Source organism: Phocaeicola intestinalis (assembly GCF_014837065.1).
Lineage (GTDB): Bacteria > Bacteroidota > Bacteroidia > Bacteroidales > Bacteroidaceae > Phocaeicola > Phocaeicola intestinalis.
The window spans coordinates 1-115,343 of the sequence record NZ_JACSPP010000006.1; the positions used below are offsets into that span (position 1 = coordinate 1).

The window sequence follows — 115,343 nt, forward strand, 5'->3', positions numbered from 1 at the left end:
CCACAAACTGGGTTACAGTACGCACCAAACAGCTCAAAAATGTGGGCTAAATTGGGAACATTAAACTGGACACCCTACTTATATGGTTAAACACTGTTCTTTGTTGACAACCCTATCCCTGAACAACTTCATATTGGTGAAGTTACGTGAAATATTCTGCACAAGTTCCAGATAGTTGTCGCTACCATCTTCCCATTTGTGGTAGAAGGGCTTTATTGAAACGCAGTTCTCATGCTCAAATACAGTGTTAAGCAAAGTCCTGTCGGAGTTGCCACAAGAATGCCCCATAATCAGCACTTGGAATGGGGCTGCCATCAGGAAGTCAAGCATCTTATGGTAATTCTTTGTTTCCAGATACTTCACAGACTTGACGTTCTTCAACAACTCATTGTCTTGCTTGTCAAGAATGTCCTGATAGTCCTTGTCAAGTTCATCACCATAGCCAAAGATGATGTGTTCAGGGTGCTCCAACTCTCCATGGATGTAATTGAGGATAAGACCACCATATTGTTCATATTCCTTAACAGTCCCAGTATAATTGAAACACAACAGCATGGTACGTTCTGGGGGCATTCCTGAAAAACGTTCGTCCATATATCGATTATCATCAAAGGAATTGATGTCATATTCTATGACTCCCATTTTCTTTGCCAATGCTTTTCCCTCAATTGATAAATCCTCTATGCAAATGTTTTCTCTTATGGCACTATTAATCGTTTCTATCGTTACAGGGACATCAATTGTCCGAAGGTATTCTACCAGCTTTTCCTGCAAATAAGCCAGCTGCTCATTCAGTTCCTTGACTGAGTAACCTCTGCCTGCATTTCCTGTACACTGCTTCAATAGCTGATAGTAGTCGTTCTCAATATCAACCCAGCCTCTTGTTTCTATTGATTGGAGAATTGTCTCAAAGAATTTAGAATACGTCACAGAAAAATCATCTGTATTTTCCTTTATCGCACTTATAATCTCAGTTGGTGGGTTTTTCCACTCCCTTGTCATCAAATCCCTAAATGGATGAAAGAAGAAGAAATTAGACCAACTAGCACCATCTTTTGTGTTCTTTATCTCCAACTTGCATAAGCAATCTTCCGAGATAGGGGCATGCTCTGTCAAAAGTGCTGACAATCTCTGCTCCCAATACCAGTTTATGAAATCCATATAACTGGTTTTGAGGCCATGAGCCATGTCAAAGCCATTTCCTATGATAACGAGTCGATTCATTTTTGTCCATTCTTTGTTTTATGCCACACCACCATATTTTTGACTAACATAGTTGTAAATGGTATCGCGGTAGTAGTTTATACTTTCTTCGCTATAACTCTCTGGAAGTTCCTGCCACAAAACATCACGTATGGTAATGATAAGAGTAGCACGAGTCGTTGGCTTGTCAAATGGATGATCCATTCCTGCCAACTGTTCCTTTATTTTAGCAAGCAACTCTATGGCTACATCCTTCAGCTTTTTGACTTCGGTCTTTGACAGATTGTCTTTCAATAGGAGGTCATAGAGCGAGAGCTCTTCATCACTCTTGAATCCTTCTCGTACATAACGCTTCTCTTCTTCGCTGAGAGATTGAGACAGATGCATCAACTCTTCGAAGGTTTTCTCTATCGTTGCGCGATTCTGCTCTTGGTTATATGCCTGAATAATCTCTTGGTACTTCTCGTAGAAGTTGATTCTTGATGGATTATCTGCCAGCAGACGGGCCAGACGTTCTTGAAGCAGGTCTTGAATGTCTCTTAGTACGAGGTTCTTGTCTTCACGCTTGGCAAACTCTCTTCGCAATAAATCGAAGTCGATGCCGCTGATGTCAAACCTGCGTCCACCACCATCAGCAACCATCATAGCATTGGAATCTATATCAAGATGCTCATTGACAATATCATTGATTGCTACACTCAGGTCTGTGATGTCCGCGTGCTTACGCTTTTTCTGCAATTCCTTGTAGATGGCTTCCAGAGCATCTTTCTTTTTGCGCATATCTTCGGTTATATCTTCACGATCGAGATATTTCCAAAGTTTGAGCAAGGTAGTCGCAAATGTGCAGAACGACTTACGGGTTTCAATGGTATCACATAGCTGGTTTGCTGCCTTCTTCAGAAGTGACAGCTTCTCAAATGACATTGCATCAATGAGTTCCTGCAATTCAAAACCTTTTTCATGCAGAAACGTTTCCGCTGTCGAAATGATTTCCCAAACATTCTTTATCAGTTCTTCCTTGTTGACTGTAGGGTCGTTGCCGCCGTCTCCGCCATCAGGATTAGCTGTATAGTCAGCCAGTGCCTGGCGGAGTGCTTTCACAATACCTATATAGTCAATCACAAGACCATTCGACTTACCTTCTGCCACACGGTTTGCACGGGCAATGGTCTGCATCAGGGTATGCGCCTTCATGGGTTTGTCAATATAAAGGCATGACAGCGTTTTTACGTCAAAACCTGTCAGCCACATGGCACAGACAAAAACCACACGGAGTTTGCCATCGGCATCCTTGAACTCCTTGTCAAGTTCGCGCTTCTCCATCTTCTCACGATGTGGAGTGATGTCGAGCCTCCATTTCTTGAATGTCTGGATCTCGTTCTGCTCTTGTGATACCACAACAGCCATTTCCGTTTCCTCCATCCATTGCAGTTTGCGCTTTATCTCCTGAACTTCCTGTTGCCATGGATCTTGGTCAATACGTTTGCGTAGAGCCTTTATCTCTTTTTGCCAATACTCCTGTACGTAGTTGTACATCCTCACGCAAGTTACCTTGTTGAAACTTACCATCATGGCCTTACCGCTCGTCCATAAGTCGCTATAGTGACGCACAAAGTCCTGTGCCACTACTCGCAGTCGTTTCTCGGCGGTCAGCAGATGCACCTCCTGAGCAAACTCACGTTCCAGTTTGGCTTGCTGTGATGGATCAAGATTTTCTTCATCAAGACGAGCAGCAATCTCGGCATTTATTTCCGGATTCTTCAGTTCCTGCAACTTCTCCCCGCGATTTTCGTAGTAAAGGGGTACAGTTGCCTTATCCTCAACGGCACGTTTAAAGTCATAGACCGAAACATACTGTCCGAATGTACGAGCTGTGATATTATCATCCCTGAGCAGCGGTGTTCCAGTGAAACCGATACGGTTTGCCGTTGGAAGCATATGCATGAGGTTGTCTGCAAAGACACCATTCTGGGTACGATGGGCTTCATCACTCATCACTATTATGTCATGATCTGGATAGATAGGTTCGGCATCTGCCTTGTTGAACTTCTGTATCAACGAGAATATGAACGAAGGATTGCCTTGCAGTTTCTGTCGAAGGTCATCACCACTATGGGCAATGAACTGCTTGGCTTTCAAACCGCCCAACAGTCCGCAATTCTCGAAGGTATCGCTTATCTGCTTGTTCAATTCGTCGCGGTCGGTCAGTACCACAATCGTAGGTGAGCCTTCAAACTTACGCCTGATTTTCTGAGCAAGGAACACCATCGAATAGCTCTTGCCAGAGCCTTGCGTATGCCAGAACACACCCAGTTTACCTTTCATTTCCTCTCGATGGCGATACATCTCCACGGCTTGATTCACACCGAGGTACTGGTGGTTGCGTGCCAGAATCTTCACCGTCGAACCACCGCTATGGTCGAAGAGAATGAAGTTTTCAAGCAAATCCAGCAGGTTCTCCTTCTTGCAGATGCCACGGAGCATTGTTGGCAATTCGATATTGCCGTGATCCAACTCTGTCAATCGTTTCCACTCATGAAAGAACTCCCACTTGGCACCCACCGTACCCACACGGCTTTCCATGCCATTGCTAAGCATGATCATGGCATTGTGGTGGAACAAATGCGGTATGGTTTCAAGGTAGTCGCGATAGTTGTCGGTATAAGCATTCTGTATGTCCTGGTCATGATTCTTCAGTTCGATGAATATAAGCGGAATACCATTCACGAAGCACACCACATCTGTCCTACGCTTGTGGATAGGTCCCTTTATCCAAAGTTCTCTAACGGCAATAAACTCGTTGTTATCGACATTGGCAAAATCCATGACGCGGGCACGTACCTGTTCTGTCTCGCCATTAGGTTTCAGGCGAGTGACAGGCACACCATCACGCAAATAACCATACTTCTCCTCGTTGATCTGCATCAGCGTCTGCGAGCTCATGTGGCTGGTCATGCGCTCGATGGCTTCCGTCAACTGCTTGTCGGTCATCCAAGGGTTGAGACGTTTCAAAGCCATACGGAGATGGCGCATCAGCACCACCTCGCTTTGAGTCTTACGTCCAAGTGTTCCTTGTTCGCCAAGCACCTCATTGTCGAAAGCATACACAGATTTCCAACCAAGTTCTTGTTCAAGCAACTCGGCTGTCGATTTCTGTATGAGAAGGTCTTCGCTATAGTCTTTTGCCATAATTATAAATATTTACTCCTTTAATGTAGGGACCGATATTGCTATTTTATAGAATAGTGCAAGTCCTCCTACACTCTTCGAACATAGTTTCTTTAATGAAATATTGAGGAACGGGTTATTTTTCTCCCCACCTTCCTCTGGATAGATAACAACACAGGGTACATTTGGCAATGGCGCCTCTTCCGAAACATCTTCATATCCCAAGTATTTCAATATCTTCAAGTCTCTGCTATAACCGCTCAACTGCCTTACAACATCAGTGTCAAGCTTTTGATTCTCATATTTCGGAATATACTTTGTATCGAGAATCGCTTTGAAACTCTGCGAATGATAAAGGAAATCAGGTTTTCCTGTCAGGCTACTATACTGATATGTGATTTTGTTCTGATATGCTTCATAGAGCAATCCATATACATAATGCTCATAGAGCAATGACATATCCAAAACAAAAGGAACGACTTGCTCCTCGGTGGCAGAAACCTTGTTTATGCTGTAGTCAAAATGACGAAGAATCAGTTTTGACAATCTTATAGCCTCAGCATATTCCTTGAATAACTTGTGTGCTTTTATCTGGCTTACCTCTTTCAGGTTTACCTCGTCGCTCACATTCTCGAACAAAGCAAGACTTTTCCTTATTGCGAGGTTAATATTGTCGTACGATCTATGACCATCTCCCATGTTCTGCATCATTCTCCTTACGAAGAGTAATACTTTTTTCAAAAGTCGATTTTCTGGAATATCAGCAGAATACTCATCATACTCGCAATATATACGATCATATCGTTTCTGCAAGATGTTGTTTCTTTCGTTTTTAAGTATGGCGATGTGTCCTTTCACCTTTTTCAGGTTCTCGCTGTGATGAATATAACCTCGTTTCAGAGTCTTTATTCTTCCAATCACTCCAAGGAAATGGAGCATAATAAGCGGGCTTAACACGCCTTTGAGTGATGGAGCGTTGATTGAAGGCTTATCATAGTCGATTGAATAGATTTTAGAGAATGACTCCAAGGCCAAGTTGGAAGAAAAACAAGTCATGAACATTCCAAGAAAGTCAATGTTTTCCATTCCTCGTTTTGCTGTCACTATTAAAGCCTCTTCATTGTCAACCCATTCTGCTCCAATTTTATACGACGCAAAGTAGCCCCATTCATCACTATTCAATGAACGGGTCCAAGAAACCAACGAAAGCTTATCATATTTCTCGTGGCGTTCTACTTTCAACTGTTCGTGTTCTCGGAGCTTATGCATTTCTGTTATTATATGATGTCCTCGCTTTCTGTATTTTCGCTTTTCATTTCAAACGGCTGAAGATTTTTCCAAGCATCAAACGCCTTTTTCTTCTCGTCGTTCTTCACATTGAGAATACCGTCGTTTATGTACTCTGTAATGAGAGGCAACACCTCGTACTCTACCTTTGCCAACAGTTCTTTTTCATTCTTTGCCATGAAGTAACTATGACCCACCATAAGGTCATCAATATCCATGTCGCCAGATAAATGATTTGGATTCTCAATGAATTTCTTTATATCTTTGAATAGTGTAACAGCCTTATTCTTCAAATCCTCATCACCAAGTGCATCATAATGTTTCTCAACTACAGACACATTCGATTTCAATGTTACGAAAGCAAACCTTCTACGCAAAGCATAGTCGAGAGTGCCTGTACTTCGGTCGGTAGTATTCATTGTACCGATGAGGTAGAGATTGCTTGGCACTACAAAATCATCGGTTTCTTCATCATCGAAATTCTTTGAGTATGGTAATTTTACAGTTATAGGGTGAATTGTATTCTCGCCAACTCGTTTATCAGATTCGAGTAGAGTTATCAATTCCCCGAAGATTTTGGACACATTTCCTCGATTTATCTCATCTATAATGAGAACATAGTTCTTCGCCTCTGTCTTTTCCACATTGCTCTTAGTCTCTTTGTTTTTCTCTGAGAACTTCTTTATCTCTTCATAAAGAGGATAATAATAGACAGCATTTCCATGGAATTTTGACTGGCTACCATAAACTGGTTTTATATCTAAATAACTTTTTATATTACCAGATAAAAAATCAGCATAGTCACGAACAAATATTCTCTTTGATAGAGATTGTGTAGACCCATGTTCACCTTGCCCAATAAGAATACTGTTAATCTTTCCACGTGATCTTGAGATACCACGCATCTTCATTTTGCTCTTAGGGTGTAACATGATAGCAGCATCCTCACCATTATCAGCCAACTTTGCCAGTTCTTGTTCTATAAATAAACAATAACTGTCAAAGAGTTCTTCGTAGTTTACTTGTTGAATTGTTTCGGTCGAAGATTGTCTAAGATTTTCCAAAGCATCATTGCATATCTGCTTGAAAATTCCATCATCTATGCGATACTCCATGCCAATCACATTCCCATCTTTATCCTTAACAGGAAATGGTTTTAGGCCTTCTACAAAGTCTTCATATTCCATTGATTGATGGAACGTACAAAATGCAATCTGGTGTTTCTTACGCAACTCCTCATATCGTTCCATCACAGCCTTGTGGTTAGTTAAATCAACATCTGTCACACCGATTACCGATAGTGCAATGGCTGCTGTATTATAGGTTTTTCCTGTACCAGGAGCACCTTGAAGGATGATATTCTTTTTCTGCTGAAGAAGAGGTGCGTATTTGCTGATATCGTTGAGCATAGTTTTATCTGATTCTGATAAAGTTATTGTTTTCTCCATTTCTTCCACCCATTGTCCATACTTGGGAATAATAGTTGGTATACTTAATGCTGAAGCAGGCCAGCGTCCGAGGTGAGTCCACTTGATTTTTCGTACATTGCAGAAATCGTCACGTTTTTCGTCATAGAAATAATCTGAAGTTACGACTCCTCGACCAAGAATTTCGCTCAGACCATTTCTAGCATATACGACATCCCCTACTTGAATTTCACGGCACATATACCACAATGTGCTGACATCGTTTTTTCTGTAACTATCTTTGCCGTTTGGATACGCTTTCTTGAGTGCAGCATCAATAGAATTTTTATCCTCGTATTGAGTAAGATTTCCCACCTCGTCCCAACCGACAAGCATTACTCCCTCTGATTTACACTCTTCCCAATGATCGCAAGATTCTCCTGGAGCGAAAACCCAATACCTGCGTGAATTAATATCTGAATGCGCTAGTATATCTTCTATCGTCATGCCATTTGGAATCCAATACTTCTTGTTGGCAGACGCTTCCTCATACTTTGATAACTCAGCTTGCATAAGGGCATCAAGTCTCTCATCGGCCACTTTCTGATAGTACAGATTGATTCTTTTATCGGTATCAGTGCCATCACCATGATTTTCATCGTGCTTATCTTTGGTGTTATTTAAGTAGCCCACGAATCTGCTTGGAGCAAAACAAATATGACCGTCAATTACCTCAACAACCATATTTTTGCCTCGCTTCAATTTATCAACAGCCCATTGCTTGTAGTCTTCACCGCTCTCGCCATGAAGATATGAGTACAAGGTTTCGATGTTCGAAATGATGTCCTCACGTTTTTCTATGTAATCTGTTCTTTCCATCGGAAATTTAAACTGTTAATTCTTCATTCATCAGCCTTGGGAGTAAGTGACCACGGCTTCCGTCATTTGCTTGTCCATCATCCATGGATTCAGACGTTTCAAGGCCAAGCGAAGATGGCGTGTCAGCACAACCTCGCCCTGTGTCTTGCGTTCAAGTGTCCCTTGTTCGCCAAGTACCTCATTGTCGAAAGCATACACAGACTTCCAACCGAGTTTTTTTCCAAGAGTTCGGCTGACGATTTCTGTATGAGAAGGTCTTCGCTATAGTCCTTTGCCATATAATTATATAAGATCTGGTAATGTGGGGTCTATTCTTTTTGCGTTGGTTTGTGCCAAAACACGCCCCATATATGATACATTAAATGCATAAGGAATCGCATCCCACCAATCCCTTATCTGTTTCAAATTTTCATAAGAATTCCACATATTGACAAAATTACTACTTGCTGCTGTAATAATAGTTTTATCTTTTGTATACAAGCTCCTAATTTGTAAAATAGACTCTTTATATTGGGGCTTTACATTGTCAATATCAGATATATTTAGTCTCACATAACCATCTAAACACTCGTTATCAATAATAACGGAGCTAGAGATATTGTTCATAGCAAGTATTTCATAAGCACGTTTTAATTCATCGGAATCTTTTTTTATTCCAGCACAAGAGTATTCCTGAAACTTTGAAACAAGTAATGGCTCTGATTTTTTTAAGCCTAATGATGACATTCTTAATGCCCCTAACATATCTAAATGATCCATCCAATTCGTTCCTGTTGGCAATTCCAAATACATTAATTTGCCAAACATGTTATTCAGAATATCCAAACCCTCTTTGGCAATACCAGAAACTGGAGAATAGAATTGAAAGGCGCAAACAATAGTTAAAGCACAAAGTGCATCATTGTCAATTTCATCTACAATTTTAATTGCATGACTAATGCCGGCATCTATTTTCTTATCTTCGCCTTTTAAGACATGGCAAGCTAACAATTCTGACAGCATACATAAATCATCATGTCGATCAGATTTCGCAGCAGTTACTTGGGCATCACCCAATAAGAATTCAAATTTGGGATCCATGAATTTTTCTAAAGCCCCCTCTATTTTTTCGAGTCTTGGGAACAATTCACAGCCAAACGCATTTATTCTGTCATTAACTGTTGTAGTTGCTATTTCTGCATAATTCTTAGCAGAAAGAGCATACATCTGGTTATATACGGTAGTCGCTACAGAAACCATCTCAGAAGGTGAAGCTCCAAAATATTGAGTAACTTGAGTAGAATAATTATTATTCTGACTCTCTATTTGATATTGTATGGCATTATCACCTGCCGTTTGTGTCTGCTCTTTTTTAGAAATATCCATAATTAACCGATTTGAATCTGTTCTGAGTTATCACCAGCCTCTTGTTTTTGGGATGTATTTTTTTCATGAGAGTTTTTTATCTCTTGCTTCTGTTTTGCATTATTTCCTGCCTTTTGCTTTTGATAAATTTTCCCATTTTTATAGAACCTGTATCCTATGCCAGTGGCAAGTAGGCCAACGAGAAGACTAACAAGTTCAGTTCCCCACCCATCGAAAATTGTATTTAAATCCATATTTCTTTTCGTTTTAAAATTATACTTCTATTTCGCCGCTCATCAACTTCGGAAGCAAGCGGTCGCGAGCCTCGGTGAGAAGATGGATTTGCTTATATGCCAGTGCTATCTTACTAAAATAGCATGTAGTAATGCCACAATACCTAACTATCAAATCTTTTATGGGTACAATGTACTTGAGAGATGATATTGAATTGAGTGTCAATTGTGGTTGCGCAGCACCTGTGCAAATCGCAACGAAATCTAACACTTTAAATGATTCAAAAATAAAAGGCAATTTTAGATACCCATATTTGGCACACGGTTCTACTATGAATGAATTGTTTGTCACATATGTTTCATCTTCTATCGTTCGGTGAACAAATCCGGCATTACCACGACTTCCTATTAGTACCTTGGGCTCAAAACAATTTGCTTTTGTATATCTGCCAATTTGTTTGCTTGCTCCATAAACGGGTATAGGACCATCTTCCACAAAATCTTTTGTCGGCAAAATTTTTCCATACTTGAAGTCAAAAACCTCCGATATAGATTTTTCCTCCCACCCCTCTGGCACACCATCGACAATCTTGGTGTTTTCGTGTCCGGGGAAACGGAGGTCAACGAACCATTCCTTATAGAGTCGCTGGGCTGCCTCTTCATGCAACTTTATCTGCTTCTGATAATTCTCTATTAGTGAGTCGTAGCGAGATAGTATAGAGGCGATGCGGTGCTGGATTTCCATTGGTGGTAATTCCACCTCCATGTTAAGCAAATCGTTATTTGCAAGACTTGCTCTGGTTGTCATGCTTGAGAATGCCATGAACTGACCACGAAACTTAGGTGTACGTAAATAGTAACCAATGTAGCGTGGGTTAACCCTATCTGTTATTGGACGAAGTCTTTTGGTGAAACCATTATATGTCGCGTTTGGATAATCTCTCAGTGCAACAGAACTCATTCCAAGTTCATCCATTGTTTCGCTTGTACGAGTAATGAAGACATCACCTGCTTTTATCGAACATGATTCACGTTCTTTATCAGTCGTTTGTACAAGAGATTCTAACTGCTTAGGCAAGAACCAATTGTTAAATACGTTGGAAAAAGTAAGGAATGGAAAACCTGCTCCAAAGAACTGTCGTCCCTTGGATAAACCGTTGTGAACCTCATAAAGCTCACCTAATTTGACTTTCTTCCACTCGTTCATACCTCATCCTCCTTTCTTTCATGCCCCCATTTAGCTTTTGCGACTTCAAGGGACTTTTGTATCTGTTGAACGAGAATGTCACGCGGAGGTAATTCTGTCATATACTGAGCGACCTCTATTCCTGATTTGTCGAGTTGGAGAAGTTCAATCTGTTCCTCACTACCTTCGGTACAGAGTAAAAGACCAAGTGGTGTTTCTTCCCCTGGCTCCATTTCATTTTGTTCAAGCCAACGTAGATAGAGCTCCATCTGACCTTTGTATTGAGCTTTGAAACGACCGAGCTTCAGATCAATGGCAATAAGGCGATGTAGCTTGCGGTGATAGAATAGCAGGTCAAGATAGAAATCCTCTCCGTCAATAATCATACGCTTTTGACGCTCAGCAAAACAGAACCCATTTCCAAGTTCAAGAATGAACTGTTCCAGATGTGCGACAAGACTATCTTCCAAGTCCTTCTCGCTATACAAGCCTTTTAGCCCAGTAAATTCAAGGAAATAAGGACTTTTGAATACTACATCAGGAGAAACTACTTTATTATCTCTGACATTGGCAAGTTCCTGCTTTACAACGTCCTCTGGCTTTGACGACAATGCTGTACGTTCGTATAGCATTCCATCAATTTCTTTGCGAAGCTGACGAACGCTCCATCTATTGGCTGATGCCAGCGTGAAATAATAATCACGTTGCAGTTCATCTTTCAATGGCAGTAGCTCCACGAAATGTGACCAGGATAATTGTCGCGACGCTGTCGAGACAATCTGAGAATCGGGAAAAAGGGTTGCGAACTGCATGTGACGATACAAGCTTTTCACATCAAAGCCTTTGTGTCCGTAGATATTCTGTAATTGTCGTGACACTGTCGCGACAATCTGCTTTCCATAATCAGCTCGTTCATTACCAAGCACATCACGGTTGATTCGTTCACCTATATGCCAGTACATCATGGTAAGTTCATAGTTGGCAGTAGATGCCACATGGATTCGCGCTTCGTCAATGATTTGGCGAAGGTCAGACATCAAATTTCCGACTACTGCATCCGTTGGTGAAATATCGGTTGGCACTATTGGTTTTATCTCGTTTGCCATGATTTACTTCGTGTTAAGAGTTTCCAATTCCTTCATTATCTCACTCATAAGCACGTTGGCTTCGGCATTGAGTATGGCGAGCTCTGCGTGTATCTCGCTCATACGCTCATGGAAGTCAACCCCATCGTCTTCAACTTCTGCCACTCCTACGTAGGCACCAGGAGTAAGGCTGTAGTTCTTCTCGCTGATTTCGTCGGTGGTAGCAATCTTGCAAAGACCCAATACGTCCTGATACTCGCCATCAAGTCCGAATTTAGAAGTCAGCCAGATGGCTTCATTGACCATATCTTTGGTTTCGAGGGTATAGGCGAGTTCTGCTTCATTGGCTGCAATGATTGCCTTCAATTCATCCTTATCCTTCTTCCCTTTCGTTTTTTTGAGAGTATCTTGCTGTTCTTTGATGTACTTTTTGTATGATGCCTCTTCAGAATCAAGAATACCAAGAGCCTTCTCGAAAGTCATTTCACTATCTTGCCATGCAGTATTATCATGTCTTTCTGCATGTTCGCTAAGAGCATTCCAATACTCTTTGATAAGCGACTTATACTTGTCTTGTTCTCCACGATAGAGGTGAACAATGGCTTGTAGATTCTTCAACTGCCATTCAGACCACTCATTGAGAGTACGGTCAACGACGGTGTAATAGTTTCGAGCATCGATGAAGAGCACACGATTCTTGTTCTCTAGACGCTTCGCCTTATCGAAGAACCACAGCGAGCATGGCAGCGAAAGGGTGTAGAAGAAGTTGTTGCCCACACTAACCATCACATCCACATCGCCCGTCAGGACAAGTTTCTCACGGATGTCACGATCCTTATTGGCACTATCCGTTGCCGATGATGCCATGACGAATCCTGCACGACCATGGTCGTTGAGGTAGGCATAGAAATATGAAATCCAGAGATAGTTGGCATTACCAATCTCTTTTGTCTTAGCATTAACACCTGGCAAGCCGAATGGCAAACGACCGGCAGCAGATGCTGATTCCGCCTTCACCTTATCAACATTGAATGGAGGATTGGCCATCACGTAGTTACACTTGCCTGCCAAGTTGTGTGCATCATGATAGAAAGAGTTGGCCTCGTCGCCGCTGATGATACGGCCGTTCAACCCATGAACCGCCATGTTCATCAGACATAGCTGGGCGTTGTACTCCACCTTCTCCTGACCGTAGAAGGTCATCTGCGTATTGGCATTCATGCCACCTGCATTCACAAAGTCGCCAGTCTGCACGAACATACCTCCCGAACCACAAGCAGGATCAAGCATTATGCCCTGTTTTGGTTCCAGTACATTTACAAGCATCTTTACCAAAGACTTTGGAGTGAAAAACACGCCATCGTCTGATGCCACAGCCTTGGCAAACTTCGAGAGGAAGTATTCATAGATGCGGCCAATCACATCGCCACCAATCTCGTCCAGCGTCTTATTGTTGAAAATGCGAAGCAGTTCACGCAACAGCTCATCGCTGAACATCGTATATGACTTTGGCAGAATACCGGTCAATTGTTCGCTCTGTCCTTCAACCAATGTCATGGCATGGTTTACCGCCTCGCCCAAAGGCTGGTTGTCCGGGAGATTGACCAAATAGTCAAACTGAGCCTCACGAGGAAGGTAAAGCGCACTTTTAGCAGCAAAGTCACTTGGTTCAACAGGCATCACACGACCGCCACGACTTGGGCGATTCTTTAGCAGTTCTGCTTCAACCATCTTAAAACGGCTATAGGCGTATCTTAGAAACAGCAATGCCAAAACTGGCATACAGTATTGGCTCGATGTAAGTTTACTTCCAGCACGAAGCAAGTCTGCCGACTCCCAAAGGTCAGCTTCCAGTTTGCGGATATTTATCTTGTTGTCTGCCATTTGATCTCTGCTTTAAGGTCGTTCATTGCTTACAAGGTCGCTCATTTTGACCTGTAGAATTTCTGCAATCTTTTTGATAGTCTCTAATGATGGCTGTGCTTTGTTGGTACACCACTTGCTAATAGTCGCAGGATCTTTTTCCATTTGTTCTGCTAACCATTTTGCCGTTTTGTGCTGTTCAACAAGCACCACTTTCAATCTATTGAGGTCGTTTTTTGCCATTTTGCGAAAATTTTTATGTGGCAAAAATACTAATTATTCATGTAAAACGTGTAATAATAAACAAAAATATTACAAAGCTTGGCAATTTTCTTTGCTATTTAGTTCAATTGAGACTAGAGAGCACAACGTCAACACCAAATATTTTTCGCTTGATAATTGAAATGTCGCTCAATTACTAACCGTTTCGTGAAATTTCAAAAGGTCACGGGAGATGAGTTTTGTCTCGAAAAGGTCACTTGAAGGTCACTAACAAAAGAAAAAAGCACCTACGATTGCTCGTAAGTGCTTGATTTTTAGTGTGGACCAGCTAGGGCTTGAACCTAGGACCTCCAGATTATGAGTCTGTTGCTCTCTTCGGCATAGAAAAGCTGCGCTTTCCTATGCAACCAACTGAGCTACAAGTCCTTTGCACATCATTGCTAACAAGTTAATGAACTCTATTAAGAATGAATTAGTCAACAATCAGTCAACATTCGTTCTTGTTGCAAAGATAGTCATTCTTATGGGTTTATGCAATGATAAAGGCTATATTTAGTAAGTTGTTTGCAACTATTCCTATATTGAGAGATAGTATAGTTTTTATGATAAGGTATTTGTTCCGGTAGGTGATTCCTGCTTTTATATCAGTATTCCCGTTTTGAGAATGTCTGCATAGAGAGGATTGTTAATGTCCTCTGTATGGTTGCCTTTGCTGTATGAGCCATAAAGGTAAAGAGCCTTTAAGGGCAACCGTTCTGCGACTGCCGCTTTATATCGCTGTGCCAATTTTATAGCTTGCTCTTTATCCATAGACAAAACTACCTTTATTTTAGTTTATCAAATGCTTCTGCAAAGAAACGGTTAAACCATTCGTAGCTCTGATTAGTGATTTCGTGTTTAGCTGATTTCTTGATATAGATTGCCACTATTTCTCCATAATTGGAGTTCCCGTCTACAAATGTGATATTGTCAAACAGATGCAGATTTTCTTGTACACGCTTGATTCCCTCATAGAAGTTGTATTCTATGATTTCATTCGCAACATCGTGTCCTCCAAATAACTTTCTCTGCATCACCCTTGTTGTGCTTTCTTCCAAAGACCCTAAGCCGAAATATAAAAGCGAGATTTTATATCCGGCTTCCTTGAACTCCCCAATCATGTTCAAAATAAGGTCGTTGGAGAAGTTTGTTTCAAAAGCGAAGTCTTTATGCTGTGCAATGGCTTCATCTTTTTGCTTCTGCAATTCGCTTGCTACTGTACCACTTATCCAGCGTTCTATCCAATCAGGATGTTCCTTACGCAGATTGAGTGCAAGCAAATCACCATCAAAAGATTTGCAATGCAAATAATAAGGAGACAAACGGCTCTTACCAGCTCCGTTTGCACCTGCTATTACTGTAAATTCAGGACGTGTTTCCATTCCTATTTGTTTAACAGGTAAGCGTATCTGCCTTTCCCCTTGTCTGCAACTCTTGAAATAACCTTGTAGCTTCTTTCCTTACGGTTGAACTCTACCAAATCTTCACTACCGTCAGGATTAGCCAAATAGAAGTTGCCTTGCTTATCCCAAAATGGAATAGAAATGCCTTTTGCCCAGCCCTCCAAGTAAATGTGTTCCACTTCCTTGCGGACATTCTCATTCACTTCCTTGACGGTCTTTCCATTGGAGAGTTGAATGTTTTCTATTTCTGCATATTCGCACATAATAGTCTATGATTTGTTTTGAGCAAAGGTAGTGAATATTGTTGAATTATAGTACAATAAGCCACTGATAAATGCCTTTCAAGTATGATTTTTAGCAAGAGGACTATTTTCTACTCCGTCTTATAAATTGGATTCCGTTCAAAAAAAGTACCAGCTAAAAAGAAACGGCATCCATATTGAATAAATGCCATTTCTTCTTATCAAGTTTTTTAGAAGCCGAAGCCAATAGAAACAGACACACCATGAGGGTAAATATCCGTTTTATTTTGTTCTGACACCCATCCCATTTCATTTGGCTTTATCCAATCATCACAAGGGTTGGCATTGTAGGTATATCCAACTTTTAGAAACACAGATAATCCTTTATAGAAGTTCCAATTAACACCCACTCCCGGATTCATCAAGTAGGCTATATCCGATTTTTGCATCTATGAAGGGAGAAACTTTCTTCTTTAACATGGTGTAGTTAACATCTGCATATATGGGAATGGCAGTATAGCTATCTCCTAAACGTATTCCAGCACCTGCACCCACATAAAGGTATGGGTTAAATTGAAAACCATGTGTTGTGTAAATATCAGTGGTACTAAACAGTCCCATATCATCGGTATGCAGTGTTCTGCCACCCTCAATAGAGCCTTTATAAGTTTGCACATTGCTTGTTGTGGGAGCTATGCTCAATGTAATAAGAGCAAAGAGCAACCCCATAATTCTTAATGTTTTCATCTGTCTTTTGTTTTTATATTAAACGTATATCTTGTTACTCGTTTGTCACTCTTATATATTTCTCAATCTCTCCGCTTACAAGTTCGTCTATGCTGTCTGCATATATCCTTTGCCGTCTAAGTTGCTTTATAAGGCTGTCATTGGATAGTTTGAGTATCTTGAAATGCTGTTCTCCAAAGCCCTTATTATAGATAATCAACAAATCAGGCTTTATCAGGTGGTAGGTAAATTTACCCGTTTCAGGTGGGCAGTCAGCCTTACCGTTCTTGTAAAAACCAAGTGTGTCAAGAACATTAACATAACCATCAGCATATTCCACCATTTTCCATTTGCCAACTATCAAGCTGTCGATAGAAGCATAATTTATAGGTTGCTGTTTGTTTTTGCAACTATAAAAGAATGACAAAGTTATTCCTATAATTCTTCGACTTGGAAGAACTCACGAATCGTCTGTGCTGTAACCGTATCTTTGGGCGATATGTCAAGCATCTTATAAAGTCTGACTAATTCAGCCTTTATATATTTCAATGTATAGCATTTCCCTACTTGAAAGGAGTTCTTCAATAGTTGGACAAACTCAACACCTGTCGTCTTTTCCCGATAGCGTTTCAGTATCATGGCTTCTTTGATTTTCTTCGGTGAGTAATTGTTAATCTCTATCACTTCCTTTCCTACCGTTTCATAGGCTTCCACTATAAAAGGGTCAAGTCTGCGAAGTTCCCTTATGTGCGTTTGGACAATGGGAGAATCCATGTCGTTTTTCAAAGATTCAAGAATCTCCACCAACTTTTTACGGCTTTCCTTTATTGATGTATTCTTGTTCTCCAATGTCAACCGTTCCTTGTCGCCTAATGGATAAAATAGCGAATCGGATATTTCCGCTCTGAAATGGCTTGTCTTTCCATAGAGTGACATGAGCAAGTCAATGTTGTTGTATGAGGACTTAACCAATGCTTCATCCATATAGTTGTCAATGGCAAAATAATCAATCTTGCCGTTTTTCAGCATCTTGTTAAATGGCAATATATCCAACGCTGCCTTAAAAGCGTTTCTTGTTTCCAAAGAGGTTGTACAATCATATATCCGTTTTATCGTCATATATGCTTCTCTACTTGCTTTTAGATATTCTACTATGCCGGACTTTGTTCTAACAGGGTAGCTTTCATTGGTGTTCACGATATGGTGTATGGTGGAAACTCCACCCCTAAACCGTCCGATTGCCTGTACCGCATCCGTGCAAGGGTCTATCATAGTATATTCAGCAAAGTAAGGCTCTGTCACAAAGGCAACATCAGGTTTCTCGTCAAGTTCTATATCCAATGCACTGTAAAAACGGCTTGTAAAGAACATATAAGGCTTCTTGTGCTTGTCGTTCCAATTATCATAAGCTCGGTTGAATCCGCTTCGTTTCAGTTTATCCACGCTCTTTGCGGAACAAAACACCACACTGTCCTCAATGATATTCAGCTTATTCATAAGTTGAAGAATCATGTCTGTGCTGTTGATGAAAAAGCAAATGCTTCTCGGTTCTTCCTGTACCTGTTGAATTTGGGGCAGGGTCACTTTCAACGCTTCAAGCACGTTGTTTGTATGGACTATGTTCATTGCTTTGGTATAATCATAATCGGGCTTGACTTCTACAAGTATAAAATTTTGTTCTTCAAAACGTAGGTCAGAGGGAATAATCGGGGTTGCTGACACCATAGCTTTCCCGTCAAAATGAAAGAAATCGTCTATTGGCAAAGTTATATCCTCCCGATAATCGTTGTCCTTGACAAGTTTGTGGCACTCATCTAACAACATGAAGCACATTGTGTACATATTCAGTTCCAAGTATTCAAAGGCTTGCTTGACCTTGTAGAAACTTTCGGGTGTACATAGTATCTTAATGAGTTTACCATTGGCAATGGTGTCTTCAAGATATGCAATCACATCATCTACCGTGACTTTCTGCATTACCCCGAAAAGGTTGTCTTTCTTGTGTTTCGGGTCTTTACATTTGCCCACAATGGGCGGTTGGTTTAACTCTATAATAATAGAATGGCGTTCAGCCTTGATTTCTGAATAAGTAGCTCCCAATCCTGTAAGCGTCTTACAAAGAATAGTATTTGTTTCAATCGTGTAAATATCAGACAAGCGTTGCCCTTTATTTATTGGTAAGATTATATTTATCATAATTCGAGTGTTTTTTAAGAGAGTGGAGAGCTTTTGGTTGCTCCCCAACTCTCGGTTGGTAATAATGCCTATCTAATCAATCCTCTTTCTCGCAAATAGCTTGTGATTTCCTCGTCACGCTCCATAAAGAAAAGGATAGTTCCGTAACGGAAGTTGGCTACTCCCGTAAGTTTGCCTGTCCTGTCCCGAAATTCAGGGGTAAACTGAATGTTTCCTATTCCGTTTTCCACAAACAGTTTCAACATATCCTTGCGGAACTTGTTAGCGTCTGTTTCTTCGGACTTGGCTACCGCATCGGGCTTCACGTTGAAGTCCTCGGTTTCACCTTTCAATAGATAGTTCATCACCCATGCAAATGCTTCTTGGTTGATTTGATAGGCAAAGTTCTTGGTTGTCTTGCTTTCCACTCTAATTGCTTCATAGCCGTATCGGTCTATGGTGAAGTAGAGGGATAATCTTTCATTGCGATTCATCATCGCTTTTAACTCGGTGTGAGCTGCCGTATTATTATATGACTGCTCAACTTGTAGCATAATGCCAGCAAATGTAAAACTCATGTTGTTCAATTTTGTACTTTTAACTCTTGCGACCTACCCACTTAAAGCTATGCTGCATCTCGCTTTTCGTATCGGATTGCGTTGCAAAGGTCGGTATTATTCTTGGGGAACATTGGTAAGTAATTAAAGCTGTTTTTAGAGAGTTTTTTACTAAACAAAAAGGGTGTGTCTATTCGGACACACCCTCTAAAAATCATATCGAATGAAAAGGCTTGCTAATAATATCTTGATGAATCTGTATTATTGGGAGAGGTCTTATATTGCTTTGCTTTGATTATATCGTCAATCGAATCATATTGCATGAGATAATTTTTTAACGACACGCGAATTCTCTCCCCATCCATATAATCCAAAAAGCTTTCTTTTTCCTTGTACTCAATTAAATTGAGCCTGTTCAACAAGTCTGCGATAATCCTGCCTTGTTTTTTGGTTACAGATTTTTCAGTCTTGGACTTGCAGTTAGGTATATCTTGCAGCAAGTGATAAGTTCCCCACATAAATCTTATTGCGTTCACATTCATTTTAGCCCCAACAGTTTTTCCATAAATGGCATATAATTCCTGCTCGGCTTCTTTTACGCTTTTTACACCAAGATATTTTTCAAGATAACGGTCAAGTGCTTCCTGAAACCACGGTGTCTGCTCGTCTATCTTTATAGGGCTTAAATCACCAAATGATATTCTGCATTGTTTGTGGTATTTCTTGACTTTATCATTCAGACTATCGTTGTGGTGCAAGCCTATGTATAGTTTCAACATATCAGGACGGATGGCATGGATGTATTCTTGATATTCGTAATTCATATCTTCCTGTGTGGATTCCGTTGTTTCCAATTTATTTCTCATTAATAGGGCACAGGCATAGAGCAAGACTTGGTAAACTTCGTCTTTCTCTGTAATTTCAAGTTGGTTTTTCTCGCAGAAATCCTCTATGGTAAGCAAATAGGTATCTGTTGATATTCTCATAGGCAATTCTTCTTTTGCTAACGCTTCAAAATGCGCTTCTGCGTAAGCATTGACATCATAATGCCCTTTTTCATTCATGTATCTTTCTTTGTTGGAAGATTCATCTAACTTTATGCTTGCATAGTTACCAAAAAGTTCTTGTATGTACGGATTGTTTCTATCTATTCCAAACCATTTCTTTAATCGAGGTTCAAGACGTATGAATTCCTCCATTGTGAACAGTAGTCTTAAATAATCTCTTTCCATATTTTATGTTATTCATTATAGGGCAAAGTTACAAATAATCCCGCCTATCGTTCTGATAAACAGGATTATTTTTATTAAAGTAGTGATTTCATCGCTTCATCAATCTGCTCATTGTCAAAGCTGTCAAGATAGATTTGCGTCACTCTTTCAGAACTATTTACCAAACACATATCTCACCACCTTATCATTAGCTTTATTCTCATTCACAAAATCACGCTCTATATAAATATCAGTCACTTTCATAGAATCGTCAATGTGGTTCAAAGCTGCATGAACTACATATTTATCAATGCCGACTTTGTTCAAGGCAATGGTAGCCCAACTATGGCGGGCAGCGTAATATTCCAAATCATCCACTTCTAATATAGCACCAATCTCTTTAAGCCCATAGTTGATGGCTTTGTTGAAGCCTTTTTCATCTGCATAGTATCGATAGAAGTTGAATAACCGCTTACCTGTCTTGTCCTTGTACTTCTCTATTAAAGGCAAAATTATTTGAGGAACATCTACTACCATCTTCGCATTATCCAATCTGCGGTCTTTCGTTTTGGTTCTATAATAGGTGATAATGTTATTCTTTATTTCTGTGGCATTATAAAGGTCTGCTGAATTGATTCCCATTAAACAGAATGAGAGAATAAAGCAATCTTTTGCCAAATTATAGCGGCAAGTGGCTTTATAGCCTTTCTTCATGTCTTTATAAGGCAACTTCCATATCTTCTTTATGATGTCTGTGGATATGGCTCTTTTGCGTGTGGCTTCTTGTTTGGGTATGGCAAAGTCCTCAAAAGGTGAGTGGGGTATCAGAATCAGGTTCTTGTCTTTTTTGTTGTACTTCTTTTTAGCTTCATTAAATAGTTTCTTTATGCTCACCAAATAAAGGGACAAAGAACGGTTAGAGGGAACACGCTTACCTTGTGCTATCAGCTTCTTAGTTCTTGCTTCACGTTCTTTATTTAGAAACGCTTTGAAATTCTCCAAGAAATCAAGGGTTATCAGATTCACGTCCAATTCTTCTTTACCAATGAAGCGGATTAGCGCATTAAGGGCAGAAGTGTAATTGGGTGCTCCTTTGATAGTGGTTGAGGCTATCCATTCACGGCTGAACTTTATAAAGTCAATAGTTTGCTGCTTCTGACGTTCACCGTCCAAATAGTCCATTACTTCATCAAGTGTATAATGGTTTAGTTCAATTTGTAGCTTGGCACACTTCTCCTGATAACTGCGAATCAGGCTATCCACTTCTTGCCTGATAGATGATGTCTGTTTGATTTTCAAGTCTTTAGTTAAGTCTTTGTTGGTGACAAACAAACTCGTTGACAAACGCTTTACTTTCCGGTCAAGGGTAAACCGTAGCTTGACATTGTACGTTCCATCCAACTTCTGTTCTTGCTTCTTGATTTCTGCTTTGATAGTCAGCATCTTGCACATCTTTTAATTAGTCAACAATTAGTCAACAAATGATGTGAAAGGCACAGATAACTGTATGTTTAAGATTGCCACAGGAGCATAAAGAGGGCAAAAAGAAAAGCGTTAACTGCTTGATTTCGTGCAATTAACGCTTTGTTTTCGAGTGGACCAGCCAGGGCTTGAACCTGGGACCTCCAGATTATGAGTCTGTTGCTCTAACCAACTGAGCTACAAGTCCTATTAGAAGTATCCCTTAAAAACTGGTGCAAAAGTAATTGTTTTGACTGACTTTTGCAATACTTAAGCGGTTTTTTTGCAAAAAAAAACTAATCACGAGCAATGCTTCCAATATATATTGTATTTTTGCGGCACTTAAATTAACTAATAAACAGGCATTATGTCACAAAAAACTAATGAACCGCACCTGACTGGATTGTCTGATCAGGAAGTTCTCTCCAGTCGTGAGAAGTATGGAGTCAATCTTCTGACTCCTCCCAAACGACCATCTATGTGGAAACTGTATCTGGAAAAATTCCAAGACCCTGTTATCCGGGTGTTGTTGGTCGCTGCAGTCTTTTCACTTATCATTTCTATTATTGAGAATGAATATGCCGAAACCATTGGCATTTTCTTTGCTATCTTTTTGGCTACAGGCATCGGATTCTATTTCGAATACGATGCGAACAAAAAGTTCGACCTGCTGAATGCAGTGGGCGAAGAAACTCCTGTTACGGTTATCCGAAACGGGAAGGTACACGAGATTCCCCGCAAAGATGTGGTGGTAGGTGATATCGTCATTCTGAACACGGGTGAAGAAGTGCCAGCCGACGGTATCTTGCTGGAAGCCGTATCGCTTCAAGTGAATGAATCGAGTCTGACAGGAGAATTGATGGTAAACAAGACTACAGTGGAAGCTGACTTTGATGAAGAGGCTACCTACCCCTCGAACAGCGTGATGCGCGGTACAACCATTACTGACGGGCATGGCATGATGCGGGTAGAACGTGTGGGCGATGCTACTGAAATCGGTAAAGTAGCGCGCCAGGCTACGGAGCAAAGCCAGGAACAGACTCCGCTGAACATTCAGTTGACCAAACTCGCCGACTTAATCGGGAAAATCGGATTTACGATTGCGGCACTTACCTTTATTATATTTACCTCGAAAGATCTGTATGCTTACTTGCAAGTGAATACAATAAGCGACTGGCATCAATGGCTTGACATCGCCCGCATTGTATTGAAATACTTCATGATGGCGGTTACCTTGATTGTCGTGGCTGTTCCCGAAGGCTTGCCGATGAGTGTTACGCTTAGTCTTGCCTTGAATATGCGCCGGATGTTGAAAACCAATAACCTGGTGCGGAAGATGCATGCTTGCGAAACAATGGGTGCCATTACCGTAATTTGTACGGATAAGACCGGTACACTGACACAGAATCTGATGCAGGTATATGACGCAAAACTGGATGAAAGCCAACCCGACCTGATAGCAGAAGGCATTGCGGCAAACTCTACCGCTTTCCTTGAAGAGAAAGCGGCAGGTGAAAAGCCGTCGGGTGTAGGAAATCCAACTGAAGTGGCACTGCTGCTTTGGCTCAACGGCAAGGGTAAGAATTATGAAACGCTGCGGGCAGGTGCTAAAGTGGTGAACCAACTTACGTTCTCCACCGAACGCAAGTATATGGCTACGCTGGTAGATTCGCCTATCCAGCAAAAGCGGATACTTTACGTGAAAGGTGCACCTGAAATCGTGATGGGAAAATGCAACGTAAGCAAGGAACAGGTAGATGCCAATAATGAGCAGCTGCTTGCTTACCAGAACAAGGCAATGCGTACCTTGGGGCTTGCCTATAAGATAGTGCCCACGGATGCATCGACCGATTGTGCCGAATTGGTAAACGAGGGCGGATTGACCTTCTTGGGCATCTTTGCCATCAGTGACCCGATTCGTCCCGATGTGCCCGATGCCGTAAAGAAATGCCAGTCGGCAGGCATCAGCGTGAAGATTGTGACCGGCGATACACCGGGAACAGCTACCGAGATTGCCCGTCAGATAGGTTTGTGGAAACCCGAAGATACCGAACGCAACCGCATTACGGGCGTGGAGTTTGCCGCTTTGAGCGATGAAGAAGCACTCGACCGTGTACTCGACTTGAAAGTGATGAGCCGTGCCCGCCCGATGGACAAGCAACGATTGGTGCAACTCCTGCAGCAGAAAGGTGCTGTAGTGGCTGTAACAGGCGATGGGACCAACGATGCCCCGGCATTGAACCACGCACAGGTAGGACTTTCGATGGGTACAGGTACATCGGTGGCTAAAGAGGCGAGCGACATCACCTTGCTCGATGATTCCTTCCATAGCATTGCCACCGCCGTGATGTGGGGACGCTCCTTGTATAAGAACATCCAACGCTTCATCGTGTTCCAGCTGACCATCAATGTAGTAGCTTTGCTGAGCGTATTGTTAGGCGCATTCTTCGGCACTTCCCTTCCGCTTACGGTGACGCAGATGCTTTGGGTGAACTTGATTATGGACACCTTCGCCGCCATGGCACTGGCATCTATTTCGCCCAGCATGGACGTGATGAACGAGAAACCTCGTAAACGTACCGACTTCATCATCACGCCGGCGATGCGCAACAACATCTTTGGCGTAGGGTTGGGATTCCTCGTCATCCTGATGGGTATGTTGGCTTATTTCAAGGGATTACCCGAAGGCTTGCTTCCCAACGGCGAAATGAACGTGCACTACCTTACCGTATTCTTCACGGTATTCGTCATGCTCCAGTTCTGGAATCTGTTCAATGCCAGCGTATTCGGAACCAACCATTCCATCTTCCGTGACGCCAGCCACGCATTGGGTATGCTGAGTGTGGCATTGATTATCCTGGTCGGACAGTTCATCATCGTCACCTTCGGCGGCAAAGTGTTCCGCACCGAACCGCTTCCGCTTATGGAATGGCTTTATATCATCGGCGGCACGTCGTTCGTATTATGGATTGGCGAGATTTGGCGAGGCATCAAGCGTTTGTCTAAGAACTGATAAGTAAGTGTGCAAAATTAAATGAATATTACCAGAAACACAGATTTTCGCGGATTAGCGCAGATTATTGTAATTTGCGATTTGACAATTTACTATCTACTATTTGAACTTTAAATCGTACTTCGTAAATCGACAATAGTAAATTAAAAGAATCCGCGAAAATCTGCGTTAATCTGCGTTTCTGAGCCGACACATTATATAAACTAATTCTCAACATCTACTTATGGAAATAATCAGTGCCGAAAGCCCATTTGCGTTTCCGCCTTGCGCAGCCACTATCGGGTGCTTCGACGGCGTGCATCGCGGACATCGATACTTGATAGAGCAAGTGCACCGCGAAGCCCAAGCCAGGGGATTGCAGAGCACGCTGGTTACTTTCCCTGTCCATCCCCGGCAGGTCATGCAAAGCGGTTATTGTCCGCAATGGCTCACTTGCCTTCCTCAGAAAAAAGATTTGTTACAGCAAGAGGATGCCGATTATTGCATCCTTTTGCCGTTTACGCACGAACTGTCACTGCTTTCGGCACGTCAGTTTATGGAACTGCTGCACGTCCGTTTCAACGTGCAGGCACTGGTTATCGGTTACGACCACCGCTTCGGGCACAACCGGAGCGAAGGGTTCGAGGACTATTGCCGCTATGGGAAAGAGTTGAGTATGGAGGTAATCCATGCCCAGGCGTTGGAAGAAGACGGCTTGTCTATCAGCTCCAGCCTCATCCGCAACCTATTGAAAGAAGGTGACGTGGTGCGTGCCAACCGCTATCTGGGCTATCGCTATTACCTCGACGGGCAGGTGGTAAGCGGCTATCAGGTGGGGCGCAAACTGGGTTTCCCTACCGCCAACCTCCAACCGTCCTGCCCCGACAAGCTGGTACCGAAAGAAGGGGTCTATGCCGTTTACGCGTATGTGGAGGGGAAACGCTACGCCGGCATGCTGAACATCGGCAGCCGCCCCACGATAGGCAACGGCACCGAGCGGAGTATCGAGGTGCACCTCATCGGCTTCGAAGGCAACCTGTACCAGCACGCTCTTCGGGTAGAGTTCATGCAATACATCCGTGAGGAACAGAAGTTCGAAGGCATCGGTGCTTTAGTTGCCCAGCTGCAACAAGACAAAGCAACGATTATCCGGCTGTTGGGTTGAAAGTTTGAAACGCAGATTAGCGCAGATTTCCGCAGATTATTCTTTATTTACCACAGAGGACGCAGAGTATCACAGAGTCTTTTAAAAAATTCTCTCTGTGCTATTCTGTGACCCCTGTGGTGAATTTTATCATATAAGCTAATTATGAATAGTTACTTACCTAATATAAGTTAAAAGGCGAATGCCCGTGCAGTCTTTCATGTCATGTCTTATCATATATAAATGGACTGAAACATGATATGAGCAACGAAGAACTAATAGAATTGTGCAAGCAAAGGGATGAGCAGGCTTTAAGTCTGCTCTATACTACTTACGTGCATAAAATGAGAAAGATTTGCTGCCAATATGTTGCTGACAAAGAGATTGTAAACGATCTCCTGCACGATGGTTTTATCATAATCTTCACATCTATCAGTGACTTGCGTTCTCCCGATAAATTGGAAAGCTGGATGGGGAAAATCATGAAGAATATCTCACTGAAATATTTGGAGCAATGCCGTTCCGTCGTCACAAAGCCTTTAGATGATATAAAAGAAGATGAAGAACCCCTGGCACTATCTTATGACGCAAATGAGATCCCCACTTATAACACTATACTTGAGATAATAGAAAGATTGCCCAAAGGCTATCGCCACATCTTTAAGTTAGCGGTATTGGAAGGGCTTTCCCACAAAGAAATAGCCCGATTATTGAAAATAGCCCCTCATTCTTCCTCACAACTGTCAAGGGCAAAGGACATGTTGCGTAAACTGCTGATCCAATACCGCATCGTGGCAGGGCTGCTTGCATTATCTTCTATCATATCTTTATACATCTTTTTGTACACGCCTAAAAAACAATCAAAACCGAAGCTCACATCAACGGATAAGCCACAAAAGGAACAGCAGGTCGAAACTATTTTATTATCAGATTCAAACATCTATGCGTCCAATCCCCGGCACGCACATGCTGAACCCCAAGAAACTATCAAAACGAAACAAGAAATGGTTTCACAAGACAATCCTACCGAGAAAAAAGACAGTACATCATTGCCTGAACGAAAAACAACGGACAACCAATATGCCATAAGCGATAAAAACACTCCTTATGGTATGATGCCCTCATACGTCTCTAACAGTAAAAAGAACTGGACTTTAAGCTTGTCTTATTCGGGAGGAGAAAAACATACAGATGCCCACAAGAGATTCATTCCTTCCGATGACATCATATCAGGAGAACCCAAAGAAGAACTGAAGAAATCACATCACCGGATGCCTGTCACATTCTCCCTTACACTGCATAAAAACATAAATGAGCGTTGGGGCGGAGAAATCGGTCTCCAATACACGCATTTGCGCTCTGATTTTACCATAATTGGTGACAACCGCATGGAAGGCATTCAGAAAATCAACTACATCGGAATACCGCTTAAAGGAACATTGAATATATGGAAGCAAAAGAGCTTTTCCATTTATACCTCGGCAGGAATCACCTTGGACATACCTGTGGAATCCACTTTCGAAAAATCCGTTTGGGAGAACGGGCAACTCATCCTTCGCCAAAAGAACAATTTATATCCGTCTTTGCAATGGTCAACAAGTTTTGGCATCGGCATCCAATACCAACTTGCTCCTAACATTGGCATCTATGCGGAACCCAATTTACACTATTACTTCAACAATGGAGATAACATTGAAACAATCCGAACGGAAAAACCATTAAACGTGACGCTGCCTATAGGCATCCGCTTTTCTTGGTAAAAAAGTGATGGCTTTCATGCAGTCTTTTACCCAAGGGCTTATCATATCCATGGAGAATAACTCAAATAATCATCAGTATGCAAAAGCGTCACAAAGACAGGACTGTTTATTTCAAAGAGCTTTCCATTACGAGTAAGAACTATTTTATTCCCTATATCCGGAAGTGGCATCCGGTAGAAGCAGGAATGAAGGTATTGGAGATTGGTTGTGGTGAAGGCGGAAATTTGCTCCCTTTCTCTGAAATGGGATGTAATACCACTGGGGTCGACATCGCGGAGAGCCGGATCAAAGATGCCATGGCATTCTTCAAGGCTGCTCATGCAAAAGGAGTGTTTATCGCACAAGACATTTTCCTGTTAAATGAATTGAAACAGGATTTCGACATCATCATTTGCCATGATGTATTGGAACATATTGTCGATAAAGAACTGTTTTTAGTTCATCTGAATAAATACCTGAAACCTCAAGGCATTGTTTTTATGTCATTCCCAGCATGGCAAATGCCGTTCGGAGGGCATCAACAGATTTGCAGAAGCAAAATCTTGTCCCACTTGCCTTTCATTCATTTGCTACCTGCTACAATCTACCGGTTATTGTTAAGGGCTTTCAGGGAAAGCGATGGCTGCGTGGCAGAATTACTTTCCATCAAATATACACGCGTAACAATAGAATCGTTTGAGAATTTAGTCAAAAAAACATCCCTAAGCATCCAAAACAGGGAACTATGGTTTATCAATCCTCACTACAAAATAAAATTTGGATTATCTCCACGCAAGCTAAGCAAATACATAGCCCGCATTCCTGTTTTTAGGAATTTTTTCAGCACAAGCTGCTTCTATATCCTAACCAGAAAAAAACTTACGTGAGTTCATAACAGTGTTTCCAAGAGACAGGCAAGGGTTACGGAGCGTGTTGGTTACTTCCCCTGCCTGCCCCAGAAAGAAGACGAACAGAAGTTCGAAGGCATCGGTGCTTTAGTTGCCCAGTTGCAACAAGACAAAGAAACGATTATCCGGCTGTTGGGTTGAAAGTTTGAAACGCAGTTTAGCGCAGATTTCCGCAGATTATTCTTTATTTACCACAGGACACAGAGAAATAAAATAAAGTAATGTCATTCTTCGCTACGCTCTCTTATTGTTTTTTTCAGATAATCAAATTGTCTTAATCCATGTCTCTGTGTTCGAACTGTTTAATTGGGAAAACAAAGAAAAAGCAGGGAAAATTTGCGGATATGTATCTGATTAGTTACTTTTGCGATATGGAAGGGAACAAGATATACATACGAAACATCTATTGGACGGCAGAATTTGTGCAATTCTACAACGAGCTTTCGGATAAAGTCAGGATAAAATTCGATTATGTGCTCGAAATAGTCAAAACAGAACGTGTCATATCAACAAAATTCGTGAAACGTCTGGAGAATACAGACTTATACGAAATGCGAGTATCTGTAGGCGGAAACGAATATCGGACGGTAATGTTCACAATGAGAATGTTATACTGGCAACAGAAATAACCCTGCTGAACGCATTCATGAAGAAGTCGTCCAAAGACTATAAGAAACAAATCAGCTTAGCAGAAAACATATTAAACAGAATCAGCTATGAGAAAGATTGATACAAGCAAACTGGTTGATGCCGAAACGGTATTGACAGACAAGTACGGCGCACCCGGTACCGAGAGCCGGCGTGAGTTCGAGGCGAAGGCACGTGCGTATTATTACGGTGTCATTCTGCGTGACAGGCGCAAGGAATTGAAGATGACACAGAGCGAGCTTGCCGACAAGGTAGGCACTGCAAGAAGTTATATTGCCCGCGTGGAGCGAGGGGAAACGGATATGCAGCTTTCCAGTTTCCTGCGAATAGCCCAGGCTTTGCAGATAGACTTCACTCCGGTCTTTATATGACAGAAGTGAACAGCATATCTCGCTTTTTTATGGAAATCACTGCTCCGTCCGACGCATCTCAGTCCTCCTAAAATCCTAATAAGGCAGGACTGCAGTCCTAATAGGGGTAGGACTGGAGTCCTAGGCTGTCAAGACAGCAGTCCTACTCTGCTAGGAGTGAGGACACAAGCAGATGTATATACACAATCATCTAAGGTGATATATTGTTGGCTGCCTTTTGCTTCGTAAAGATAGTTAGCATAATCGGCGGATTAGGCAACGGTTTGGCGGTCGGATTATCAGGCAAAAACAAATCCGCAGGAGCCGGAAACGGGGCTGCTGCGGATTCGGTTTAGAGTTCGAAGATAACATAGCAGGGCTTGCGGTCGATTGCGAAAAGAATCTTATACAATCCCTTTTTTACCGAAGAGGCGGAATAATTGTAGAGCGGAATTTCCGTCGTGTAATCCACTCCGGCGAAAAGATAAGAATCCCCCATAAGGATTTTGCGGAATGCTTCCCGCAGTTCGGGGGCAATCGTCTCCTCGGTGATGTCTTTCCATTGCCCGTCTTCGTAATAGTATAGCGCATATTCCTCTCGCCCGTGCGCCCATGGGTACACGGAACTCCGTGTCCAAATCACGTCATCAAGCGAATAGTTAAAGGTTACTTTCAGTACGACTTCGCACTTTACGTTCATCCCCTTCGGGAAACCGTATGCGCCGGGCTGCGGCACTTCGACCGTCTTCTTTTCTTCCGTCTCTTGTGCCTTGCCCCCGCAGCTGAGGAGGCAGAGGCACAAAAGTATTCCTAAGAGCCTGTTTTGAATTTCCACAAAAGGTTTTTCTTGGCCTGATGTATTCGTTTTCGTATATGCTTTGGGCGAGTTCTTTTAGTGTTGATAGGTTTCTTTCAGGAACTTGTCGAGTGCTGGACCTCGCATATTCACTTTATAGAAGCGGCCTTCCGGATCGAGTACGATGCAGGTCGGTACAGCAGTGATATTGTATTTCTTCACTGTGTTTCCCATAATGCCGTCGGCGATACGTGCCTGTGTCCACGACATATTTTCTTCTTTCAGTGCCTTTAGCCATTCTTCTCTTTTTTCGTCTACCGAAATGCTGATAATGGCAAAATCTTTGTATTGCTTGTTCACTTTTACCAAATGCGGGATTTCTGCCCGGCACGGACCGCACCAGCTTGCCCAAAAGTCCAGCAGTACATATTTGCCCGAAGGTATCAGTGACGCGAGTTTAACGCTCTTTCCATCGGGATTTTCTACATCGATGTCTATGTACTTATTACCTAAGGCAAGGGGGGTTATTACGTTCACCATGGAGTCCAGTTCAGCCAGTTGAGGAGTTCCTTGCCAAGCATCCGTTATCCAACTTTTCATTTCTGTAATTTCTTTTTCATTGAAATTGACGGTAAGCCCAGAGAATAAGGCTTTCAATTGGTCTAAAGCTACTACGGAAGAAGGGTTTTGTTGGATAAACGCTTTTACTTTTTGTATATATTGTTGTTGGTAGTCGGCTTGTTTTGTTACTAAGTTGATGCCAATATCGGTATAATCTTTTTTGTGTTCTCGGTCTGCCATCATCGGTTTAGTATATTCTTCGAGGAACTGGCGGTCGATGGCCTGCAAGGAATCGCTGTAAGGTTTCAGTGTTGTCAGCAGTTGTTGGTAGAGGTCTTGAGTGGCAGATCCTTTGATGACCGGTGGGATTACTTTACGGTCTGGAGTCCAATAAATACTGGGCAGGCAATCGAATTCGCCTTCGATGGTGATGGGCGAATTTTCCAAATAGAAATTGGTTACGAATACTTTTCCTCTTGGGCTTTCTTGAGGATTGGTACGTGTGTCTATGTACAAGGTATACATTTCCGGCTGGTTTATTTGTCCTTGTAGCCGGAATTTTCCATGTTCCATAACGGCACTGTCAATGCGCATCACTTCGAAAGGGAGTTGTTTTTGCAGGTAAACCTTGCCTTCGGGAATGCTGTCGCCCGTCAAGGTTCCTTCGATGGTATATCCTTTTTCTTGGGGTTGGCAAGCTGCCAGTGTGGCAAGTGCTGCCAGTAAACATAATTTTTTCATAAGAATGTTGTTTGGATGGTTTTTACTATTAATTCAGGGTGTATGAAGGGTTTTGTTCCAGTAGCTTGTTTCCGCTTAGGGCCGACCGGGGAATAGGCAAATTGAGATGTGCCATTGAATGCACATATCCCAAGCTTACGAAGTCGGTACCGTCCAGTTGTGAATATCGTACCATATCATACCACTCTTCGTAGTTCTCGGCACTCAATTCCAGGTATTTGTGCCGGAAGATAGCAAGCAGCAGATCGTTGTCGGCTATTGTGTCTACATAGCCTGCGGCATATCCGGCACGGTCGGTTAGGGGTTTCAGCGCCATACGGGCCGCTGCATATTGCCCGTTTCTGGCTTCTGCCTCAGCTTTTATTAAATATACTTCGGCAAGGCGCATCAGGTAGTATGTATTATTGTCGCCGGTAGCCGCGTCGTTCAGTACGTATTTTTGCAGAAGGTTTCCCGCTTCGGTGCTTAGGTAGGTTTGTGTATAGCGCGGGTCATTGCCAGTAGGGTCTAATTCTTCGGCAATCAGCTTAATGGTAGTGCCGAAGCCGCGCATAGCGGCGTCTGTCACTTTGGAGCCATATATTTGTTCCTGTGGATACGATACGTAGGGTGCCATCAGCAATTCGTGTGAACTGAATCCTTGAGAAAAAATGTTCAAGTAATTGCTTTCTAATGCCATGCCGCTTCCCAAGGCTTCGTCGATGGTGGCTTGTGCGGTCTGTGCCGCTTCCGCATACCGGTTCAGGTAGAGCAATACGCGTGCCTTCAGGGCGTTTACGGTAATTTTGTTCACCTTATAAGCCATGCCGGCGTAAGCCGGAGCTTGTTCGGCTTGTTTCAAGTCAGACAAGATTTGGCTGTAACATTCGGCTACGGTAGAGCGTCCTTTTGCTTCGCTGTTGTCGCGTACCGGTTCGTTGTATAAGATGATGCCGTATTCGGATTTTTGGTCCCAAAATTCTCCGAAGGCACGTAGCAACATAACTTCGGCAAAAGCCTTGTGGAAATAGGCTTCGCCCAGAATTTCCGATTTTCGTGTATCGGAAAGTCCTTGCGGCCGCTTGTTTTCCAGTTGTACGATGAGGGAGTTTGCCTGGTTGATGATGCTATAAAGTACAGTATAATAATTGAGCACGGCATTGTTTTCTATTCTCACGTCATTATTGGCAAAGTTAGTAGAACCTTCTACGTCCGAGTTGAGCAACGTGCCTGTCAAGATAAACATTGCGGGGCGCAAAGAGGCGAACTCTCGTTGGCGGTAGTATTGGTAGATGCCGTTCAGCAAGTATTCGGCAGAGTTGGCGTCGGTGATGACGTTGTCGTCTGTCAGTACATAGTCGGGATGTATATCGTCTACTGGCCCCAGCAGGTTACATGCCGAAAAGGAGACTCCTGCAAGCAAGGTATAAATAAGGTGTTTGATTTGCATATTGATGTTTGTTTTAGGGTTAGAATTGAAGTTTTACGCCTATCGAGAAAGTTTTCGATAAGGGATAGGAATCGTAGTTGGTACCCATAAGTGTGGTGCCCGAACCTACCGATTCCGGATCAAGTCCCGGCCAGCCGCTTACGGTGAATAAGTTAGTAGCAACGGCATAGACGGAAGCTCCGGCGATGTGTAGTTTGGAGAGCCACGGCTTAGGGAGATTGTATGAAAGGGTGATGTTTTTCATCCTGAGATACGAAGTGCTGAATACATATCGGTCCAACAGGGAAGTATTGTAATTGTATATGCCATCGCCTATGCGAGCATACTTGGCGTCGCGGCGGTCGGGAGTCCAGAAATTGTCATACAGTTCGGGATTGATGCCTTTGCCTGCTATTCCTATCATATCGGCGGCAAGGTCATTGTATAAGGCTTCTCCTCCTTGTGAGAACTGCATCAAGATGGAGAGCGACCAGTTTTTGTAACTGAAGGTGTTGTTCCATCCGCCGAAGAAGTTTGGCTCAGGATTGGCTATTACGGTTTTGTCGCCGGTGGTCGAGAATACGCCATCGCCATCCAGGTCTTTCAGTAAATAGTCGCCTACACCTGTAGTAGCTTGGTATACTGTTCCTTCTCCATATCGGGCGGCAGCTTGCGCATTGAGCCGGTCCAGTTCGCTTTGGTCTTGCACGATGTGGTCTACTATGTATCCTTGTACTACCCCAACTGGCTTGCCTACCACGAAGTAGTCTTGCATATAGGTGTCTATCTGCGCGTTGTTCAGCTCTTCCACGCGGTTGCGGTTCAAAGACAAGTTGAGGATAGAACTCCAGTTGAAGTTGTTGGTGCGCACGATGTCGGTACCTAGTGACAATTCAAAGCCGCGGTTGCTCATGTCGATGATATTGTCGTAATAGGTATTCATGCCCGCTTCCCAGATGTGGGGCGCAGGAGCCAGCGCGCCATCGGTATAGCGGTAATACCAGTCAAGGCTTCCGTACAGCCGGTTATCGAATAAGCCGAAGTCCAACCCTACATTGACTTCACTGGTCTTTTCCCATCCGATGTTCCGGTTGGGGAGGGTGCCGTTCAGCACGATGGTACTTCCGTTGCCGTAAGGATAGTCGCCATACGTATAATATTGCTTGTACACAAAGTCTGCCACGTTGGTCGAACCGGTCTGTCCCAGGCTGAGGCGGAACTTCAAATTGTTTATCTGCTTTTTGTTTTTGATAAAGTCCTCTTCGCTGATAATCCATCCGGCAGACAGGGCAGGGAAGAAGCCCCACTGGTTTTCGGGGCCGAATTTCGAAGAAGCATCCGCACGCATACTCAATTCTACCAAGTAACGTCCGTCATAGTCGTAATTTACACGTCCGTATACCGAGTTCAGTCCGTTTTTGCTGGAGGTTTCGCTTTTGCCGTACAAAGTTTGGGCTGAACCTATGTTGTTCAGGTTTTCGTCGTCGGGGAATCCTTGGAAGGTAAACGAACGGCTATGTGCCTTGCTGCGTTCAGAGCCGTAGCCCAGCATTGCGCCGAAGAGGTGTTTACGGATATTGAGGCTGTAGTCCAAACGGAAATTCAATGACATTGTCGTGTATTTGCTGTCGCTGGTAAGCAGTGTCGATTCTAGCGGAAGCCCTAAGTTCGACATATCTATGCTTGCTACCTTTGGAGTGAAATATTCCGATTCGAAGGTATAGTTGGTCATGCTGAAGTCTGTACGGAATTTCAGCCCTTTCATCAGGTCGATTTCGGCGAAAAGGTTTCCTAAGAATTGATTGCTTGAGTAAGTGGTGCGGCGTTGCGTCAAGGCTACAGGGTTGGGCTCCAGTTGCAGTCCTGCCATGCCATACATTTCCAATCCAGTGTCAATGCGTGTGTAATTGCCGTCTTCATCGTATACAGTTATGTCGGGTCGTACCAGCCAAGGCTTGGTGTCGCTGCTTGCTGTGCCTAGCCCGTCGCTGGTGCTGCGTCGGTTGGTTTCCGAGTAGTTCATTACGCCGCCTATCCGTATGTGGTTGTTCAGGTCGGTATTGAGCGCAAGGCGTCCTCCGTAAGTTTCCAGGTTATCATTGCGGTAAAGCCCTTGTTCGTTTTGGCCGTTAAGCGAGAGAGAATAATTGGTTTTAGCCGAGCCTCCGCGTATCGAAGCCGTATATTGGTGGGTCAGCGCGTTGCGGTTCATCACTTCGTCGGTCCAGTTGGTGTTTGCCGTGCCGAACATGGCTTGGTTCAGTCCGTGGTAGATGTACGAACCGTCTTCAGCATAGCTTACGTTTGCCAGGGCATCGATGGCGGCTGAGTAGCCGATGCCTTGATTCCAGGCATCAACGGCGTTGCGCAGGTTTTCGTCGGTATATTTCAGGAAGGCCTCGTTGCTCATGGTGTCAAACATTTTCGTGGGGTTGGCTATCGAAAGGGTATATCCTACCTCTACCGAAGGCTTGCTCTCTTTGCGTCCGTCTTTTGTCGTTACGATGATGACTCCGTTGGCTCCGCGTGAGCCATAGATGGCGGTGGCGGAAGCGTCTTTCAGCACATCAATGCTTTCGATGTCGTTGGGAGAAAGGTTTTGCAGGGGATTGATGCTGGTGCTTTCGGCAAACAGGGGCACGCCGTCGATTACGTAAAGCGGCGCATTGTTGTTGGTTCCTGTCTGCATATTGGGATAAGGGGCGGTGACGCCGCGCACGTTGATGGTGATGGAAGCGCCCGGTTCGCCGCTGTTTTGTGTGGCAAGCACACCTTTCACCATGCCGCCTCCCAGCAGGTCTTGGATGTTGTGTGATACGGGTGCCATCCGTTCGATATCTTCTTTCTTTACTGATGAAATAGAGCTGGTCAGACTTTTACGGTTTTTGCTTCCATATCCTATGACCACTACGTCTTCCAATGCCACATGGTCATCGCGCAAGGTTACGTTCAACTGGTGTTGCCCTTTATAGGCGATGTGCTGGGTTTGCATTCCGATGAAAGAGAATACCAAAGTAGCGTTGTGTTGTTCCTTTCCTATTTTTAGTTGGTAGCGTCCGTCAATGTCGGTGATGGTTCCTGTAACTGTCCCTTCTATCGACACCGATACGCCCGGCAAAGGTTCTCCGTGGCTGTCGGTCACAATTCCCGTCAATGTCGGCCCGTTTTGCCGGGCGTAGCTTGCCGACGGCATCTGGCTTTCTTGAGGCATATCCGTTCTTGCGGCATAAATGACGGTGCCGCTGCATAAAGCAAGAAATATGCACGCAAACGTTTTTCTTGTATTCATTTTTGTCTTTTTTTGAGGGTTAAATATAGTAATCCGTTGGCTGGCCTCGGGTACGAGGTTTTATCTTGATGTAAGTCTATCAGGCAGCAATTGGATTATGGTTTTACAAAATTTGCGAAAATTATTCATATTTGCAAATTTTGCTTTGATAATCTCTGAAAAATGAGGGGCATTCAAGATGGTTATCTAAGCAAATACGTCAAGACAAGAAGTCAGATAGTCCGCTATCCTCCTTATAAAATCAGAAAAACAATCTTCGAAAACAATTCTTAAAAAAACCTGAGCAAAATTCAAACAGGCTTTAATCGGGAGTGATAAAAAAGATATATTTGTTAATACAAGATAAGGAAAAGAATCTAATTATTAAAGCGTGTTATAAAGCATAAGATTTTTGTTCTTATCGCTTGCTATATTCCGGAAAGTCCGTACATTTGCAATGTGTTTTTCATAGTATTAGATTTAAGGTTAACAAAGGTTGGAGTACAGCGGTACTCCTTTTTTTATGCCCGCACGCTTCATTTGCCGGGCTTTTCCGGAGCGGTCTGTAAATCCGGTAAGGAGAATGGGTTGCCACATTCATTCTATATAACCGTATCGCCAACACGATTAGTAATCGTCAAGCTGCACGATTAGTAATCGTATCGGTATTGCAGTTATATGCCCAAACTCCAGTTTCAACAGTTTGTTTTATAGTAAAACAAAATTGGTTTGCGAAAAAATGGAACGCAGAGACGCAAAGACGTGGGGAAATAATTTAGAGAGAAGGCAAAGAACACGGAGCCAAATGTCACTCTCTGTGTGCTTTGCTCTTAAAAAAATAAACTTTGTGCTTCCGCGTCTCTGCGTTCCATTCCATTTTTCGTAATCCATTTTTGATAGACTATATCTGGCTATATAGTTCCTATGTTGGTAATGTGCTAGCAAAATAGCATAAAGTCATGGGTTTTATTAAGTTATTTCTTTCATTTACAAATTTAATAATTCTCTTGGCTTTATGCTATTTTGCTAGCACATTACAAACATAGGAACTAAAAACTTAATATCTTTCATAATGGAATTTTTTCTTATACTTCGGGCTGCATTAATTTGTGCATTTTGTATATGTCATGTAGTAGAGACGATGTGCACATCGTCTCTACAGAAACAGTGCGAAATGTTCAATGAAATGCACAAATTCATGTCGTACATGGTATAATTTCGGATGCCAAGGTGCAATTGGATATCAGCTCTATCTGCTTCAACGTTCTCTTTTAATATACTAATGGGCTGTTCGCCATGTACTGGTTTAAACCAGATGGCAGGGGAATCGGAGACATTTCTCTTGAACTCCTCAATTTTTGCAGGAGAATATTCCAGCAATCCTACTACTACAACGTTTGCCGAATCAAGCACATAGCAATAGATGAAATTGCTTGCCTTGTAATCTTTATTCTTTATCATGTGGTCGGTCAGTTCATCCATTACCTGATTCAGATAATTATAAGAAAATTTGCAAGGCTTGAAAACAAGGTTGCCGGCATTTTCCGTCATCGATTTTATCTGCGCTTGCCCGCTTTCGTTCGTAGCCAACACAACCAATTGTTTTTGGTCGTTAATGAAACATCCGCCATAGTAATCGGGATAGATAGAGGTTGCACCACGGGCGGCGGCCTGCTTGAACCCTGCTATCAGCTTCGCATGGGTTTCCAACGCTTTCTCTTCGGTATTCACTTGAAGAGCAGGTTCACTCTGAGCATTGACTTCTGTCAATACTTCGTTTTCTGAACACGATATCAATTCCATCGGAATCAGTACCAACAATCCGATTAAACAATAAATTCTTTTCATGATTATTGGTTTTTATATTAAACATTCTCAAAGATAGGCTTTTTCGTGATAGTCTGTTACATCTCCCGCCTTTTTAACTTCCTCTTTTAACAATGTGAACGACGTAAAACGTTTCATAGTATGTCGTTTTTTAATGAAACAATTAAATTAATACAAGATGACGTCATTTGCGTGGCAAGTTGGATGAAAAAGCAAAAGAATTTGATAGTTTTTATAGATTTGCCCGTGTAAAATTTTGTGCCTATGAAAACAATTCTCTTTTTATTATTATCGCTTGCCCTGTTTTCTTGCCAAGGAGGACACAAGCAGGACGTCAAATCCACTGAAGAAACAAAACATCAGATTGTGGATACTGCTTCAGTCTATTATATTAACCCTTTGCCCCTCTATTTCATTTTAGGAGGCGATACGGTATATACGCTTGTTGACGGCGGTCTTGTATTTCCCATACATACCTCTGCTCCCGATGATCCAGACTTGTTTATCGACTTGAATAATTATGTGAAGAAAAAGGTGGCAAACGCACATCTTGGCAAAGGGTCAGTAGATCTCGTTTTCATCATCGACAAGGAAGGGTATGTCCGGGACGTGACTATTGAAAAATCGGCGAAAGAAAGCGGTGCCAATCCCAATGTGGCTGCCCGTATGGATTCTATAGCCTGCAAAGTAATAGCCAATCTGCCCCGCTTCACCGCTCCGGCAACAAGAAAAGGTAAGTCTGTGAATTTCTTAAAGAGATGGACGGTACGGTTTGAGTGACTGAAGTTACCCGTTCTTGCAGATTTGCAATCCGGCAAACATCTAAGCTACTGCTTTCTGGTAGGTATCTGTTAAGCGGATTAAAATTGACTTCGTCGACCTTCGGTTCAGAGCTGGAAGACGATGTGGCAACGCCTGCCTGCCAGCAAGAAGGTGAGGCGGTACAGCCCTTTTTTCACCTTGCCTTCCGTGATGTTATAGAACGGGATGTCGAACCGGACCGGTTTGCCCGGACGGAGGATTTGCCAAGCTTCTATCTTTACCAGGTTGCTGGCTTCAAGCTCTTCTTCGGATTGCGGGTTTGCCTCCACGTAGTTTCTTTCTTTTTTCTTGTGTGCGGACGGGCGGGGCAGCTTCATTTGTCCGGTCACTTCTTTCCACCCTTCGTTGTCTTGATAATAAATATAGCAAGGGTACTTCGGCAGGTAGTCGTGCATCAGCAGCGTGCAATCCTTTTCCGACTGATTGACCATCGCCACAATTACCATCGTGTCCTCCGGGCTGACGCGCCACGCCACCTTTATCCATTCTGGAAAGCCGGACGCGCCAAGGGGGTATGCCTCGGCTGTCTTTGCTTTCTTGCTTCCGCAGCTGAGGAAGCAGAAGCAGAGCAGAAGGAACAGTCCTTTAAAAGCGTTTGTTTTCATAGGAATAAGCTTTATGTGTTGAATGTCCTCGAAAGATAGGCTTTTTCGGGATAGTCTGTTACATCTTCCGCCTTTTTAACTTCCTATTTTAACATTATGAACGGATCGCCTGTCCGTGCCGGGGCATCTCTTGCGTCACACACCTAATACGATGTTTGCATCAATGCTTAATTTCCGGCTTATCTCACGGGCTACTTTCAGTGTAGGTTCGCATTTCCCGGAGATGTAATCGCTTAGACGTGAAGGGCTGACGCCAATCAGTTTAGCCAAAGACTTCTGGTTCAACCCCATTTCGTACATACGGAGTTTGAGGATGTCGACAAGCGTAGGTTCTCCCAATGCGAAATGCTCTTCCGAATAGTCAGCAACAAGGTTGGACAGCAATTCCAATTCGATGCTGCTAGGGTCATCGAGAGGCGTCTCGTCCGTAACCAACGGAAGAAGTTCCTCGACTCTTTTTACAGCCCAATCGTATTGAGCTTTTGTTTCTATCTTTGTCATAAGTTTAAATTTTAGAGCAATCAGCTATTTTGTCATATTCCGAATGAGTCCCAATGAAACGAATATAAACAAACTTTATCGTGAATTTTATTACTACAATCAGCCTGTAATTATTACCTTTGATATTGAATACGTAATGCTGGTTGCCTACGTTATCCACACTGTTAAACGATTTCTTTACATCGGCAAAACACGTCCATTGGCTCTTCTTGACTATAGTGGCCCATTCTTGCAAAGCCACTTTCGCATCGGGATGAGTCTCCGAATACTCTTTTATCGCCTGTTCTGTAAATATTCTCATTGGGCCGTTTGATTATCACAGCACAAAGATAGGAAAAGAGTTCTGATTTTCAAAACAATATTTTGATATTTATAATTATGCTATAAAAATAGCGGTACCCCGAAAGATACCGCTATATGCAACTCGGTGTTTCCGTGTTCATTTTTAATTACAGCTCCTTAATGCTGATAGCCACACCGCCGCTGGGCGCGAGGCGTTGCTTCAGCACGGTCTTGCTGGAGACTTTCTTGGTAGAGATGACGTAGTCTTGCGGATTGGTGCGCCAGTCTGCCTTTTTGCCGTCGGCATAAATGGTGGCTTCGTATTTCTTGCCTTCGGGCAGGAAGCTGAGGTCGATGACGGCTTCGCGCGCATTCTCGTCAGTGATGCTGCCGATGTACCATTCGTTCTTGCCTTTCGCCTTGCGGGCTATGGTTACATAGTCTCCCGGCTTAGCTTCCAGAATATACGTATTGTCCCAGTCTACCGCCACGTCTTTGATGAACTGGAAGGCATCAAGGTGCTTCTCGTAGCTTTGGTACAGGTCGGCTGCCATCTGGAGCGGGCTGTACATCGTGACGTAGAGGGCAAGTTGTTTTACCAACGTGGTGCTCAGCTTCGCCTGGTTCGAGCCGTATTGCGAGAGGTCTCCCTCGAAGATACCCGGCGTATAGTCCATCGGACCGCCCATCAGGCGGGTAAACGGCAGGATGGTGGTATGGTCGGGGCGGTTTCCTTTGAAGGATTCAAACTCGGTGCCACGTGCCGACTCTTGCGCAATCCAGTTGGGATATGTACGGCATAAACCTGTCGGGCGGACGGCTTCGTGCGAGTTGACCATAATCTTATATTGTGCAGCCGTTTTCGCCACGCGGAGATAATGGTTCACCATCCATTGTCCGTCGTGATGTTCGCTGCGCGGGATGATGCCACCTACGTAGCCCGTCTTTACGGCATCATATCCATATTTGTTCATAAAGCGGAACGCATCGTGCATCTGGCGTTCGTAATCGGCTACCGATGAGGTGGTTTCGTGGTGCATGATGATTTTCACGCCTTTCTCCTGGGCATAGCGTTGCAGTTCGGCTACATCGAAATCGGGGTAGGGCTTGTCGAAATCGTAAATGAATTCCTTGCTGTAGGCATAGTTGTCTTCCCAGCCTTCGTTCCAGCCTTCCACCAGCACGGCGTCAAACCCGTGCTTCGAGGCGAAGTCGATGTATTCTTTTACGTGTGCCGTGTTGGCTCCGTGGTGTCCGTTCGGTTTCAGTTTCGTATAATCGGTCTTGCCGATAACGATGTCCTGCGTGTCGGTATATGCCCATGTGGAGCCTTGTCCCGTAAAGTATTCCCACCATACGCCGACATACTTCGTAGGATGAATCCACGAGGTATCCGCCAGCTTGCAAGGTTCGTTCAGGTTCAAGATGAGGCTGGAAGCCAAGATGTCGCAGGCATCGTCGCTTACTACGATGGTACGCCACGGCGTAACGCTTCCGGTCTGCACGTAGGCTTTCGTGCCGTTGCGGTCGGGAGTGAGGTGCGTGCTGAGTACGAAGCCTTTGTCGTCCAGATTCAGCTGCATGGCAGGATAGTTCACCAGTGCGGCTTCGTGGATATTGATGTATAAGCCGTCGTCCGATTTCAGCATCAACGGCGATTGTACGGCAAGGTTCGGGGTAGCCGAACGGATGGCGAGTGGTTCCTGGCGCACGCTGTCAATCAGGCTTGCCACTTCCGAGAGTTTCGAAGTCGTAGTGGGATATTCGTTCGTATCATAGTCACCCGGAAGCCAGAACGCCTTATGGTCGCCGGTCAGGCGGAATTCGGTTTCTTCTTCGTTCACCGTAAAGTGGCGCAGTTCTTTCTGCACCGGGAACTCATAGCGGAATCCCAGCCCGTCATTGAACAGACGGAAACGGAGGTTCAGCAGCCAGCCCGTTCCATTTTGCTTCATGGCGATGAACAATTCGTTATGGTGGTCGTGGATTTCACTGTATTGCCCCCATACGGGCTTCCAGGTAGTGTTGCTTTCCGAAGTTTGTGTGTCGGTCACCGTAAAGTTGCGGTCGAACTGATAGTCGGGACGCACGCTGAATCCCAACTTGCTCTCCTTGATGACGTCTTTTCCTTTGTATTGCAAGGAATAGACCGGTGTGCCTTCAGCCGAAAGACGGAACTGCAGGGTCAGGTTTCCGTCCGGCGATTTCAGAGTCTGTGCAAACATTGTTCCTGCCCAGACAAGCAGAAACAGGCAAATCATGCTTAGTCGTTTCATAAAATGGTATGTTTTTAGGTAAAGGTTACTCCTTATATATTATATATGCTGTTTCGCCACAGCGGACATCGTGCCCTCCGTGGCGAAATGTCTTTATATAAAAAACAACTGAAAACCTTAATACACTTAGGCGCGAAAGAAGAAAAACCAATCCCTTTTATCCTTCTCACAAGCCTTTATAACCGCATTTCATTAAAAAATTATCGTTTTTCGATAAATTTTTCTCGAAAATCTTTGGTAGTATAAAAATAATACGTACATTTGCATATCGATAAACGATAAATAATTATCGAATAGAGAACAAAACAAGATTAATAAAAACATTAAAGACATACGATTATGAAAAAGACATTTGTTACCAAAGCTATCGCCGCTATCTTCGCAACCGCTATGATGAGTTTTACAACCGCTACCGAAGCCGGTGCACAGAACACCTTTGTTTACGGACAAGACGGAAACACAATGACCGTTTCTACGCTGAATGCCGATGGCATCTCGATTACGCCGAAGCTGAAATACGAATACCAATACGATGCCAACGGAAACCTGGCGGAAAAGAAGGCTTACCGCTGGAATGCCGATAACCGTTCGTGGCAACCGGCTTATCTGCTGAACTATCTTCCGGGCGAGGGCATCTACCTGATTGACTATGCCGAATACGACAAGGCTTCGGGCGCGTTTACGCAAAACATCCAGACCAGCATCTATTACCAGCAAGCCGAAAACGGTATGTTGTTGACCGACATTCAGAGATAATCCACTTGATTCATTCACCTATCAATATATAAGGAGATACAACTATGGGACGCGTTATTAAACTGGTTATTTATTATTTCTTATACAACTTGGTTTTTATGGGCGTTGTGTTCGGGGTCTATGGATTTGTTAATCATACTTCCGATATGCCGCAAAGTGGTCCTGTTTACTTTAACCTCTCGATGTGGGTGCAGCTGTTTGCTACATTAGCTTTAGGTATTCATCTGTTGGCTTGGAAGTATGTGACCCGCAAAGATTTAAGTTTTGATTTCCCGAACACGGCTAAGGTGCTGCTTGCCTCCGTTGTACTTAGTGTAGGCATGGGACTTTGGACAAATTATTTGACCGAGCTGACCGAATTGCCCAATGTCATGGAAGACCTATTCAATAAAATGATGTACAACCCGTTGGGCGTTATCTCCATCGTCGTAATGGCTCCCATTGTGGAAGAACTTTTGTTCCGCGGAGGAATGCAAGGCCACTTGTTACGCAAATGGAAGAATCCCGCCTGGGCGATTCTGGTGTCTGCCCTTATCTTCGGTATCGTACATGGCAATCCCGTGCAAATGTTTTTCGCTTCCATCCTGGGATTGGTACTGGGCTGGGTATATTACCGCACCGGAAGCCTGTTGCCCTGTATACTGATGCACTTTATCAATAACGGTACCTCAGTATTGCTCTTCCACCTGTCGGGAGGGAAAGACGAGACCATGACCGAAGCCTTGGGCACCGCCGGAGCCATTTGCCTTGCCCTCGTGGGTGTAGTCTTGACCGTATGGAGCATCTGGTACATCAAGACCCGCCTGATTCCGAATCAGATAGCATGGAAAGAAACGCCCGCTCCGGCAGAAGAAGTGATTGCATCAGAGAATAAAGAACAAGCCTAATTCATCACGCTTATGAAAACCGTACGCATTTTAGGAATTATCGTGATATTGGCGCTGATAGGAGGTGCTCTTAAAGATGCCATTCCCGGATTTATAGACGGGTGGAATGATGCCGAAACCGATTCCCAACTGGTCTTGCCTGCCGACTTTAATTCGGTGTCTTTATCGGTAGAAGGATATAAAGACGGGGTTCCCGATAGCCTGTTCAACCGGGCTATGCAAGCCAATGTGCCCTGCGAAGTGAATGGGGTGAACACCTACGTGAAGCATAATTCATGGGTACATGCCATGGGATTTGTGATTCTACCTGTTATATTGCTCGTCTTTTATGGAGTTTATTGTCTGATACGCTTGTTGATATCGGTGAGCCGGGGAGAAATATTGATTCGGAAGAACATACGCCGCCTGCGTTTCTTCATTTATCCGATAATGGCATTCTCTGCCTTGTACGAACTTCAGAACTATATCCTTTATCGGATTGCCACCAGCGAGCTGGTATCTTCCGGGTATGTGTTCGATGATTTCCACTTGAAATATTCGTGGACTTTCATGTTGGTGATAGCCCTCTTGACCGAGATTTTCGCCCAAGCGGTACGCATCAAAGAAGAGAACGATTTAACCATATAAATAAACACTTCCGTTCGGCCTGTTTGCTTGCCTTGAAAAGTAATATATACTTCATCGCCAGTTTCAGTACTACTGAAACTTCCATAGAAGATATATTCAATGGCAAACGCAGATATATTCGTTTGCGGAGGCATGTAAATAGGCTATAACGGGAATTTGAACAGCATTAAATAGTATATCTTATGAAATACATCAGCCTTTTAGGAATCATCACCATTATCGCCCTTTGCGCAGAGTTCGTTTTACAGATGTCTGGCGGAGATGCAATAGAAAGCTTTAATGCCGGACGTGAAACCGGAGCACAACAAGCGGAAAGTGGTGCAAGTTATGTCCATTCTTTCCTTCTTCCCGTAAAAGCCAAAGTCATTCCCGAAGGAATGGAGGGTGAAGCCACCTTGCAACTTGCGGATGGGACAAAGACCGTGCCCTATAGTATTGCCGAAGTAAAATGTGAAGTGCGCCCCAGCTGGTTCATTGCGATAGCTCTTACCTTCGGCTCTTTCTTTGTTGCCCTTATCGGCATCTATTCCATTTATTGCCTGATCCGCTTGCTGGTACGTGTGGCGAAACGTGATATTTTTTCCCGTCGTAACGTATACTGGATACGCTGGTTCGCCTACGTCAATGCCGGAGTTTACCTGGGATTGATGCTCTTCGAATGGTTGTTGGAGCGCGATGTGGTAAGCCAGCTCCGTATTCCGGGCTATCAGGTCATCGGCATCGAACATACCGTTTACGATTTCAGTTCCTTCTTTGTCATCGTCTTACTGGCAGAGGTCTATGCCGTAGCGGTAAAGATTAAGGAAGAACAGGATTTAACCATTTAATTACACATTGCAAATTATTACGCCTTATGAAAAAAAGACTAAACCTCATCTGCTTGGGAATTGTGCTCGCCGTTCTTGTCTCCATGTCCTTCTTGTTCAGCACATTCTATTATGGTTTCAAAGCAGGGATTGACGCTTACGAACAAGGAGCGGCGGGAGTGGAAAAGCTTGACGTGACTTACAAAATGATTGGCACGATGCCGACCGATGTCATCACCAACGAAACCGCTACGGCTATCAATGAGAAAGACGGTTCCACCGTGTCTATTCTTCCTTTTATCAGCATGATAGGAGTTCCGAACGAGAAAGTGGATGCTACCGATTCCATATTCCTTTCATTGCTGGACTGGATGGTAATGATATGTTGCATTTATGCCATTGTCCAATTTGTCAAAATGATTCGGAACATCCACCGCAACATCATTTTCGATTGGGCGAATGTGAAACGCCTGCGCCGGCTGGGCCTCTCGCTTATCCTCTGCTTCTGTTGCTCGTTGGTGACGTTCGCCATCAACAATCATTTAGTCTCTCAAGTGATAAGTTTGAAGGATTGTGACTTTTCCATTGCTTTCCAGTTTTCAGACCCGACATTGCTCATCGGCTTCACCTCCCTGCTGTTCGCCGAGATTTTTGCAATCGGGTTAAGGCTGAAAGAAGAGAATGATTTAACCATCTAAAAAACGGACCGCTTATGAAAACAAAACCCGATAAACAATTGGTGCAATATTGCGAAGCGCTGATGGTGCTTTCTGTATTTAGCGCAACATGCTTTGGCGTATCGAACATTTTCCCAATCTGCTACGAGTTGGGCAAAGACGCAAGTGAAACATTCATCTGGTTTGCCTTGGTGCAAGGCATAAAGGCATACGCGATGTTCTTCATCGCCGTTCTGACCTACTTTCTGGCACGCAACGTGCGGAACGGATTGGTCTTTACTTCAGCCAACCAACGCATTCTGCTTGCCATTGGCGGCTCGACCGTTATTTCCGGCGCGCTTATCAATGCTATTATCAACTGTTCTCCCCTTGAGATGCCGACCGATACCAGCCTGTTGCTCATCATCATCGGATTGTTCATCGTCCTTGTCTCGCTGATGTTCAAGATAGGCATCCGCATGCAAGAGGAACAAGACCTTACCGTTTAAACTCATTATGCTTATGAAACCGAAAAGCAACTATACCCGAGTAATGGCAGGATTTTACATCTTCCTGTGCCTTATCGCCTCGATGATTGTAGGCGAACTCATCTATTTTTTAGTGATAGTCCCATTGGTGCCCAAGCAGACTTGGCTTCCGCTCATGAATGTGGCTTGGGTTTATCTTGTGGTTGCTATCTATTACAAACTGACCCGCCGTTATACCAAATGGTGGAAGAAACTGGAAAATAAATAATAATGCCTATGCCGATAATAGTAAATCTTGATGTGATGATGGCGAAACGGAAGATTTCGCTGGGAGAGCTTGCCGAACGGATTGACCTGACACCGGCAAACCTTTCTATCCTGAAGACAGGAAAAGCCAAAGCGGTGCGCTTCTCTACGCTGGAAGCCATCTGCAAGGAACTGAATTGCCAGCCCGGCGACATACTGGAATACCAATCGGAAGAATAACCGATATTCACCACAGAGGTCACAGAGTATCACGGAGGAATAAAAAATGAAAACCCTGTGTGCCTCTGTATCCCTCTGTGGTGAAATAGCAACAGCAAGACACTTTCCTTCCTTTTTGTCAGCAAAAAAACGGGCAAACATACGTATATATCGTTAATTCTCTGTATCTTTGCAGCCGAATTAGACAGTTATAGATAAATGAAGACATTTGAAGAACTTGGCGTAGCTCCCGAAATACGCAAAGCGATTGAAGAAATGGGTTACGAGAACCCGATGCCCGTACAAGAAGAAGTAATCCCTTACCTGTTGGGAAACGGGAACGATGTAGTGGCTCTGGCACAGACCGGAACCGGAAAGACAGCCGCATTTGGTTTGCCGCTGATACAGAAAATTGACGTTAGCAACCGCGTGCCTCAGGCATTGATACTCTGCCCTACACGCGAACTCTGCCTGCAGATAGCAGGTGACCTGAATGACTATTCGAAGTATATCACCGACCTGAAGATAATACCCGTTTACGGAGGTTCGTCTATCGAGAGCCAAATCAAGAGCCTGAAGAAAGGCGTACATATCATTGTTGCCACTCCGGGACGTCTTATTGACCTGATAGAACGTAAAGTGGCGAAACTGGAAACCATCCGTGACGTAGTGATGGATGAAGCCGACGAAATGTTGAACATGGGCTTTACCGACAGCATCAACGCTATCTTGGAAAAGGTGCCCGAAGACCGCAATACCTTGATGTTCTCGGCTACGATGAGTCCGGAAATCTCACGCATTGCCAAGACCTACCTGCGTGACGCAAAGGAAATCACCATCGGCACGAAGAACGAAGGTACGAAGAACGTGCATCACGTGGCTTACATCGTGCATGCCAAAGACAAATACCTTGCCCTGAAACGTGTGGTAGACTTCTATCCGATGATTTACGGCATTATCTTCTGCCGTACCCGGTTGGAAACGCAGGAGATTGCCGACAAGCTGATACAAGACGGCTATAACGCCGACTCGTTGCACGGTGAACTGAGCCAGGCGCAACGTGACCTGGTGATGCAGAAGTTCCGCCAGCGTCATTTGCAATTGCTGGTTGCTACGGATGTGGCTGCCCGCGGACTGGACGTGAACGACCTGACCCACGTCATCAACTATGGCTTGCCCGATGATGTGGAAAGCTATACCCACCGAAGCGGACGTACGGGACGTGCCGGCAAGACAGGTATCTCTATCGCCATCATGAACCTGCGCGAAAAAGGTAAGATGAAGCAGATAGAACGCATCCTGAACAAGAAGTTCAGTGTTGAGACCTTGCCTACGGGACAAGCCATCTGCGAACAGCAGCTGATTAAGCTGGTAGACGATATCGAAAAGGTAAAGGTGGACGAAGAAGAAATCGAAGCATTCTTGCCGGGCATCTACCGCAAACTGGAATGGCTGAGCAAGGAAGACCTTATCAAACGCGTTGTTTCGATGGAGTTCAACCGCTTCCTGGACTATTACAAGAATGCACCGGAAATAGACCAGCCCAGTGCCAACGAAAAAGGAAAAGACAAGAAAGAGAAGAAAAAAGGAGAACGTCCGGAGCGCAGAGAGCGTTCGCGCAAAGCCGAAAAGGGTTATACGCGCTTGTTCATCAACTTAGGCAAGACCGACGGTTTCTTTCCCAATCAGGTTATCGAACTCATCAACCGTAACCTAAAGAAAGAGCGTATCGAAGTAGGACGCATCGACCTGATGCAGAATTTCTCGTTCTTCGAAGTGATTGAGGCACAAGCACCGAAAGTGGTAAGAGCCTTGAACAAGACGACTTACAACGGACGCAAAGTCGTAGTAGAAGTGGCAGAAGAAAACGAAGGCAAAAGCGATAAGAGTGGAAAGAAACACTCCAAGGAAACAAAAAAAGTAAAAGCCGACCGTAGCGGGGAGCGGACTGCACGAGCACCGAAACAGGAAGACGACTGGCGTCAGTTTTTCCAAGAAGACGGATTCTCGGATGTAGACTTTAGCGGAATGCCTGAGTGGGTAAAAAAGAAAAAGAAACGGAAATAACTTGATAACAAATCCTAACGAATAAAGGATGTGCTCAACAGTACATCCTTTATTCGTTAGGATTTATTTGATTTAAGAAGTTGGAAACTGTTTTGAATTTCTCCAAAAAGTTTTTCTCGTCTTGAGATTCGTTTTCGTGTGTGCTTTGGGCGATTCTTTGGATTCTTTCCGTTTCTGTTCTTCGTCAGATAGCCCGCTATCTGTTGATGCTTATAACACAGCATGCACAAATCTATACCGTACAGATATAGCCTGATGACGGTTGGGTAAAAACAGGAAGAAATAACTGCTTATCTTAATTTTTTTATTCTCAATCCCTTCAACAAGTCTTTTTTTACGATATAACCCGCAAAGCACAACAACAAAAGGGTATGAAACACCAGTCGCCAGATAATGTTTGTAATTGTCATTTCCCGCGCAATAATGTACAATACAGCGGCAAAAACCAGATAAACCGTCATGTCTTTCAACGGATAAACTACGGGGTATTTCTTCTGTCCTATCACATAGGAAAGCAGGGTGATAAGCCCGTATCCGGCTACCGAAGCCCAGGCGGAAGCCACATAGCCGTATCGCGGAACCAGCCAGATGTTTAATATCAGGATAACGGCACAACCGATGATGGAGAAATAAGCCCCCCACTTTGTCTCATCGGTCAACTTGTACCAGAACGATAGGTTGAAATAAATGCCTTTCAAGATTTCCGCTCCCATCACAATTGCCACGACACCCAGTCCTTCCCAATAGTCGGGTGCAATGAGATAGCGCAAAATGTCCATGTAGAACATTACCGCAAGAAAAGCCAGAAGCGAGAAGATAAAGAAGTATTTCATTGCCTTGGCGTACATTTCCCGGTTATCTCCTTCCTTGTTCTTGCCAAAGACAAAAGGCTCGTAAGCATAGCGGAAGGCTTGTGTAAACATCGCCATGACCATCGCCACCTTACTTGTCGCACTATAGATGCCCAGCTGCACCAAACCTTCTTGCCGGTCATCGAACAAAAATGGATAAATCATCTTGTCTACCGTTTGGTTTAAAATACCTACTAACCCGAATATCAGGATAGGGAATGAATAACTCACCATTTGCTTCATCAACGGGCGGTCCAACCGATAGGAAAAGCCTCTGAGTTCGGGGATAAAGAAGAACATCTGCACCGCCGACATGATAAGGTTGGATACGAAAATGTAACCCACCAGATAATCGGGGCGGTAGAACCAGCTGATTGTTTCGGGCGACACCTTATATATATAGGGGCACAACAAGAGGAAGAAAAGGTTCAGCACGATATTCCCGATGATGTTGAACAACTTGATGGCAGCAAACTTCATCGGTTTCTTCTGATAGCGCAAATAGGCGAAAGGGATGCACTGGAACGAATCGAGTGCCACTACAATCACCATCATGGCGATATAGTCAGGATGGTCGGGGTATTCCAGAAAGGCAGATAACGGATGGATGAACGCAAGGCAAAGCGCGACAAACAACAGGGATAATCCGCCCACAAACAACAGCGCATTGGCATACACATGTTTCGGGTCGGCATCGGTCTTGTTGGCAAAGCGGAAGAACCCTGTTTCCATGCCGAAAGTCAGCAATACCAATATCAGTGCCGTATAGGCATATACGTTCGACACTACGCCATAACCGCCCGATACAGCCGGGATGACCGCCGTATAGAGAGGCACCAGCAAATAATTCAAAAACCGTCCGACAATGCTGCTCAGTCCGTAGATTGCCGTATCTTTAGCCAATGATTTCAGTCCAGCCATAGATGTCAATTAGTTTATAATCTGCGCTCGTTTTATATTCACCACAGAGGACACGGAGAGATATTTTATTTCCTCTGTGATACTCTGTGCCCTCTGTGGTGAAATCAAACACGCTCAATCGAATAATGTTTTTTGTTCATTCCACCGGCTTCTGCCCAGATGCTGGTATGCCAGTTCGGTCACTTCCCGTCCGCGGGGTGTACGCTTCAAGAAGCCTTCCTTGATAAGAAAGGGTTCGTATACTTCTTCTATCGTGCCGGGGTCTTCTCCCAATGCCGTAGCAATGGTGGTCAATCCTACAGGACCGCCCCGGAACTTGTCGATGATGGTGCAAAGCAACTTGTTGTCTATCTGGTCCAAGCCGTAACGGTCTATGTTCAATGCCTCCAATGCGAACTGGGCAATCTTCAAGTCGATGCGTCCGGAGCCTTTCACTTGCGCGAAATCACGCACCCGCCGGAGCAAAGCGTTGGCGATACGGGGCGTTCCGCGGCTTCGCGAGGCAATCTCTCCAGCCGCTTCCGTATCACAAGGCACCCCCAGAATCTTAGCCGAGCGCAAGATGATTTTGGTCAGCGTGCTGTCTTCGTAGTATTCCAAGTGCAAGTTGATGCCGAAGCGTGCCCGCAACGGTGCGGTCAGCAAGCCGCTTCGGGTCGTTGCTCCTACCAGGGTGAACGGGTTTAAGTCAAGCTGGATGCTGCGTGCCGACGGGCCTTTGTCTATCATGATGTCTATCCGGTAGTCTTCCATTGCCGAATACAGGTATTCTTCCACGACCGGACTCAAGCGGTGTATTTCATCGATAAACAATACATCGTTCGGTTCCAGGCTGGTCAGGACTCCCGCCAGGTCGCCGGGCTTGTCCAGTACCGGACCGGATGTGACACGGAACCCTACGCCCAGTTCATTGGCAATGATGTTGCTCAGCGTAGTCTTCCCCAGTCCGGGAGGGCCGTGCAGCAATACATGGTCAAGTGCCTCGGCACGAAGCCGTGCCGCCTTTACAAAAATACGCAGGTTATCCACCACCTTATCTTGCCCGCTAAAGTCTTCAAACTGAAGCGGACGCAGCGCGTTCTCGAAATCACGCTCCTTTCCGGTAGGCTTATAATCGCGTATGTCGAACTGTTCTTCCATAATTTTCTTTCTGAATCTCATGCAAAGGTAATGAATAATCTGAGTTATTTTATTACTTTTGTATTATTTCAGGTGACAAGTTAACTAATCAATTAACAATATGACTACATTTCAAACCACACACATTGTTTATTTCTCGCCGACACATACCACAGAGAAAATAGCCCGTGCCATTGCCGAAGGCATCGGAATGGAAAGACGCATCGAAACCGACCTTACATTGGATGAATCTGTCTCTGCCATCGAAATCAATCATTCGCTGACCATACTTGCCACACCTGTCTACAAAGGACGTGTGGCACCTGTCGCCTTGCAACGCATGAAACGTCTGAAGGCCAGCGGCTCACCGGTAATATTGGTCGTCGTTTATGGCAACCGTGCCTATGAAGACGCACTGGTAGAATTGCGGGATATGGCTATCGAATTGGGATTTACGCCTCTGTCCGCAGGTGCTTTTATCGGAGAGCACAGCTACAGCACGCCGCAACGGCCGATAGCAGCAGGCAGACCCGATGCCGATGATTTGTACCAGGCAATGCAGTTCGGCAAAGACAGTTTGTCGAAGCTGGAACGAACAAATCTGCCGGTCCCTGCGTTTTATATCAAGGGAAATGTTCCATATAAACCTTTTATTACAGGAACACCTTCGGCTCCGGTTTGTAACGAAAACTGTTTTGTATGCGGAGAATGTGTGGAAGTATGTCCTACCCATGCTATCCGTATCAGTCCGGACGGTACCAGCATCGAGACTGATGTGAATCGCTGCATCCGTTGTTGTGCTTGCGTAAAAGTTTGCCCGAACGGAGCACGTGTTTACGATAACCCCTTTGCTGCATTCCTGCATGAAAACTTCAGCGCAAGGCGTGAACCGGAATTGTTCCTATAAGCAGACGCCTGTGCAGATAGGTGCGATGACAGGTGGAAATAGTTGGAACGTCCGTTGCATATATAATCAAAAAACATCCGCTTCCGGCTTCTGACGGAGAGAAGCGGGGTATAACTCCTTAACTCCTTTAACTTCTAAAAAAGAACAAAATATGACAAAAGACAAACGGGTATTGGTGGGAATGAGCGGAGGCATAGACAGCTCTGCTGCCTGCATCATGTTGCAAGAGCAAGGATATGAAGTGGTAGGTGTTACCATGCGCACATGGGACATCCCCTCACATTTTTCTTCCCCCGATCAGGAACAACCCAATGAAATAATCGAAGCACAACACGTGGCTGCCCGTTTGGGTATCGAGCATCATGTCGCAGACGTGCGGGAAGAATTTCGAAAAGTCATCGTACAATACTTTATAGATGAATACATGAAAGGACGTACGCCCAATCCTTGTGTGCTTTGCAATCCATTATTCAAAGAACGCATCTTGTGCGAATGGGCCGACCGTACCGGTTGTCAATGGATTGCTACAGGTCACTATTGCCGGTTGGAAGACCGGAATGGATTGCGTTACATCATTACAGGAGACGATCCGGTGAAAGACCAGTCGTATTTTCTTTGGAAGTTGCCGCAATCGATTTTAAAACGTATGCTGGTTCCTTTGGGTGGGATGACTAAGGAAGAAGTGCGCAATTATCTTGCCGGCAAAGGATTCGAAGCTAAGGCACGTGGTGGGGAAAGTATGGAGATTTGTTTTATCGACAGAGATTACCGGGAGTTTCTGCGCGAGCATTGTCCCGATATTGACGAAAAGATAGGGCCAGGATGGTTTGTCGATAGCAAAGGAATGAAATTAGGACAGCACCAAGGGTTTGCTTATTATACAATCGGCCAGCGTAGGGGATTAGGAATCGCACTGGGCGAACCTGCATATGTATTGAAGATCAATCCGGAAAAAAATACGGTAATGCTGGGAAACGTTGAACAGCTAAAGACGGAATACATGCTGGTAGAATCGCCCGAAACTCCCGATTTAAACGAGTTGCTTGCCTGCCCGAATTTATCTGTGCGTATCCGTTACCGGAGTCGTCCGATACCTTGCCAGGTAATCCTGTTGGATAACGGTTGCCTGTTGGTAAAATTCAATACCGAAGCCTCAGCTATCACGCCGGGACAATCTGCTGTGTTTTATGATGCCAACCGGGTATTAGGCGGAGGGTTCATCGCATCGCAACAAGGAATCCGAAAGATTTCGGCAGAAAATAGTTATAAATTCGATAAAAAGAACGGACAGATATGAAACAAAAGAAACTTTCTGTTTGTTTCCTATGTTAAAGAAAGACGATTAAATTTATAAAAAGCACCCCAAAAAAGTGCAAGCTATGCTTTTTTTTTATATCTTTACTTTCGGTAAGCAATATCTGTATAACACAAAAATAAAAAGATTATGAAACTAAGAAGAAACCTTACCGCACTCGTACTTGGATTAAGCACGATTGCAGCGTTTGCCCAAAGCGGCAACACAGAGACACGCCAGATTAAAGAAGAAGGCAAAACCGTATTTAACCCGCACTGGTTTATGCAGGTTCAGGCCGGAGCCTCACACACCGTAGGAGAAGCCAAATTCGGAGATCTGATTTCTCCGGCAGCTGCACTGAATGTCGGATATCAGTTTACCCCCTTATGGGGATTGCGTGCCGGTCTGAGTGGCTGGGAAGCTAAAGGTGCGTGGGTAAGCCCTGAAACTATTTACAAGTATAATTATTTGCAGGGAAATGTAGATGCTACACTTGACTTAAGTAATCTGTTCTGCGGTTACAATCCGACACGTTTCTTCAACGCGTATTTGTTCGGCGGTATTGGTGTGAACGGAGCATTCAACAACGATGAAGCCGTAGCCTTGAACGATGCCGGACACCGCTTGGAATATCTGTGGCGCGACAGCAAAGTAAATGTCGTAGGCCGTTTCGGCTTGGGCACGAACTTACGCATCAGCGACCATGTATTCTTCAACATCGAAGTGAATGCCAACACGATGTCTGATAAATACAATTCGAAGAAGGCAGGTAATTCCGACTGGCAGTTCAATGCTTTAGCTGGATTTACATTCAAATTCGGAAAAACTTATACAAAGACAGAACCTGTTTACTACGAGCCGACTCCTGTTCCTCCAACCCCAGAACCTGTAGTAGAAGAAAAGAAAGAAGAACCGGCTCCCGAACCTGTCGTTGTTCAACCGATGAAACAGAATATTTATTTTGTTATCAATTCATCCGAAATCCGCAATTCAGAACAGAGCAAAGTCAGTGCTCTTGCCGCTTACCTGAAAGAACACACTGACGCAAAAGTTTCATTGTGCGGATACGCTGACAAGAATACTGGAAATGCACGTATCAACAAGAAGTTATCAAAAGAACGTGCAGAAGCTGTAGCAGAAGCATTGAAAGCGCAAGGCATTTCGGCAGACCGTATTACCGTTGATTATAAAGGTGATACCGTACAGCCGTTCTCTACTATGGAAGAAAACCGTGTGACGGTTTGTATTGCCGAATAAAAACTATTCATTTTCTTAATTAGACTGTATCCTGTAGAAGTTATTACCTTTCTACAGGATACAGTTTTTTTATACTTGCAGTAAGTCATGGGAATCTTATTGTGTAAAAGAAAACTGAAAAATGGGCGCATTTCGCTCTATTTGGACTGTAATGTTGAAGGAAAACGTTATAAAGAGAACCTGGGCATCACCCTAGAAGCACCTGTAAGCAAGGAAATACGTCAGGCAAATTGTGCCAAATTGCAATTGGCTAAACTTTTACGTGCACAACGTGAAATCGATTATCTCCACAATCACTATTGGGCGAAACTGCCTCCATTATTTCACTCTCAGGTTAGAGAAGATGAAACGGCAGGCGAACCTTTACCCGACTTTTTCCTTGTATCGATAGGATACCTTAATATTTATCAGCCCAAAGATAGCCGTATGGTACAGGCTGCATTTTCATACCTCCGTCAGTTTCATCCTGCTTCTTTGCCTGTGAACCATATTACACATAGCTTTTGTACACGGTTCTTTCGCTTTTTACAAGAAAGATTGCATGGCAATACACCTGTCAATTACTTCAAGAAATTCAAAATGTGTCTGGATTATTGCGTAGAAGAAAACCTTCTGCCCTCTAATCCGGCAAAAGGCATCCGGCTGCCTCAATATAACGATGTGACTAAACAGATTTTGTCGCCTAAAGAACTGGTAAAACTTACTCTCACACCTTGTCGCAATCCGGAAGTGAAACGGGCTTTCCTGTTTTCGTGCCAAAGCGGATTGCGTTGGTGCGATATACAAGAATTGTGTTATAAGAATATAGACTTTGCACAACGCCATCTGATGTTGGTTCAAAAAAAAGTTGCAGGTCATTCACAAAAGCCTGTCTTGCATATCTATCTGAATGAAAATGCCATGAAACTGTTGCAGGAATCACAAGGTACTCCCGATGATTTCATTTTTCATCTTCCTTCCCATTCATATAGCTTGCGTATCATCAATGAATGGACCAGGCGTGCCGGATTGCGCAAACATATTTCTTTCCATTGTGCCCGCCATACCTTTATTACTTCCATTATGGCCAGGGGAGCAAGCATCAAGACAGCAGCTTCTTTGGCTGGACATTCCAGTACCAGGCATACGGAAAAATATATACACATCATCGATCAGCAGAAACAACAAGCGGTAGAAAGTCTTCCAGATCTTCCACTTTAAAACAGATTAGGTTTTCAGTGCTATCGAAGCTTTTTCTTTGGGCAACTTTAACACCATGATAGGTAAGCCTTGTTAGAAAGTGAAGAATTTTGAAAAAAAGACATCAATTTCTCGGGAAATCAATCTTTTTTATATACATTTGTGCCATGTAATAAATAAATTTAATACGAGTTTATGAATGAACTGAAAGTAAGCCTTAAAAGAATAGCCGAAGATGGCTTTACCCGCAACGACGAAATATTGGCAGACGAATCAAAAACATTGATTCCTCAGATGGGGTTCGAGTTGCTTTCTGATATTAATAAAAACATGTTGACCATTGTAGCGCATGTCGGTTATGTTACTCCTGCAAAGGAAGTTGGAGCAGCGTTACGCTTCCGATTCTCGCTAGAAGTGGACAGTTTGAGTAATCTGGAATATGTTACCAATCCGCAAAAGGGTACCCATCAATATAAGTTCCCTAATGGTTTCATCGAAGCAGTCCTTACCGATGTGTATGCTACTGCCCGTATACTGATAGCACAAAAACTGAGAGGTACACGTCTTGAAAACATTTACTTACCTTTTGGAGGTGCGGGCAGTTTGGTTCGCATGATGCAGAAGAAATAAGATAAATCTTTTTCTATAAGACAATAGCAGGAGACATAAACATTCGAATACTGTTATGCCTCCTGCTTTTTTAGCGCACCCATACTTGTCAAATTATTTTGATAAGATATCTTTTTTCTCCGACTCAACTATCCGACTATTTAATCGGCACATTTTCGGCACATTTTGTTGTCAACTTCGCATGTGTAAATATCTAAACTTTTATTTATCAATTAATTAGCTCATTCCGCACTTGTAGCCGGCGCGGCGACTGACGGGGCTTTCCGCCCGTGCTCTCCAGAATATAGTTGTACTTGTAAAGGCTTGAGTTAGAACGATTTGAGTTTTTTAATTTATAAATTAAATTTAATTTGTTATGAGAAAAAAGTATTTAAGTGCACTGCTGTTCGGAGCGCTTTTGTTCGCTTCAACAGGAACTTTTACCTCTTGTAAGGATTATGATGATGACATCAATAACCTGCAACAGCAAATCACTTCTAACAAGGATGCAATCGCAGCCTTGCAGAAGCTGGTAGGCGAAGGCAAGTGGGTATCATCGGTTACTCCTATCGAAAATGGTTTCACTGTAACCATGAACGACGGTACCACACAGAACATCACCGGTATCAACGGTGAAGACGGAAAACCGGGTACTGTCATCACACTTGACCCCACTACCAACAACTGGGTCATTGACGGTGTAGACACTGGCGTTTGCGCTAAAGGTGAAAAAGGCGAACAAGGTGAACAAGGCGAGCAAGGTGAAGCTGGCGAACAAGGTCCTGCCGGTGAAGCTGGCGAACCGGGCAAGTCTCCTTACATCGACAAGGAAACAGGCAACTGGTTTGTTTGGGAATGGGACGAAGTTACAAGCGAATACAAGGCTGTTGACTCAGGCGTATACGCTGGCTCTACCCAGATTTATGTAGTAGAAAAAGATGGTTTCATCGAACTGAACGTAGACGGAACTGCTTACTTGTTGCCTACTACTTCGGACGCTTATACAGTGGAAGCTCCGGCTGACCAAGTTAAGGTCGAATTTGAAACAGCTGAGTGGACTGAGTGGAATTCTAATAATGCAGACGCAAAGACATTGCTGAAACAATTCCCGGAATTAGCAGAAATCAAGAAAGATGCAGTTGTAAAACAAGGTGGAAAATTACCTTTGATTGTAACGCCAGCCAGCATAGAATTGGATGATCAATATACTTATTCATTAGTAAACTTGAAAGGTGAAACGGCCGAAATTACGGTTTCTTCTCCTGTAAAAGGATTGCCGGAAGGCTTGGAATGGGAGAATGATGGTAAATTGGTATCACGTTCTGCAGACGCAAGTTCTTGCTTGTGGACATTGAATGTAGATCCGGCTAAGGCTTCTATTAGATGGAATTTGGAAGACCTTAAATTCTCGGCTGTCCAGTTGGATAATTTCTTAAGTGGCAATGTAAAACTCACCGCAACAAGAGAAAAAGATGATAAGAAGTATGTAGCTTACAATGGTTCGATTACATGGTATAATGCAAACGGTCAAGAAACTATTTATTCAAGTTTCGCAAGTTCAACTTGCAGCTTTTTCATATAAAGTTATAACAAAAAAGTGAGATGCGGAAGAATATGGTAATAGATTTGATTTACAGGGGTTTCATTTAATCTGCCAATTATTCCGAAAGCCATTACAATCCTTGCCGAAGCCAAATCAAGACACCGCTGCGTTACTTGTTCGTAACCACGCCAAACAGGTGACGAAATGGGTATGAATGGCAAAACAAGGCGTTATGATATAGTGAGTTACTGACAACTCACACAACAAATCCGGTTACGGAAAAAGATTGCGCCGTTCTTCCGTGTTCTGCGTATCAAAGGAGAACTCTTCACCGACTAATTTTGAACCCAAAAAGTTAAAGACGATGAAGAGTACATTTTCAGTTATCTACTACCTCAAGCGTCAGGTAGTGAAAAAGGACGGGACAGTTCCCGTCATGGGACGCATCACGGTGGACGGCAGCCAGACGCAGTTCAGTTGCAAACTGACCGTCGATCCCAAGCTGTGGGACACCAAAGGCGGACGTGTCACGGGCAGAAGTACGGCAGCACTGGAAACGAACCGTATGCTTGACAAGATGCGTGTACGCATCAACAAGCACTATCAGGAAATCATGGAACGTGACAACTTCGTCACGGCGGAGAAGGTAAAAAACGCTTTTCTCGGACTGGAACACCGCTATCACACTTTGATGCAGGTATTCCAGCAGCACAACGAGGATTACGCCAAGCAGGTAGAGGCAGGCATGAAAGCCAAAGCCTCGTTTGTCAAATATAAGAGCGTTTACAAACACCTTCAAGAGTTCCTTTCCATCCGTTACCATGTAAAGGACATCGCATTGAAGGAACTTACTCCAGCCTTTATCTCTGACTTCGAGATGTTCCTGCGCACGGACAAGCACTGCCGTACCAATACCGTGTGGCAGTATGTCAGCCCGCTTAGGACTATGGTGTTCATCGCCATCAACAACGAATGGTTGACACGTGACCCGTTCAGGGAGTATGAAGCCAAGAAAGAGGAAACGACACGCAGCTTTCTGACAAAAGATGAGATCCACTTGCTAATGGACGCCAAATTGAAAAACGCCAAGCAGGAACTATACCGCGACCTCTATCTGTTCTGCACTTTCACCGGCCTGTCATTCGCAGATATGCGTAACCTGACGGAAGACAATATCCGCATCTATTTCGATGAACATGAATGGATAAACATCAACCGCCAGAAGACTGGCGTGGTGTCCAATATCCGCCTGCTCGACATAGCGAAACACATCATCGACAAATACCGTGGTCTGTGCGAAAACGGCAGGATATTTCCCGTTCCGCATTACAATACCTGCCTGCAAGGAATCCGTGCCGTCGCCAAGCGTTGCGGCATCACCAAGCATATCACATGGCATCAAAGCCGACATACGGCAGCCACGACGGTGTTCCTCTCCAACGGTGTACCCATCGAAACGGTAAGTTCCATGTTGGGACACAAGAGCATAAAGACAACGCAGATATACGCGAAAATCACCAAGGAGAAACTCAACCAAGACATGGAGAACCTTGCTGCGAAGTTGAACACGATTGAGGAATTTGCGGGTTGCACTATCTAAAAAGAGAAGCCATGACACGAGGAATCATCATCATAGAGGACAAGATGGTCAGCGTAACCGGTAACGATGTTTGGATGACCGCCGGAGAAATCGCAGGACTGTTCCACACGGGAGTCCCGACAGTGAACGCCACCATCAAAGCCATCCGCAAGTCGGACGTGCTGAACGATTACGAGGTATGCCGTTACATACAACTTGAAAACGGTCTGTACGCGGATGTCTATTCAATTGAAATCATCATCCCCATTGCCTTCAGGCTGAACACCTACTGCACCCACGTGTTCCGTACATGGTTAGTTGGCAAAGCACTATCTAAGGAAAAGCGGCAGGCATACGTGATGTTCATACAGAACGGCAAAGCCGGGTATTGTTGAACACAAATATAGATAACTAAAAAGGAAACGGGCAACTCCATCGGGGCTGTCCGTTTCCTTTTTCATTTTCTTGTCTTCTTTATCCCAACGGCTTGCGGTAATTTGCTTCTAACAGTTCGCGAAGTCCCGATTCGGGATAAAGTACCTTGCCCGCCAAGAGGATAAAGGGTAGTACCCTGTTGTTGCGGTACTCCTGCAAGGTACGGCGGCTCACACGGAGCAAGTCTGCCACTTCCTTGTCCGTCAGGTAACGCTCCCCATCCAGCGGCGGACGGTAGCCTTCCAAAAACGTGGAGAGCCATCTGGAACCTTTGCGCATATTCTGCACCACGGTGGCAATCGGCTCGTCCTCCATCGTGAGGATTTCATCGTTCTCGTTCATCATAACTTCGGATTCAGTGGATTGTAAATAAATCAATTTATTTGCCGCCGGGATAAAGCGTGCCGATAAGCGGAATCAGCCGTTTGACCTCCTCCGGCTTGTAATAGAACCTGCGGTTTATCTGCGAATAGCCGATAAGCCTCCTGTCACGTAACGCCTGTAATGTGCGCGGGCTGATTCTCAACTGCCCGCAGACCTCCTCGCCCGTGAGCCATCTTTCCAGCCTCCTGCCGTCGCCCTTGCTTCTCAGGGCGGCGACTTTCTCCGAGAGGGCGTTGAATGACGCCAGCATCATCTCGAAGGTCTTTTTCTCGATAGATACGATTTCCATATTCAAATACATTTAGAGTTTGCCGCAAAGGTAACGAGGCCGTCCTTAAACCGTGCCGTTTTCCACTGAAAGGCAGCATGTTTCGCCGTCTGTCCGGGTTACGGAGCCATTTCCAATAAAAATCTTACGTGAGTCACGTAGTGAGCTGTTAAAGCCCCTTTTGTTTATTGCCGAATTTTGCCGCAGAAACAACAAAAGACAACCGGATATGAAAGTGATAACAATGGAAAGTTCCGCCTTTACCGCCCTGATGGAACAGATAGCCGAAATAGCGGCACACGTGCGTGCCGTTTCCGGCGAAAGGAAGGAAGAAGCCGCCGACAGGCTGCTCACCACCCGCGAAGCGGCGCACCTGCTGAACGTGAGTACCCGTACCCTCCAGCGTATGCGCAGCGAACAACGCATCGCCTATGTCGTGCTACGCGGCAAATGCCGCTACCGCCAGTCGGAAATAGACCGCCTGCTTGCGGACTGCACCGTCATGGAGGATGCAGTGACACCCAAAGACCTGAAACATAACCACACGCTGCGCACGGGCGGCAAACCCAAAGGAAGGAGGACATAACGTATGGAACTGCTTACCCGAAACAATTTCGAGAACTGGATGCGGAAGCTGATGGAACGGCTCGACCGGCAGGATGAACTGTTGCTTTCCTTGCAGCCGTCCGGCAAAGCCCCGAATCCGCTGGAAAGTATAAAGATGTTCGACAACCAAGACCTCTGTATGCTGCTCCAGATTAGCAAGCGCACCCTGCAACGCTACCGCAGCATCGGCGCGTTGCCGTACAAGACGCTCGGCAAAAAGACCTATTACAGTGAAGAGGACGTGCTGAAGTTCCTCTCCGAACATGTAAAGGATTTCCGCAAGGAAGATATAGCCTTCTACAAGGCGCGTATCCATAATTTCTTTAATAAATAACCCATTAAACATTTTTCAAATGGCAAAGAAAAAGACAGAAAAGGATGTGCTGATAGTCCGCGACGAGAAAACGGGCGAGATCAGCGTGGTAGCCGGGCTGGATGCCGACGGCTCTCCCAGGCGCACCCCCGCGAAAGCGGAGAACGCACAGAGTTTCCTGCAATTCGACCGACACGGTGATGTGCTAGACAACTTCTTCAGGAACTTCTACCGGCAGTGCAAGGAACCCAGCCGCTTCGGTTTCTACCGCATCGCGGCAGACCAGGCCGACCATCTGCTGGAGGTCATCAAGGACTTACTGAAAGACCCTGAAGCCAACAAGGAACTGCTTGCGCCCCACAAGGTGGACACTTCCGGCTACGAAAAGCAGGTGAAGGAAGAACAGACGACTGAAAAACCGGAACAAACGGAACAGAAACAGGAAGAACAACCGAAAGAAACCCAAAAACAGGAAAACATGGAACAGAAGCAGGAACAGAATCAGGAAAGCCCGCAGCAACAGGCGCAGGGCAGACGGGGCTACCAGCCCATTGACGAGAGCAAAATCAACTGGCAGGAGTTGGAAGAGAAATGGGGCGTGAAGCGCGCCGACCTCGAAAAGTCCGGCGACCTCCAGAAAATGCTCAACTACGGCAAGTCCGACTTGGTAAAGGTGTCGCCCAATTTCGGCGGCGAATCCTTCGACCTTGATGCCCGCCTCTCCTTCAAGAAAGACGGTGAAGGCAATATCAGCCTCGTGCCGCACTTTATCCGCAAGGAGCAGAAACTCGACGAATACAAGGGACACAAGTTCTCCGACGAGGACAGAAAGAACCTGCGCGAAACGGGCAACATGGGCAGGAAGGTGGATCTGGTGGACAAGGAAACAGGCGAGATTATTCCTTCCTACATCAGCATCGACCGGAAGACAAACGAGATTACCGATGTCTCCGCGAACAGGGTACGTATTCCGGAGCGTATCGGCAAGACGGAAATCACCAAGCAGGAGCAGGATATGCTCCGCGCCGGCCTGCCCGTGCGCGACAAACTCATTGAGCGCAACGACGGCAGGAAATTCGTCACCACCCTGCAAGTGAACGTAGAGCAGCGCGGAGTGGAGTTCGTGCCGGGAACGGGCAAGTCGCCTCGTACAGCCCAGACTATTGAAGAAAAGAACAATCCCAAACAAATGCAAGGACAAGCACAGGGTGCGGGAAATACGTCATCTACCCAAAAAGAGCAACGCCGCAATACATGGACAAACGCCGACGGCAGCATCCGCCCCATCAGCAAATGGAGCGGTGTGGACTTCACCGACCAGCAAAAAGCCGACTATGCGGCAGGCAAAGCGGTGAAATTAGAGAACGTAACCGACAAACAAGGCTTCCACGCCACGATGTACATCAAGTTCAACCCGGAGAAAGGACGCCCGTACCGTTACGACACCAATCCCGACAACGCGCAGAAGGTCGCCCCGGCCAACGAGAGCCGCACGCAGGTGGCGGTAAACAACGAGGGCAAGACCAACGAGGCGACCAAGAACGTGAAAGAGCCGTTGCAGAAAGGACAGACCGCTCCGAAGGACGACAAGCAGCAACAGCGGCAGGAGAAACCGCAGAAGAAAAACAGCAAGGGCATGAAGATGTAACATCCCGTGCCCGCCACTAAATCCAAAGTAAAATCCAAAGTATCACAAAAAAATAAGACAGCATGAAGACAATCATTGCAGAAAAGCCATCCGTGGCACGTGAAATCGCCCGCATCGTGGGCGCGGCAAAGAGAGAGGAAGGATATTTCGAGGGAGGCGGCTACGCCGTGACATGGGCATTCGGACACCTCGTCCAACTTGCCATGCCCGACGGTTACGGCATACGCGGCTTTGTCCGCGACAACCTCCCCGTCATCCCCGAAACCTTCACACTCATTCCCCGTCAGGTAAAGACGGAGAAAGGTTACAAACCCGACAGCGGCGTGGTGTCGCAGATAAAAATCATCGCCCGTCTTTTCAAGGAAAGCGAGCAGATCATCGTGGCAACCGATGCAGGACGCGAAGGTGAACTTATCTTCCGCTACCTCTACCATTATATCGGATGTACCACGCCTTTCTTGCGCCTCTGGATAAGTTCGCTTACCGACAAGGCTATCCGTGAAGGACTGCGCAACCTCGAAGAAGGCAGCAGGTACGACAACCTCTACCTTGCCGCCAAAGCACGGAGCGAATCCGACTGGCTCGTGGGCATCAATGGCACACAGGCACTCTCCATTGCTGCCGGACACGGCACATACTCCGTCGGACGTGTGCAGACACCCACGTTGGCGATGGTGTGCGCACGCTATTGGGAGAACCGCCGCTTCAAGGTAGAACCTTTCTGGCAACTCCATATCGCCACGGACGGAGGCAATGGCGAGGTGGTGAAGTTCTCCTCCACCGGGAAATGGAAAGAGAAAGAACCTGCGATGACGCTATATAATAAGGTAAAGGAGGCAGGCACAGCCACCGTCACGAAAGCCGAGCGAAAGGAGAAAATAGAAGATACTCCGCTTCTTTACGACCTGACCACGCTCCAGAAGGAAGCCAACGCCAAGCATGGTTTCACGGCGGAACAGACGCTTGTAATCGCGCAGAAGCTCTATGAAAAGAAACTCATCACCTATCCAAGAACCGGAAGCCGCTACATCCCCGAAGATGTGTTTGCGGAAATTCCCAAACAGCTTGCCTTTATCGGCAACCTGCCCGAATGGAAAGAAAAGGTGAACCCGAAAGCCGTACCGACACGCCGCAGCGTGGACGGCGGCAAGGTAACAGACCACCACGCCCTGCTTGTTACGGGCGAGAAACCGCTGTTCCTCTCCAAAGAGGACAGCACCATCTATCACATGATAGCCGGACGCATGATCGAGGCTTTTGCCGAAAAATGCGTCAAGGACACCGCCACCGTCACGGCGGAGTGTGCCGGAGTGGAGTTCACGGTAAAAGGCAGCATCATCAGACAAGCCGGATGGCGTGCCGTCTATGGCAAGGAGAACGGAGATGAGAACAATAACCAAGAGGAAACAGCCATTCCCGGCTGGCAGGAAGGCGACACGCTGACACTGAAAGGCACTTCCATCACGGAGGGCAAGACCAAGCCCAAGCCGCTGCATACTGAAGCCACCCTGCTTTCGGCAATGGAAACGGCGGGGAAGGAAATCGAAGATGACGCACTGCGGCAGGCTTTGAAGGACTGCGGCATCGGCACGCCCGCCACCCGTGCGTCCATTATCGAAACACTCTTCAAACGCGGTTACATGGAGCGCAGCAAGAAGTCGCTTGTGCCTACCGAAAAGGGGCTTGCCCTCTATTCGGTCGTGAAAACGATGCGCATCGCCGATGTCGCCATGACAGGTGAGTGGGAGAAGGAGCTGGCACGTATTGAGCGTGGGGAACTGCCTGACGACACTTTCCGCAAGGAGATTGAGGGGTACACACGGGAGATTACCTCCGAACTGCTCTCGTGCGACAAACTGTTCGCCCGCAGGGATTCCGGCTGCAAGTGTCCCAAGTGCGGAACAGGCACGATGCAGTTCTACGGCAAGGTGGTACGCTGCGATAACGCGGAGTGTGGGCTGCCCGTGTTCCGTCTGAAGGCGAACCGCACCCTTTCCGATGACGAAATCAAAGACCTGCTCACCGACGGACACACGAAACTGCTCAAAGGCTTCAAGAGCAAGCAGGGCAAGAACTTTGATGCCATAGTCGCCTTTGACGGGGACTATAACACAACTTTCGTGTTCCCGGAAAGGAAAACGACCAAGAAATTTTCAGGACGGAAGAAATAGTAGTAACTTTGCCACTGGTTCAGAGTAATGAATTGTTCTTCGATATCGGATTACACTCATACTTTGGATTTAGTGGTGGCACTCGGAGGGATACCGAGTGCCTTTTTCTTCCCCTTCCAGACAATTATCCCGGTCATGATTTATCCAACCACTAAAATCCAAAGTAATGAACAACAAGAAGAAAAACGAGGGGCAGACCGACTTTTCCTATTACGGTCTGTACCTGCTGGACTACCTCCGAAAGAACAAGTTTGAACAGGCTTCCGACAATGCCTTCATCCGGGAACGTGCCAATCGTGCCGCTGAAACGTATGAGCGGGCAAGGCTGGAAGGTACGACCTCCGCCGGAGCGCAGGAATTGGCTATGAACACGCTGCTGGAGGGGCTTCACTACTCCAAGTACGCCATCCTCCGCGAAGTCGTGGAGAACGAGTTTGCCGATGAAGTGCCGGAAACTGAACGTGAATACTTTACCCAAAAGCTGCTGCCGCTTGTCAAAAACGTATTCTCCATCTATGACCTCTCGGACGACAACTTCGCTCTGTCGTCCGATTACGACCTGCTCTACACAGAGCTGACGGGGGCTGTCGTCCTTTATATCGAGGAATATGGCGTTTAACCGCAAACAAAGGCTGCGGGACAACATCGAGGCGATACGGGCGGCATTCGTCCTTGACAGGGAACAGAGAACTGCAACAGCCGAAGAACGGGCGGTACTTCAGAAGTATTGCGGCTTCGGAGGGCTGAAATGTATTCTGAACCCTGCAAGGGAACTGACGGATGCCGTCCACTGGGCGAAATCCGACCTCGAACTGTTTGCCCCGACCGTGGAACTGCACAGGCTGATACGGGAGAACAGCAAAGACGATACGGAGTACAAGCGGTTTGTGGATTCGCTGAAAGCATCCGTGCTGACCGCCTTCTATACTCCGAAGGAGATAACCGGCACCATTGCGGACGTACTGGCAGATTACAGTGTCCGTCCTGCCCGTGTGCTGGAGCCGTCGGCGGGTGTCGGCGCATTCGTGGATGCCGTGCTGCGCCACAGTCCCGACGCGGACGTGATGGCGTTTGAGAAGGATCTGCTCACGGGTACAATCCTGCGGCAACTCTATCCCGACAAGAAAATGCGCATCGACGGTTTTGAGAAAATCGAAAAGCCGTTCAACAATTATTTCGATTTGGCGGTGTCCAACATCCCGTTCGGCGACATTGCCGTGTTCGACGCTGAATTTCAAAGGAGCGAATCTTTCGGCAGACGCTCGTCGCAAAAAGCCATCCACAACTATTTCTTCCTGAAAGGACTGGACACGGTGCGCAACGGCGGCATCGTGGCATTCATCACGTCGCAGGGGGTATTGAACAGCACCAAGACCTCCGTGCGCAACGAACTGTTCAGTCAGGCTAATCTGGTATCGGCAATCCGCCTGCCCAACAACCTGTTTTCCGACAACGCCGGGACAGAGGTGGGCAGCGACTTGATTGTCCTGCAAAAGAACCTGCATAAGACGGAACTTTCGCAGGATGAACGGCTGATGACCGTGATACAGACGGATGAAAGAACACAACTGACGGACAACGCCTATTTCATCCACCACCCGGAACGCATCGTGCATACAACCGCAAAGCTCGGCACAGACCCCTACGGCAAACCCGCTATGGTCTATCTGCACGAGGGCAAGACCGAAGGCATCGCAAAAGACTTGCGCCGTATGCTTGACGAGGACTGCCACATGAGGCTTGCCATGCGCCTGTACTCCGGTACTATCCAACAAGCGAGGGAGAAAAAAACGGTTGCCGTTGAAGTCAAACCCGAACCGCCTACCAAGAAGCAGGAAAAACCTTCAGTTGAGGAGAAGCCGGAGATTGAACCACGACCGCAGAATCACTCGGCAGCCGTGCAGCTTACCTTATTCGACCTTTTTGGGATGCCCATAGAAGAACCAACCAAAAAGAAAAAGACAGCGAAAAAGGAAAGCAAGGCAAAGCGTGTAACGCCCAAAACGAAACCACAGGCTACGGCTGTCCCATCGTCTGCAACCGCCAAAACTGTGCCGGAAAACAAGGAAGTAAAACCGCAGGATGCCGAAAAGCAAAGCGACCCTGACGACATTTACGCCACGTTGGACTGGGAAACCAATCCGCCTATCAACGGCTTCTATGAAACGATGATGAGCCTGACACCGGAACGGCGCAAGGCTTTACGGCTGGAAGCGGAACGACACAGACAGGAACAACTGAAAAAGTTGGGTGTCAAGGACACGCTGAATCCTGCTTTTGTACCTTCTTCGGACAATGTGGATGAAAAACCGGAGCAAAAGAAAGACACAACACAATCCGAAGCACAGATGGGAACAATAGATAATACCATCGAGTCCACTCTCGAAACGGTTGCCACTTCCCTGTTCCCGGAACTTGAACCGGAAAAACCGAAAGAGGAAGTCATCGACCTTTCTCCCCGTCCGTTCAACGGTCTGTTGGAGCCTCACCATCGTGACGGCTCGATGGTATTGGATGCTGTCCGCAATCTCGGTTATCTGAAGGACATCACGCCTTACGGCGCGACTTTCCAACCGCTTGATCTTCGTGGCTACCAGAAGGAAAAGGCGTTGTTGTATGTGTCGCTGCGTGACGCCTACGAGCGTCTGTACCGTTATGAATCGCTCCGGCGCGAGGCAAATGTTCCGTGGCGAGAGCATCTGAATACCTGTTACGATGAGTTTGTCATGCGCTACGGCAACCTCAACGCCAAGCAGAACGTGAAGTTAGTGATGATGGATGCGGGCGGGCGCGACATCCTTTCGCTGGAACGGATGGAAAACGGAAAGTTCGTCAAGGCGGACATCTTCGAGCATCCTGTTTCCTTCGCGGTGGAGAGCCATGCCAACGTAGGCTCTCCCGAAGAAGCCCTGTCTGCGTCGCTCAACAAATATGGTACGGTCAATCTCGACTATATGCGGGAGATAACCGACAGCACGGCGGAGGATTTGCTCACTGCCCTGCAAGGGCGCATCTACTACAATCCGCTCGTGACCGGTTACGAAATCAAAGACCGTTTCATCGCCGGAAATGTCATAGAGAAAGCGGAACGCATAGAGGCATGGATGGGTGACAATCCCGAAAATGAGCGTATGCCGGAGGTGAAGCAGGCGTTGGAGGCTCTGAAAGATGCCGAGCCGCAGCGCATCGCCTTCGAGGATCTGGACTTCAATTTCGGGGAACGCTGGATTCCGACGGGTGTCTATGCCGCCTACATGAGCCGGCTGTTCGACACGGAGGTGAAAATCGCCTATTCCGCAAGCATGGACGAGTTTTCGGTGGTGTGCGGCTACCGCACCATGAAAATCACGGACGAGTTTCTGGTGAAGGGGTATTACCGGAACTATGACGGTATGCACCTCCTAAAACACGCCCTGCACAACACCTGCCCTGACATGATGAAGTCCATCGGCAAGGACGAGCATGGCAACGACATCAAGATGCGCGACAGCGAGGGAATACAACTCGCCAACGCCAAGATTGACGAGATACGAAACGGCTTCTCCGAATGGCTCGAAGAGCAGTCGCCGCAGTTCAAGGAGCGGCTTGTGACGATGTATAACCGCAAGTTCAACTGTTTCGTGCGCCCGCGCTACGACGGCTCCCATCAGACCTTTCCCGACCTCAACCTGAAAGGGCTGGCAAGCCGGGGTATCAAGAGCGTCTATCCCTCACAGATGGATTGCGTCTGGATGTTGAAACAGAACGGCGGCGGAATTTGCGACCACGAGGTGGGAACCGGTAAGACGCTGATAATGTGCATCGCCGCGCATGAGATGAAGCGTCTGAATTTGGCACACAAGCCGATGATTATCGGGCTGAAAGCCAACGTTGCGGAGATTGCAGCCACCTATCAGGCGGCATATCCCAACGCACGTATTCTGTACGCTTCGGAGAAGGACTTTTCGACCGCCAACCGTGTGCGCTTCTTCAATAATATAAAGAACAACGACTACGATTGCGTCATCATGTCGCACGACCAGTTCGGCAAGATACCGCAGTCGCCGGAATTGCAGCAGCGCATCCTGCAAGCAGAGCTTGACACGGTGGAGGAAAACCTCGAAGTGCTACGGCAGCAGGGAAAGAACGTGTCGCGGGCGATGCTGAAAGGATTGGAGAAGCGCAAGCACAACCTTGAAGCGAAGCTGGAGAAGGTGGAACACGCCATAAAGTCACGCACGGACGACGTGGTGGATTTCAAGCAGATGGGCATCGACCACATCTTCATAGATGAGAGCCACCAGTTCAAGAATCTGACTTTCAACACGCGCCACGACCGTGTGGCGGGATTGGGAAACAGCGAGGGAAGCCAGAAGGCACTTAACATGCTCTTTGCCATACGCACCATACAGGAGCGCACAGGAAAAGACTTGGGTGCGACCTTCCTCTCCGGCACGACTATCAGCAACTCACTGACTGAATTGTACCTGCTGTTCAAGTACCTGCGCCCGAAGGAGCTGGAACGGCAGGACATAAGGTGTTTCGACGCTTGGGCGGCGATATTTGCCAAGAAGACGACGGATTTTGAATTTAACGTGACGAACAATGTGGTCCAGAAGGAGCGTTTCCGCTACTTCATCAAAGTGCCGGAGCTTGCCGCCTTCTATAATGAAATCACGGACTACCGCACGGCGGAGGATGTGGGCGTTGACCGTCCTGCCAAGAACGAGATACTGCACCATATACCGCCCACGCCGGAACAGGAGGACTTCATACAGAAACTGATGCAGTTCGCCAAGACGGGCGATGCCACCTTGTTGGGCAGGCTGCCGCTTTCGGAAACGGAAGAAAAGGCGAAGATGCTCATCGCCACGGACTATGCCCGGAAAATGGCACTCGACATGCGCATGATAGACCCGAATTACGAAGATCATCCCGACAACAAAGCGAGTCACTGTGCCAAGATGATCGCGGAGTATTATCAAAAATACGACGCCCAGAAAGGCACGCAGTTCGTTTTCTCTGATTTGGGGACATACCAGCCGGGCGACGGGTGGAACGTCTATTCGGAAATCAAGCGCAAACTGACGGAGGACTACGGTATACCGCCAAGCGAGGTGCGCTTCATTCAGGAGTGCAAGACCGACAAGGCGCGGAAGGCGGTGATAGACGCCATGAACGCCGGGACGGTGCGTGTGCTGTTCGGCTCTACCTCTATGCTCGGAACGGGTGTGAACGCCCAGAAACGGTGTGTGGCTATCCATCATCTCGATACGCCGTGGCGACCGTCCGACTTGCAACAGCGTGACGGACGCGGAGTTAGGGCAGGTAATGAGATTGCCAAACATTTCGCCGGGAACAACGTGGATGTAATCATCTACGCGGTGGAGAAGTCACTGGACAGCTACAAGTTCAACCTCCTGCACTGCAAGCAGACTTTCATAAGCCAGCTCAAAAGCGGTGCGATGGGTGCGCGTACCATCGACGAGGGGGCAATGGACGAAAAATCGGGCATGAATTTCTCGGAATACATGGCGTTGCTCTCCGGCAATACCGACCTGTTGGACAAGGCGAAACTGGAAAAGCGGATCGCATCGCTCGAAGGGGAACGCAAGTCGTTCAACAAGGGCAAGCGTGATTCGGAGTTCAAGCTGGAGTCAAAGACCGGCGAGTTGCGCAACAACACGGCTTTCATAGATGCCATGACGGAGGACTGGAACCGCTTCCTGTCGGTGGTGCAGACCGACAAGGAGGGCAACCGCCTTAATATAATAAAGGTGGACGGAGTGGATTCCGCCGATGAGAAGGTCATCGGAAAGCGTTTGCAGGAGATAGCCAAGAATGCCACGACCGGAGGGTTGTACACGCAGGTCGGTGAACTTTACGGTTTTCCGATAAAGGTGGTGAGCGAAAGGATACTCAAAGAGGGATTGGAGTTCACCGACAACCGCTTCGTGGTCGAGGGGAACTACAAGTACACCTACAACAACGGGCATCTGGCGATGGCTGACCCGTTGGCCGCCGCCCGCAACTTCCTCAACGCGATGGAGAGGATACCCTCCATCATCGACCAGTACAAGGCGAAGAACGAGGTGCTGGAGATGGAGATACCGCAGTTACAGGAGATAGCGGGTAAGGTGTGGAAGAAGGAGGACGAGCTGAAGCAGTTGAAGTCCGAACTTGCCGCCCTTGACCGAAAAATTCAGCTGGAGCTTGCGCCACCCACGCCCGAAGTCGCAGAAAAGGAGAATGAAGGGCAACAGCTCAAGCCGGAAGCGGAAGATGTGAGGAACAGGCAGGCGCAATATCCCGAAAATGCACCGCCGCAGATACGCAGTCCGGCGGATAGTATCGTTGCCAACCATGTCATAATCGGGCGTCCGGGACTGTATGCCAAGGAGGAAACCCGGTCCAAAGGATTGAAAATATAACCTAAGGAATTTTATCTGAAGTATTAATAAGGGCTATCCCAAAAGGTCTAAAAGTAAATTTTATCCTTTCTGCAAGTATCTATAGGATGGCAACTGCATTTTTTTCTTTTTGGGCAGCCCTTATTAAAATTTATTCTTATTTTAGGTTATATACATTCATGTCCATTTATGTAAAAAATTCCTGCTGACCTTGTTTATGTCTTGTCAGTCACCATTTGCAAAACCATATTTGACCCTCAAAGAGGCTGAATTTGATAAGTAACTTGCTACATACTCATAATAAGGAGCTAAATAGAACACGAATGGGAAATACACAAATGCTAAACTAAAGAAGATATTGGCCAAAATAAACGCTATACCGAGAGAGAAACTTGATTTTTCAACTTCCTAAAACGGTGTTGTTCAAACATTTCTACTTATTTGTACTTGCCAGTTGAACCTACGCTTCCCTAATAAAATGTCTATGGTAAAAAGTTAAAAAATCCTCCCACTTTTGTTAGATATATTTTTTTGTGTAATTTTGTAATCGTTATGCGGCAGTAATAATATACATATTAATACGAGTTAGTAATCCTGTAGTTCTCATATGCTACGAGGAGGTATTAAAAGGTGCGTTTCGACAATGCATCTACTGTAGTATATTATTGCTTAATCCAAATGAATATTATAAATTTAGGAATTCTTGCTCACATTGATGCAGGAAAAACTTCCGTAACCGAGAATCTGCTGTTTGCCAGTGGAGCAACGGAAAAGTGCGGCCGTGTGGATAATGGTGACACCATAACGGACTCTATGGATATAGAGAAACGTAGAGGAATTACTGTCCGGGCTTCTACGACATCTATTATCTGGAATGGAGTGAAATGCAATATCATTGACACTCCGGGACACATGGATTTTATTGCGGAAGTGGAGCGGACATTCAAAATGCTTGATGGAGCAGTCCTCATCTTATCCGCAAAGGAAGGCATACAAGCGCAGACAAAGTTGCTGTTCAGTACTTTACAAAAGCTGCAAATCCCGACAATTATATTTATCAATAAGATTGACCGTGCCGGTGTGAATTTGGAGCGTTTGTATATGGATATAAAAACAAATCTGTCGCAAGATGTCCTGTTTATGCAAACTGTTGTCGATGGATCGGTTTATCCGGTTTGCTCCCAAACATATATAAAGGAAGAATACAAAGAATTTGTATGCAACCATGACGACGATATATTAGAACGATATTTGGCGGATAGCGAAATTTCACCGGCTGATTATTGGAATACGATAATCGCTCTTGTGGCAAAAGCCAAAGTCTATCCGGTGCTACATGGATCAGCAATGTTCAATATCGGTATCAATGAGTTGTTGGACGCCATTTCTTCTTTTATACTTCCTCCGGCATCAGTCTCAAACAGACTTTCAGCTTATCTCTATAAGATAGAGCATGACCCCAAAGGGCATAAAAGAAGTTTTCTTAAAATAATTGACGGAAGTCTGAGACTTCGAGACGTTGTAAGAATCAACGATTCGGAAAAATTCATCAAGATTAAAAATCTAAAGACTATTTATCAGGGCAGAGAGATAAATGTTGATGAAGTGGGTGCCAATGATATCGCGATTGTAGAAGATATAGAAGATTTTCGAATCGGAGATTATTTAGGTGCTAAACCTTGTTTGATTCAAGGATTATCTCATCAGCATCCCGCTCTCAAATCCTCCGTCCGGCCAAATAAGCCCGAAGAGAGAAGCAAGGTGATATCCGCTCTGAATACATTGTGGATTGAAGACCCGTCTTTGTCCTTTTCCATAAACTCATATAGTGATGAATTGGAAATCTCGTTATATGGTTTGACCCAAAAGGAAATCATACAGACATTGCTGGAAGAACGATTTTCCGTAAAGGTCCATTTTGATGAGATCAAGACTATCTACAAAGAACGACCTATAAAAAAGGTCAATAAGATTATTCAGATCGAAGTACCACCCAACCCTTACTGGGCCACAATAGGGCTGACTCTTGAACCCTTACCGTTAGGGGCAGGGTTGCAAATCGAAAGTGACATCTCCTATGGTTATCTGAACCATTCTTTTCAAAATGCCGTTTTTGAAGGGATTCGTATGTCTTGCCAATCTGGTTTACATGGATGGGAAGTGACAGATCTGAAAGTAACTTTTACTCAAGCCGAGTATTATAGCCCGGTAAGTACACCTGCTGATTTCAGACAGCTGACCCCTTATGTCTTCAGGCTGGCTTTGCAACAGTCAGGTGTGGACATTCTCGAACCGATGCTCTGTTTTGAGTTGCAGATACCCCAAGTAGCGAGTTCCAAAGCTATTACAGATTTGCAAAAACTGATGTCTGAGATTGAAGACATCAGTTGTAATAATGAGTGGTGTCATATTAAAGGGAAAGTTCCATTAAATACAAGTAAAGACTATGCCTCAGAAGTAAGTTCGTACACTAAGGGCTTAGGCATTTTTATGGTTAAGCCATGTGGGTATCAAATAACAAAAGACGGTTATTCTGATAATATCCGCATGAACGAAAAAGATAAACTTTTATTCATGTTCCAAAAATCAATGTCATTAAAATAATGGAGCGGTCAGGAAATTTCTATAAGGCAATACGGTTGGGATATATACTTATCTCCATTCTTATCGGATGTATGGCATATAATAGCCTCTATGAATGGCAGGAGATAGAAGCATTAGAACTTGGCAATAAAAAAATAGACGAGCTCCGAAAAGAAATAAACAATATCAATATTCAAATGATAAAATTTTCTCTATTGGGTGAAACAATACTGGAATGGAACGATAAAGATATCGAGCATTACCATGCACGGCGTATGGCAATGGACAGTATGCTCTGCCGTTTCAAGGCCACCTATCCAGCAGAGCGCATCGATAGTGTGCGCAGTCTTTTAGAGGATAAGGAACGACAGATGTTCCAGATAGTCCGGTTAATGGATGAACAACAATCTATTAACAAGAAGATAGCCAATCAAATTCCGGTTATTGTACAGAAAAGTGTGCAGGAACAGTCCAAAAAGCCAAAACGAAAAGGTTTCTTAGGCATATTCGGCAAAAAAAAGGAAGTAACTCCAGCAGTATCAACCACTATCCTTCATTCGGTCAATAGAAACGTAATCAGCGAACAGAAAGTGCAGGATCGCCAATTGTCGGAACAAGCCGACAGCCTTGCAGCTCGTAATGCAGAACTTAACAGACAACTGCAAGAATTGATTTGCCAAATAGAAGAAAAGGTACAAACCGAACTGCAAAGCCGGGAAAACGAAATAGTTGCCATGCGTGAAAAGTCATTTATGCAAGTAGGCGGTTTAATGGGATTCGTTCTTCTATTGTTGTTAATTTCCTACATCATCATACATCGTGATGCAAAAAGCATTAAACAATACAAGCACAAGACAACTGATTTGATAAGGCAACTGGAACAATCCGTACAACGGAACGAGGCACTGATAACGTCAAGGAAGAAGGCGGTACATACTATCACCCATGAACTGCGCACACCGCTGACAGCAATAACAGGCTATGCCGGACTGATACGGAAAGAACAGTGTGAGGATAAGTCCGGGCAGTATATCCAAAACATACTGCAATCCTCCGACCGTATGCGGGATATGCTTAACACTTTGCTTGACTTCTTCCGCCTGGACAACGGCAAGGAACAGCCCCGTCTGTCACCCTGCCGGATTTCAGCAATCACGCACACACTTGAAACGGAGTTCATGCCTGTTGCCGTGAACAAAGGGCTGTCCTTGTCCGTGAAGACTGGACACGATGCCATTGTATTGACCGACAAAGAGCGAATAATACAAATCGGGAATAACCTGCTGTCAAACGCTGTCAAGTTCACAGAAGAAGGCGGTGTTTCTTTGATTACTGAATATGATAATGGAGTTCTGACACTGGTCGTTGAAGATACAGGTACAGGCATGACAGAAGAGGAACAGAAACAAGCGTTCGGTGCGTTTGAACGTCTATCAAATGCCGCCGCAAAGGAGGGTTTCGGGCTTGGGCTTGCCATAATGCGTAATATTGTGTCGATGCTTGGCGGAACAATCCGTTTAGACAGCAAGAAAGGGAAAGGCAGTCGTTTCACAGTTGAAATTTCTATGCAGGAAGCTGAAGAACAGCTTGGATATACAAGCAATACACCTGTTTATCATAACAATAAATTCCATGATGTTGTCGCCATTGACAATGATGAGGTATTACTTCTGATGCTGAAAGAGATGTATTCCCAAGAAGGAATACACTGCGACACTTGCACCGATGCTGCGGCACTGATGGAAATGATACGCCAGAAAGAATACAGCCTGTTGCTGACAGACTTGAATATGCCCGATATAAACGGTTTCGAATTGCTGGAACTGTTGCGTTCGTCCAACGTGGGCAATTCACCAACAATCCCGGTGGTTGTGGCAACCGCTTCGGGCAGTTGTAACAAAGGGGAACTATTGGCAAAAGGCTTTGCCGGATGCCTGTTCAAACCGTTCTCCATATCGGAACTGATGGAGGTTTCCGACAGGTGTGCCATAAAAGCGACACCGGACGGGAAACCGGACTTTTCCGCCTTATTGTCCTATGGCAATGAAGCCGTCATGCTGGAAAAGTTGATAACTGAAACAGAAAAGGAAATGCAGGCGGTACGGGATGCAGCAAAAGAAAAAGACCTGCAAAAGCTGGATTCCCTGATCCACCACCTGCGCAGTTCGTGGGAGGTGCTCCGTGCCGACCAACCGCTGAATGTACTTTACGGATTGCTTCGTGGCGATGCTCTCCCGGATGGTGAAGCGTTAAGCCATGCCGTGACTGCCGTGCTGGATAAGGGAGTGGAAATAATACGGTTGGCAGAAGAGGAAAGGAGAAAATACGAAGATGAATAAGACAAAAATAATTGTGGTGGAAGACAACATCGTGTATTGCGAATATGTCTGCAATATGCTGTCACGGGAGGGCTACCGCAATATGAAGGCTTACCACCTCTCAACCGCGAAGAAACATCTGCAACAGGCAACAGATAATGATATCGTGGTTGCCGACCTGCGTCTGCCTGACGGCAGTGGCATAGACCTTTTGTGCTGGATGCGAAAGGAGGGAAAGATGCAGCCCTTCATCATTATGACCGACTACGCCGAAGTTAATACCGCCGTGGAAAGCATGAAACTCGGCTCGATAGACTATATTCCCAAACAGCTTGTGGAGGATAAACTTGTCCCCCTGATCCGTTCCATACTGAAAGAACGTCAGGCAGGACAACGCCGTATGCCTATATTCGCCCGTGAAGGTTCCGCCTTTCAGAAAATCATGCACCGCATAAGGCTGGTAGCCGCCACCGATATGAGCGTGATGATATTTGGTGAGAACGGCACGGGCAAGGAGCATATTGCCCACCTGTTGCATGACAAGAGCAAACGTGCAGGCAAGCCATTTGTGGCGGTGGACTGCGGTTCACTCTCCAAAGAGCTTGCACCGTCGGCTTTCTTCGGACACGTCAAAGGTGCATTTACAGGTGCGGACAATGCCAAGAAAGGATATTTCCATGAGGCGGAAGGCGGCACGTTGTTTCTGGACGAGGTAGGAAACCTCGCGTTGGAAACCCAACAGATGTTGCTCCGTGCCATACAGGAGAGGCGGTATCGCCCGGTCGGAGACAAGGCAGACCGGAATTTCAATGTCCGCATCATCGCTGCTACCAATGAAGATTTGGAGGTATCGGTGAATGAAAAGCGTTTTCGGCAGGATCTTCTGTACCGCCTGCACGACTTCGGGATAACCGTTCCTCCGTTGCGTGACTGTCAAGAAGACATTATGCCGCTGGCAGAGTTCTTCCGTGATATGGCAAACAGAGAGCTGGAGTGTAGCGTGAGCGGGTTCAGTTCCGAAGCACGTAAAGCGTTGCTGACACACGCATGGCCGGGCAACGTGCGGGAACTTCGGCAGAAAGTTATGGGTGCTGTATTGCAGGCGCAGGAAGGTGTTGTCATGAAAGAGCATCTGGAACTTGCCGTGACGAAACCGACCTCTACTGTCAGCTTCGCCTTGCGCAATGACGCGGAGGATAAGGAGCGGATATTGCGTGCGTTGAAACAGGCAAACGGCAACCGGAGTGTCGCCGCAGAACTGCTCGGCATAGGCAGGACAACACTATACAGCAAACTTGAAGAGTATGGACTTAAATATAAATTCAAGCAATCATAGCCCGTAATTCACTGAATTTGGCTATATTTGTTGTAATCAGGTAGGTTTTATTTGACTATCAACAGATTGGATAAAACTCGCACGAGAACGGGCAATGGATAAGAAAAAGCCGGACTGTTCCGAACCGCCATATTTCTCATGCTTTCAAATAACTCTTTATCTCACCTGCAAAGATAACATTTCTTTCTGAAAAGGCCATATAAACGGCTGCAATCTTACGGAATAAAAACATATCGGGAAAAACAAGCATACCGTAGCCGAGTCCCCATAACCACAGGCAAAGGTAATTCGTGTTCTTCCCGTACAAGCAAGGCCAAGCCCTTCGGGTTCGTGGAAAAAATCATCCTCGCCCCGGAGGGCTTGCGGTATTTTTTCCCGAAGCCTTGCATGTACGGAACACGACCTTTTTAAGCCTGTAGTTATGGGAACTCCGGCCCCAGAAGCCGGACTAACAAAAAATCAAATGTTATGTTACAGGCAACAAAGAACAAGTACACGGTGGAAACACTCAAACCACTGAACATTCTGTACGATCATGAACACCGGCTGACACAGCAGGACGTGGATATGGCCAACGGTTATGTGGAACTGATAGAAAGGACACGCTCTGAAAAGATTCCACAGGTCGGTGACAGACTCATCTATGTGGACAGATACGGGAAATATTACGGCAACGCCCTCATCGAGAAACGCAAAAATACGGACGGACTGATTTCCATCTGTGAAATCCCCTATATCCCTTTCATATGGGAAGAGTATGACGGTATCGGTTTAAGTGTCAGCGGAGGATCCTTCCACCATATTGACCCCCTCCAGTTGAAGTTCGTCAGATGGACGGAAGGGATATTCCAAGACTGGGGCAACTGCGGTGCGTGCGCCAACGGTGCCGTCGCATTCACGGCAAAAGTGCCGTTATGGTCCTATTCCGAACCTGACCCTCTCTACGGCGATTTCACCACTGAGACATGGAGACAGTATTATCTGACAAAAAACACGGGTCCGGACGCACGTAACCTGTACCAAGGCTTCGACAAGGCTTTCAGGACCGAAGAGGACTTCCTACAGTTCCTGAAGGACTATGAAGGGACCGTGTTCAAGGGCAACCAGGAAAACCATATCGTTCTCTGGTGTTTCCGTCATGAGAACCGGTTCCTGCCGCAGCACGAGTGGGACAAAATAGATGTCCAGGCCGTGGAACGGCGTCTCAACTTTTATCCCGAACAGGTCAAGCTGGTCAAGGACATGGACAGCCACATCACCTACTGTTACCGTATCAAACCCGAAATTGACAATCTCTAAAACAATACAGTTATGCAGACAACAGCAACAAGAACAGCAGGCAGCCACACTGACCTGCTCACAGGTATCCTGAACGTGCAAGTAAGGAACGAGGACAAGATTACAGAACAGGACAGGCAGTATTGCCAGCTCCAGCAGGACCAGCTCTACAAGACGCTTGACCGTATCGACCGTTGGTATGCCATCTTCAAGGAAGAAGCGGAACGGTACCGGGAAATCAAGAGCTTCAAGTATGAGGATAACGGTAAGGTCTCCATACGGAATTTCTATTTCAACAACAGCGGGGAGGATGACTATACCCACAACGAATTCAAACCGTTTGACCTCATCAACGAGCTTGCGGACAACAACTGCAATGCCAACGCGAATTTCGCGAATCGCATCATTTCCTATTTCAACAGGACCTACAATGTAGACGTACCCATTCCTGTAATCGACGAGAAGGCCATGCGCATGGGATTCCGTCCGGTCTACCAGACTTACGTGGACATGGTCATTGAACACCTCGGCGGAAAAAGTTTCCGTGAGACCGCAGAGGAAGAACTGCTGGCCCGTTTCCTGAAAACGGTACAGCCTTCCCGCTGGAGCAAGGTGAAGCCCGAACTGAAAAAGGACAAGATAACTTTCCCTGACATCGTGTCCTGGGACAGCATCCATCTGGAATACCACCGGGAATATGAGTTCTCGTATGACTGCGGAAGGAAAGTGGACATTTTCTGCGAAGGTATCGCATACGGGGCAGATGACGTGATAAACGGTTCAAGCGGTATGGTCATCGGCCTTGACAGACGCGATGTGGATATAACCGAATGGTACAACCTCACCCTGAGCAACGCAGAACAGATCAAGTTCTACAAGAACGGACGCATCGACGTACGCTTCAAGGACAGCCAGGCCGCAGAGAACTGCTACAGAAGGCTGCGGCTGGATGAAATCACACTCAGAGAAGAGTGATTCATGAAATACTTATTCAGACACCCCGTAAGACATCCTTGCGGGGTGTCTTCGTTTCCAACCATTAAAAAAGAAAAGACATGTATGCCATCATACCCCAACAGATTCCCCAGGACAGGCGTGCCGAGATCAACGAGAAAATCCTTTTCGCCATAGACTCCGGCAAGGACCTCGTTCCGAAGGAAAGCATCTACAACTGCTACACGGGAATCGGAGGACTGCACAACCTCAGGCAGTCGGATTTCACCAGCTACCATGAATACGCCGAGGCCAAGAAGGAATTCGAGATGGGACAGTTCTTCACCCCGCACGACATATGCCGGAGCATGGTGGAGACCCTTTCTCCGACATCGGCGGAAATGGTACTTGACATGTGCTGCGGCATGGGCAACTTCTTCAACCATCTGCCCAACCTGCACAATGCCTACGGATTCGACATTGACGGCAAGGCGGTGGCCGTTGCCAGATACCTCTACCCGGAAGCTCATATCGAGAAATGCGACATACAGCTGTACAATCCCGAACAGCGTTTCGACATCATTGTCGGAAATCCGCCCTTCAACCTGAAATTTGATTACAGGCTGTCGCAGGAATTCTACATGGACAAGGCCTATGACGTGCTCAACCCTGCCGGAATCCTGATGGTCATCGTCCCTCTCTCCTTCATGCAGAACGAGTTCTGGGAAAAGACACGCGTGGCGAAAATCAACTCGAATTTCTCCTTCATCGGCCAGACCAGGCTGGAACATTCAGCCTTCTCTACGGTGGGCGTACAGAATTTCGCAACAAAAATCATGGTATTCCTCCGCCGTTCCCTCCATATTGAAATGCAGCCCTACAACGCGGAAGAGTTTGTCAGCATGGATGAGCTGAAGAAACGCATAGCCGAAGTGCGGAAAATGAAACACCGGCTGCGCCTCCAGCTGATGCGGGAGTGCAACCATATAGACAAAGAAGAGCTGGAACAGTTCGAGTACAGGCTCGCCAAATACATGTACGAGCTGAAAGCCCATGCCGTGCTGAACAGGCATGTCGAAAAGGCGGAGGCGCTGGTGTCCAAATTCCGCAACCAGAAACCGCCGGAAAATGCCACCCGGGAACAGATAAAGGAATGGGAACGCAAGAAGCTGACCACCGGCAAGGTTCTCGGCATCATCCGCAGGTACATCACCTCGCAGAACGTGGTGCCGCGCAAGGAAGTGGCATTGGTGAAGACATCCTACGGCTTCAAGCTGAAGCAATATGCCCCGCGTCTGCTTGACAAGGTCACGCACAAGGCCGCAGGCATCAACGACCTCATACTCGGAAGGGCCGAACTCCCGATGCCGGAAAACGTCACAGAAAAGAACATGCGGCAGATCCGTGCCGCCAGTAAACTGATACGGCGCAAACAGAGGCAATACGAGACCCAGAATCTCCAGTTTGCGGAAATGCGGGAAGATGCCGGCCTGAAGGAATACCTGGACCGCACCACATTCATCAACAAGGACGGTGAAGTCTGCGAATTCACGGACTTGCAGAAACACGACCTGAACCTCGTGTTGCAGAAACGCTACGCCCTGCTGAACTGGCAGCAGGGTTCAGGCAAGACCGCCGCCGTCTATCACAGGGCGAAATACCTGCTCAAGTTCAGAAAGGCAAAGAACGTCATCATACTTGCCCCGGCCATCGCCACCAACATGACCTGGATACCGTTCCTTACCATAAACAAGGAACGCTTCCGTACAATACAGACCGCCGGCGACCTCAACAACATACCGGAAGGGACATTCCTTGTCGTCTCCACCTCCATGCTCCGGAAACTGAAAAGAGGACTGATGCGTTTCGTGAAACGCACTTCCGGCAAGCTGTGCCTTGTCTTCGACGAGTCGGACGAAATCACCAATCCCACATCGCAGCGTACAAGAAACATCCTGTGCATATTCAGGAGGCTCAGGTACAAGATCCTCGACACGGGAACAACCACCCGCAACAACATCGCGGAACTGTACAGCCAGTTCGAACTACTCTACAACAACTCCGTAAATATGATATGCTGGAGCCCGCAGGTCTACCACGAAAACAGGGACCACGAGATAGAGGAAGAGAACAACCCGGATTACGGAACACCGTTCCCCGCCTTCAGGGGGCATGTCCTTTTCCGTGCCTGCCACTGTCCGGGGAAAGCCACTGTATTCGGCATCGAGAAACAGAACCAGGACGTGTACAACAAGGACGAACTCTCCGAACTTATCGGCAAAACGGTCATCACCCGTAAATTCAGGGACTTCGCAGGAGAGAAATACCGGATACGGACACATACCGTCCGTCCCTCGGAAGGAGAACACGAGGTATACCGTGTCATCATCGAGGAATTCTGCCGCATCTGTGAGCTGTACTACAACAGCACGGGAGACACGAAAAAGGATGCAGGACTGAGACTCATGAGGCAGATCAAGCTGCTTATCAAAGCCTGTTCGGTACCTCACCTGATAGAGGGATACTACGGTGACAGTTATCCTTCCAAGACCCGCTATATTGAAAGGCTCATAAGGACAATACCGGGTAAGGTTGCCATCGGATGTACCACATTGGCGGCCTTCGACCTCTACGAGAGCTATATCCGGGAACATTTTCCCGACAGACCTGTATTTGTGGTCAAGGGAGATGTAGCCTTCAAGAAACGGCAGAGCATCGTGACCGAATTCGACTCCACCATCAACGGCATCCTGATATGCACACAGCAGAGCCTGAGCAGCTCCGTGAACATACCTACCTGCAACGACGTGATACTGGAATCCCTGCAGTGGAACATCCCCCGTATGGAACAGTTCTACTTCCGTTTCATCCGTCTCGATTCCAAAGAAATGAAGGATGTCCACTACGTCACCTACGAAGATTCGGTCGAACAGAACCTGATGGCACTGGTACTGACCAAGGAGCGTCTGAACGAATTCATCAAGACCGGTGAGGTCAAAGAACAGTCAGAAATCTTCGAGGAGTTCGACATCACAATGTCTGTCATCGACAGCCTGCTCATCCGCACGCAGGACAGTGAAGGCAAAATACACATCAGCTGGGGAAGCCAGCGCATAACAGAATAAATATGAACCGTATGAAGAAGACCGGGAGTTCCATTCCCACCGACAAAGGTAAGCCGCGTCCCCATCGGCTGAGCAAGGTCAGGCCGCAGGCGGTTTTCAGGAAAATCATCCTCGCGGAGCTGCGGTATTTTCCCGAAAAACCCTGCACAGCCGGGACACGGCACCTTGTCGAGGTCGGTGGAATGGAATCCCCGGCATCCACATACATAAAAGACAAGTAATATGGATCTGAACAATGCAGAGATTGCCGTGACCACACAGCATCTCATTGACATAAAGGATTACAGGGACTACTGGCTGCACCTGTCCGACTACAGCGACATGGGCGAGTTCCTGAGTGCCTGTTCCGACCTGTTTCCCGGGGAAAAGGAACCGGAATACCGGTATCCGAAATGGGAAAACATTCCGGACACACTGATCAGCCGTGAATGGCTCTGTCCCAACTTCTTCGAGATCAGGGATGCCCTTGAAAGGCTCGAAGAGGAAGAAACGGAGTTTTTCATAAGCTGGAGCAGAAGTTACGGATATGACATCACCACGGATGACCCGCACATGATGGTATCACACTACCATGACCTGTACGGGGATACCGTCACGGAAACGGAAGAAGACGCGGACACGGGAGAAGATGCCCTGATATACACGGGCGTATCAAGCTACTACTGCGACATGCTTACATTCCGTTACGAAATATTTGATGACAATTATGACTAAAAGACAAAAGATATGGAAATCAACTTCAAAGGACCTGTAATGCCTATCGACCCATACTCGCAGCTGGCATTCGTGGAAATACTGAACATACTACTGACGGCGGGACACATCGTGGATGTGAACCGCTTCCTCATAAGCAGGAATGTCAATCCGCAGTTCGGCTCACTGTCAGGCTATTTCAGATGGTCGTTCGCCGGAGACCATTTTACCCTCTGGCAACGCACGGACTACAATTCAACGCTATGTTTTAACCACAGGATACTCGATCTGCCTTTCGGTGTCCTGGCAGCAAAAGACAGCGGGAAAGACAAGGAAACGGCAAACTGAAAATGAAACGATATGGAAACTACGATAAAAATACCCAACCGGGAAATCGCGCTCGCGGCATTTGACAGGCTCCGCCGGGAAAAAAGGAAGGATGCCGCACTGAGGCTGGCCGGGTGTATGCTCAGAGGGACATACATATCCCTCGGCATCGGTGATACCGACTGGGAAATAGACACCGCACTGCACAAATGCGGCGGTGAGCCTAAAACCGGATACGGTCATATGGCACATTTCCACTTCGACGGCGAGACGGAAATGGAAACAGAGAAATATGAAAGGCTCAAGGAAGAGTACGAATGACAAGGGAGCGGCCGAAAGGTCGCTCTTCTCATTTATAAACGACATGTACGGGAAACAGAATCCTGCCGTACACAGGTAACAGAAATGGAAGAACAGGAAAGACTGACAATGGAACTCGTGAAATCGCTCATGGACAAGTCCTACACGCTGGTATGGGTGGACTACAACGACAATCTCGACAACTGCCGTGACACCATCCAGAAGTGTCTGGAAGAAAGGAGCTGTGAAAGTCTGTGGGAGAAAGTGGACGAATGGTACGGTGACGCCGAATGGGAAGCTGTCCGTGAAATCGTCTCAAAGCTGAAGGATGAATGTATCCGTTTCCATGATTTCGGGGAAGAGGAAGTGGACAAGTTCTTTCAAGAACACGAAGACGAAATCAGGGAAGAAATCTATGACAGAAACGACTCTGACACGCTGAAAGAACTTCTCAAAAACACGGATGACATCCCCGTGCGTGTCGAGATGCTGTCAAACTACGACTGCATCAATTCCAACTGGCTGGAATCGCAGGAAGGATACCGGTACAAGGAATCCTATTTCGGGGATATGATAGACGCGCTGAACCTCAATCCAGCCAAAGTGAAGAAAATGCTGGTGGAGAAAGGCTACACGGTATATGGCCGGTTCCCCGACAAAAAATACAGGGACGGCAAGGAACAGGTATCCTATGAACAGTTCTACCATGAACTTATCAACTCCTGCTGCGGTGCCAACCTGCTGACCTATATCGGCAAGGTAAGCCTGCAGGAACTTTATGATGCCGGATTCTCGCTTGGGGAAGTCATTATTCCCAAAGGCAACTGCTGCGGCATCTTCAGCTCCATGTACGGCGGTGGAAGCCTCCTGGAAATGGAACTCCTGAAAGATGTCAGACTGAAACTGGAAGTCAGGGACTATCACGGATTCCGCTTCCGTCTTGACAGCGAGAACTCAAAATATGAATGCTCCATCAAGCATGTGTACGGGGTATGCGATTCCTTCTTCGGAGAAAAGATAGGTCTTGTCGCTTCATAAATCAAGTATGGTCAATTAAAGATATCAAATCATGGAAAAGAAATATGCAATCATCCTATTCAAGGGAAAAGAATACCTGTGCGGACACGAAGACGGCTGCCATTACGATGTGTCCTGCCCGGTGAGGACATTCACTGAAGGAGAAGACGACTTCAAAATTCAGGAATCCGGGAAAAACCGGTCTGAAAGGACATTCCGGTACCATGGAAAGGAATTCAGGCTTGTCACCGGCTTCTACCCGAACGGATGGCCGGTTCTGAGTCTGGAATCACCGGACAACGGGGAACTATACACGGTACTTACCGTCAATCTGGAAGACTCTCCGGCATTCGGGATTCCCGACCAGGCATTCATTGACATAAACAACAATCCGGAAGCGATGGAATTCCTCATAAGGAACAGCCTTGCCGAAGATACGGGATACAGACGCAAAAGCGGATGGGTAGAATACCCGATGGCCAAACTGAACCTGGCTGAACTGTACCGGTTGTCACCGGAATCGTTCGAGAACCAAGAATAAGAATCAACAACAGAAATCATTAACCAAATCATAGGAATTATGGCAAAGTACGATGTAAGAGTAAGGTACACCTTCGAGGGTACCTACAAGGTCGTGGCGGAAGACCGCGACGAGGCGGAAAGAATTGTAACGGAAGACTGCGGTCTGGTATTGGGCGGAAACATCCACACTACCTGCGATGATGACGAGGTGACAGACTGGAGATTCGGCTGTCACCCCGACATGCAGATCCTTTCTTTCAGGGAACGGGGTGGCAAAGGCAAGGTCAGATACACGTCCATGTGTTTCAGCGACAGGATTGAAGAACTGAGAAAGGACATAATCGAAGCCATCAGGGAGCTGCTTGATGCGCAGGGACTGAAAGAAATCACGTTTACCGACAACGAAGAAGACCCCGTATGGATTATCTGGTTTGACGATAATGGAGACCCATACGAGTGTTATGTTACAGGAATTGAGGTTACTGACAAGTTCATTACCGTGTTGGCAACAATAAAGGACAGTATGGAAGAGGTTTTCTGTCAGAGTCCTTTCGAACTTGGAGCCAGCAACATTGATTGGCTCAATCAAATGTACGAAGCAGTCAGGCTTCAACTTGAAAATACAAACGGGAACTCTTAAAACGAAAGACAATATGGCAACAAAAGTCAATATGGACAGACACGTCCGGGAGGGATGGACTGTCGGAGCGTTCATCAGGGAGCTGGCCCCGCAGGTGGAAATGATCATGAGCGGGCAAAGCTGGAGGGAACCTTTCAGAAACAAACAGGAACTGGCGGACTGGTGCAGGGACAACCAACCCTATTACAAGAAAAGGATTCCTGAAGTGAACAGCCATTTTGCAAAAATGTATAACCTCAAATAGAAACAACAGTATGAAATATCAAGCGGAAAATGCAGTGTCCAGCTACTTCTACTACATGTGGAATACCTGGTGCGAGGAAGAGTGCAAGACAGTCTTCAAGGAAATGTACCCACATTTTTGGGAAAAATGGAGTCTGATGACGGACAAGGGTGTATTCGGAGCCTCCGAACGGTTCTATGCGGAACTGACGGACCGCTACAGGGAAAAACTGGTGGAACGGGCCGTCAGCCTGTATGACGGCAAGGCCAGGCGCAAACACCCGGACGATTCCAAAATCAAAGTGTGCAGTGACTGCGGTTCAACAGAGATTGAGATTCAGGCATGGGTGGATGTAAACACGAACGAATACCACAGTGACGTGGACGATGACATCTGGTGTTCCCAGTGCGAGGACAATGTGGAGACCTGCTCCAAGCAATCCTTTCTGGAAAAGATGCAGGAATGGTGGAAATCCAACAATACCGATAACCTTGAATACCTGACCGGATTCAAGACATCCGATTTCCCTTCAGCCAATTCCGGGCAAACATTCTCCGAGGCCGCCGACGAATGGTGGAACGGCAAAAACTATGACGAGAAGAGGAACATATACCTGACAAACAATTAAAGACAACAGATATGGCACGGAATATCATTGACCTGATCTGCAACTCATGCAGTTGCGGCAAGGAAGAGGCACAGGAATACCTGGACGACGAGATAAGAAACCTGCAGGAACTTCAGGAGGACAACGACCTGAGAAGCGAAGACTTCGAAATCGCGTGCAGCAACCTCGGGCTTGACCTGGACTGGCAGATATATTTCATCAACCGTCTCGCGGGACTTTAACGGATACAGACATGACTTATTTTCAAAACATACACTCTCTGGCGGACCTGAAAAAGGAATACCGCCGTCTGGCAATGCTTCACCACCCGGACAAGGGTGGTGACACTGCCCTCATGCAGCAGGTGAACACCGAATTCGGAAAATTGTTCGAGGTCTGGAAAGACAAGCCCTGCGTTTCCACAGCTCCAACAGGCTACGAACACGACTTTCAGGGTGCCACCGCAAAGGAATACACCGAATATGTGTACAATGAATACCGCTGGAAAGGACACAACTATACCGGACAGTCCGCACCGGAGATCACGGAACTGGTCAGGGCATGGCTCAAGGAAACCTACCCGAGATATACCTTCTCGGTCCGCAGGGACGGATACAATTCAATCCTTATCCGGCTGATGAAAGCAGACTTCGAGGCTTTCACCAAAGAGTCAGGAAAAATACAGGGAGACATCAACCACTACAACATCCAGACATCAGACAGTCTGACCGACCGGGCCAAGGACGTGATGACAAACGTCAGGGATTTTGTGATGTCATACAATTTCGATGAAAGCGACCCCATGACCGACTATTTCCACACCAACTTCTATCTCACGCTCGGAATCGGCAGCTACAGACAGCCGTACCGGATGGAACTGCCGAAAATTACGGGAAAAGACAATCCTGAAGCTTTCAGACATCCCGAAGGAGCGGCACACAAGGCTATACGTCAGGCACTGGGCAAGGCCCGGTTCGGCTTCATCGAGAACCGAAGACATATCGGGGAAATGATACTTGGAGAGGACTTTTACGGCTCACAGGGCGAACATTATTTCTGGCCCAAGGAATATTCGAGTGCGAAGACGGCACAGAAACGCATCGGGAAACTGGAGGCAGCCGGAATGCGCTGCGAACTGACAGGCTGCAACGGCGGATACATACGCCTGCTCGGATATACCCCGGAAACGGAAAGCAATCTGGAACGGGAAAGGCAGGAATATGCCACTGCATACCGCACATGGCAATCAAGGCGGAATTTTAAAACAACTTAAATCAAAATTTATGGATACGGAAAATTTGAACAAATGGTGGTACTCGTTGCCGGAAGAAATCAGAAAAAAGCTATATGTACAGGAAAATATCAATGTATGGAAAGACCTTGACATGTCGACACGGGTTGCCATGTTCCGGTATTGCCGGATGAAAATATTCGGGATAGGGAAAAACGGGGATATGGAACGGTCGCTGCTTATCGAAACGGTATGCGGACTGGCGGATATCGCCCTCGTGAAAAGAAGCGGCATTGCGCTTGAAGATATGTGCGATGACGAAGGAAATTTTCTTGAAGAATATCAGAAGCAGTTCAACACGGTTTATGACCGTTATGAGGCGGTGCTGGCAAACATGGACTGGACGAACTGTTGTACAGACATGGAAATATCCGTCCGGGAAATAATTGAGCACCTGGAAAAAACAGGCTACAGCCGGGTGGACATTGATACGGACAGAAGAACCGCAAAGACATTCTACACCTACCGTGGCGGGCTTCATATCAACGGTACGGGAAACCTGTCATTCCATATCCTACCTCCACAGGACAGTCTCGGACTGGGACGGTTTGCAATATGCGCCACCCGGAACGGGGAAAGCTCACAGCTGGGGACAGACCAAGCCCCGTTCTTTTTCGGGCGGCTGCTTGCCTTCCTCAAAGGTGAGAGAAAAGAGAATGAGATAATAGATGAAATATCTACCGACAGAAAAACAGAATAGAAACATGAAAGCAAAAGTATTGAAATACAAGTTTGACGGCAACACCATCGTTGCCCCATACATGGAACTTGAGCCGTATGCGGAGAATGTATTCATCTCGCTGGCAAGAAAAAACGAATACGGAAACGAAAGTGAAGACAGTTTCCATATAATCTGCAAGATAGGTGATGTCCATTTTTCCTGTGGACAGTATTCACGCAGAATACTTGACAAGGAGGGGCACCGGGAAGAAGCGGCGACCTATTGCAAGAACTGGATTGAAAACACCCTGAAGGATGTAGAGGATGGAAAAATCATTCCCCTCTTGTCTGTCCATGTATTCAATGCACTCGGTCTTGACTCCACCCCTTTGGTACAGGCCCGTGAGGAATATGCAAAAAAGCAGGAAGAAAAGCGACTGGAACGGAAAAGAAAAGAAGAACTGGAAAGAAAGGAGAAAGAAACCCGATGGCAACAGTTGCTTGACGAGAACAAGCGGAAATTCCTGGACGGTGAGAAAATAACGGCAGAAATGTTTCTTGAAATTACCGGAAGGGACGGCTTTGACATCCATATCAGAACCAAAGGGACATTCAACAGGCATGTGACAGCAATCGACAGGAACGGAACCGTCAGTTTCCGAAAATACAAAGGCCGCCGTACTCCCGACTTTACCGGGTGCCATAAGGCTGTGGCAGACTATCTTGCATTTCTTGCCGGAAATGAAATCAGAAAATAAGATCCAAAGCGGTAACAGCTCTCCTATGCAACTGTTACCGCTATTATCTGAATTTTACAGCTTTCTGTTCAGTACCATCGCCAAGGGATATATAAACTGGTTATAGACCTTGAGCTTCTTCAGATCCAGCACATACCCTGCATAGGGATTGGTACAATCCGAATAGAAAAACACATCGGTAAAACCCGCATGTTCCTTTATGATTTCTCCTTCCAAGGGAATCTCGTCCACATCAAACTCTTCCAGAGGCAGTTCCTCCAGGCGGGCATGTTCCCCATTGCCCAACACATTGAGGTTACGGTTGAACAGCACGTATCCCTGCTTACTGTAATCCACACGCATACCATACGGACGCTCCACAAGGAAAGCATCCGCAGCTTTCTTTATATAATCTTCCATGATTTTTCAAATTAGGATTTGCAAAAGTACACCATTCCTTTGTCAAAGACGAACAAATCAATGGGTTTCTCACCGACATAGCTGCAAGAAAATACAACGACACACAACCTGTATATTTTATTTTCCTCCAGCAAAGGTAGTCCCGTGTCCAACGTACCCGGACAAGGTCAGGCCCCTATGGGGTTGGCTGAAAGAAAATCATCCTCGCCGGTGGCTGCGGTATTTTCTTTCGCCAAACCTTGCGGGTACGGTCACGGGACAGTCAGGCAGGCGAAAAATAAAAAATACCGGCTCCCGAAGCCGGACGTGTTTAACAGATAAAATACAATGACTCATGAAAATCCTGAATGAAGAACATTTCCAGAATGTAAAGCGTTACGCCGAATCCATCGGTGACACATCACTCCAGAACTGTCTGGATAGACTGAAAAAATGGGAGGAGAATCCAGACCATCCAAGCGAAATCTCGCTCTATTATGACCATGCACCGTACTCGTTCGGCTTCACGCAACGCTATCCCGACGGAAGCATCGGCATCGTAGGCGGTCTGCTCTATCACGGAATACCGGACCGGTCTTTTGCCGTGACACTTGAACCGTTCCACGGATGGCAGATACATACCTGAAAAAAGATAGACAATCATAGTATTAACTTTATAAAATTCAAGATTATGGAAGCAATGGCAGTATTGGAAAAACAACAGCAGTTTGATTTTCAGAACAACGGAATCGAAGTAATGAACTTCGAGACTCTCCAGCGTACCTACAAAGAAAATGACATCTACGGCAAGCCTGTCCAGGGCATCTATCACTACCAGGTCCTGCAGCGTATGATGGACATCTGCGAGAAGTACAACCTCGATTACGAGGTGGAAGAAATCTTCGCGGCACAGAACAGGAACAAGACACAGCCGGGAGTAAGCATTCTCCCGCAGGTGGAACAGACACTTGGTGAAAAAGCAGTGGAAGCGCACATCCTCCGACGCATCTTCGCGACCATCCGGATCAAGGACTGGGAAACGGACGAGCTGACGACTACGCTGGTCGTCGCCTACCATCAGGACGGCATACAAGCGGCCATAGGCCCGTGCGTGAAGATATGCCATAACCAGTGTATCCTATCACCGGAAAGGAGCATCTGCAATTACGGAAAAAACAAGGTGACAACGGAAGGGGTATTCGAAACGGTGGACGGTTGGCTGGCAAACTTCGAGGTGAACATGAACGAGGACATCGCAAGGATTCAGCGGCTGAAACGCAGAATTGTCTCCCTGGAGGAAGTGTATATGTATATCGGGCTGCTGACAGCATTGCGCGTCTCCCATGACAGTTCGGACAGGAACCTGTCATCCTCCGTGGAAACCTACCCGCTGAACCAGAGCCAGATTTCCATCTTCACGGAAGAGGTGCTGAAACTGGTCCGCGAAAAGGGACAAATCACCGCTTGGGACTTGTATAACGTAGCGACTGAGATATATAAGCCGGGCAGAACGGATTTCCCGGCACTGATTCCACAGAATGGGGCAATGGCGGAACTCCTGCTTTCCCGTCTTCCAGCAGAGGTGGAAATACAGGATGCGGTTCTGGTAAGCTGAACGGCTACAGAATGAAATATTCATATTATTTTTGCCGCAAGCAAACCAATGACATATCAACAACCCGGACAGGCGTTCATAACCGACGCCTGTCTTTACTATATAATTTTAACAATATGACTTGGAAAAAAGCAAATATCATCATAGACGGCCGAAAGATGGAAGTCCCGGCTCCCGACATCATATCGGCAAGCCGCAGCACGGACATCCCGGCATTTTATGCGGACTGGTTCTTCCATCGGCTCGAAACCGGCTATTCCGTGTGGAACAACCCGTTCAACGGAAAAAAGAGCTATATCTCTTACCGGAATACAAGATTCATAGTGTTCTGGTCGAAAAATCCCAAACCTCTTCTTCCTTATCTGCCGATCCTGAAAGAAAGAGGTATCGGTTGCTATATCCAGTTCACTTTGAATGATTATGAGGAAGACGGACTGGAAACCGGTGTTCCTCCGCTGACAGAACGTATTGAAACATTCAGGACCCTTTCTGAGATATTGGGTAAAGAAGCCGTAATATGGCGGTTCGATCCGCTGATACTCACAGACAACATATCCGTGGATACTCTGATTGAAAAGATCGAACGTGTAGGAACGGAGATACACAATTGTACGGAAAAGCTGGTTTTCAGTTTTGCAGACATAGACTCGTACAGAAAGGTCAAGGCCAACATGACAGACAGCGGAATCCCGTATCATGAATGGAATAAAGAAAAAATGGAGGAACTTGCCGGAAAACTGACGGTACTGAACCGTAACAGAGGATGGAATCTGGAGCTGGCTACCTGCGGCGAAAATCTGGATTTTGGCAAATACAGGATATCCCATAACCGCTGCATCGACGGTGACCTGATAGCACGTCTGGCATGGAAAGACAAGGAACTGATGTCTGCATTGGGAGTCACCATACAGGAAATGCCGTCTCCAGCCTTTTTCGACATGAATGACCTTCCTTACGGTGCTGTGCTTCTACCTGGCAACAAATACTTCGTCAGCAATCACAAAAAGGATCCGGGACAACGTGCCTCATGCGGATGTATGGCAGCCAAGGATATTGGGGAATACAATACCTGCCCTCATCTCTGCGAATACTGCTATGCAAATTCAAGCAAAAAATCGGCAATCATGAACTGGGAAATGCACCGGCAGAACCCTATGGCGGAAACGATAACCGGAAAGTAGAACAACAGACGAGGAAGAAACTGACAGTCAAAAGACTGAAAGATTCTTCCTCGTTTTTTTACTCTTCGAAGAGCAGCATATATTCCACCTTCCTTCTCCGTTCAATGCTCGGCACTACCTTGCCTTTGTAACACCGGAAAGAAACATACTCCTTATAGATATTCCGGTCTCCGGCCTCCAGCTTCTTCAACAATTTGCTTTTGGGCATCTTGCCGTAACCTTTCAGACGGTATGCCCCCACATTATAGCTCAAAACAGCGGCAATCAATGAATCACGTCCCAGATAACTGAACATACGGCACAGCTTGCGTAAATCCGCTCTCAGGATTGAATCCCCCTGTTCTTTTGTAATGTCATTGGTCAGCCTTTCCCCGGGAAGGACCTTATGCCCGTACCCGACATAAGGCCAGTGTCTTTTTTCTCCATGCCAGCCCTCGAACCGCTTAATGCACTCAACCGCAAGGCTGAACCTGTCCTGTTTTTCCTTTACCGGATTCTCCGCCCGCAACGGTATGCTCCCGAAGCAGATGATGGCGAAAAACGCCGCAAACAAATTTGCTTTTATTCCCATAGGCAGGTCAGGTTCATTGTGATACGATGACGACAGGCAGTTCCTTGCCGCCGGAAGTAACCACGGTATCCTCGTCCTCCGTCTCGTTGTTGAAATCAAAGGTCAGTTGGAAAAGCTGTGCCGGCTCGCTGTTATCCTCAAAATAGATGTCGATACTCTGCTGGTCTTCACACTCTGAGGTGTAATAAAGACGGAACACCTCCCTGTCCAGAGGATAACGGTCGTTGGGCAGCAGCACCATCCCGTCATCCATGCGCAGTTTGCCTTCGCCGTCCGGCTGGAAATAGCGGATGGTATAGCGGGCGTCGGAGAACCGTCCTTCCCGTTTCAGTTCACAGCGTATTTCCACGGTCTCGCCTTTCACGATACGCTTGGGTACAGGCATCGTCTCCACAGTAAAGGGATAGGACTGCTGCACGTCAAGGTCATCGCTGCACGAGGTCAATATACTGAAGGTCATGCCCATCAGGGCGCATACAAGGGCAAACAGCCCTTTCTTGTTCATAATCGGTTTCATATTCATTTCTTGTTTTAACGGTTTATAAAAAATTACTGTTCAGGCGGAAAATTGCTTTCCAGATATTCGTTCAGGTCCTTGCATCCGGCATACAGGTCGGAACAGTCGTCAATCCTGTCACCGTAGCGTTTCCGAAGGACGGCCAGTGTCCTTTTTCCGGCATCGTCATTGTCCAGGTAGCACCGGATCCTCCCGTAATTGTCCAGAAAAGGGAACGAACGTTCAAGCAGGGTCACCGAATTGAGGACCAGATAATCCTCACCGCGGCTGATGCCGAGTACCTTCCATGAAAGAAAGTCGATAAAGCCCTCAAAAAGGTTGCAGGTAAGCGATCTGTTGCGGATGACGGAGATGTCCTTGGGCGGCAGGCACCATTTCATGAACCTGGTCCGCAGCTCATAGCCTCCGCCCATGTTCCTGAAGCCGACGGCGAAATACCGCTTGCCGTACAGCCAGAACCGTACTTCCTCGCACTCTGCACGGGCAATTTCCGCAGGTATGCCGCGTCCCTTCAGATAGTCGAGCAGGGCATTACAGCGCAAGGGACCGCAAACCACCTCCTCGAAGCGGGAAGGCTCTTTGCGCTTTTCTGTCCTGACACTTTCCTTTTCTCTTTTCTGTCCGGCATATTCGGGGACTGTTCCTCCATATACTCCGGCGATGAACCTCGCCTGCGCCATGAAGCCGTCGCTTCCTGAAAGTTCCCCCGCAAGGGTGAAGATGTCGCCTCCATGCCCGGTGCCGAAGTCATGCCATACGCCCTTACGGGTGTTCACATGGAACGAAGGTGTCCTTTCCTCACGGCACGGGGAGAGATACCAGCATTCGTCGCCATGCCGTCTGACCGGCTCCTGTCCCAGACGGGACAGGAATTCCTCAATGGGAATGCCTCTTATCATCTCTATATCCATAGGCGTCTAATTGATGATGAAACGGACTCCAAGCCCGAACTGTGTCGTGAACTTTCCCAGAGAACTGCCCCATAGCACTCGTTCGCGCACATGGGCAAGCAGCACGATACGGTCCGTCACATAGCTTTCCAACTCCAGCGTCAGGGCTCCGCCATAGACGAAGGCATCCCGGTAGGAAAGCATGGAACCGTCATACAGAACCTTTTCTCCCCAGTTCAAGGTCTCATATCCCACCAGGGCGGAACCGCCAACAGAAAGGAAGAATATCTTCGCCGGGTCGGACAGGAACTTCAAGTAGTAGCCACCCTCCGCAGTAAACTGGGCCCGTGGGACGGAAGTCCCGCGATAACCGTAGTTCTTCAGCAGGTATTCCACACCAGCCACCCAATGGTTGGCCCTTTTCGTATATCCCGAAAGGGCAAAGCCCGTGTACCAGTCAACCGGTGATTTCAGGTTTCCGGCAAAGCCTCCCCTGAGTTCCACACCCTTCATTCCGGGAAGGTAACGCTGGGCGTATGCCTGCCCCGATGACAGGGCAAGCGATACGCATACGGCAAAAAGGAACAGATACTTCTTCATGGTCATTTCACTTTAAGTTCATTGATCACCCTCGCTCTCACGATGTCCTCACTCTCCACGGTGAAGGTCTGGTGACGGCCTCCGCTCTTCTCGTGCATCTCCACCACCAGCATCTTGTCGGCGGGAATGGTGAACTTGTCAAAGACAAAGACAGTACGCTCATCCTTCTTTCCGGCGACAGCCGTGGCATAGTTGTAGGCACGCAGTGGAAATATCACCTGCTCTTGGATGGCCGTGCGCTTGAGTACCTTCTTGTCTACGATCTTGAACGTCACGAAATCCACCTCATAAGGCACGTTCGACGTGTTCTTCACCTGGGTATGGAAATAAAGCAGCCCGTTATGGGTATAGAGTCCGCGCAGCAGGTACTGGATGCCGAACGCCTTGCTCCCGATATGCTTGATATGACGTCTGTTATCCTTGTGGATGGCCTTGGATATAAGGTGTACCAGCTTGGGCGACTCGCTGCCGAGTTCCTTCAGGTAGATGTCAAGGGCATTGTTCGGGCGGTTCACCTCGCTGCCGTCATGAACAAAATCGGCCATCTCGATGTTGAGCAGCAGAGGCTCATCGGCATACTTCACATTGAAGGTGTAGAAACTTCCGCTTTCGGTAATCACCGACATGTTGGTCTCCTCACGGAAGTTCTTTCTGGTAGCCTTTACCCTGATTACATTCTCTGAACCGTCCGCCTTGCCCGCAATCAGATTCGGAGAACCGAGATCCACGTAACGGACAGCCGAGGGAAAGATGATATGGGTCGTCTTGTCATACGTCACTTCCAGACCGTAAGGCGGAATCATCCGATCAAAGGTGAGCTTTCTGGACAGCCCGTGATAGAGGTCGCCGTCCTCCTGCTGCGGATAGATATCCGCCTTCAGGGTCAAATCATTTACGGCCGTGGTATCAGCCGACTGTGCATGTGCACTTGCAACGCCGCCTGCGAGGGCAAGCATCAAAAGAATCTTTTTCATGTCTTTACTGTTTTAATGGGTTATTGATTGTTGTTCTGATAAAGCATCAGTCCGTAGCCTGATTTGAGGTGTACCTTCTCCTCGCGCATCTTTTTGGAGATGTACTGCGACACGCCCTGTATGGCCCCTCGTCCAAGCTCGGAGAGAAGCTGGTCACCTGCCGACTGGTTGGTGATGGAGATGGTCGTGCCGAGATTCTGTCCCATGTTGGCGGCCACTTCCCTTACCGCATTCGCTTCCGTCGAACCGGGAATGAATATCCCGTCCTGTCCGTCACTGTCCAGCACGGTCAGTTCCACGGGAATGACATTGCCGTCATATTCGACCTGCAGGATTTCAATGCCAAGCCGCTCGCCCTGGATACGTCCCTCACCGGTCAGCAGGGTATTGCGGGGAAGCACATATCTTCCCACACGCATGGCCTCCAGCAGCCTGAGACGCACGCTTTGTCCGCTGATAATGGTCTGGTCGCCATGCACGCAGGCCCGTATGGTATTCCTCGCCATCTGTGTCCCGGCACTGCCCACAGCCGTATGGAAGCCGATATCAGCACCGGAAAGCAGTCTCGCGAACTGTACCGAATCGGTAAGAGGCTGAGGAAGGGACGACACGACCGGAGAGGACACCAGCCCGACGGGAACGGCTTTCGCCTTCCTCTCCCTTGAGGGACTTTCCGTCTCCTGACTGTCCGCTGTTCCCGTGCTGCCGCCCGAAGGCATATATTTGGCGGCAAGTTCATAGGACTTCTCCAGCAGAGCCACCTGTTCCTCGTAGCTCGGTCCGGCCGTCTGCGCTGCGGCAGCCTGTCTGAGCTGTTCCACCTCTGCTTTCAGGGCTTCCTTTTCCGGGTCTTCCTCAGGACTCTCGTAAAAACTGCCGAGAGTGGCGTTGATGTCGTTGTAGGCCGAGGCTGAAGAGGCGAAGGCTCCCGTCCTGCCGTTTCCTCCTGAATGGTACGCACGGCTTTCATTTTCACTTGCAATGTCCTGCGCCGGTTCTGTTTCCGGGATATTATCCTGTCTGTGTCCATCGGTCAGGGCGGAGAAGTCGGCCAGCGTACGCTTCTTCTCCTCCTGCCGGCGAACCATGTCCGCCTGCTCATAGGCAGCCATCTTGTCCGCCTCTATACCCGTACCTTTCGGATCGGGAAGTTCGGCATTGAAGCCTGTCTTCCTTTCCGCCTCCTGCCTGTCTTTTTCGGACGGGGCGAAAATTAACCACATGCACCCGAGGAACAGCAGGAACATGCCTGTGAAAACCAGATATTTCCTGATTTTCTGCTTCTGTTTCAATTTTTCTGCATCTGTACTCATAATCTTACTTGTTGAACTGGTTAAAAAACTCTTCCATCTCACGGACTTTCATATCGGAGAGGGTATCCGCAGGCACAAAGTCGGGAACCTCAAGCGGGGTTATCCTGATGATGTCCTGCCGGGCATCCTCCCGTCCGATGTCATAAATCGCACGGAAAATCATGTAGAAATTCACCAGCGCGAAAAGGGAAACCATCACGATGATGGCGATTGCCCTCTGACGGGGTGTGAGTCTGTCACAAAGGCCGCGCAGCCTGCCCCCGATACATTCCTTGAACTTTACATACATTTTTCTCATACATACATTGTTTTATCTGTCATACATTCTGATATCCCTGTTCTCCAGTACATGGAACCCTTCCAGGATGAACCCGTGCGGATTGTTGTCACTGCGGGTGGAATTCCGCAACCTGCCATGCGTGACAAGGCTGCGTTCCGTCACGCTCTTCTCACGGATGATGAAAAGGCGTGCGTATGTCATGACATCATACGGATAGGTGTTGAAGTCGCATTTCACGCTGTCTATCTCGATACGCTGGCTGACATTGCCCGAAATTATTCTATTGTAATAACCCTGTTCGGCCAGATCCCCGTAATGGGAATAGGCGGAACGGTCACTCAGGAACATGGCACGCTGCACGTTCCCCTCGATGGCACTCTTGTCAGGGGCCAGCGTGAAGAACAGCTCATGGAAACGTCTGACATGTTCCCTTGCCTCTACGGGACGGTTCTGCTCCAGGTCCTGCGAGAGGGCGAGCATGAGCGACTTCCCCTCATCCAGCACATAGATCTTCTGGCGCTGGGCTTCGGCAAAACTGTATGCCTTCCACACGGAATAGCCCACAAGCAGGGTGCAGACACCCAGATAGACTATTCCGAACAGGCGCAGATGCCGGAAGCTGGTCTCGATATTTTTCAATGATTTGAATTCCATTCTTATTCGTTTTATGATTGTTACTTGATTAGTCTTCCGGCCACATTTCCTACAGTAGCACCTGCGGCACCGCCCACAATGGAGCCTGTCTTGGAAGCAGCCTGATTCACGTTCTTGCCGTAATTTCCTGCACCTCCACCGGCCTGAACAATCCAGTTGGCCACGGTCGGAATCGTGAAATACCCGATGATGCCGATAATCAGGAACGTGATGTACACGGCATTGGAACTGTCCGGAATGAAGTTGGGGTCGGACAGCTGCTCGATGTCCCTCTGAAGCATCAGGGTCTGTATGCGTGCCAGCACGCTGCTGAAAAGATCAGAGACGGGCAGCCACAGATAGATGCTGATATAGCGGACAAACCATTGGCTCAGCGAGGCCTGAAAGCCGTCCCAGCACGAAATGGCAAAGGAAATCGGTCCGAGAATGGAAAGGACAATCAGGAAGAATGTCCTTAGCGTGTCCACTACAAGCGCGGCCGCATTGAACATCAGTTCCAGCAGCTCACGGAAAAAATTCTGCACGGACTTCTTCATGTTGTACATGGCACGGTCCACATACATACCGCAAGCCTCGATAGCGTCCAGAGCTCCCAGTTCATCCAGTTTGTTGTCAAAAGCCTCCTTGTCCACCAGGTAGGCCGTCTCGGGATTCCTCCGCATCGCCTCAATCTCCAGCTTGTCCTTCTGCTGCCGATACTCATTCATGTCAAAGGTCTGCGTCTCCAGAATCCTGTGCGTTCCGGTCACGACGGGTGACAAAATGCTGTTGAGCGTACCCAGCACGATGGTCGGAAAAAACATGATGCAGATACCCAGAGCAAACGGACGCAGCAAAGGGAACACGTCAATAGGTTCGGCCCTGGCCAGCGACTGCCAGACACGGTACGCCACATAAAAGAGGGCTCCCAATCCGGCAAGGCCCTTGGCCACGCCGGTCATCTGCGAACAGAGCGGCATCATGTCCGTGTACAGACTTTGCAGGATCTGGTGCAGATTGTCAAAATTCACAGCCAACAATACCATAAGCAATCCTCCTTGAAATTACCAGTAACGTTCGTTGGGTGAACCGTACAGAGCCATCACACGGTCAAGATCATTCTGTTTCTTGGCACGCAGGTACGACACGCCGATGTTCTTGTTGGTATAGTACTGCACCAGACTGCGGTATTGCAGCATGTCGGTATAACAGCGGTCGATGATGTCCATACGTTCCTTGTCGTTCATCGAAAGGCCGTTCTCGTTGACCACCGTCTTCAGGTCCGTCAGCAGATTGGCACTCTCCTCCAGCAGCTTCGTGTAGCCGAGGGCGATAGCACTCAGTTCCTCAGGGGTGAAATAAGGGTCACTGAGCATACGCTCATAACTGGTCACATAGATTTCCGTGATGTCGCCGACCATCAGGATGGTCTGCTGCACCTTGCGGGCATCGCGTACCAGATTCTTCACTTTCCTAAGGCCGTCATAATACTCCTTGCCCTGCTTGTAAATCTTGACCGTCTCCTGAAAATTGTTGAGCATGTTGCCAGCCGTCGAGGACGTGTGGACGATATTCTTGGCGGCATTGATGATGCCCTGGGCAAGATTCCCGGGATCGGTCACTACCCATTGGGCGTGTGCCCTGCCTGCCGAAAGGAGGCAGATACAGCATAAGGCTGTCAGAATTCTTTTCTTCATGTCGTTAATCTTTAATGGTTGATAAATCTTTTCCGTTAGTTCAGAGTCCCATCTTGCGGCCTTTCGGCTTAGGACGGACGGTGATGTGCGGTTTCCTCCGCAGTGTTGTTTCCGAGGAGACCGTGCGGGCAGGCCTGATATTCCTGAAGAACTCGTCCGCATAAGGACGTCTGCCGGTCATCCTGACAAATCGGGCATCCAGTTCCCGGTAAGCCTTCTCCGCCTGTTTCCGTATCACATCCTCCGGACTGCTCCTGTCAATGCCGTATTTCACGAGAAAATCCGGGCGGATATGTATCGGGTCATGTACGGAACCCGGCGAGGCGGCAATACTGCCCAGCCTCTCCAGTTCCCCGTTCAGCTTGTCAAGGTATTCAGCCGGAGGACGGGGACATACACTTTCAAAAATCTTCTCCACCGCGTGTGTCAGTCTTGCATCCACCTCCAGAATGTCGGGTACTTCCCCCGTCTGCCTCTTCCGCAGGTATTCGTCAGGAGCCATCCCTTCAAGCTGATGGAACAGACGGTAATCCTCCGTGAGCCCGTAATAGTCCTGTATGGAAAGAGGAATATTCCAGCCCTGCATCAGGGACCAGTAGAGAGATGACACGACCTCACGGCGTTTGCTTTCATTAGATTCCAGATCGCTATACATAAATTCAGAAGTTTAATGGGTTGATAAATGATTTCACTTTTTCCTCTTGCTCTCGGCCAGCTGCTTGATTGCCAGCTCGATATTGCCACCCAGCTTCCGGGTAAGCCGCATTACTTCAAGCTTTTCCGTCTCCTCGGTCGTGTAGGTGCAGTACTCTTCCGGCGAGACCTCGGTGGCATAGACCGCCGACTGTGTTCCGCCGAGACCTATCCACACTTCCTTGTACTTGCGGGACGGGCTGTTGGCCATGTTGATGGAGAGAATCTGAGCACGTTCCTTGTCGGTCAGGCCCAGCAGGGACTGGATTTCATCGAACTTGTTGACATACTTCCTCTGGTCCAACAAAATCTTGCAGTCGCTGTTGTTGATGATGGTTCCCTTGACGATGGGTGACGAAATGATGTCTTCCACCTCCTGGGTAACGACAACAGCCTCTCCGAAAAACTTTCGGACGGTCTTGAAAAGGTAGCGGATATAGTTGCTCATATTGGCGGATGCCAATGCCTTCCAACATTCCTCAATAAGTATCATCTTTCGGATACCTTTCAACTTTCGCATCTTGCTGATGAAAGTTTCCATGATGATGATGGTGACAATCGGAAGCAGCACCTTGTTGTCACGAATATTGTCCAGCTCGAAGACAATGAAGCGTTTGCCAAGCAAATCAAGCTGTCTGTCGGAATTCAACAGGAAGTCATACTCGCCACCCTTGTAATAAGGTTCCAGCACATTCAGGAATCCCCACACGTCAAAATCCTTCTCCCGTGTACGCTTGGTCTTCAGGATTTCCTGAAATTCGTCTCGGATGAACTCATAGAAGGTATTGAAGGACGGAACCACGGTACTGTCCGTGCGTATCTTCTCCAGAAAGAGATTGACCGCGTTGGAGAGTGCCACCTCCTCGGCACGTGTCGGCGGCTCGTCGTCACGTTTCCACAGGGTAAGGATAAGCGTCTTGATGGACTCCTTCTTTTCGATGTCAAACACACCGTCCTCCACGTAGAAAGGATTGAAGGCTATCGGATCGCTCTCCTCATAGGTGAAATAGATGCCGTCCTCGCCATGCGTGCGTGCATGGATAAGGCTGCACAGTCCCTGATAGGAATTTCCCGTGTCCACCAGCAGCACATGCGCTCCCTGTTCATAATACTGGCGCACCATGTGGTTGGTGAAAAAAGACTTTCCGCTGCCCGAAGGTCCGAGGATGAACTTGTTGCGGTTGGTAATCGTACCGTTCTTCATCGGAAGGTCGGAAATGTCCAGATGGACAGGCTTTCCGGTCAGACGGTCCACCATGCGGATGCCGAACGGCGAGAGTGAATCCTTGTAGGACGTTTCCCCGATGAACAGGCACAGGGCCTGCTCGATGAAGGTGTAGAAGCTTTCCTCTGACGGGAAATCACCGGCATTGCCGGGAATGGCCGCCCAGAAGAGTGTCGGCACATCGACCGTGTTCTGACGGGGCTTGGCCTCCATCAGGGCAATCTGACTGCCCACGTCGTTCTTGATACGCTTCAGCTTCTCCCGGTCGTCACTCCATGCAAAGACGTTGCAGTGCGCACGGATGGAAGTGAGCCCCTTGCTGTGCGCCTCGTTCAGGTACTCCTCAATCCATTCACGGTTGATCTGGTTGGAGCGGCTGTAACGGGACAGCGAGTGCATGTTGCGGGCGGTCTGCTCAAATTTCCTCAGGTTTTCCGCCGAATCGTCTATGAAGAGATACTGGTTCACGATATGGTTGCACGTGAGCAGTATCCCTATCGGTGCGGCAAAGGACAGGCGGCAGTCGCTGCGGTCCGTGGACAGCCGTTCATAACGGCTGTCCGTACCCACGGATGACGGCAGGTCTTCCGTTTCGGAGAGGGTATGCAGGCAGAGCAGGTTGTCGCCGACCTTCATTTCCCCGGCTCCGAGAGTGATGTCCTGCAGGCTGGTCGTATTTTCCTGCGAAAGCGAAAAATACTTTTCGATAATGCCCGCGGAGGTTTCCGTACCGGTAATCTCTTCGTCCGTCAGCCTGACCATGCGGAGCAGACCGCTGTCGTTCACGATACGCTCGAACTGCCCGCAGCATTCCAGGAAGCGTGCAACGGTATCCTTGTCCTGCATCTCCTTGGGGATGATAAACCCGCGCGTGAGGGCATTGAAACTGCTTGTCGTGCGGCTGTGTTCCTTAGTGGTCTTAGTCAGGAACAGATAGCAGGTATGGTTCAGGTACGGCCGTTCGTTGAAATGCCTTTCAAAGCTTCGGCTGAGGAAACTCAGGTCATCCCGGCAGATGTCAGGTCTGTAACTCTCCTCGATGAAGATATCCTGCTTGTGGACAATGCTGTAGTTCGGCAGAACCCGGACAGCCTTCGCCCATGTGGAATGGAGGGCCTCGTACTCGGCGCGTGTCAGCGTAAACACTTCGGGCAGCTCCACCCTGTAGGCCACGGTGATGTCGGCATCCTTGCTGATGATGCACCCGTGCTCGACGGCCATCAGAGGAAACCGGCTTTCCAGTGTGGCGGCTTTCATTACATTTCTCATACATTACGTTTTTTCGGGGTTGGACAAATCAACCGGAGGAAACCCTTCCGGCTGATGATGTAGCGGGGATGGCGGCGCAGCGCCTGCAATTTCATCAGTCCCCATTCACCATATTTCGCGTTCAGGCGGAAAGTCACCCAGACAAGCACCGAAGCGCAGATGACACCGAAGCCGATACATACCCACTGGTCGATGCCTGCCATGTACATGATGACAAACAGGACGAACAGGGCGAGCAGTCCGCCGGCGAAGATGAACAGGTACTGGCTTTTCAGCCCCTTGAACTCAGGGCTGCGGCCGATTCCCTTGTTGATAGGATACTCCGCCATAATCAGAGGAAGAATGAACGTAAGATGGTGGCGGCTACGATTAAAAAGATGCAGGCACCGAACCAGCTGGCTGCCGTCTTGGAGGTGTCGGGATCTCCCGAGGAAAACTTGGAATAGACCTTCACGCCTCCGATAAGGCCGACCACGGCTCCGATGGCATAAATCAGTTTGGTTCCCGGATCGAAATAGGAAGTGACCATGTTGGTGGCTTCAGTGATACCGCCGATACCATTACCCTGGGCGAAAGCCCCTGTCGTTGCAAGCAGCATCATGGCTGCAAAAAAGAATCTTTTTTTCATGTGTCGAAACTTTTAATTGGTGAGACAAAAAAATGATTTCGACCACGAATATATAACGCTTAATCCATTGATTTACAACACTGACGATGCGTGACATCGGGTGTCATTACGTTACATCGGCAGGGGGATTTCGGCAAAGGAAAAACACTGGGAAAACGTCCTTTGATTCTTCCGGCAAAGGTAGCCCGTGCCTTTACGGAATCTGCAAGGCAGGCCGTTCCGGTTGCCCGGGAGAAAATCATCCTCGCTGCGCTTGCGGTATTTTCTCCCGACAAGCCTTGCAGTATCCAGGCACGGGACAGAAAAGCCTGCAAGAAATCAAACTCCGGCATATACCGGACACATGTAGAACAAAAAACAGAACATCATGAAACAGGAAGAAAAAAAGGTAGCGGCATTCACGGGACACCGGAAGCAAAGACTGATGCAGGAAAACAAGGACTACCGGAACTTCAGCGGACAAATCAGGGGAAAGGTCATAACTATGATAAAAAACCTCTATGAAGAAGGTTTCAGAGAATTTTATTCGGGCATGGCAGAAGGGTTCGACATGATAGCGGCTGAAGCTGTCCTGCAACTGAAAGAACAATATGAGGATATGACACTGGCGGCTGCTATCCCTTTCAGAGCCCAAGCCGAATGGTTTGACCCGCAAGACCAGCTGCTTTACAGGGAACTGCTTAAGAAGGCTGACCGGGTAGTGATGCTTTCAGAAAAATATTACAGGGGATGTTACCTGCGCCGTGACACCTATATGGTCAGCAGGGCTTCAATGGTAATAGCATATTGGGACAACGTGTGCAACGGAGGTACATACCATACCGTGAAAAAGGCCGTGGAAACTGGACGGGAAGTCATCAATCTGTTTACTGGAGAAGTGATAACGGACATAACTGCATTGCAAAACAATCATGAACCAAATAAACCGAATATAAAATGGACAGATTAAAAGATAGGAACTTATGAAATCAAAGGAACAGATTAAAATCCCTGACCATACAGGGAAAAGAGAAACACGATTACTCGCTTTTGTATGGAACTGCGGTTTTTTCAGCAGAGACGTTTCTGATGAGAAAATCATTGAGATGTGGAGGAAATCCCCCGCCAGAAGTCTGGATGATCCTGAAGACGAGACATTCTACGATGTGGAATGTCTGACACCCGATGAACTGGCTGGACGAATCAATGACGAGTCTTTCGCGCATACGGAGGATTACGTACGTTTCATCAATGTCAGTCCCGACCTTTTGTACCCGGATAGGAAATAGGATATCCACCGTCTCATATCGCATACCCCCACTTCCCCCTAAATATTAAAAAGGGAAAGCAGGGGTATGAAACTAAAGTTATCCTGTATGTATCACTCTTTCAGATTCAACCAGAATCTCCTTCATCTGACCGTTTCAGGATGGCCACGTTTGAACTTCCTGATCACGCATACTTGTCTATATCGAAAGGCTCATCTTCCTTACTGCCTTTTCTTCCTGATACACCCCTCCGGTTTCCCAGATACTTGTCAAGCAAACCGTTCACCTTCTCCAGATTGCTCAGCTTGTCGGTCAGGAAAGCCAGTATCTCCGTTTCACTCAGTTTGTAATGGATGGTTCTTGCGGCACGCAGGGCTTTCTGTTCGTCAACAATCCCGGAAGTAAGTACTTCCGCTACGTTGTTTATTTCCTCGATTGTCAATGCCGTGTTGAAATCCGGGTCGGGTTCGGCATCTACGGGAGCCATCAGTTCCTCACGCTCTTCTTCTGTCAGTCCTTTGTTTTCCTGCTCCACATCATCAGAACCGATATCCTCGTCTTCCTCCAATGGAATTTTCTCCATCGGCTCGGAACGGGTTGGAGTCATCCTTGCAACTTTCGGGTCTTCCAGATAGATGACCTTTGTCTTGCCTATCACATCATCGTCATCCGAAGAAGAGGACGGAACAGCCGTTTCGGTTTTTCCTTTGGACTTATCCGTTTCCGGCTTTCTGCGCCTTGCCTTTCTGCGGGCACGACGTTCCGCCTCTTCCTTGCGTTGTCTGCGGTATCTCCACACTCTGACACGGGCAATCCGCATCAGCCTTAAAATGAGGTCCCATATTCCGTACATATGTCTGTGGAAAATAAATGTCCACAAATGGCACAATATATAGACAGCACATACTGCCTTTACGGTAAAATAAACTATCGCAGTCATAATTATAAAGGTTTGGTGATACATTCCGTGTACAGCTTTGACATCTCATGCTCGTACTTCTTCAAATGTTCATCTATAATCCTGTTTACAAAACCGGAAATGGGCACCTCAGGAGCGGTAACTGCCAGAAAACGCTTGATATGGGAGTGATTTTCCTTGTTGATATAGACTTGTATCCGATTTCCAACAGGATAGTTTACCAGATAGATGGATTTATAGAAACCGCTTTCCGGAGACCTGGAAGCAGATATGTCTTTCAGTATCTCAAACGTAATCTCGGATGTATCGTCATCCCTGTTGTCAGTTTTTGTCATGTCTGCCGTTTCACCAGAAACGTCGCGGACATCCTTTCCTCTTTTCCTGCCCTTGAACAGCCTACGGAAAATAAACAATGACAATCTGTAAGCAGTGTAAATGCAGCAACAGGCAACGATGGCCTGAAAAATAATCTGTGTCATAATCAAAATGGTTTTAATGGTTTATAATACTCTTTGTTATACAATTCGTTGATTTCGTCCCAGTGTTTCTGCAGATGGTCCACAAGGATATTGCTGATAAAGCCGGATATGCTCATCTCCGGAGCGATGACAGGCAGTACCCGTTTGATGCACTCGGCCACTTCACGGTTGATATACACATGGGAACGGTTTGACGCGGGTATATTGACCAGAAACCTTTCCCGGTATCCGCAGGATTCATCCTTTTTCCTTTTGGGCTTCTCCACGGAGGGCTTTTCCGCTGGAGTATCTGCCGGTACGGTTGAGGCGGGGCTTTTCGCTTCCTGATGTTCCACAGGCTTTTCTTTCGGGGCGAGGCTGTCCTTGCCGAAAACAGGTATGTCGCCGACAATGATTTCCTTCAGGACATCTTCGTCCACCTCTACGATTTTCTTTTTCATGACTGTCCGAGTTTAAGTTTGACCATAAGCTCTTCCGCAAGTTCCACCAGCCCGCTGCCTTCCAGTTGTCTGGCCGGAGGCGGCAGCAGCGTGCAACGGAAAAAGGCACGCTTGGCATGGGTAATCTCCTTTTCATAACGGCACAGGTCAGGAAGCGTGCTGTCGAGGACTGTCAGATGCAGCTCCCTCATGACTTCCGAATATGACTTGAGAATCTCCACATTGGTACGTTTTTTCAACTTGTTCCAGAAAAAGAAGATGTCCTTGAGCAACGGGGTATTTTCCATCTTCTTGATATGGTCAAGCACGGTCGTGGCAAAGGACAGTGTACTCTGCATCACAATCAGGTCCGGAACGGTGGGAGTAAGCACGTAGTCCATATTGACAATCGTTCGGAATACCCCGGTGGATTCTACCGTTCCGGGAAGATCCACGAAAATAAGGTCATAATCCCCGCTTGCCGCAATCGCATCAGCCGCTTCCCTTGCCTTTTCAGCGGTGGAGCCTACAATGGGATAAGCCTTTTTCTGCACTTGGTTCCACTGCTGTTTGATCAGTTGCCGGTAATAGGCGCTGTTGGAAACAGCCTTTTTGTCACGCTCCCTCATACGTACGAGACTGTGTTGGGGAGAGTCACAGTCAACGATAGCCACGTTCAGTCCCTTCTCGAAATGGAAGTAACTGGCAAGCACTACGGACAGGGCCGATTTCCCGACCCCTCCTTTCTGGTTGCTAATCGCAACGAACAAAGTTTCTTTACTCATAAGTCTTTCTTTTTAATTGTTATTGAATAAATACCGGTGTCATCCACTAATCCGTGAATCCGCAGACGTTTCTTTCCAACCATCCGAATCCGCATCCATTAACGGTATCATCCAGTGTCATAACCTTTGATGCTACTGTTACCGCATCTTTCCGACATCGCTTCCATCCGCGGTCTGTCTGTTGGTCATGACAATCCGTCAACGGTCCCGTCCGATATTGCTTCCATCATCCCAACCGTTACCGGAATCATCGGATAACATGACCATTATTCCGCTATCAGAAGGCCGGTTGCAACCGTCCGCACTGCAAATAAAAGGGGATTTTCCCGAATGATCACCATCATCCGGAGACGGTGACGACCCTTGTCACCGTATGACATCTTGTTACATATAATCCACTGTTTTACAGATAAATATACCGCTGTAACTTTGCCACCAACAACGGAATGGATACCGGATGGAGCTATCCCGAAGCCGAAGAATGAGGCTGAAGGTCAAAACTCAATTTGACTTCAGGCAAATTCATGTTCAAGCGAACATAGCAAGTTGTGTTTTGGGCAGCCCGAAATGATTCGGGCATCCCAAAACAAACTTGCCACTCGCCTGAAGGCTCGGGAGGGATTTCCTCCAAAGTCGGAAATCCATGACGTAAAATCAGAAACAGAAAATCTCAATGCGTATGGAAGAAAACAGTAAAAGAAGAACAAGAAGAAGCACGGGCAGAAAACCGAAGACCGACCCGGCAGTATTCCGCTACGGTATCAAACTGACTTCGGAAGAGAACGGAAATTTCGAGCTGCTGTTTGAAAAATCCGGGATGAAACAACGGGCAAGATTCATCAAGGCGATGATTTTCGGACGTGAAATGAAGGTCGTCAGAATCGACAAGGCTGCGATGGACTACTATATCAGACTTACAAATTTCTATCACCAGTTCCAGGCCATTGGCAACAACTACAACCAGACTGTTAAGGCAGTCAAGTCCAATTTCGGCGAGAAACGGGCGTTCGCCCTGCTCCGCAATCTGGAAAAGGCCACCATCGACCTGGTGGTGCTGAGCAAGCGGATCATCATGCTTACCCGGGAGTTCGAGGAGGAATACCTTATAAAAAGAAAGAAGGAGGAACAGCAGAATGGTGGCTAAGATCAACAGGGGTGTATCACTCTACGGGGCGGTCATCTACAACCAGCGTAAAGTGGATGAGGCAACCGCCCGTATCATCGCGGGCAACCGCATGATTACCGACCTCACCGGAAATCCCCACAATGTCATGCAGCAGACGCTATGGGCTTTCGAGAGCTACCTCGCCGCCAACAGGAACACGGAGAAGCCGGTGCTGCATATCTCCCTGAACCCATCGGCGGACGACCGCCTCACGGACGGGCAGTTCGCGGAACTGGCACGCGAGTACATGCGGAAAATGGGCTACAGCGACCAGCCCTACATCGTCTATCTGCACGAGGACATCGGCCGCAGGCATGTCCATATTGTCTCCACCTGCGTGAAGGAGAACGGCGAGAAAATCAGTGACGCATACGAATGGAATCGTTCGATGAAAGCCTGCCGGGAACTGGAAAACAGATTCGGACTCAAGCCTGTGGCTGACAAGCGGAACGAACTGCTGGAACCGTATCTCAAGAAGGCGGACTACCGGGACGGGGACGTGAAACGTCAGGTCGGCAATATCCTCAAAAGTGTGTTCACCGCCTACCGCTTCCAGACATTCGGGGAGTTCAGTGCCATGCTCTCATGCTTCAACATCGAGGCCAAACAGGTTCGGGGAGAATTTGAAGGCTCACCCTACAACGGTATCGTATATACCCTGACGGACGATGCGGGCGGGCCGGTATGCACGCCCATCAAGTCTTCGCTCATCGGCAAGCGCTTCGGCTACGAAGGGATAGAAAAAAGGATTGCCGTCAATGTCCGAGATTTCAGAAACCGGAAGTGGCAGCCGAAAATCCATGATGCCGTCACGCTGGCCAGGCACGGCTGCCGAGGAAACCGGGAAGATTTCATCCGGCTGCTCGGGGAAAAGGGCATTGACGTGGTGTTCAGGGAAAACGAGGAAGGCCGTATCTACGGCGTGACCTTCATAGACCACAGAAACCGTGAGGTATATAACGGTTCCCGTCTGGGCAAGGAGTTTTCCGCCAACGCCTTCGAACAGCTTTTTAACAGGCCGCAGGAATTTCCGGAGCCGGAATCCACCGGACAATATACCTCCACACGGGAGAGCCTTTCCGACAACATGGAAAGCGCCATCGAGCAGGCTTTCGGAATATTCAGTCCCGACATCAACGGGCCGGACCCACAGGAGGAGGCACTCGCCCGCAGACTACAACGCAAGAAAAAGAAGAAACGCCGTTCACGCGGCATATCCTGATTGTCAATTACCAACCATCAAAATTTTTACAGTTATGCAACAAGAAGATGATTTGAGAGGACTGGCCAAGGTCATGGAGTTCATGCGTGCCATTTCCATCGTGTTTATTGTAATCCATGTCTACTGGTTCTGCTACAGCGCATTCGTGGGCATGGGTATCAACATCGGAGTCGTGGACAGGATTCTGCTGAACTTCCAGAGGACGGCAGGACTGTTCAGCAACCTGCTTGTGACGAAAGTGTTCGCCTTCATATTCCTGGGACTTTCGTGTCTGGGTACGAAAGGTGTCAAGAACCAGAAGATGACGTGGCGGAAAATATACGCCGCCTTCCTCGGCGGCATCGTCCTATTCTTCATGAACTGGTGGATGCTTGACCTGCCGTTCAATACGACAGTGAACGCTACCGTATATACGCTGACGCTCACCATAGGCTACATTCTCCTGCTCATGTCGGGAATATGGATCAGCCGTATGCTGAAACACAACCTCATGGAAGACGTGTTCAACACCGCCAACGAAAGTTTCATGCAGGAAACAAGGCTTATGGAAAACGAGTATTCCGTCAACCTGCCCACGAAATTTGTCTATCAGGGCAAGGAATGGGACGGCTGGATCAATATCGTAAACCCGTTCCGAGCCTCTATCGTACTGGGAACACCGGGCTCCGGAAAGAGCTATGCCGTGGTGAACAACTACATCAAACAGCAAATCGAGAAATCCTTTGCCATGTATATCTATGACTACAAGTTTCCGGACCTCTCGGAGATAGCCTACAACCATCTGCTCAAGCACAGACAACATTACAAGGTCAAGCCGGAATTCTACGTCATCAATTTCGACGACCCTAGACGCAGCCACCGCTGCAATCCCATCAATCCAAGATTCATGGCGGACATATCGGATGCCTATGAGTCAGCTTACACGATAATGCTCAATTTGAACAAGACCTGGATACAGAAACAGGGTGATTTTTTCGTGGAGTCACCGATTATCCTGCTTGCCGCAATCATCTGGTATTTGCGGATTTACAAGGACGGAAAGTATTGCACGTTCCCTCATGCGATCGAATTTCTTAACAAGCCGTATGCCGATATCTTCACGATTCTTACCTCTTATCCGTCCCTCGAAAACTATCTTTCCCCCTTTATGGACGCATGGCAAGGTGGAGCTCAAGACCAGCTCCAGGGCCAGATAGCAAGTGCGAAAATCCCTCTTTCGCGAATGATCTCGCCACAGCTTTACTGGGTGATGACGGGAGACGATTTCACGCTGGATTTGAACAATCCCGAACACCCCAAAATCCTCTGCGTGGGCAATAATCCGGACAGGCAGAATATCTATTCGGCGGCTCTCGGCCTGTACAATTCGCGCATCGTCAAATTGGTGAACAAGAAAGGACAACTGAAAAGTTCCATCATCATCGACGAGCTTCCGACCATCTATTTCCGTGGTATCGACAACCTGATTGCGACCGCCCGAAGCAACAAGGTGGCCGTCTGTCTCGGCTTCCAGGACTTCTCGCAGCTTGCACGTGACTACGGCGACAAGGAGGCGAAGGTTATCCAGAACACGGTGGGCAATATCTTCAGCGGACAGGTGGTCGGAGAAACGGCAAAATCATTGTCGGAACGGTTCGGCAAGATTCTCCAGCAGCGGCAGTCCATATCCATCAACCGTCAGGACACTTCGACTTCCATCAACACGCAGCTTGATTCCCTGATACCCGCTTCCAAGATAGCCAATCTTTCGCAGGGTACATTCGTTGGCAGCGTGGCAGACAATTTCGGGGAAGAGATAGAGCAGAAGATTTTCCATGCCCGCATCATCGTGGACAGCGCGAAAGTGTCGGAAGAGATGAAAGCCTACAAGAAAATTCCTGTCATCAACGAGTTCAGGGACGCAGACGGAAACGACATCATGCAGCAACAGATTGACCGCAACTACTCGCAGATAAAGGCGGACGTGTTGCAGATAATAGAGGATGAGATAACACGCATAAAAAATGATCCGGAACTGAGACACCTCATCCCGCAGCAGGAGGAAGAAGAGAACAATGACGGAGAATAAAGGAAAAAGGAGACCGCTGTTTTATTTCCGCCTGCAAAGGTCGTCCCGTGCCCGCTGGATTGTGCAAGGCCGGGCCCCTCCGTGGTTTGCTGAAAAAATCATCCTCGCCGGGGGCTCCGGTATTTTTTCGCAAAGCCTTGCGCAATCCGGCACGGGACAGAAAGGCAGGCAAGAAATAAAATACCGGCTTGACAAGCCGCAGATGTCTAACTCAAAAAATGAAAAATATGAGCAGAAGCAACTTCACCCCGATGGAAAGATTCCATGAGATTCTAAACGGACACGGACTACAGGCCATGAACATAGGTACAAACCATATCCGTATCTTCAGGGACGGACGGAAAATGTTCGACTACTATCCGTTGAGGATGAAACTCTTCGACTACCACAACTGGTACCAGCTTACCTATCCATCCTTCGGCAATGGCGACGGAAAATGGGAACAGGAACTTCAGGAGATAATCGGCAGACTTTCCGCCGCATAAACGGTATGCTATGGCAGCGCACATGAAACAGACGGAATGGGACAACATTCCCGAATGGGCCATATATGCCCTGGAATACGGAACGGAAGAGGACGGCAGCCTGAACGAAGAGGAACGGGCTATGATTGATAAGTTTGTCGGCACACATTTCCCGAAAGGATACACGATGAGCGTGGACTGGGACGCCTGCAACGAGTTTGACCGCTATCCCGCATTTGGAGAGCCTTGCAAGACCTGCAAGGTTCTTTTTGTTTCACCATAAATACACAGAAAAATGAAAAGAATGACACTGAGCGAATATCTCGCTGTTCCCGAAAATTACCGGGGAGTATGGACTACCGAACGGTGGGACATTCCCGATTGGGAAAACTTGAGAAAAAGCCACATGGGAAAACGTACCCTGATGGTATATGACAGAGGCACGTGCCTGCTTGTCGAGGGGCTGAGTCTTGAAATCGTGGATGACAGTTCCTGGAAGAAGCCGGAGGAAATCAAGAAGGAAATCCGTGAAAAATATCAGGAGTACCGTAATGAAAAGGAACATGAACCGCATTTCCTCGAATGCGTCATACGCTGGAACGATACCTTGGAGACACTGGAAACAAGAATAGCCCTGGACATGGATTCCGATACGGAAATGGATGATGAAATCTTCTTCTACTGCGATACTCTGGACAGCCTGCTGTCGCTGGCTGA

Annotated in this window: 112 protein-coding genes, 2 tRNA genes and 2 pseudogenes (1 of these 116 running past the window's edge); 63 read left to right on the forward strand and 53 right to left on the reverse strand. The window is 46.9% G+C overall.

Going from position 1 to position 115,343, the window contains the following annotated elements; all coding sequences use genetic code 11:
- Nucleotides 1-78: 78 nt before the first annotated feature.
- The 21 genes from H9625_RS03125 to H9625_RS03225 all read right to left on the reverse strand — a co-directional run bounded on the left by H9625_RS03125 (nt 79) and on the right by H9625_RS03225 (nt 21,898).
- Nucleotides 79-1,224, reverse strand: a complete 1,146-nt coding sequence (locus H9625_RS03125) for an AbiH family protein (RefSeq protein ID WP_191762978.1) — start codon at nt 1,222-1,224, stop codon at nt 79-81.
- Nucleotides 1,225-1,242: 18 nt separating this feature from the next.
- Nucleotides 1,243-4,392 (reverse strand): type I restriction endonuclease subunit R, encoded by a 3,150-nt coding sequence (locus tag H9625_RS03130; protein WP_191762979.1) that lies wholly within the window; start codon nt 4,390-4,392, stop codon nt 1,243-1,245.
- 12 nt (nt 4,393-4,404) lie between these two features.
- Nucleotides 4,405-5,613 carry an McrC family protein gene (locus tag H9625_RS03135; RefSeq protein WP_225226229.1) on the reverse strand — a complete coding sequence of 403 codons (1,209 nt, stop codon included), beginning with the start codon at nt 5,611-5,613 and terminating at the stop codon, nt 4,405-4,407.
- A gap of 35 nt (nt 5,614-5,648) precedes the next feature.
- Nucleotides 5,649-7,943: an AAA family ATPase gene (locus H9625_RS17570; protein WP_225226231.1), complete on the reverse strand. Its 2,295-nt coding sequence runs from the start codon at nt 7,941-7,943 to the stop codon at nt 5,649-5,651.
- A 30-nt stretch (nt 7,944-7,973) separates the two neighbouring features.
- Nucleotides 7,974-8,141 (reverse strand): hypothetical protein, encoded by a 168-nt coding sequence (locus tag H9625_RS03145; protein ID WP_191762981.1) that lies wholly within the window; start codon nt 8,139-8,141, stop codon nt 7,974-7,976.
- A gap of 84 nt (nt 8,142-8,225) precedes the next feature.
- Entirely contained in the window at nt 8,226-9,308 is a 1,083-nt protein-coding gene (locus H9625_RS03150; protein ID WP_191762982.1) for an LPO_1073/Vpar_1526 family protein, read from the reverse strand.
- 2 nt (nt 9,309-9,310) lie between these two features.
- On the reverse strand, nt 9,311-9,541 hold the full coding sequence (locus H9625_RS03155) for a hypothetical protein (RefSeq protein ID WP_191762983.1): 231 nt from the start codon (nt 9,539-9,541) through the stop codon (nt 9,311-9,313).
- A 19-nt stretch (nt 9,542-9,560) separates the two neighbouring features.
- Nucleotides 9,561-10,727, reverse strand: a complete 1,167-nt coding sequence (locus H9625_RS03160; RefSeq protein WP_191762984.1) for a restriction endonuclease subunit S — start codon at nt 10,725-10,727, stop codon at nt 9,561-9,563.
- The gene (locus H9625_RS03165; protein ID WP_191762985.1) at nt 10,724-11,812 is read right to left on the reverse strand and encodes a PDDEXK nuclease domain-containing protein; all 1,089 of its coding nucleotides are present in this window, start codon (nt 11,810-11,812) and stop codon (nt 10,724-10,726) included. Before H9625_RS03165 ends, H9625_RS03160 begins: the two co-directional genes overlap by 4 nt.
- A gap of 3 nt (nt 11,813-11,815) precedes the next feature.
- Nucleotides 11,816-13,675, reverse strand: a complete 1,860-nt coding sequence (locus H9625_RS03170) for a type I restriction-modification system subunit M (protein WP_191762986.1) — start codon at nt 13,673-13,675, stop codon at nt 11,816-11,818.
- A gap of 12 nt (nt 13,676-13,687) precedes the next feature.
- Nucleotides 13,688-13,897: a helix-turn-helix transcriptional regulator gene (locus H9625_RS03175; RefSeq protein WP_044064576.1), complete on the reverse strand. Its 210-nt coding sequence runs from the start codon at nt 13,895-13,897 to the stop codon at nt 13,688-13,690.
- A 299-nt stretch (nt 13,898-14,196) separates the two neighbouring features.
- Nucleotides 14,197-14,302: transfer RNA gene (locus tag H9625_RS03180), tRNA-Met, on the reverse strand.
- Between the two features lie 398 nt (nt 14,303-14,700).
- Nucleotides 14,701-15,297 (reverse strand): zeta toxin family protein, encoded by a 597-nt coding sequence (locus tag H9625_RS03185; protein WP_087396088.1) that lies wholly within the window; start codon nt 15,295-15,297, stop codon nt 14,701-14,703.
- A 2-nt stretch (nt 15,298-15,299) separates the two neighbouring features.
- Complete coding sequence (locus tag H9625_RS03190; protein ID WP_087211849.1) at nt 15,300-15,581, reverse strand: xenobiotic reductase B; 282 nt, start codon at nt 15,579-15,581, stop codon at nt 15,300-15,302.
- A 378-nt stretch (nt 15,582-15,959) separates the two neighbouring features.
- Entirely contained in the window at nt 15,960-16,307 is a 348-nt protein-coding gene (locus tag H9625_RS03195; RefSeq protein ID WP_225226232.1) for a hypothetical protein, read from the reverse strand.
- A 34-nt stretch (nt 16,308-16,341) separates the two neighbouring features.
- The gene (locus H9625_RS03200) at nt 16,342-16,629 is read right to left on the reverse strand and encodes a hypothetical protein (RefSeq protein WP_143269915.1); all 288 of its coding nucleotides are present in this window, start codon (nt 16,627-16,629) and stop codon (nt 16,342-16,344) included.
- 92 nt (nt 16,630-16,721) lie between these two features.
- Nucleotides 16,722-18,482, reverse strand: a complete 1,761-nt coding sequence (locus H9625_RS03205) for a hypothetical protein (RefSeq protein WP_191762987.1) — start codon at nt 18,480-18,482, stop codon at nt 16,722-16,724.
- A gap of 68 nt (nt 18,483-18,550) precedes the next feature.
- The gene (locus H9625_RS03210; protein ID WP_225226234.1) at nt 18,551-18,958 is read right to left on the reverse strand and encodes a hypothetical protein; all 408 of its coding nucleotides are present in this window, start codon (nt 18,956-18,958) and stop codon (nt 18,551-18,553) included.
- 296 nt (nt 18,959-19,254) lie between these two features.
- A complete protein-coding gene (locus tag H9625_RS03215) occupies nt 19,255-20,250 on the reverse strand; it encodes a hypothetical protein (protein ID WP_191762988.1) in 996 nt (331 codons plus the stop codon).
- Between the two features lie 153 nt (nt 20,251-20,403).
- Complete coding sequence (locus H9625_RS03220) at nt 20,404-21,672, reverse strand: phage integrase SAM-like domain-containing protein (RefSeq protein ID WP_191762989.1); 1,269 nt, start codon at nt 21,670-21,672, stop codon at nt 20,404-20,406.
- Between the two features lie 152 nt (nt 21,673-21,824).
- Nucleotides 21,825-21,898, reverse strand: a tRNA-Ile gene (locus H9625_RS03225).
- Between the two features lie 159 nt (nt 21,899-22,057).
- Here H9625_RS03225 and H9625_RS03230 point away from each other — a divergent pair.
- The 6 genes from H9625_RS03230 to H9625_RS03255 all read left to right on the forward strand — a co-directional run bounded on the left by H9625_RS03230 (nt 22,058) and on the right by H9625_RS03255 (nt 29,492).
- Complete coding sequence (locus tag H9625_RS03230; RefSeq protein WP_087249049.1) at nt 22,058-24,703, forward strand: calcium-translocating P-type ATPase, PMCA-type; 2,646 nt, start codon at nt 22,058-22,060, stop codon at nt 24,701-24,703.
- Between the two features lie 223 nt (nt 24,704-24,926).
- Nucleotides 24,927-25,847: a riboflavin biosynthesis protein RibF gene (gene ribF, locus H9625_RS03235; RefSeq protein WP_191762990.1), complete on the forward strand. Its 921-nt coding sequence runs from the start codon at nt 24,927-24,929 to the stop codon at nt 25,845-25,847.
- 239 nt (nt 25,848-26,086) lie between these two features.
- On the forward strand, nt 26,087-27,586 hold the full coding sequence (locus tag H9625_RS03240; RefSeq protein ID WP_191762991.1) for a sigma-70 family RNA polymerase sigma factor: 1,500 nt from the start codon (nt 26,087-26,089) through the stop codon (nt 27,584-27,586).
- Between the two features lie 77 nt (nt 27,587-27,663).
- Complete coding sequence (locus tag H9625_RS03245; protein ID WP_191762992.1) at nt 27,664-28,452, forward strand: class I SAM-dependent methyltransferase; 789 nt, start codon at nt 27,664-27,666, stop codon at nt 28,450-28,452.
- 365 nt (nt 28,453-28,817) lie between these two features.
- Nucleotides 28,818-29,102, forward strand: coding sequence for a hypothetical protein (locus tag H9625_RS03250; RefSeq protein ID WP_317173070.1), 285 nt, complete (start codon nt 28,818-28,820; stop codon nt 29,100-29,102).
- Nucleotides 29,103-29,189: 87 nt separating this feature from the next.
- Complete coding sequence (locus H9625_RS03255; RefSeq protein ID WP_191762993.1) at nt 29,190-29,492, forward strand: helix-turn-helix transcriptional regulator; 303 nt, start codon at nt 29,190-29,192, stop codon at nt 29,490-29,492.
- A 331-nt stretch (nt 29,493-29,823) separates the two neighbouring features.
- Here the strand turns inward: H9625_RS03255 and H9625_RS03260 are convergent, their stop codons facing one another.
- The 5 genes from H9625_RS03260 to H9625_RS03280 all read right to left on the reverse strand — a co-directional run bounded on the left by H9625_RS03260 (nt 29,824) and on the right by H9625_RS03280 (nt 38,093).
- Nucleotides 29,824-30,306 (reverse strand): hypothetical protein, encoded by a 483-nt coding sequence (locus tag H9625_RS03260; RefSeq protein ID WP_022038630.1) that lies wholly within the window; start codon nt 30,304-30,306, stop codon nt 29,824-29,826.
- 57 nt (nt 30,307-30,363) lie between these two features.
- Entirely contained in the window at nt 30,364-31,569 is a 1,206-nt protein-coding gene (locus tag H9625_RS03265) for a TlpA disulfide reductase family protein (protein WP_191762994.1), read from the reverse strand.
- Between the two features lie 28 nt (nt 31,570-31,597).
- Nucleotides 31,598-32,998: a RagB/SusD family nutrient uptake outer membrane protein gene (locus H9625_RS03270; RefSeq protein ID WP_022038628.1), complete on the reverse strand. Its 1,401-nt coding sequence runs from the start codon at nt 32,996-32,998 to the stop codon at nt 31,598-31,600.
- Between the two features lie 19 nt (nt 32,999-33,017).
- Nucleotides 33,018-36,266 (reverse strand): SusC/RagA family TonB-linked outer membrane protein, encoded by a 3,249-nt coding sequence (locus H9625_RS03275; RefSeq protein ID WP_191762995.1) that lies wholly within the window; start codon nt 36,264-36,266, stop codon nt 33,018-33,020.
- A gap of 1,104 nt (nt 36,267-37,370) precedes the next feature.
- The gene (locus tag H9625_RS03280; protein WP_022040157.1) at nt 37,371-38,093 is read right to left on the reverse strand and encodes a hypothetical protein; all 723 of its coding nucleotides are present in this window, start codon (nt 38,091-38,093) and stop codon (nt 37,371-37,373) included.
- Nucleotides 38,094-38,336: 243 nt separating this feature from the next.
- On the opposite strand from H9625_RS03280, the gene H9625_RS03285 reads away from it, so the two are divergent.
- Nucleotides 38,337-38,852, forward strand: coding sequence for an energy transducer TonB (locus tag H9625_RS03285; protein ID WP_191762996.1), 516 nt, complete (start codon nt 38,337-38,339; stop codon nt 38,850-38,852).
- Between the two features lie 107 nt (nt 38,853-38,959).
- On the opposite strand, the gene H9625_RS03290 is transcribed toward H9625_RS03285, so the two are convergent.
- The 4 genes from H9625_RS03290 to H9625_RS03305 all read right to left on the reverse strand — a co-directional run bounded on the left by H9625_RS03290 (nt 38,960) and on the right by H9625_RS03305 (nt 42,558).
- A complete protein-coding gene (locus H9625_RS03290; RefSeq protein ID WP_087396072.1) occupies nt 38,960-39,499 on the reverse strand; it encodes a hypothetical protein in 540 nt (179 codons plus the stop codon).
- Nucleotides 39,500-39,634: 135 nt separating this feature from the next.
- Complete coding sequence (locus tag H9625_RS03295; protein ID WP_022040156.1) at nt 39,635-40,000, reverse strand: helix-turn-helix domain-containing protein; 366 nt, start codon at nt 39,998-40,000, stop codon at nt 39,635-39,637.
- A 4-nt stretch (nt 40,001-40,004) separates the two neighbouring features.
- On the reverse strand, nt 40,005-40,301 hold the full coding sequence (locus H9625_RS03300; RefSeq protein WP_022040155.1) for a type II toxin-antitoxin system HigB family toxin: 297 nt from the start codon (nt 40,299-40,301) through the stop codon (nt 40,005-40,007).
- Nucleotides 40,302-40,449: 148 nt separating this feature from the next.
- Entirely contained in the window at nt 40,450-42,558 is a 2,109-nt protein-coding gene (locus H9625_RS03305; protein WP_191762997.1) for a glycoside hydrolase family 97 protein, read from the reverse strand.
- A gap of 339 nt (nt 42,559-42,897) precedes the next feature.
- Here H9625_RS03305 and H9625_RS03310 point away from each other — a divergent pair, with 339 nt between their 5' ends.
- From H9625_RS03310 to H9625_RS03350, 9 genes are all read left to right on the forward strand, one after another.
- Nucleotides 42,898-43,314: a DUF3836 domain-containing protein gene (locus tag H9625_RS03310; RefSeq protein WP_022040153.1), complete on the forward strand. Its 417-nt coding sequence runs from the start codon at nt 42,898-42,900 to the stop codon at nt 43,312-43,314.
- 44 nt (nt 43,315-43,358) lie between these two features.
- Entirely contained in the window at nt 43,359-44,201 is an 843-nt protein-coding gene (locus H9625_RS03315; RefSeq protein ID WP_191762998.1) for a CPBP family intramembrane glutamic endopeptidase, read from the forward strand.
- 12 nt (nt 44,202-44,213) lie between these two features.
- Nucleotides 44,214-44,828: a DUF2975 domain-containing protein gene (locus H9625_RS03320; RefSeq protein ID WP_191762999.1), complete on the forward strand. Its 615-nt coding sequence runs from the start codon at nt 44,214-44,216 to the stop codon at nt 44,826-44,828.
- 182 nt (nt 44,829-45,010) lie between these two features.
- Nucleotides 45,011-45,655, forward strand: a complete 645-nt coding sequence (locus tag H9625_RS03325; protein ID WP_191763000.1) for a DUF2975 domain-containing protein — start codon at nt 45,011-45,013, stop codon at nt 45,653-45,655.
- Between the two features lie 26 nt (nt 45,656-45,681).
- Nucleotides 45,682-46,332 (forward strand): DUF2975 domain-containing protein, encoded by a 651-nt coding sequence (locus tag H9625_RS03330; RefSeq protein WP_191763001.1) that lies wholly within the window; start codon nt 45,682-45,684, stop codon nt 46,330-46,332.
- A gap of 14 nt (nt 46,333-46,346) precedes the next feature.
- On the forward strand, nt 46,347-46,799 hold the full coding sequence (locus tag H9625_RS03335) for a DUF2975 domain-containing protein (RefSeq protein ID WP_191763002.1): 453 nt from the start codon (nt 46,347-46,349) through the stop codon (nt 46,797-46,799).
- 13 nt (nt 46,800-46,812) lie between these two features.
- A complete protein-coding gene (locus tag H9625_RS03340; protein WP_191763003.1) occupies nt 46,813-47,046 on the forward strand; it encodes a hypothetical protein in 234 nt (77 codons plus the stop codon).
- An 8-nt stretch (nt 47,047-47,054) separates the two neighbouring features.
- Entirely contained in the window at nt 47,055-47,264 is a 210-nt protein-coding gene (locus H9625_RS03345; RefSeq protein ID WP_191763004.1) for a helix-turn-helix domain-containing protein, read from the forward strand.
- A gap of 198 nt (nt 47,265-47,462) precedes the next feature.
- Nucleotides 47,463-49,310, forward strand: a complete 1,848-nt coding sequence (locus H9625_RS03350) for a DEAD/DEAH box helicase (RefSeq protein ID WP_191763005.1) — start codon at nt 47,463-47,465, stop codon at nt 49,308-49,310.
- A 290-nt stretch (nt 49,311-49,600) separates the two neighbouring features.
- Here H9625_RS03350 and H9625_RS03355 read toward each other — a convergent pair whose 3' ends face one another.
- Both H9625_RS03355 and ruvB read right to left on the reverse strand, forming a co-directional pair.
- Nucleotides 49,601-51,082, reverse strand: coding sequence for an oligosaccharide flippase family protein (locus H9625_RS03355; protein ID WP_191763006.1), 1,482 nt, complete (start codon nt 51,080-51,082; stop codon nt 49,601-49,603).
- 114 nt (nt 51,083-51,196) lie between these two features.
- The gene (gene ruvB, locus H9625_RS03360; RefSeq protein WP_022040144.1) at nt 51,197-52,222 is read right to left on the reverse strand and encodes a Holliday junction branch migration DNA helicase RuvB; all 1,026 of its coding nucleotides are present in this window, start codon (nt 52,220-52,222) and stop codon (nt 51,197-51,199) included.
- A 100-nt stretch (nt 52,223-52,322) separates the two neighbouring features.
- On the opposite strand from ruvB, the gene H9625_RS03365 reads away from it, so the two are divergent.
- The 8 genes from H9625_RS03365 (at nt 52,323) to H9625_RS03400 (ending at nt 60,964) form a co-directional block, all read left to right on the forward strand.
- Nucleotides 52,323-53,108, forward strand: a complete 786-nt coding sequence (locus tag H9625_RS03365) for a 4Fe-4S binding protein (RefSeq protein WP_191763007.1) — start codon at nt 52,323-52,325, stop codon at nt 53,106-53,108.
- A 151-nt stretch (nt 53,109-53,259) separates the two neighbouring features.
- On the forward strand, nt 53,260-54,405 hold the full coding sequence (gene mnmA / locus H9625_RS03370; protein ID WP_191763008.1) for a tRNA 2-thiouridine(34) synthase MnmA: 1,146 nt from the start codon (nt 53,260-53,262) through the stop codon (nt 54,403-54,405).
- A gap of 147 nt (nt 54,406-54,552) precedes the next feature.
- A complete protein-coding gene (locus H9625_RS03375; protein WP_087249024.1) occupies nt 54,553-55,659 on the forward strand; it encodes an OmpA family protein in 1,107 nt (368 codons plus the stop codon).
- A gap of 87 nt (nt 55,660-55,746) precedes the next feature.
- On the forward strand, nt 55,747-56,859 hold the full coding sequence (locus H9625_RS03380; RefSeq protein WP_087249023.1) for a site-specific integrase: 1,113 nt from the start codon (nt 55,747-55,749) through the stop codon (nt 56,857-56,859).
- Nucleotides 56,860-57,033: 174 nt separating this feature from the next.
- Nucleotides 57,034-57,468, forward strand: a complete 435-nt coding sequence (locus tag H9625_RS03385; RefSeq protein WP_087211935.1) for a hypothetical protein — start codon at nt 57,034-57,036, stop codon at nt 57,466-57,468.
- A 355-nt stretch (nt 57,469-57,823) separates the two neighbouring features.
- Nucleotides 57,824-59,029 (forward strand): PL29 family lyase N-terminal domain-containing protein, encoded by a 1,206-nt coding sequence (locus tag H9625_RS03390; RefSeq protein ID WP_191763009.1) that lies wholly within the window; start codon nt 57,824-57,826, stop codon nt 59,027-59,029.
- 325 nt (nt 59,030-59,354) lie between these two features.
- Entirely contained in the window at nt 59,355-60,590 is a 1,236-nt protein-coding gene (locus H9625_RS03395) for a site-specific integrase (RefSeq protein ID WP_151878023.1), read from the forward strand.
- A gap of 11 nt (nt 60,591-60,601) precedes the next feature.
- Nucleotides 60,602-60,964, forward strand: a complete 363-nt coding sequence (locus H9625_RS03400) for a RhuM protein (protein WP_151878024.1) — start codon at nt 60,602-60,604, stop codon at nt 60,962-60,964.
- A 79-nt stretch (nt 60,965-61,043) separates the two neighbouring features.
- Here H9625_RS03400 and H9625_RS03405 read toward each other — a convergent pair whose 3' ends face one another.
- Both H9625_RS03405 and H9625_RS03410 read right to left on the reverse strand, forming a co-directional pair.
- Nucleotides 61,044-61,349, reverse strand: coding sequence for a helix-turn-helix domain-containing protein (locus H9625_RS03405; RefSeq protein WP_151878025.1), 306 nt, complete (start codon nt 61,347-61,349; stop codon nt 61,044-61,046).
- 34 nt (nt 61,350-61,383) lie between these two features.
- Nucleotides 61,384-61,677, reverse strand: coding sequence for a helix-turn-helix domain-containing protein (locus H9625_RS03410; RefSeq protein WP_151878064.1), 294 nt, complete (start codon nt 61,675-61,677; stop codon nt 61,384-61,386).
- A 208-nt stretch (nt 61,678-61,885) separates the two neighbouring features.
- Between H9625_RS03410 and H9625_RS03415 the strand changes: the two genes are divergently transcribed.
- The 26 genes and pseudogenes from H9625_RS03415 to H9625_RS03535 all read left to right on the forward strand — a co-directional run bounded on the left by H9625_RS03415 (nt 61,886) and on the right by H9625_RS03535 (nt 91,394).
- Nucleotides 61,886-62,242: a helix-turn-helix domain-containing protein gene (locus H9625_RS03415; RefSeq protein WP_191763010.1), complete on the forward strand. Its 357-nt coding sequence runs from the start codon at nt 61,886-61,888 to the stop codon at nt 62,240-62,242.
- Between the two features lie 3 nt (nt 62,243-62,245).
- Nucleotides 62,246-62,596 (forward strand): helix-turn-helix domain-containing protein, encoded by a 351-nt coding sequence (locus H9625_RS03420; RefSeq protein WP_151878027.1) that lies wholly within the window; start codon nt 62,246-62,248, stop codon nt 62,594-62,596.
- 19 nt (nt 62,597-62,615) lie between these two features.
- Nucleotides 62,616-64,223, forward strand: a complete 1,608-nt coding sequence (locus tag H9625_RS03425; RefSeq protein ID WP_151878028.1) for a DUF4099 domain-containing protein — start codon at nt 62,616-62,618, stop codon at nt 64,221-64,223.
- Nucleotides 64,224-64,285: 62 nt separating this feature from the next.
- Nucleotides 64,286-66,394, forward strand: a complete 2,109-nt coding sequence (topB, locus tag H9625_RS03430) for a type IA DNA topoisomerase (RefSeq protein ID WP_191763011.1) — start codon at nt 64,286-64,288, stop codon at nt 66,392-66,394.
- Between the two features lie 166 nt (nt 66,395-66,560).
- A complete protein-coding gene (locus H9625_RS03435; protein ID WP_151878030.1) occupies nt 66,561-67,013 on the forward strand; it encodes a DUF1896 domain-containing protein in 453 nt (150 codons plus the stop codon).
- Nucleotides 67,003-68,611, forward strand: a pseudogene (locus tag H9625_RS18010) (N-6 DNA methylase); the annotation flags it as partial. The gene H9625_RS03435 and the pseudogene H9625_RS18010, both read left to right, overlap by 11 nt.
- Before the next feature lie 167 nt (nt 68,612-68,778).
- Nucleotides 68,779-72,804: pseudogene (locus H9625_RS03440) on the forward strand (helicase-related protein); the annotation flags it as partial.
- Nucleotides 72,805-73,461: 657 nt separating this feature from the next.
- Nucleotides 73,462-75,387 carry a tetracycline resistance ribosomal protection protein Tet(Q) gene (tet(Q), locus tag H9625_RS03445; RefSeq protein ID WP_004291466.1) on the forward strand — a complete coding sequence of 642 codons (1,926 nt, stop codon included), beginning with the start codon at nt 73,462-73,464 and terminating at the stop codon, nt 75,385-75,387.
- Nucleotides 75,387-77,705 carry a hybrid sensor histidine kinase/response regulator gene (locus H9625_RS03450; protein WP_004291467.1) on the forward strand — a complete coding sequence of 773 codons (2,319 nt, stop codon included), beginning with the start codon at nt 75,387-75,389 and terminating at the stop codon, nt 77,703-77,705. Before tet(Q) ends, H9625_RS03450 begins: the two co-directional genes overlap by 1 nt.
- Nucleotides 77,698-79,020, forward strand: a complete 1,323-nt coding sequence (locus H9625_RS03455) for a sigma-54-dependent transcriptional regulator (protein ID WP_004291471.1) — start codon at nt 77,698-77,700, stop codon at nt 79,018-79,020. The genes H9625_RS03450 and H9625_RS03455 overlap by 8 nt, the downstream gene beginning before the upstream one ends.
- A gap of 468 nt (nt 79,021-79,488) precedes the next feature.
- A complete protein-coding gene (locus H9625_RS03460) occupies nt 79,489-80,319 on the forward strand; it encodes a DUF4121 family protein (protein WP_118686912.1) in 831 nt (276 codons plus the stop codon).
- A 12-nt stretch (nt 80,320-80,331) separates the two neighbouring features.
- Entirely contained in the window at nt 80,332-81,273 is a 942-nt protein-coding gene (locus H9625_RS03465) for a hypothetical protein (RefSeq protein WP_072544855.1), read from the forward strand.
- Between the two features lie 80 nt (nt 81,274-81,353).
- Nucleotides 81,354-84,356, forward strand: coding sequence for an N-6 DNA methylase (locus H9625_RS03470; RefSeq protein ID WP_118686911.1), 3,003 nt, complete (start codon nt 81,354-81,356; stop codon nt 84,354-84,356).
- 11 nt (nt 84,357-84,367) lie between these two features.
- Complete coding sequence (locus tag H9625_RS03475) at nt 84,368-84,577, forward strand: hypothetical protein (protein WP_225226238.1); 210 nt, start codon at nt 84,368-84,370, stop codon at nt 84,575-84,577.
- 1 nt (nt 84,578) lies between these two features.
- Nucleotides 84,579-85,070 carry a hypothetical protein gene (locus tag H9625_RS03480; RefSeq protein ID WP_057254243.1) on the forward strand — a complete coding sequence of 164 codons (492 nt, stop codon included), beginning with the start codon at nt 84,579-84,581 and terminating at the stop codon, nt 85,068-85,070.
- 12 nt (nt 85,071-85,082) lie between these two features.
- Nucleotides 85,083-85,397, forward strand: a complete 315-nt coding sequence (locus H9625_RS03485) for a hypothetical protein (RefSeq protein WP_005801751.1) — start codon at nt 85,083-85,085, stop codon at nt 85,395-85,397.
- Between the two features lie 12 nt (nt 85,398-85,409).
- Nucleotides 85,410-85,697 carry a hypothetical protein gene (locus tag H9625_RS03490; RefSeq protein WP_022460396.1) on the forward strand — a complete coding sequence of 96 codons (288 nt, stop codon included), beginning with the start codon at nt 85,410-85,412 and terminating at the stop codon, nt 85,695-85,697.
- An 84-nt stretch (nt 85,698-85,781) separates the two neighbouring features.
- Complete coding sequence (locus tag H9625_RS03495) at nt 85,782-86,714, forward strand: hypothetical protein (protein WP_057254240.1); 933 nt, start codon at nt 85,782-85,784, stop codon at nt 86,712-86,714.
- A gap of 31 nt (nt 86,715-86,745) precedes the next feature.
- Entirely contained in the window at nt 86,746-87,234 is a 489-nt protein-coding gene (locus H9625_RS03500) for a DUF4313 domain-containing protein (RefSeq protein ID WP_025279125.1), read from the forward strand.
- A 39-nt stretch (nt 87,235-87,273) separates the two neighbouring features.
- Nucleotides 87,274-87,855 (forward strand): hypothetical protein, encoded by a 582-nt coding sequence (locus H9625_RS03505; RefSeq protein ID WP_057254238.1) that lies wholly within the window; start codon nt 87,274-87,276, stop codon nt 87,853-87,855.
- A gap of 13 nt (nt 87,856-87,868) precedes the next feature.
- Entirely contained in the window at nt 87,869-88,099 is a 231-nt protein-coding gene (locus H9625_RS03510; RefSeq protein WP_071149208.1) for a hypothetical protein, read from the forward strand.
- Between the two features lie 10 nt (nt 88,100-88,109).
- The gene (locus tag H9625_RS03515; RefSeq protein ID WP_071149209.1) at nt 88,110-88,706 is read left to right on the forward strand and encodes a hypothetical protein; all 597 of its coding nucleotides are present in this window, start codon (nt 88,110-88,112) and stop codon (nt 88,704-88,706) included.
- An 11-nt stretch (nt 88,707-88,717) separates the two neighbouring features.
- Nucleotides 88,718-88,927: a hypothetical protein gene (locus H9625_RS03520; RefSeq protein WP_071149210.1), complete on the forward strand. Its 210-nt coding sequence runs from the start codon at nt 88,718-88,720 to the stop codon at nt 88,925-88,927.
- A gap of 11 nt (nt 88,928-88,938) precedes the next feature.
- Entirely contained in the window at nt 88,939-89,958 is a 1,020-nt protein-coding gene (locus tag H9625_RS03525; protein ID WP_071149211.1) for an LPD29 domain-containing protein, read from the forward strand.
- Between the two features lie 10 nt (nt 89,959-89,968).
- Complete coding sequence (locus tag H9625_RS03530; protein ID WP_071149212.1) at nt 89,969-90,676, forward strand: hypothetical protein; 708 nt, start codon at nt 89,969-89,971, stop codon at nt 90,674-90,676.
- Between the two features lie 4 nt (nt 90,677-90,680).
- On the forward strand, nt 90,681-91,394 hold the full coding sequence (locus tag H9625_RS03535) for a hypothetical protein (RefSeq protein ID WP_072544857.1): 714 nt from the start codon (nt 90,681-90,683) through the stop codon (nt 91,392-91,394).
- 54 nt (nt 91,395-91,448) lie between these two features.
- Here H9625_RS03535 and H9625_RS03540 read toward each other — a convergent pair whose 3' ends face one another.
- Entirely contained in the window at nt 91,449-91,793 is a 345-nt protein-coding gene (locus H9625_RS03540; protein ID WP_168044568.1) for a hypothetical protein, read from the reverse strand.
- A gap of 334 nt (nt 91,794-92,127) precedes the next feature.
- Between H9625_RS03540 and H9625_RS03545 the strand changes: the two genes are divergently transcribed.
- The 3 genes from H9625_RS03545 to H9625_RS03555 all read left to right on the forward strand — a co-directional run bounded on the left by H9625_RS03545 (nt 92,128) and on the right by H9625_RS03555 (nt 94,568).
- Complete coding sequence (locus tag H9625_RS03545) at nt 92,128-92,418, forward strand: DUF4120 family protein (RefSeq protein WP_071149215.1); 291 nt, start codon at nt 92,128-92,130, stop codon at nt 92,416-92,418.
- 45 nt (nt 92,419-92,463) lie between these two features.
- Nucleotides 92,464-93,387, forward strand: a complete 924-nt coding sequence (locus H9625_RS03550) for a DUF932 domain-containing protein (protein ID WP_071149216.1) — start codon at nt 92,464-92,466, stop codon at nt 93,385-93,387.
- 116 nt (nt 93,388-93,503) lie between these two features.
- Nucleotides 93,504-94,568: a DUF1848 domain-containing protein gene (locus H9625_RS03555; protein WP_168044576.1), complete on the forward strand. Its 1,065-nt coding sequence runs from the start codon at nt 93,504-93,506 to the stop codon at nt 94,566-94,568.
- A gap of 58 nt (nt 94,569-94,626) precedes the next feature.
- Here H9625_RS03555 and H9625_RS03560 read toward each other — a convergent pair whose 3' ends face one another.
- The 14 genes from H9625_RS03560 to H9625_RS03625 are packed head-to-tail and all read right to left on the reverse strand — an operon-like array spanning nt 94,627 to nt 105,858.
- Nucleotides 94,627-95,139 carry a glycoside hydrolase family protein gene (locus H9625_RS03560; protein ID WP_071149218.1) on the reverse strand — a complete coding sequence of 171 codons (513 nt, stop codon included), beginning with the start codon at nt 95,137-95,139 and terminating at the stop codon, nt 94,627-94,629.
- Between the two features lie 13 nt (nt 95,140-95,152).
- Nucleotides 95,153-95,656 (reverse strand): DUF3872 domain-containing protein, encoded by a 504-nt coding sequence (locus tag H9625_RS03565; protein WP_005801773.1) that lies wholly within the window; start codon nt 95,654-95,656, stop codon nt 95,153-95,155.
- 32 nt (nt 95,657-95,688) lie between these two features.
- Nucleotides 95,689-96,567, reverse strand: a complete 879-nt coding sequence (locus H9625_RS03570; protein WP_168044569.1) for a toprim domain-containing protein — start codon at nt 96,565-96,567, stop codon at nt 95,689-95,691.
- Between the two features lie 6 nt (nt 96,568-96,573).
- Nucleotides 96,574-97,146 (reverse strand): conjugal transfer protein TraO, encoded by a 573-nt coding sequence (locus H9625_RS03575; RefSeq protein ID WP_168044570.1) that lies wholly within the window; start codon nt 97,144-97,146, stop codon nt 96,574-96,576.
- A 2-nt stretch (nt 97,147-97,148) separates the two neighbouring features.
- Complete coding sequence (gene traN / locus H9625_RS03580) at nt 97,149-98,120, reverse strand: conjugative transposon protein TraN (RefSeq protein ID WP_032944397.1); 972 nt, start codon at nt 98,118-98,120, stop codon at nt 97,149-97,151.
- A gap of 20 nt (nt 98,121-98,140) precedes the next feature.
- Nucleotides 98,141-99,433 carry a conjugative transposon protein TraM gene (gene traM / locus H9625_RS03585; RefSeq protein WP_168044571.1) on the reverse strand — a complete coding sequence of 431 codons (1,293 nt, stop codon included), beginning with the start codon at nt 99,431-99,433 and terminating at the stop codon, nt 98,141-98,143.
- A 4-nt stretch (nt 99,434-99,437) separates the two neighbouring features.
- Nucleotides 99,438-99,731: a TraL conjugative transposon family protein gene (locus H9625_RS03590; protein ID WP_071149221.1), complete on the reverse strand. Its 294-nt coding sequence runs from the start codon at nt 99,729-99,731 to the stop codon at nt 99,438-99,440.
- A 12-nt stretch (nt 99,732-99,743) separates the two neighbouring features.
- The gene (gene traK, locus H9625_RS03595; protein WP_029426967.1) at nt 99,744-100,367 is read right to left on the reverse strand and encodes a conjugative transposon protein TraK; all 624 of its coding nucleotides are present in this window, start codon (nt 100,365-100,367) and stop codon (nt 99,744-99,746) included.
- Between the two features lie 20 nt (nt 100,368-100,387).
- Nucleotides 100,388-101,392, reverse strand: a complete 1,005-nt coding sequence (traJ, locus tag H9625_RS03600; protein ID WP_032944415.1) for a conjugative transposon protein TraJ — start codon at nt 101,390-101,392, stop codon at nt 100,388-100,390.
- 18 nt (nt 101,393-101,410) lie between these two features.
- Nucleotides 101,411-102,043 (reverse strand): DUF4141 domain-containing protein, encoded by a 633-nt coding sequence (locus H9625_RS03605; RefSeq protein ID WP_055172651.1) that lies wholly within the window; start codon nt 102,041-102,043, stop codon nt 101,411-101,413.
- A 40-nt stretch (nt 102,044-102,083) separates the two neighbouring features.
- Entirely contained in the window at nt 102,084-102,698 is a 615-nt protein-coding gene (locus H9625_RS03610) for a hypothetical protein (RefSeq protein WP_032944423.1), read from the reverse strand.
- Between the two features lie 33 nt (nt 102,699-102,731).
- The gene (locus H9625_RS03615; RefSeq protein ID WP_032944426.1) at nt 102,732-105,230 is read right to left on the reverse strand and encodes a TraG family conjugative transposon ATPase; all 2,499 of its coding nucleotides are present in this window, start codon (nt 105,228-105,230) and stop codon (nt 102,732-102,734) included.
- Complete coding sequence (locus H9625_RS03620; RefSeq protein WP_005801790.1) at nt 105,227-105,559, reverse strand: DUF4133 domain-containing protein; 333 nt, start codon at nt 105,557-105,559, stop codon at nt 105,227-105,229. The genes H9625_RS03615 and H9625_RS03620 overlap by 4 nt, the downstream gene beginning before the upstream one ends.
- A gap of 2 nt (nt 105,560-105,561) precedes the next feature.
- Nucleotides 105,562-105,858, reverse strand: a complete 297-nt coding sequence (locus H9625_RS03625) for a DUF4134 domain-containing protein (protein WP_005801791.1) — start codon at nt 105,856-105,858, stop codon at nt 105,562-105,564.
- Nucleotides 105,859-106,225: 367 nt separating this feature from the next.
- Between H9625_RS03625 and H9625_RS03630 the strand changes: the two genes are divergently transcribed.
- Complete coding sequence (locus H9625_RS03630; RefSeq protein ID WP_071149225.1) at nt 106,226-106,807, forward strand: SLOG family protein; 582 nt, start codon at nt 106,226-106,228, stop codon at nt 106,805-106,807.
- A 13-nt stretch (nt 106,808-106,820) separates the two neighbouring features.
- Nucleotides 106,821-107,126: a hypothetical protein gene (locus H9625_RS03635; RefSeq protein WP_071149226.1), complete on the forward strand. Its 306-nt coding sequence runs from the start codon at nt 106,821-106,823 to the stop codon at nt 107,124-107,126.
- A gap of 163 nt (nt 107,127-107,289) precedes the next feature.
- On the opposite strand, the gene H9625_RS03640 is transcribed toward H9625_RS03635, so the two are convergent.
- Genes H9625_RS03640 through H9625_RS03655 form a run of 4 tightly spaced genes read right to left on the reverse strand, consistent with a single transcriptional unit; the run spans nt 107,290 to nt 109,707 of the window.
- Nucleotides 107,290-108,045, reverse strand: coding sequence for a DUF4122 family protein (locus tag H9625_RS03640; RefSeq protein WP_071149423.1), 756 nt, complete (start codon nt 108,043-108,045; stop codon nt 107,290-107,292).
- A gap of 2 nt (nt 108,046-108,047) precedes the next feature.
- Nucleotides 108,048-108,503 (reverse strand): DUF3408 domain-containing protein, encoded by a 456-nt coding sequence (locus tag H9625_RS03645; RefSeq protein WP_071149227.1) that lies wholly within the window; start codon nt 108,501-108,503, stop codon nt 108,048-108,050.
- Nucleotides 108,504-108,505: 2 nt separating this feature from the next.
- On the reverse strand, nt 108,506-108,943 hold the full coding sequence (locus H9625_RS03650) for a DUF3408 domain-containing protein (protein ID WP_071149228.1): 438 nt from the start codon (nt 108,941-108,943) through the stop codon (nt 108,506-108,508).
- A complete protein-coding gene (locus H9625_RS03655) occupies nt 108,940-109,707 on the reverse strand; it encodes a ParA family protein (RefSeq protein ID WP_071149229.1) in 768 nt (255 codons plus the stop codon). Before H9625_RS03655 ends, H9625_RS03650 begins: the two co-directional genes overlap by 4 nt.
- Before the next feature lie 126 nt (nt 109,708-109,833).
- On the opposite strand from H9625_RS03655, the gene H9625_RS17895 reads away from it, so the two are divergent.
- From H9625_RS17895 to H9625_RS03690, 8 genes are all read left to right on the forward strand, one after another.
- Nucleotides 109,834-109,965 (forward strand): hypothetical protein, encoded by a 132-nt coding sequence (locus H9625_RS17895; RefSeq protein WP_262640236.1) that lies wholly within the window; start codon nt 109,834-109,836, stop codon nt 109,963-109,965.
- Between the two features lie 415 nt (nt 109,966-110,380).
- Nucleotides 110,381-110,851, forward strand: a complete 471-nt coding sequence (gene mobA, locus H9625_RS03660) for a conjugal transfer protein MobA (RefSeq protein ID WP_017141823.1) — start codon at nt 110,381-110,383, stop codon at nt 110,849-110,851.
- Complete coding sequence (mobB, locus tag H9625_RS03665; protein WP_148329413.1) at nt 110,841-112,094, forward strand: conjugal transfer protein MobB; 1,254 nt, start codon at nt 110,841-110,843, stop codon at nt 112,092-112,094. The genes mobA and mobB overlap by 11 nt, the downstream gene beginning before the upstream one ends.
- 34 nt (nt 112,095-112,128) lie before the next feature.
- The gene (gene mobC, locus H9625_RS03670; RefSeq protein ID WP_148329414.1) at nt 112,129-114,162 is read left to right on the forward strand and encodes a conjugal transfer protein MobC; all 2,034 of its coding nucleotides are present in this window, start codon (nt 112,129-112,131) and stop codon (nt 114,160-114,162) included.
- Nucleotides 114,149-114,430 carry a hypothetical protein gene (locus tag H9625_RS03675; RefSeq protein ID WP_191763014.1) on the forward strand — a complete coding sequence of 94 codons (282 nt, stop codon included), beginning with the start codon at nt 114,149-114,151 and terminating at the stop codon, nt 114,428-114,430. The genes mobC and H9625_RS03675 overlap by 14 nt, the downstream gene beginning before the upstream one ends.
- Nucleotides 114,390-114,647 (forward strand): hypothetical protein, encoded by a 258-nt coding sequence (locus H9625_RS03680; protein ID WP_005801804.1) that lies wholly within the window; start codon nt 114,390-114,392, stop codon nt 114,645-114,647. The genes H9625_RS03675 and H9625_RS03680 overlap by 41 nt, the downstream gene beginning before the upstream one ends.
- A gap of 22 nt (nt 114,648-114,669) precedes the next feature.
- Nucleotides 114,670-114,909, forward strand: a complete 240-nt coding sequence (locus H9625_RS03685; RefSeq protein WP_394354913.1) for a DUF6926 domain-containing protein — start codon at nt 114,670-114,672, stop codon at nt 114,907-114,909.
- Between the two features lie 12 nt (nt 114,910-114,921).
- Nucleotides 114,922-115,343 carry the 5' portion of a hypothetical protein gene (locus H9625_RS03690; protein WP_118328070.1) on the forward strand. The gene runs 76 nt beyond the window's last position, so only the first 422 of its 498 coding nucleotides appear in the window; its start codon is at nt 114,922-114,924; the stop codon falls past the right edge of the window.

What these genes read in the sequence shown, in the direction of transcription:
- H9625_RS03125 (WP_191762978.1), bottom strand. Translation starts at nt 1,224, where the DNA reads ATGAATCGACTCGTTATCATAGGAAATGGCTTTGACATGGCTCATGGC.
- H9625_RS03130 (WP_191762979.1), bottom strand. Translation starts at nt 4,392, where the DNA reads ATGGCAAAAGACTATAGCGAAGACCTTCTCATACAGAAATCGACAGCC.
- H9625_RS17570 (WP_225226231.1), bottom strand. Translation starts at nt 7,943, where the DNA reads ATGGAAAGAACAGATTACATAGAAAAACGTGAGGACATCATTTCGAAC.
- H9625_RS03150 (WP_191762982.1), bottom strand. Translation starts at nt 9,308, where the DNA reads ATGGATATTTCTAAAAAAGAGCAGACACAAACGGCAGGTGATAATGCC.
- H9625_RS03155 (WP_191762983.1), bottom strand. Translation starts at nt 9,541, where the DNA reads ATGGATTTAAATACAATTTTCGATGGGTGGGGAACTGAACTTGTTAGT.
- H9625_RS03160 (WP_191762984.1), bottom strand. Translation starts at nt 10,727, where the DNA reads ATGAACGAGTGGAAGAAAGTCAAATTAGGTGAGCTTTATGAGGTTCAC.
- H9625_RS03165 (WP_191762985.1), bottom strand. Translation starts at nt 11,812, where the DNA reads ATGGCAAACGAGATAAAACCAATAGTGCCAACCGATATTTCACCAACG.
- H9625_RS03170 (WP_191762986.1), bottom strand. Translation starts at nt 13,675, where the DNA reads ATGGCAGACAACAAGATAAATATCCGCAAACTGGAAGCTGACCTTTGG.
- H9625_RS03175 (WP_044064576.1), bottom strand. Translation starts at nt 13,897, where the DNA reads ATGGCAAAAAACGACCTCAATAGATTGAAAGTGGTGCTTGTTGAACAG.
- H9625_RS03185 (WP_087396088.1), bottom strand. Translation starts at nt 15,297, where the DNA reads ATGGAAACACGTCCTGAATTTACAGTAATAGCAGGTGCAAACGGAGCT.
- H9625_RS03190 (WP_087211849.1), bottom strand. Translation starts at nt 15,581, where the DNA reads ATGTGCGAATATGCAGAAATAGAAAACATTCAACTCTCCAATGGAAAG.
- H9625_RS03195 (WP_225226232.1), bottom strand. Translation starts at nt 16,307, where the DNA reads ATGAAAACATTAAGAATTATGGGGTTGCTCTTTGCTCTTATTACATTG.
- H9625_RS03200 (WP_143269915.1), bottom strand. Translation starts at nt 16,629, where the DNA reads ATGGTGGAATATGCTGATGGTTATGTTAATGTTCTTGACACACTTGGT.
- H9625_RS03205 (WP_191762987.1), bottom strand. Translation starts at nt 18,482, where the DNA reads ATGATAAATATAATCTTACCAATAAATAAAGGGCAACGCTTGTCTGAT.
- H9625_RS03210 (WP_225226234.1), bottom strand. Translation starts at nt 18,958, where the DNA reads ATGATGAATCGCAATGAAAGATTATCCCTCTACTTCACCATAGACCGA.
- H9625_RS03215 (WP_191762988.1), bottom strand. Translation starts at nt 20,250, where the DNA reads ATGGAAAGAGATTATTTAAGACTACTGTTCACAATGGAGGAATTCATA.
- H9625_RS03220 (WP_191762989.1), bottom strand. Translation starts at nt 21,672, where the DNA reads ATGCTGACTATCAAAGCAGAAATCAAGAAGCAAGAACAGAAGTTGGAT.
- H9625_RS03230 (WP_087249049.1), top strand. Translation starts at nt 22,058, where the DNA reads ATGTCACAAAAAACTAATGAACCGCACCTGACTGGATTGTCTGATCAG.
- ribF (WP_191762990.1), top strand. Translation starts at nt 24,927, where the DNA reads ATGGAAATAATCAGTGCCGAAAGCCCATTTGCGTTTCCGCCTTGCGCA.
- H9625_RS03240 (WP_191762991.1), top strand. Translation starts at nt 26,087, where the DNA reads ATGAGCAACGAAGAACTAATAGAATTGTGCAAGCAAAGGGATGAGCAG.
- H9625_RS03245 (WP_191762992.1), top strand. Translation starts at nt 27,664, where the DNA reads ATGCAAAAGCGTCACAAAGACAGGACTGTTTATTTCAAAGAGCTTTCC.
- H9625_RS03250 (WP_317173070.1), top strand. Translation starts at nt 28,818, where the DNA reads ATGTATCTGATTAGTTACTTTTGCGATATGGAAGGGAACAAGATATAC.
- H9625_RS03255 (WP_191762993.1), top strand. Translation starts at nt 29,190, where the DNA reads ATGAGAAAGATTGATACAAGCAAACTGGTTGATGCCGAAACGGTATTG.
- H9625_RS03265 (WP_191762994.1), bottom strand. Translation starts at nt 31,569, where the DNA reads ATGAAAAAATTATGTTTACTGGCAGCACTTGCCACACTGGCAGCTTGC.
- H9625_RS03270 (WP_022038628.1), bottom strand. Translation starts at nt 32,998, where the DNA reads ATGCAAATCAAACACCTTATTTATACCTTGCTTGCAGGAGTCTCCTTT.
- H9625_RS03275 (WP_191762995.1), bottom strand. Translation starts at nt 36,266, where the DNA reads ATGAATACAAGAAAAACGTTTGCGTGCATATTTCTTGCTTTATGCAGC.
- H9625_RS03280 (WP_022040157.1), bottom strand. Translation starts at nt 38,093, where the DNA reads ATGAAAAGAATTTATTGTTTAATCGGATTGTTGGTACTGATTCCGATG.
- H9625_RS03285 (WP_191762996.1), top strand. Translation starts at nt 38,337, where the DNA reads ATGAAAACAATTCTCTTTTTATTATTATCGCTTGCCCTGTTTTCTTGC.
- H9625_RS03290 (WP_087396072.1), bottom strand. Translation starts at nt 39,499, where the DNA reads ATGAAAACAAACGCTTTTAAAGGACTGTTCCTTCTGCTCTGCTTCTGC.
- H9625_RS03295 (WP_022040156.1), bottom strand. Translation starts at nt 40,000, where the DNA reads ATGACAAAGATAGAAACAAAAGCTCAATACGATTGGGCTGTAAAAAGA.
- H9625_RS03300 (WP_022040155.1), bottom strand. Translation starts at nt 40,301, where the DNA reads ATGAGAATATTTACAGAACAGGCGATAAAAGAGTATTCGGAGACTCAT.
- H9625_RS03305 (WP_191762997.1), bottom strand. Translation starts at nt 42,558, where the DNA reads ATGAAACGACTAAGCATGATTTGCCTGTTTCTGCTTGTCTGGGCAGGA.
- H9625_RS03310 (WP_022040153.1), top strand. Translation starts at nt 42,898, where the DNA reads ATGAAAAAGACATTTGTTACCAAAGCTATCGCCGCTATCTTCGCAACC.
- H9625_RS03315 (WP_191762998.1), top strand. Translation starts at nt 43,359, where the DNA reads ATGGGACGCGTTATTAAACTGGTTATTTATTATTTCTTATACAACTTG.
- H9625_RS03320 (WP_191762999.1), top strand. Translation starts at nt 44,214, where the DNA reads ATGAAAACCGTACGCATTTTAGGAATTATCGTGATATTGGCGCTGATA.
- H9625_RS03325 (WP_191763000.1), top strand. Translation starts at nt 45,011, where the DNA reads ATGAAATACATCAGCCTTTTAGGAATCATCACCATTATCGCCCTTTGC.
- H9625_RS03330 (WP_191763001.1), top strand. Translation starts at nt 45,682, where the DNA reads ATGAAAAAAAGACTAAACCTCATCTGCTTGGGAATTGTGCTCGCCGTT.
- H9625_RS03335 (WP_191763002.1), top strand. Translation starts at nt 46,347, where the DNA reads ATGAAAACAAAACCCGATAAACAATTGGTGCAATATTGCGAAGCGCTG.
- H9625_RS03340 (WP_191763003.1), top strand. Translation starts at nt 46,813, where the DNA reads ATGAAACCGAAAAGCAACTATACCCGAGTAATGGCAGGATTTTACATC.
- H9625_RS03345 (WP_191763004.1), top strand. Translation starts at nt 47,055, where the DNA reads ATGCCGATAATAGTAAATCTTGATGTGATGATGGCGAAACGGAAGATT.
- H9625_RS03350 (WP_191763005.1), top strand. Translation starts at nt 47,463, where the DNA reads ATGAAGACATTTGAAGAACTTGGCGTAGCTCCCGAAATACGCAAAGCG.
- H9625_RS03355 (WP_191763006.1), bottom strand. Translation starts at nt 51,082, where the DNA reads ATGGCTGGACTGAAATCATTGGCTAAAGATACGGCAATCTACGGACTG.
- ruvB (WP_022040144.1), bottom strand. Translation starts at nt 52,222, where the DNA reads ATGGAAGAACAGTTCGACATACGCGATTATAAGCCTACCGGAAAGGAG.
- H9625_RS03365 (WP_191763007.1), top strand. Translation starts at nt 52,323, where the DNA reads ATGACTACATTTCAAACCACACACATTGTTTATTTCTCGCCGACACAT.
- mnmA (WP_191763008.1), top strand. Translation starts at nt 53,260, where the DNA reads ATGACAAAAGACAAACGGGTATTGGTGGGAATGAGCGGAGGCATAGAC.
- H9625_RS03375 (WP_087249024.1), top strand. Translation starts at nt 54,553, where the DNA reads ATGAAACTAAGAAGAAACCTTACCGCACTCGTACTTGGATTAAGCACG.
- H9625_RS03380 (WP_087249023.1), top strand. Translation starts at nt 55,747, where the DNA reads ATGGGAATCTTATTGTGTAAAAGAAAACTGAAAAATGGGCGCATTTCG.
- H9625_RS03385 (WP_087211935.1), top strand. Translation starts at nt 57,034, where the DNA reads ATGAATGAACTGAAAGTAAGCCTTAAAAGAATAGCCGAAGATGGCTTT.
- H9625_RS03390 (WP_191763009.1), top strand. Translation starts at nt 57,824, where the DNA reads ATGAGAAAAAAGTATTTAAGTGCACTGCTGTTCGGAGCGCTTTTGTTC.
- H9625_RS03395 (WP_151878023.1), top strand. Translation starts at nt 59,355, where the DNA reads ATGAAGAGTACATTTTCAGTTATCTACTACCTCAAGCGTCAGGTAGTG.
- H9625_RS03400 (WP_151878024.1), top strand. Translation starts at nt 60,602, where the DNA reads ATGACACGAGGAATCATCATCATAGAGGACAAGATGGTCAGCGTAACC.
- H9625_RS03405 (WP_151878025.1), bottom strand. Translation starts at nt 61,349, where the DNA reads ATGATGAACGAGAACGATGAAATCCTCACGATGGAGGACGAGCCGATT.
- H9625_RS03410 (WP_151878064.1), bottom strand. Translation starts at nt 61,677, where the DNA reads ATGGAAATCGTATCTATCGAGAAAAAGACCTTCGAGATGATGCTGGCG.
- H9625_RS03415 (WP_191763010.1), top strand. Translation starts at nt 61,886, where the DNA reads ATGAAAGTGATAACAATGGAAAGTTCCGCCTTTACCGCCCTGATGGAA.
- H9625_RS03420 (WP_151878027.1), top strand. Translation starts at nt 62,246, where the DNA reads ATGGAACTGCTTACCCGAAACAATTTCGAGAACTGGATGCGGAAGCTG.
- H9625_RS03425 (WP_151878028.1), top strand. Translation starts at nt 62,616, where the DNA reads ATGGCAAAGAAAAAGACAGAAAAGGATGTGCTGATAGTCCGCGACGAG.
- topB (WP_191763011.1), top strand. Translation starts at nt 64,286, where the DNA reads ATGAAGACAATCATTGCAGAAAAGCCATCCGTGGCACGTGAAATCGCC.
- H9625_RS03435 (WP_151878030.1), top strand. Translation starts at nt 66,561, where the DNA reads ATGAACAACAAGAAGAAAAACGAGGGGCAGACCGACTTTTCCTATTAC.
- H9625_RS03450 (WP_004291467.1), top strand. Translation starts at nt 75,387, where the DNA reads ATGGAGCGGTCAGGAAATTTCTATAAGGCAATACGGTTGGGATATATA.
- H9625_RS03455 (WP_004291471.1), top strand. Translation starts at nt 77,698, where the DNA reads ATGAATAAGACAAAAATAATTGTGGTGGAAGACAACATCGTGTATTGC.
- H9625_RS03460 (WP_118686912.1), top strand. Translation starts at nt 79,489, where the DNA reads ATGTTACAGGCAACAAAGAACAAGTACACGGTGGAAACACTCAAACCA.
- H9625_RS03465 (WP_072544855.1), top strand. Translation starts at nt 80,332, where the DNA reads ATGCAGACAACAGCAACAAGAACAGCAGGCAGCCACACTGACCTGCTC.
- H9625_RS03470 (WP_118686911.1), top strand. Translation starts at nt 81,354, where the DNA reads ATGTATGCCATCATACCCCAACAGATTCCCCAGGACAGGCGTGCCGAG.
- H9625_RS03475 (WP_225226238.1), top strand. Translation starts at nt 84,368, where the DNA reads ATGAAGAAGACCGGGAGTTCCATTCCCACCGACAAAGGTAAGCCGCGT.
- H9625_RS03480 (WP_057254243.1), top strand. Translation starts at nt 84,579, where the DNA reads ATGGATCTGAACAATGCAGAGATTGCCGTGACCACACAGCATCTCATT.
- H9625_RS03485 (WP_005801751.1), top strand. Translation starts at nt 85,083, where the DNA reads ATGGAAATCAACTTCAAAGGACCTGTAATGCCTATCGACCCATACTCG.
- H9625_RS03490 (WP_022460396.1), top strand. Translation starts at nt 85,410, where the DNA reads ATGGAAACTACGATAAAAATACCCAACCGGGAAATCGCGCTCGCGGCA.
- H9625_RS03495 (WP_057254240.1), top strand. Translation starts at nt 85,782, where the DNA reads ATGGAAGAACAGGAAAGACTGACAATGGAACTCGTGAAATCGCTCATG.
- H9625_RS03500 (WP_025279125.1), top strand. Translation starts at nt 86,746, where the DNA reads ATGGAAAAGAAATATGCAATCATCCTATTCAAGGGAAAAGAATACCTG.
- H9625_RS03505 (WP_057254238.1), top strand. Translation starts at nt 87,274, where the DNA reads ATGGCAAAGTACGATGTAAGAGTAAGGTACACCTTCGAGGGTACCTAC.
- H9625_RS03510 (WP_071149208.1), top strand. Translation starts at nt 87,869, where the DNA reads ATGGCAACAAAAGTCAATATGGACAGACACGTCCGGGAGGGATGGACT.
- H9625_RS03515 (WP_071149209.1), top strand. Translation starts at nt 88,110, where the DNA reads ATGAAATATCAAGCGGAAAATGCAGTGTCCAGCTACTTCTACTACATG.
- H9625_RS03520 (WP_071149210.1), top strand. Translation starts at nt 88,718, where the DNA reads ATGGCACGGAATATCATTGACCTGATCTGCAACTCATGCAGTTGCGGC.
- H9625_RS03525 (WP_071149211.1), top strand. Translation starts at nt 88,939, where the DNA reads ATGACTTATTTTCAAAACATACACTCTCTGGCGGACCTGAAAAAGGAA.
- H9625_RS03530 (WP_071149212.1), top strand. Translation starts at nt 89,969, where the DNA reads ATGGATACGGAAAATTTGAACAAATGGTGGTACTCGTTGCCGGAAGAA.
- H9625_RS03535 (WP_072544857.1), top strand. Translation starts at nt 90,681, where the DNA reads ATGAAAGCAAAAGTATTGAAATACAAGTTTGACGGCAACACCATCGTT.
- H9625_RS03540 (WP_168044568.1), bottom strand. Translation starts at nt 91,793, where the DNA reads ATGGAAGATTATATAAAGAAAGCTGCGGATGCTTTCCTTGTGGAGCGT.
- H9625_RS03545 (WP_071149215.1), top strand. Translation starts at nt 92,128, where the DNA reads ATGAAAATCCTGAATGAAGAACATTTCCAGAATGTAAAGCGTTACGCC.
- H9625_RS03550 (WP_071149216.1), top strand. Translation starts at nt 92,464, where the DNA reads ATGGAAGCAATGGCAGTATTGGAAAAACAACAGCAGTTTGATTTTCAG.
- H9625_RS03555 (WP_168044576.1), top strand. Translation starts at nt 93,504, where the DNA reads ATGACTTGGAAAAAAGCAAATATCATCATAGACGGCCGAAAGATGGAA.
- H9625_RS03560 (WP_071149218.1), bottom strand. Translation starts at nt 95,139, where the DNA reads ATGGGAATAAAAGCAAATTTGTTTGCGGCGTTTTTCGCCATCATCTGC.
- H9625_RS03565 (WP_005801773.1), bottom strand. Translation starts at nt 95,656, where the DNA reads ATGAAACCGATTATGAACAAGAAAGGGCTGTTTGCCCTTGTATGCGCC.
- H9625_RS03570 (WP_168044569.1), bottom strand. Translation starts at nt 96,567, where the DNA reads ATGGATATAGAGATGATAAGAGGCATTCCCATTGAGGAATTCCTGTCC.
- H9625_RS03575 (WP_168044570.1), bottom strand. Translation starts at nt 97,146, where the DNA reads ATGAAGAAGTATCTGTTCCTTTTTGCCGTATGCGTATCGCTTGCCCTG.
- traN (WP_032944397.1), bottom strand. Translation starts at nt 98,120, where the DNA reads ATGAAAAAGATTCTTTTGATGCTTGCCCTCGCAGGCGGCGTTGCAAGT.
- traM (WP_168044571.1), bottom strand. Translation starts at nt 99,433, where the DNA reads ATGAGTACAGATGCAGAAAAATTGAAACAGAAGCAGAAAATCAGGAAA.
- H9625_RS03590 (WP_071149221.1), bottom strand. Translation starts at nt 99,731, where the DNA reads ATGAGAAAAATGTATGTAAAGTTCAAGGAATGTATCGGGGGCAGGCTG.
- traK (WP_029426967.1), bottom strand. Translation starts at nt 100,367, where the DNA reads ATGGAATTCAAATCATTGAAAAATATCGAGACCAGCTTCCGGCATCTG.
- traJ (WP_032944415.1), bottom strand. Translation starts at nt 101,392, where the DNA reads ATGGTATTGTTGGCTGTGAATTTTGACAATCTGCACCAGATCCTGCAA.
- H9625_RS03605 (WP_055172651.1), bottom strand. Translation starts at nt 102,043, where the DNA reads ATGAAGAAAAGAATTCTGACAGCCTTATGCTGTATCTGCCTCCTTTCG.
- H9625_RS03610 (WP_032944423.1), bottom strand. Translation starts at nt 102,698, where the DNA reads ATGTATAGCGATCTGGAATCTAATGAAAGCAAACGCCGTGAGGTCGTG.
- H9625_RS03615 (WP_032944426.1), bottom strand. Translation starts at nt 105,230, where the DNA reads ATGAGAAATGTAATGAAAGCCGCCACACTGGAAAGCCGGTTTCCTCTG.
- H9625_RS03620 (WP_005801790.1), bottom strand. Translation starts at nt 105,559, where the DNA reads ATGGCGGAGTATCCTATCAACAAGGGAATCGGCCGCAGCCCTGAGTTC.
- H9625_RS03625 (WP_005801791.1), bottom strand. Translation starts at nt 105,858, where the DNA reads ATGAAAAAAAGATTCTTTTTTGCAGCCATGATGCTGCTTGCAACGACA.
- H9625_RS03630 (WP_071149225.1), top strand. Translation starts at nt 106,226, where the DNA reads ATGAAACAGGAAGAAAAAAAGGTAGCGGCATTCACGGGACACCGGAAG.
- H9625_RS03635 (WP_071149226.1), top strand. Translation starts at nt 106,821, where the DNA reads ATGAAATCAAAGGAACAGATTAAAATCCCTGACCATACAGGGAAAAGA.
- H9625_RS03640 (WP_071149423.1), bottom strand. Translation starts at nt 108,045, where the DNA reads ATGACTGCGATAGTTTATTTTACCGTAAAGGCAGTATGTGCTGTCTAT.
- H9625_RS03645 (WP_071149227.1), bottom strand. Translation starts at nt 108,503, where the DNA reads ATGACACAGATTATTTTTCAGGCCATCGTTGCCTGTTGCTGCATTTAC.
- H9625_RS03650 (WP_071149228.1), bottom strand. Translation starts at nt 108,943, where the DNA reads ATGAAAAAGAAAATCGTAGAGGTGGACGAAGATGTCCTGAAGGAAATC.
- H9625_RS03655 (WP_071149229.1), bottom strand. Translation starts at nt 109,707, where the DNA reads ATGAGTAAAGAAACTTTGTTCGTTGCGATTAGCAACCAGAAAGGAGGG.
- mobA (WP_017141823.1), top strand. Translation starts at nt 110,381, where the DNA reads ATGCGTATGGAAGAAAACAGTAAAAGAAGAACAAGAAGAAGCACGGGC.
- mobB (WP_148329413.1), top strand. Translation starts at nt 110,841, where the DNA reads ATGGTGGCTAAGATCAACAGGGGTGTATCACTCTACGGGGCGGTCATC.
- mobC (WP_148329414.1), top strand. Translation starts at nt 112,129, where the DNA reads ATGCAACAAGAAGATGATTTGAGAGGACTGGCCAAGGTCATGGAGTTC.
- H9625_RS03675 (WP_191763014.1), top strand. Translation starts at nt 114,149, where the DNA reads ATGACGGAGAATAAAGGAAAAAGGAGACCGCTGTTTTATTTCCGCCTG.
- H9625_RS03680 (WP_005801804.1), top strand. Translation starts at nt 114,390, where the DNA reads ATGAGCAGAAGCAACTTCACCCCGATGGAAAGATTCCATGAGATTCTA.
- H9625_RS03685 (WP_394354913.1), top strand. Translation starts at nt 114,670, where the DNA reads ATGAAACAGACGGAATGGGACAACATTCCCGAATGGGCCATATATGCC.